Annotated in this window: 105 protein-coding genes and 2 pseudogenes; 30 read left to right on the forward strand and 77 right to left on the reverse strand. The window is 59.8% G+C overall.

Features of this window, described 5'->3' with window-relative positions; genetic code table 11:
• Positions 1-216: 216 nt before the first annotated feature.
• From MHX61_RS04315 to rlmN, 3 genes are read right to left on the reverse strand one after another with little or no spacing between them, the layout of a single operon-like run.
• On the reverse strand, positions 217-1,809 hold the full coding sequence (locus tag MHX61_RS04315; protein ID WP_239193082.1) for a hypothetical protein: 1,593 nt from the start codon (positions 1,807-1,809) through the stop codon (positions 217-219).
• Between the two features lie 5 nt (positions 1,810-1,814).
• The gene (locus MHX61_RS04320; protein ID WP_239193084.1) at positions 1,815-2,645 is read right to left on the reverse strand and encodes an ABC transporter ATP-binding protein; all 831 of its coding nucleotides are present in this window, start codon (positions 2,643-2,645) and stop codon (positions 1,815-1,817) included.
• Between the two features lie 18 nt (positions 2,646-2,663).
• Positions 2,664-3,788: a 23S rRNA (adenine(2503)-C(2))-methyltransferase RlmN gene (gene rlmN, locus MHX61_RS04325; RefSeq protein ID WP_239193086.1), complete on the reverse strand. Its 1,125-nt coding sequence runs from the start codon at positions 3,786-3,788 to the stop codon at positions 2,664-2,666.
• An 82-nt stretch (positions 3,789-3,870) separates the two neighbouring features.
• Between rlmN and MHX61_RS04330 the strand changes: the two genes are divergently transcribed.
• Positions 3,871-4,278, forward strand: a complete 408-nt coding sequence (locus tag MHX61_RS04330; RefSeq protein WP_239193088.1) for a lipopolysaccharide assembly LapA domain-containing protein — start codon at positions 3,871-3,873, stop codon at positions 4,276-4,278.
• An 83-nt stretch (positions 4,279-4,361) separates the two neighbouring features.
• Here MHX61_RS04330 and MHX61_RS04335 read toward each other — a convergent pair whose 3' ends face one another.
• The 5 genes from MHX61_RS04335 to rpsB all read right to left on the reverse strand — a co-directional run bounded on the left by MHX61_RS04335 (position 4,362) and on the right by rpsB (position 8,915).
• Entirely contained in the window at positions 4,362-5,264 is a 903-nt protein-coding gene (locus MHX61_RS04335) for a phosphatidate cytidylyltransferase (RefSeq protein ID WP_239193090.1), read from the reverse strand.
• Between the two features lie 124 nt (positions 5,265-5,388).
• On the reverse strand, positions 5,389-5,946 hold the full coding sequence (gene frr / locus MHX61_RS04340; RefSeq protein WP_005325221.1) for a ribosome recycling factor: 558 nt from the start codon (positions 5,944-5,946) through the stop codon (positions 5,389-5,391).
• A gap of 71 nt (positions 5,947-6,017) precedes the next feature.
• Positions 6,018-6,704, reverse strand: a complete 687-nt coding sequence (gene pyrH / locus MHX61_RS04345) for a UMP kinase (protein WP_023027755.1) — start codon at positions 6,702-6,704, stop codon at positions 6,018-6,020.
• A gap of 265 nt (positions 6,705-6,969) precedes the next feature.
• On the reverse strand, positions 6,970-7,782 hold the full coding sequence (gene tsf / locus MHX61_RS04350; RefSeq protein ID WP_005325225.1) for a translation elongation factor Ts: 813 nt from the start codon (positions 7,780-7,782) through the stop codon (positions 6,970-6,972).
• Between the two features lie 299 nt (positions 7,783-8,081).
• Entirely contained in the window at positions 8,082-8,915 is an 834-nt protein-coding gene (gene rpsB / locus MHX61_RS04355) for a 30S ribosomal protein S2 (RefSeq protein ID WP_005325233.1), read from the reverse strand.
• 378 nt (positions 8,916-9,293) lie between these two features.
• On the opposite strand from rpsB, the gene MHX61_RS04360 reads away from it, so the two are divergent.
• Entirely contained in the window at positions 9,294-9,815 is a 522-nt protein-coding gene (locus MHX61_RS04360; protein ID WP_239193092.1) for a M23 family metallopeptidase, read from the forward strand.
• On the opposite strand, the gene MHX61_RS04365 is transcribed toward MHX61_RS04360, so the two are convergent.
• The 15 genes from MHX61_RS04365 to rimM all read right to left on the reverse strand — a co-directional run bounded on the left by MHX61_RS04365 (position 9,812) and on the right by rimM (position 24,552).
• Positions 9,812-10,729: a tyrosine recombinase XerC gene (locus MHX61_RS04365; RefSeq protein WP_239193094.1), complete on the reverse strand. Its 918-nt coding sequence runs from the start codon at positions 10,727-10,729 to the stop codon at positions 9,812-9,814. The two genes, MHX61_RS04360 and MHX61_RS04365, sit on opposite strands and share 4 nt — an antisense overlap.
• A gap of 35 nt (positions 10,730-10,764) precedes the next feature.
• Positions 10,765-11,946 carry a DNA-processing protein DprA gene (dprA, locus tag MHX61_RS04370; RefSeq protein WP_239193096.1) on the reverse strand — a complete coding sequence of 394 codons (1,182 nt, stop codon included), beginning with the start codon at positions 11,944-11,946 and terminating at the stop codon, positions 10,765-10,767.
• Entirely contained in the window at positions 11,943-13,505 is a 1,563-nt protein-coding gene (locus MHX61_RS04375; RefSeq protein WP_239193098.1) for a YifB family Mg chelatase-like AAA ATPase, read from the reverse strand. Before MHX61_RS04375 ends, dprA begins: the two co-directional genes overlap by 4 nt.
• A complete protein-coding gene (locus tag MHX61_RS04380; RefSeq protein ID WP_239193100.1) occupies positions 13,492-13,890 on the reverse strand; it encodes a YraN family protein in 399 nt (132 codons plus the stop codon). The genes MHX61_RS04375 and MHX61_RS04380 overlap by 14 nt, the downstream gene beginning before the upstream one ends.
• Before the next feature lie 170 nt (positions 13,891-14,060).
• Positions 14,061-14,366, reverse strand: a complete 306-nt coding sequence (locus MHX61_RS04385) for a DUF2469 domain-containing protein (RefSeq protein ID WP_005325239.1) — start codon at positions 14,364-14,366, stop codon at positions 14,061-14,063.
• Positions 14,367-14,428: 62 nt separating this feature from the next.
• A complete protein-coding gene (locus MHX61_RS04390; protein ID WP_239193102.1) occupies positions 14,429-15,070 on the reverse strand; it encodes a ribonuclease HII in 642 nt (213 codons plus the stop codon).
• Entirely contained in the window at positions 15,057-15,794 is a 738-nt protein-coding gene (gene lepB, locus MHX61_RS04395; protein WP_204608521.1) for a signal peptidase I, read from the reverse strand. Before lepB (MHX61_RS04395) ends, MHX61_RS04390 begins: the two co-directional genes overlap by 14 nt.
• Positions 15,772-16,575 carry a signal peptidase I gene (gene lepB, locus MHX61_RS04400; RefSeq protein ID WP_239193104.1) on the reverse strand — a complete coding sequence of 268 codons (804 nt, stop codon included), beginning with the start codon at positions 16,573-16,575 and terminating at the stop codon, positions 15,772-15,774. Before lepB (MHX61_RS04400) ends, lepB (MHX61_RS04395) begins: the two co-directional genes overlap by 23 nt.
• A 185-nt stretch (positions 16,576-16,760) precedes the next feature.
• Positions 16,761-17,105, reverse strand: a complete 345-nt coding sequence (gene rplS, locus MHX61_RS04405; RefSeq protein ID WP_005325245.1) for a 50S ribosomal protein L19 — start codon at positions 17,103-17,105, stop codon at positions 16,761-16,763.
• 155 nt (positions 17,106-17,260) lie between these two features.
• Entirely contained in the window at positions 17,261-19,375 is a 2,115-nt protein-coding gene (locus tag MHX61_RS04410) for a YhgE/Pip domain-containing protein (RefSeq protein WP_239193106.1), read from the reverse strand.
• A 193-nt stretch (positions 19,376-19,568) separates the two neighbouring features.
• The gene (locus MHX61_RS04415; protein ID WP_239193108.1) at positions 19,569-21,905 is read right to left on the reverse strand and encodes a Tex family protein; all 2,337 of its coding nucleotides are present in this window, start codon (positions 21,903-21,905) and stop codon (positions 19,569-19,571) included.
• A 146-nt stretch (positions 21,906-22,051) separates the two neighbouring features.
• Positions 22,052-22,690, reverse strand: a complete 639-nt coding sequence (locus MHX61_RS04420; RefSeq protein ID WP_239193109.1) for a hypothetical protein — start codon at positions 22,688-22,690, stop codon at positions 22,052-22,054.
• Between the two features lie 121 nt (positions 22,691-22,811).
• Positions 22,812-23,186, reverse strand: coding sequence for a hypothetical protein (locus tag MHX61_RS04425; RefSeq protein WP_239193110.1), 375 nt, complete (start codon positions 23,184-23,186; stop codon positions 22,812-22,814).
• Entirely contained in the window at positions 23,186-24,058 is an 873-nt protein-coding gene (trmD, locus tag MHX61_RS04430; protein ID WP_239193111.1) for a tRNA (guanosine(37)-N1)-methyltransferase TrmD, read from the reverse strand. Before trmD ends, MHX61_RS04425 begins: the two co-directional genes overlap by 1 nt.
• Complete coding sequence (gene rimM / locus MHX61_RS04435) at positions 24,055-24,552, reverse strand: ribosome maturation factor RimM (protein ID WP_239193112.1); 498 nt, start codon at positions 24,550-24,552, stop codon at positions 24,055-24,057. The genes trmD and rimM overlap by 4 nt, the downstream gene beginning before the upstream one ends.
• Positions 24,553-24,658: 106 nt before the next feature.
• On the opposite strand from rimM, the gene MHX61_RS04440 reads away from it, so the two are divergent.
• Together MHX61_RS04440 and MHX61_RS04445 are read left to right on the forward strand one after the other, a co-directional pair.
• Positions 24,659-25,063: a cupin domain-containing protein gene (locus MHX61_RS04440; RefSeq protein ID WP_239193113.1), complete on the forward strand. Its 405-nt coding sequence runs from the start codon at positions 24,659-24,661 to the stop codon at positions 25,061-25,063.
• A 38-nt stretch (positions 25,064-25,101) separates the two neighbouring features.
• A complete protein-coding gene (locus MHX61_RS04445; RefSeq protein ID WP_239193114.1) occupies positions 25,102-25,788 on the forward strand; it encodes a TetR/AcrR family transcriptional regulator in 687 nt (228 codons plus the stop codon).
• A 217-nt stretch (positions 25,789-26,005) separates the two neighbouring features.
• On the opposite strand, the gene rpsP is transcribed toward MHX61_RS04445, so the two are convergent.
• Entirely contained in the window at positions 26,006-26,521 is a 516-nt protein-coding gene (rpsP, locus tag MHX61_RS04450) for a 30S ribosomal protein S16 (protein ID WP_005325261.1), read from the reverse strand.
• A 353-nt stretch (positions 26,522-26,874) separates the two neighbouring features.
• Between rpsP and MHX61_RS04455 the strand changes: the two genes are divergently transcribed.
• Entirely contained in the window at positions 26,875-29,142 is a 2,268-nt protein-coding gene (locus MHX61_RS04455) for an acyltransferase family protein (RefSeq protein ID WP_239193116.1), read from the forward strand.
• Positions 29,143-29,294: 152 nt separating this feature from the next.
• On the opposite strand, the gene ffh is transcribed toward MHX61_RS04455, so the two are convergent.
• The 16 genes from ffh to MHX61_RS04535 form a co-directional block, all read right to left on the reverse strand.
• Entirely contained in the window at positions 29,295-30,947 is a 1,653-nt protein-coding gene (gene ffh, locus MHX61_RS04460) for a signal recognition particle protein (RefSeq protein WP_239193118.1), read from the reverse strand.
• Positions 30,948-30,998: 51 nt separating this feature from the next.
• On the reverse strand, positions 30,999-33,122 hold the full coding sequence (locus tag MHX61_RS04465; RefSeq protein WP_239193120.1) for a [protein-PII] uridylyltransferase: 2,124 nt from the start codon (positions 33,120-33,122) through the stop codon (positions 30,999-31,001).
• Between the two features lie 6 nt (positions 33,123-33,128).
• On the reverse strand, positions 33,129-33,467 hold the full coding sequence (locus MHX61_RS04470; protein WP_239193122.1) for a P-II family nitrogen regulator: 339 nt from the start codon (positions 33,465-33,467) through the stop codon (positions 33,129-33,131).
• A 230-nt stretch (positions 33,468-33,697) separates the two neighbouring features.
• On the reverse strand, positions 33,698-34,066 hold the full coding sequence (locus MHX61_RS04475) for a Na+/H+ antiporter subunit G (RefSeq protein ID WP_239193124.1): 369 nt from the start codon (positions 34,064-34,066) through the stop codon (positions 33,698-33,700).
• Between the two features lie 3 nt (positions 34,067-34,069).
• Positions 34,070-34,360 carry a cation:proton antiporter gene (locus MHX61_RS04480; RefSeq protein WP_005328765.1) on the reverse strand — a complete coding sequence of 97 codons (291 nt, stop codon included), beginning with the start codon at positions 34,358-34,360 and terminating at the stop codon, positions 34,070-34,072.
• Positions 34,357-34,890: a monovalent cation/H+ antiporter subunit E gene (locus MHX61_RS04485; RefSeq protein WP_005325271.1), complete on the reverse strand. Its 534-nt coding sequence runs from the start codon at positions 34,888-34,890 to the stop codon at positions 34,357-34,359. The genes MHX61_RS04480 and MHX61_RS04485 overlap by 4 nt, the downstream gene beginning before the upstream one ends.
• On the reverse strand, positions 34,891-36,432 hold the full coding sequence (locus MHX61_RS04490; RefSeq protein WP_204608481.1) for a monovalent cation/H+ antiporter subunit D family protein: 1,542 nt from the start codon (positions 36,430-36,432) through the stop codon (positions 34,891-34,893).
• Positions 36,432-36,908, reverse strand: coding sequence for a sodium:proton antiporter (locus tag MHX61_RS04495; protein WP_005325274.1), 477 nt, complete (start codon positions 36,906-36,908; stop codon positions 36,432-36,434). The genes MHX61_RS04490 and MHX61_RS04495 overlap by 1 nt, the downstream gene beginning before the upstream one ends.
• A complete protein-coding gene (locus tag MHX61_RS04500) occupies positions 36,908-39,886 on the reverse strand; it encodes a DUF4040 family protein (RefSeq protein ID WP_239193126.1) in 2,979 nt (992 codons plus the stop codon). The genes MHX61_RS04495 and MHX61_RS04500 overlap by 1 nt, the downstream gene beginning before the upstream one ends.
• Before the next feature lie 370 nt (positions 39,887-40,256).
• Positions 40,257-42,221, reverse strand: coding sequence for a signal recognition particle-docking protein FtsY (ftsY, locus tag MHX61_RS04505; protein ID WP_239193137.1), 1,965 nt, complete (start codon positions 42,219-42,221; stop codon positions 40,257-40,259).
• Positions 42,222-42,311: 90 nt separating this feature from the next.
• Complete coding sequence (gene smc, locus MHX61_RS04510) at positions 42,312-45,833, reverse strand: chromosome segregation protein SMC (RefSeq protein ID WP_239193138.1); 3,522 nt, start codon at positions 45,831-45,833, stop codon at positions 42,312-42,314.
• 78 nt (positions 45,834-45,911) lie between these two features.
• Complete coding sequence (locus MHX61_RS04515; protein ID WP_239193139.1) at positions 45,912-46,196, reverse strand: acylphosphatase; 285 nt, start codon at positions 46,194-46,196, stop codon at positions 45,912-45,914.
• A gap of 16 nt (positions 46,197-46,212) precedes the next feature.
• Entirely contained in the window at positions 46,213-47,712 is a 1,500-nt protein-coding gene (locus MHX61_RS04520) for a sodium:alanine symporter family protein (protein ID WP_239193140.1), read from the reverse strand.
• A 53-nt stretch (positions 47,713-47,765) separates the two neighbouring features.
• Positions 47,766-48,581: a bifunctional DNA-formamidopyrimidine glycosylase/DNA-(apurinic or apyrimidinic site) lyase gene (mutM, locus tag MHX61_RS04525; RefSeq protein WP_239193141.1), complete on the reverse strand. Its 816-nt coding sequence runs from the start codon at positions 48,579-48,581 to the stop codon at positions 47,766-47,768.
• A 2-nt stretch (positions 48,582-48,583) separates the two neighbouring features.
• Complete coding sequence (gene rnc, locus MHX61_RS04530) at positions 48,584-49,354, reverse strand: ribonuclease III (RefSeq protein WP_204608460.1); 771 nt, start codon at positions 49,352-49,354, stop codon at positions 48,584-48,586.
• Positions 49,351-49,896 (reverse strand): DUF177 domain-containing protein, encoded by a 546-nt coding sequence (locus MHX61_RS04535; RefSeq protein ID WP_204608457.1) that lies wholly within the window; start codon positions 49,894-49,896, stop codon positions 49,351-49,353. Before MHX61_RS04535 ends, rnc begins: the two co-directional genes overlap by 4 nt.
• Before the next feature lie 150 nt (positions 49,897-50,046).
• Here MHX61_RS04535 and MHX61_RS04540 point away from each other — a divergent pair, with 150 nt between their 5' ends.
• Entirely contained in the window at positions 50,047-50,709 is a 663-nt protein-coding gene (locus tag MHX61_RS04540; protein ID WP_239193142.1) for a hypothetical protein, read from the forward strand.
• A 174-nt stretch (positions 50,710-50,883) separates the two neighbouring features.
• On the opposite strand, the gene MHX61_RS04545 is transcribed toward MHX61_RS04540, so the two are convergent.
• Together MHX61_RS04545 and gdhA are read right to left on the reverse strand one after the other, a co-directional pair.
• On the reverse strand, positions 50,884-51,642 hold the full coding sequence (locus MHX61_RS04545) for a DivIVA domain-containing protein (RefSeq protein WP_200435476.1): 759 nt from the start codon (positions 51,640-51,642) through the stop codon (positions 50,884-50,886).
• A 200-nt stretch (positions 51,643-51,842) separates the two neighbouring features.
• On the reverse strand, positions 51,843-53,189 hold the full coding sequence (gene gdhA, locus MHX61_RS04550; protein ID WP_239193143.1) for an NADP-specific glutamate dehydrogenase: 1,347 nt from the start codon (positions 53,187-53,189) through the stop codon (positions 51,843-51,845).
• A gap of 199 nt (positions 53,190-53,388) precedes the next feature.
• Here gdhA and MHX61_RS04555 point away from each other — a divergent pair, with 199 nt between their 5' ends.
• Positions 53,389-54,471 carry a glycerate kinase gene (locus tag MHX61_RS04555; protein ID WP_239193144.1) on the forward strand — a complete coding sequence of 361 codons (1,083 nt, stop codon included), beginning with the start codon at positions 53,389-53,391 and terminating at the stop codon, positions 54,469-54,471.
• Here the strand turns inward: MHX61_RS04555 and MHX61_RS04560 are convergent.
• Entirely contained in the window at positions 54,468-54,866 is a 399-nt protein-coding gene (locus tag MHX61_RS04560) for a hypothetical protein (RefSeq protein ID WP_239193146.1), read from the reverse strand. The genes MHX61_RS04555 and MHX61_RS04560 overlap by 4 nt on opposite strands.
• A gap of 36 nt (positions 54,867-54,902) precedes the next feature.
• On the opposite strand from MHX61_RS04560, the gene MHX61_RS04565 reads away from it, so the two are divergent.
• Both MHX61_RS04565 and MHX61_RS04570 read left to right on the forward strand, forming a co-directional pair.
• The gene (locus MHX61_RS04565; RefSeq protein ID WP_239193148.1) at positions 54,903-56,108 is read left to right on the forward strand and encodes an amidohydrolase; all 1,206 of its coding nucleotides are present in this window, start codon (positions 54,903-54,905) and stop codon (positions 56,106-56,108) included.
• Between the two features lie 98 nt (positions 56,109-56,206).
• Complete coding sequence (locus tag MHX61_RS04570; RefSeq protein WP_239193150.1) at positions 56,207-58,597, forward strand: glycogen/starch/alpha-glucan phosphorylase; 2,391 nt, start codon at positions 56,207-56,209, stop codon at positions 58,595-58,597.
• A 73-nt stretch (positions 58,598-58,670) separates the two neighbouring features.
• Here MHX61_RS04570 and MHX61_RS04575 read toward each other — a convergent pair whose 3' ends face one another.
• Positions 58,671-59,720 carry an alkaline phosphatase gene (locus tag MHX61_RS04575; RefSeq protein ID WP_239193152.1) on the reverse strand — a complete coding sequence of 350 codons (1,050 nt, stop codon included), beginning with the start codon at positions 59,718-59,720 and terminating at the stop codon, positions 58,671-58,673.
• 111 nt (positions 59,721-59,831) lie between these two features.
• Here MHX61_RS04575 and MHX61_RS04580 point away from each other — a divergent pair.
• A pseudogene (locus tag MHX61_RS04580) lies at positions 59,832-61,176 on the forward strand (IS256 family transposase).
• A 94-nt stretch (positions 61,177-61,270) separates the two neighbouring features.
• Complete coding sequence (locus MHX61_RS04585) at positions 61,271-61,963, forward strand: hypothetical protein (protein ID WP_239193154.1); 693 nt, start codon at positions 61,271-61,273, stop codon at positions 61,961-61,963.
• A 7-nt stretch (positions 61,964-61,970) separates the two neighbouring features.
• On the opposite strand, the gene MHX61_RS04590 is transcribed toward MHX61_RS04585, so the two are convergent.
• From MHX61_RS04590 to hisD, 14 genes are all read right to left on the reverse strand, one after another.
• A complete protein-coding gene (locus MHX61_RS04590; RefSeq protein ID WP_005328806.1) occupies positions 61,971-62,861 on the reverse strand; it encodes a cation diffusion facilitator family transporter in 891 nt (296 codons plus the stop codon).
• A 295-nt stretch (positions 62,862-63,156) separates the two neighbouring features.
• Positions 63,157-64,572 carry a pyruvate kinase gene (gene pyk / locus MHX61_RS04595; protein ID WP_239193234.1) on the reverse strand — a complete coding sequence of 472 codons (1,416 nt, stop codon included), beginning with the start codon at positions 64,570-64,572 and terminating at the stop codon, positions 63,157-63,159.
• Between the two features lie 159 nt (positions 64,573-64,731).
• Complete coding sequence (gene lgt / locus MHX61_RS04600) at positions 64,732-65,685, reverse strand: prolipoprotein diacylglyceryl transferase (RefSeq protein ID WP_239193156.1); 954 nt, start codon at positions 65,683-65,685, stop codon at positions 64,732-64,734.
• A 45-nt stretch (positions 65,686-65,730) separates the two neighbouring features.
• The gene (locus tag MHX61_RS04605; protein WP_239193158.1) at positions 65,731-66,561 is read right to left on the reverse strand and encodes an indole-3-glycerol-phosphate synthase; all 831 of its coding nucleotides are present in this window, start codon (positions 66,559-66,561) and stop codon (positions 65,731-65,733) included.
• Between the two features lie 84 nt (positions 66,562-66,645).
• Positions 66,646-67,284, reverse strand: a complete 639-nt coding sequence (locus tag MHX61_RS04610) for a TIGR02234 family membrane protein (protein ID WP_239193160.1) — start codon at positions 67,282-67,284, stop codon at positions 66,646-66,648.
• Positions 67,281-67,643: a phosphoribosyl-AMP cyclohydrolase gene (hisI, locus tag MHX61_RS04615; RefSeq protein ID WP_200435465.1), complete on the reverse strand. Its 363-nt coding sequence runs from the start codon at positions 67,641-67,643 to the stop codon at positions 67,281-67,283. Before hisI ends, MHX61_RS04610 begins: the two co-directional genes overlap by 4 nt.
• A complete protein-coding gene (gene hisF / locus MHX61_RS04620; protein ID WP_239193162.1) occupies positions 67,640-68,410 on the reverse strand; it encodes an imidazole glycerol phosphate synthase subunit HisF in 771 nt (256 codons plus the stop codon). The genes hisI and hisF overlap by 4 nt, the downstream gene beginning before the upstream one ends.
• 30 nt (positions 68,411-68,440) lie before the next feature.
• A complete protein-coding gene (locus MHX61_RS04625) occupies positions 68,441-69,223 on the reverse strand; it encodes an inositol monophosphatase (RefSeq protein ID WP_239193164.1) in 783 nt (260 codons plus the stop codon).
• 3 nt (positions 69,224-69,226) lie between these two features.
• On the reverse strand, positions 69,227-70,015 hold the full coding sequence (priA, locus tag MHX61_RS04630; RefSeq protein ID WP_239193166.1) for a bifunctional 1-(5-phosphoribosyl)-5-((5-phosphoribosylamino)methylideneamino)imidazole-4-carboxamide isomerase/phosphoribosylanthranilate isomerase PriA: 789 nt from the start codon (positions 70,013-70,015) through the stop codon (positions 69,227-69,229).
• A gap of 14 nt (positions 70,016-70,029) precedes the next feature.
• Positions 70,030-70,662 (reverse strand): imidazole glycerol phosphate synthase subunit HisH, encoded by a 633-nt coding sequence (hisH, locus tag MHX61_RS04635; RefSeq protein ID WP_179386691.1) that lies wholly within the window; start codon positions 70,660-70,662, stop codon positions 70,030-70,032.
• A gap of 3 nt (positions 70,663-70,665) precedes the next feature.
• Positions 70,666-71,916, reverse strand: coding sequence for an MFS transporter (locus tag MHX61_RS04640; RefSeq protein WP_239193168.1), 1,251 nt, complete (start codon positions 71,914-71,916; stop codon positions 70,666-70,668).
• A gap of 169 nt (positions 71,917-72,085) precedes the next feature.
• Positions 72,086-72,688 (reverse strand): imidazoleglycerol-phosphate dehydratase HisB, encoded by a 603-nt coding sequence (gene hisB / locus MHX61_RS04645; protein ID WP_239193179.1) that lies wholly within the window; start codon positions 72,686-72,688, stop codon positions 72,086-72,088.
• Positions 72,685-73,815, reverse strand: a complete 1,131-nt coding sequence (locus MHX61_RS04650) for a histidinol-phosphate transaminase (protein ID WP_239193181.1) — start codon at positions 73,813-73,815, stop codon at positions 72,685-72,687. The genes hisB and MHX61_RS04650 overlap by 4 nt, the downstream gene beginning before the upstream one ends.
• Positions 73,816-75,126: a histidinol dehydrogenase gene (gene hisD, locus MHX61_RS04655; RefSeq protein WP_239193183.1), complete on the reverse strand. Its 1,311-nt coding sequence runs from the start codon at positions 75,124-75,126 to the stop codon at positions 73,816-73,818. It lies immediately after the preceding gene.
• Between the two features lie 127 nt (positions 75,127-75,253).
• On the opposite strand from hisD, the gene MHX61_RS04660 reads away from it, so the two are divergent.
• On the forward strand, positions 75,254-76,150 hold the full coding sequence (locus MHX61_RS04660; protein WP_239193185.1) for a YbjN domain-containing protein: 897 nt from the start codon (positions 75,254-75,256) through the stop codon (positions 76,148-76,150).
• A 9-nt stretch (positions 76,151-76,159) separates the two neighbouring features.
• On the opposite strand, the gene MHX61_RS04665 is transcribed toward MHX61_RS04660, so the two are convergent.
• Both MHX61_RS04665 and MHX61_RS04670 read right to left on the reverse strand, forming a co-directional pair.
• Positions 76,160-76,564 (reverse strand): hypothetical protein, encoded by a 405-nt coding sequence (locus MHX61_RS04665; RefSeq protein ID WP_225746752.1) that lies wholly within the window; start codon positions 76,562-76,564, stop codon positions 76,160-76,162.
• Positions 76,565-76,646: 82 nt separating this feature from the next.
• The gene (locus tag MHX61_RS04670; protein ID WP_239193187.1) at positions 76,647-77,459 is read right to left on the reverse strand and encodes a hypothetical protein; all 813 of its coding nucleotides are present in this window, start codon (positions 77,457-77,459) and stop codon (positions 76,647-76,649) included.
• A gap of 164 nt (positions 77,460-77,623) precedes the next feature.
• Between MHX61_RS04670 and MHX61_RS04675 the strand changes: the two genes are divergently transcribed.
• The 5 genes from MHX61_RS04675 (at position 77,624) to MHX61_RS04695 (ending at position 83,433) form a co-directional block, all read left to right on the forward strand.
• Entirely contained in the window at positions 77,624-78,163 is a 540-nt protein-coding gene (locus tag MHX61_RS04675; RefSeq protein ID WP_239193189.1) for a TetR family transcriptional regulator, read from the forward strand.
• Positions 78,164-78,184: 21 nt separating this feature from the next.
• Entirely contained in the window at positions 78,185-80,383 is a 2,199-nt protein-coding gene (gene glgX / locus MHX61_RS04680; protein WP_239193191.1) for a glycogen debranching protein GlgX, read from the forward strand.
• Between the two features lie 13 nt (positions 80,384-80,396).
• Positions 80,397-81,728, forward strand: a complete 1,332-nt coding sequence (locus MHX61_RS04685; RefSeq protein ID WP_239193193.1) for an exonuclease domain-containing protein — start codon at positions 80,397-80,399, stop codon at positions 81,726-81,728.
• A gap of 78 nt (positions 81,729-81,806) precedes the next feature.
• Entirely contained in the window at positions 81,807-82,424 is a 618-nt protein-coding gene (locus MHX61_RS04690) for a hypothetical protein (RefSeq protein WP_239193195.1), read from the forward strand.
• A 10-nt stretch (positions 82,425-82,434) separates the two neighbouring features.
• Positions 82,435-83,433 carry a GTP pyrophosphokinase family protein gene (locus MHX61_RS04695; protein ID WP_239193197.1) on the forward strand — a complete coding sequence of 333 codons (999 nt, stop codon included), beginning with the start codon at positions 82,435-82,437 and terminating at the stop codon, positions 83,431-83,433.
• Positions 83,434-83,455: 22 nt separating this feature from the next.
• Here MHX61_RS04695 and MHX61_RS04700 read toward each other — a convergent pair whose 3' ends face one another.
• From MHX61_RS04700 to ilvA, 4 genes are read right to left on the reverse strand one after another with little or no spacing between them, the layout of a single operon-like run.
• A complete protein-coding gene (locus tag MHX61_RS04700) occupies positions 83,456-83,845 on the reverse strand; it encodes an RNA-binding S4 domain-containing protein (RefSeq protein WP_023021235.1) in 390 nt (129 codons plus the stop codon).
• On the reverse strand, positions 83,846-84,088 hold the full coding sequence (locus MHX61_RS04705) for a hypothetical protein (RefSeq protein ID WP_239193199.1): 243 nt from the start codon (positions 84,086-84,088) through the stop codon (positions 83,846-83,848). It abuts the gene before it with no gap.
• 2 nt (positions 84,089-84,090) lie between these two features.
• The gene (locus tag MHX61_RS04710) at positions 84,091-84,729 is read right to left on the reverse strand and encodes a YigZ family protein (protein WP_239193201.1); all 639 of its coding nucleotides are present in this window, start codon (positions 84,727-84,729) and stop codon (positions 84,091-84,093) included.
• The gene (ilvA, locus tag MHX61_RS04715; RefSeq protein ID WP_239193203.1) at positions 84,729-85,997 is read right to left on the reverse strand and encodes a threonine ammonia-lyase IlvA; all 1,269 of its coding nucleotides are present in this window, start codon (positions 85,995-85,997) and stop codon (positions 84,729-84,731) included. The genes MHX61_RS04710 and ilvA overlap by 1 nt, the downstream gene beginning before the upstream one ends.
• Before the next feature lie 99 nt (positions 85,998-86,096).
• Here ilvA and MHX61_RS04720 point away from each other — a divergent pair, with 99 nt between their 5' ends.
• Together MHX61_RS04720 and MHX61_RS04725 are read left to right on the forward strand one after the other, a co-directional pair.
• Positions 86,097-87,962: a choice-of-anchor I family protein gene (locus tag MHX61_RS04720; RefSeq protein WP_239193205.1), complete on the forward strand. Its 1,866-nt coding sequence runs from the start codon at positions 86,097-86,099 to the stop codon at positions 87,960-87,962.
• A gap of 62 nt (positions 87,963-88,024) precedes the next feature.
• Positions 88,025-88,510 carry a hypothetical protein gene (locus MHX61_RS04725; protein WP_239193207.1) on the forward strand — a complete coding sequence of 162 codons (486 nt, stop codon included), beginning with the start codon at positions 88,025-88,027 and terminating at the stop codon, positions 88,508-88,510.
• A gap of 49 nt (positions 88,511-88,559) precedes the next feature.
• Here MHX61_RS04725 and MHX61_RS04730 read toward each other — a convergent pair whose 3' ends face one another.
• A complete protein-coding gene (locus MHX61_RS04730) occupies positions 88,560-89,750 on the reverse strand; it encodes a cobalamin-independent methionine synthase II family protein (protein WP_239193209.1) in 1,191 nt (396 codons plus the stop codon).
• A 72-nt stretch (positions 89,751-89,822) separates the two neighbouring features.
• Complete coding sequence (gene dnaE, locus MHX61_RS04735) at positions 89,823-93,395, reverse strand: DNA polymerase III subunit alpha (protein WP_239193211.1); 3,573 nt, start codon at positions 93,393-93,395, stop codon at positions 89,823-89,825.
• A gap of 45 nt (positions 93,396-93,440) precedes the next feature.
• On the opposite strand from dnaE, the gene rarD reads away from it, so the two are divergent.
• Positions 93,441-94,292, forward strand: a complete 852-nt coding sequence (rarD, locus tag MHX61_RS04740) for an EamA family transporter RarD (RefSeq protein ID WP_198493278.1) — start codon at positions 93,441-93,443, stop codon at positions 94,290-94,292.
• Here the strand turns inward: rarD and MHX61_RS04745 are convergent.
• Genes MHX61_RS04745 through lspA form a run of 5 tightly spaced genes read right to left on the reverse strand, consistent with a single transcriptional unit; the run spans position 94,279 to position 97,602 of the window.
• Positions 94,279-94,548 carry a permease gene (locus tag MHX61_RS04745; protein WP_204608396.1) on the reverse strand — a complete coding sequence of 90 codons (270 nt, stop codon included), beginning with the start codon at positions 94,546-94,548 and terminating at the stop codon, positions 94,279-94,281. The genes rarD and MHX61_RS04745 overlap by 14 nt on opposite strands.
• A 9-nt stretch (positions 94,549-94,557) precedes the next feature.
• Positions 94,558-95,598, reverse strand: coding sequence for an HNH endonuclease signature motif containing protein (locus MHX61_RS04750; RefSeq protein ID WP_204608395.1), 1,041 nt, complete (start codon positions 95,596-95,598; stop codon positions 94,558-94,560).
• A gap of 60 nt (positions 95,599-95,658) precedes the next feature.
• The gene (locus MHX61_RS04755) at positions 95,659-96,195 is read right to left on the reverse strand and encodes a hypothetical protein (RefSeq protein ID WP_204608393.1); all 537 of its coding nucleotides are present in this window, start codon (positions 96,193-96,195) and stop codon (positions 95,659-95,661) included.
• Complete coding sequence (locus MHX61_RS04760) at positions 96,192-97,118, reverse strand: RluA family pseudouridine synthase (RefSeq protein WP_239193213.1); 927 nt, start codon at positions 97,116-97,118, stop codon at positions 96,192-96,194. Before MHX61_RS04760 ends, MHX61_RS04755 begins: the two co-directional genes overlap by 4 nt.
• Positions 97,111-97,602: a signal peptidase II gene (gene lspA / locus MHX61_RS04765; RefSeq protein WP_370658403.1), complete on the reverse strand. Its 492-nt coding sequence runs from the start codon at positions 97,600-97,602 to the stop codon at positions 97,111-97,113. The genes MHX61_RS04760 and lspA overlap by 8 nt, the downstream gene beginning before the upstream one ends.
• A 41-nt stretch (positions 97,603-97,643) precedes the next feature.
• Here lspA and MHX61_RS04770 point away from each other — a divergent pair, with 41 nt between their 5' ends.
• Positions 97,644-98,585: a DUF6263 family protein gene (locus MHX61_RS04770; protein WP_239193215.1), complete on the forward strand. Its 942-nt coding sequence runs from the start codon at positions 97,644-97,646 to the stop codon at positions 98,583-98,585.
• Here MHX61_RS04770 and MHX61_RS04775 read toward each other — a convergent pair whose 3' ends face one another.
• Entirely contained in the window at positions 98,586-99,236 is a 651-nt protein-coding gene (locus tag MHX61_RS04775) for a hypothetical protein (protein ID WP_049377625.1), read from the reverse strand.
• Positions 99,237-99,344: 108 nt separating this feature from the next.
• On the opposite strand from MHX61_RS04775, the gene MHX61_RS04780 reads away from it, so the two are divergent.
• Entirely contained in the window at positions 99,345-100,238 is an 894-nt protein-coding gene (locus MHX61_RS04780) for an asparaginase (RefSeq protein ID WP_239193217.1), read from the forward strand.
• Here the strand turns inward: MHX61_RS04780 and MHX61_RS04785 are convergent.
• Positions 100,235-101,623, reverse strand: coding sequence for a DNA polymerase IV (locus MHX61_RS04785; protein ID WP_204608387.1), 1,389 nt, complete (start codon positions 101,621-101,623; stop codon positions 100,235-100,237). The two genes, MHX61_RS04780 and MHX61_RS04785, sit on opposite strands and share 4 nt — an antisense overlap.
• Positions 101,624-101,781: 158 nt before the next feature.
• On the opposite strand from MHX61_RS04785, the gene MHX61_RS04790 reads away from it, so the two are divergent.
• The 6 genes from MHX61_RS04790 to MHX61_RS04815 all read left to right on the forward strand — a co-directional run bounded on the left by MHX61_RS04790 (position 101,782) and on the right by MHX61_RS04815 (position 108,053).
• Positions 101,782-102,762 carry an ABC transporter ATP-binding protein gene (locus tag MHX61_RS04790; protein ID WP_239193220.1) on the forward strand — a complete coding sequence of 327 codons (981 nt, stop codon included), beginning with the start codon at positions 101,782-101,784 and terminating at the stop codon, positions 102,760-102,762.
• A 9-nt stretch (positions 102,763-102,771) separates the two neighbouring features.
• Complete coding sequence (locus MHX61_RS04795; RefSeq protein ID WP_150851776.1) at positions 102,772-103,833, forward strand: ABC transporter substrate-binding protein; 1,062 nt, start codon at positions 102,772-102,774, stop codon at positions 103,831-103,833.
• Positions 103,834-103,836: 3 nt separating this feature from the next.
• Positions 103,837-105,501, forward strand: a complete 1,665-nt coding sequence (locus MHX61_RS04800; protein WP_204608381.1) for an iron ABC transporter permease — start codon at positions 103,837-103,839, stop codon at positions 105,499-105,501.
• Positions 105,491-106,114, forward strand: coding sequence for a metallophosphoesterase family protein (locus MHX61_RS04805; protein WP_239193222.1), 624 nt, complete (start codon positions 105,491-105,493; stop codon positions 106,112-106,114). Before MHX61_RS04800 ends, MHX61_RS04805 begins: the two co-directional genes overlap by 11 nt.
• 65 nt (positions 106,115-106,179) lie before the next feature.
• Entirely contained in the window at positions 106,180-106,824 is a 645-nt protein-coding gene (locus MHX61_RS04810; protein WP_204608377.1) for a GntR family transcriptional regulator, read from the forward strand.
• On the forward strand, positions 106,821-108,053 hold the full coding sequence (locus MHX61_RS04815) for an MFS transporter (RefSeq protein WP_239193225.1): 1,233 nt from the start codon (positions 106,821-106,823) through the stop codon (positions 108,051-108,053). Before MHX61_RS04810 ends, MHX61_RS04815 begins: the two co-directional genes overlap by 4 nt.
• A gap of 71 nt (positions 108,054-108,124) precedes the next feature.
• On the opposite strand, the gene ileS is transcribed toward MHX61_RS04815, so the two are convergent.
• Positions 108,125-111,295, reverse strand: a complete 3,171-nt coding sequence (gene ileS / locus MHX61_RS04820; protein ID WP_239193228.1) for an isoleucine--tRNA ligase — start codon at positions 111,293-111,295, stop codon at positions 108,125-108,127.
• A gap of 288 nt (positions 111,296-111,583) precedes the next feature.
• Between ileS and MHX61_RS04825 the strand changes: the two genes are divergently transcribed.
• A complete protein-coding gene (locus MHX61_RS04825; RefSeq protein ID WP_239193230.1) occupies positions 111,584-112,585 on the forward strand; it encodes an HNH endonuclease signature motif containing protein in 1,002 nt (333 codons plus the stop codon).
• 75 nt (positions 112,586-112,660) lie between these two features.
• Here MHX61_RS04825 and MHX61_RS04830 read toward each other — a convergent pair whose 3' ends face one another.
• The 3 genes from MHX61_RS04830 to MHX61_RS04840 form a co-directional block, all read right to left on the reverse strand.
• Positions 112,661-112,882, reverse strand: a complete 222-nt coding sequence (locus tag MHX61_RS04830; RefSeq protein WP_200435444.1) for a zinc-binding dehydrogenase — start codon at positions 112,880-112,882, stop codon at positions 112,661-112,663.
• A 99-nt stretch (positions 112,883-112,981) separates the two neighbouring features.
• On the reverse strand, positions 112,982-114,151 hold the full coding sequence (locus MHX61_RS04835; RefSeq protein WP_239193232.1) for a DivIVA domain-containing protein: 1,170 nt from the start codon (positions 114,149-114,151) through the stop codon (positions 112,982-112,984).
• A 203-nt stretch (positions 114,152-114,354) separates the two neighbouring features.
• On the reverse strand, positions 114,355-114,648 hold the full coding sequence (locus MHX61_RS04840) for a YggT family protein (RefSeq protein WP_150850916.1): 294 nt from the start codon (positions 114,646-114,648) through the stop codon (positions 114,355-114,357).
• Positions 114,649-114,857: 209 nt separating this feature from the next.
• Here MHX61_RS04840 and MHX61_RS04845 point away from each other — a divergent pair.
• A pseudogene (locus tag MHX61_RS04845) lies at positions 114,858-115,176 on the forward strand (IS30 family transposase); the annotation flags it as partial.

Consider the following 115,176-nt stretch of genomic DNA (forward strand, 5'->3'; position numbering starts at 1 on the left):
ATTCCGATGGATTGAACACGAAACGCGCGGATATAAGCACCAAGACCTTATATCCGCCCGATTTACCCAACCTGAGCAGCAAGATCACTGTAACTCAGACACACTTTTTGCTACTTAACCCACACATCCTGTCGTTTAGGCCCCACTCCCAGCCCCACGGACCCAATCGCGTCCCGGGAGGGCCGCGATGGAGCTACTGTCGCGCGGACAAAAGGTTTAAGACACCCAGTGCCCCACCTTGGCGTATATTTCAGGCAAGGAGTTGTCCACGCGTTTGCCGCTTACCCGGAGGGCAACGATATAACACGCAACTGGAACCGCAATGACGAGGATAAACCCCAGCGCAACCAGTACCATATTCGAGCCGTAGCCGATTGCCATTGGGATGATTCCAGGGATAATCGGCGTCCAGCCGATAAACAGGCTCAAGATTGCGCTTAAGAAGGCGCTGGCCGAGTAGCCGGATTTATCTGCCCACATATTGCCACCGGGCCGCGCGGTGGCAAAGGGATTAAAGGTAGAAAGCAGCAATGACAATCCTGCAGAAGAAATGAAAATTCCCAGTGCGACCACCATCAAGCACCCGGTGAGCGCTTTGTCGGCGCTCACCGCGAAAAGCACCGCCGCCGAGAGGACGAAAGTTATGGCTGTGGGCGCCAGGTGCGCCCAGTGCCGCGCGTAGAGAAACGTGCGCGGACGAACTGGTGCGGCCATCTTTACCCACAGGCTTGGACCGTCATAGCCAAAATCATTTGTGGCTACAATTCCGCCGAAGAGTCCCAGAAATAGCACTCCTATAGAAGGCATGACGGAATCAGTAGTAAAGCCCTGAATGATAAAAACCATTGCCAAAATCGGCTGCATGATGATGGTGCCGATTAGGCGAGAGTCGCGGAAGATGTAGCGCAGCGAGCGCGTAAATTCCATCGCAGCCGGACCGCGATAGGAAAAGGTGCCCAAGGAAAAGCGGCTTATCCCTTTGGCCTTTTCGCGGCGTTGGTGCGCCGGCGTGAAGAGTGTGCGGCGCTCGAACTGCAGGCGCAGCAACCGGTGCCACGCCCAGATGGCTGCGCCCAGCGACGCCGCGGCGATGAGAAACTGCAATAAGGCCACTACTGGTTCGCCTTGGGCGAGCGCGAGCGCCCAGCCCACAGGTGCGCCTACGGGCGTCCACGCCAGACCCTCGCCCACAGTTCCCAATGGGAAGTCAGAGCCAGCGAGGGAAGCAAGCCGATTCGAACCAAAGATGAGCAAGAACACCGCCAGCACACCCAATACTTTGAGAGTGGTCGAGCTTAGCTCCGCGACAGTAGCCCCGGCGTAGACCGCGAGGTCCACTAGAACCAGCGTCAGAACTAAGGCAAAGAGCATGCCCAGGCAGAAGGGCAGGATAAACAATGCCTTACCATTGGCCGCCAAGATCACACTTCCCGCCACCGCATAGGCGATGGAGAGAAGGACAGATACAGGTGCTCGCAGATTAAGTACTGAGGCAATAGCTAGTGCCGGTGTGATGTCTTTTAACCGCACCGGCAACGCGGAGAGCTCACGGGCAGAAAGCTGATTCTCCCCGCTGGGCATGATGAGGGTGATAACGATAAAGGCAAGCGTGCCTACAGCAGGGGCCACGGTAAGGGCTTGCACGTTCCCAGTTCCAATGGAGATATCTGCCGCAGCAAGAGCTCCTAGCGACGCAAGGCCGATGAGTCCGTAGAGCAGTAGACAGATAGGGATCATGATCGCCGCGGCATTCGCCTTGAGATTGCGCGCCCACAGTGTGCGGTGCAGCTTGAGGAGCGTCGAAGTCATTGAGCTTACGCCTCCCCTTCCCCGCGCTGCGGCTCGCCGCCTTCACGGCGCAGCCAATCGAAAGAGCCCGCATCAAAGTCACGCCCACCGGCAAAGTGAATGAAGGCATCCGTCAGGCTACCCCCTTGGCGCACCTCCTCCACATGGCCAGCAGATAGCACCTGTCCTCCCGCGATAATGGCCACATGATCACACAAGCCCTCCACCAATTGCATGACGTGTGAAGACAGGATTACGGTGCCACCGCGGGCGGCATAGGCGCGCAAGAGCTCCTGAATGAGCTGGCCAGAGACCGGGTCCACCGCTTCCAAAGGCTCGTCGAGGATCACGACTTCCGGATTATGCAAAAGCGCACCTGCCAAAAGGATCTTCTTAGTCATGCCTGCGGAATAGTCCGCGATGGGTTTATCGGCGGCGTCGGCAAGCTGCAAGGCATCCAGCAGCTGTGCACTGCGGTGCTCCACCTCGGCTTGGTTCATGCTGCGCAATGCGCCTAGATAATACAGGTACTCTGGGCCTGACAAGCGGTCAAAGACGGGAGCACCATCAATGAGCAGGCCCATGGCCGCCTTGGCCGCAATCGGTTCCTGCCACGTATTGTGCCCGGCGATGAACGCCTCACCGCTATCGGGGCGCAGCAGGCCACACGCCATGGTCAGCATGGTGGTCTTGCCAGCGCCGTTCGGGCCAACGATGCCATAAATAGAGCCCCGCGGGATGTCGAGGCTCAAATTCGACACCGCGGGGCGTCCAGCGAAAGATTTATTCAGACCGCGCACGGCAAAGGCCTGCGCGGTGGGGTCATCTGCAAGCGGCGGATAATTCGGAATAATCATATCCGCCAATGTTATCAGTTAGGCGGACTTATCTTCCCGTTCATCCGCTGCGAGCTGACCACACGCTGCCGCAATCTCATCGCCCTTGGTATCGCGCACCGTGCAAGGAACGCCCTGGGCCTGCACGCGGCGCACGAACTCGTCCTGGCGGTCTTGTGGGGCTGCATCCCACTCCGAGCCCGGCGTGGGGTTCAGCGGAATGACATTGACGTGAACCTTGGAGCCCAACTTTTGATGCAGCTTGCGGCCCAGCATATCCGCGCGGAAATCCTGATCATTCTTATCACGAATCAGGGCATACTCAATGGACACGCGGCGAGCAGACTTATCCGCGTAATAACGCGCAGCATCGAGCACCTCATCGACGGACCAGCGGTTATTGACCGGCACGAGGCCATCGCGCAGCTCATCATCCGGAGTGTGCAAGGAAACGGCGAGCGTGCAGGCCAAATCCTCGTCCGCCAGCTTACGAATTGCCGGAGCCAAGCCCACGGTAGACACGGTCACGTTGCGCTGGGAAAGACCAAAGCCGGCACCATCCTGGCCGGTAATCTGACGCACAGCCTGTACCACGCGCTTGTAGTTGGCCAGTGGCTCACCCATGCCCATGAAGACCACGTTGGACAGGCGGCCGCCTTCTGCCGCCATTGCGGCTGCAGCATGGCGGAACTGCTCAACGATCTCGCCCGTGGACAAGTTACGGTCCAGACCGCCCTGGCCGGTAGCGCAGAACGGGCAGGCCATACCGCAGCCGGCCTGGGAGGAAATACACAACGTAGCGCGTCCTGGGTAGCGCATCAGAACCGACTCCAGCAGCGTGCCATCATGCAAACGCCACAGAGACTTAGTGGTCTCGCCGTCATCCGTGGAAGTAGTCCGGATAGGCTGCATGAGCTCAGGGAAGAAAGCTTCCTTGACTGCTTCGCGCTTGCCGGCGGGGATATCGGTCATATCCTCCACATTGTCGGTATAGTGCTCGTAATAGTGCTTAGCCAGCTGCTTTGCACGGAATTTAGGCAGGCCAATTTCTGCGAGCTTATCAATGCGCTCGCTTTCGGTCAGGTCCGCGAAGTGCTTAGGGGGAAGTCCGCGGCGCGGGGCGGAGAAGTTAAGTTTCACTGGTTGAGCCATAATGTTGCCCATCTTTCCACGGTCTGCGTGGGTTTTTCCAATTGAAAGCCGTGCCAAGTGGCATAATCGACAGGTTTAAAGAAATAATGGATGCATGACAAATCCGAATTACCCCGCAGATGACTTTTCTTCTTCCGACGCAGACCTCTCCTCGACGGAGATAAACACTTCTGCACGGGAAACCGGTCCTAGCCTAGAGCCGACGGTCTCTGACTCTACTTCTCACTCCACCCAGCCTTCCGGCAAAGCCAAGGGATCTTTCGCAGCCAGCACGTGGATCGCGCTCATCGTAGGTTTCCTGCTGCTGATTGTTCTCATTGTTTTCATCATGCAAAACCAGCACGAGGTTCCCATGAACTTCCTGGGCTGGTCCGGTGAGTTCCCTGCCGGAATTGCTTTCCTCATCTTCGCCATTGGCGGAGCGCTCATCATGGCGCTAGTCGGTGGCTGGCGCATGTTTGAGTTGCGCCGCCAACTTCGCAAGCAGGCTAAGCAGGTATAAGTCTCAAAAAGCCGCCTCTCCCCCTGTCCTGCATTCTTAGGACGGACTATTGGGGAGAGGCGGCTTTCGCGTACCCGCTGCTCCTATGGTGTAAACGTTGCCAGGAAGCTAATGGCCACCCAGGTAACCATGGCGGAAGGCAGCATGCCATCCAGACGGTCCATCAGTCCGCCATGACCTGGCAGCAAGGCCGACATATCCTTGATTCCGAGCTCACGCTTGAACTGTGATTCCACCAAGTCGCCCAAGGTGGCGCAAATGACAAGGCCAAGCCCCATCAGGCCACCCACCCAGGCATCGTGATGGAGCAGGAACTTCACGCTAAGCGCTCCGGTGACCACGCCAAAGAGGATGGACCCGGCAAAGCCCTCCCACGATTTCTTGGGGCTTACTGCAGGGGCCATTGGGTGCGAGCCAAACATCACGCCAGCGATATAGCCACCAGTATCGGAGGCCACCACGCACAACATGAAGACCACGATGGAAGCGGCACCACTGGCAAACGGAGTCGATACCAGCGATAGCATGGCTGCGAAAGTGGCAAAAAGCGGAATCCACGTCAGGACAAAAATGCCGACGGACATATCGCGCAGGTAGTTAATTGGCGGGCGATGGCGACCGTTATGGAAAAGCCGGCCGAACATAAGCGCCAGCACAGCGGTGACATAGACCGCCACAAGCCCGGGCGCGCCCAGTGGCCACGAGACCCACACCATGGCTTGGCCCAAAATAATGAGCAATGTGCGCGGAATATAGTAGGAATGCTCCCGCAGGCGGCTGAGCACCTCCCACATAGCAACGCCAGCTGCAAGGGCGACGACCGCGTACCACGCGAGCGGGCCGGCCCATACGGCGAGCACGACAAGTGCGCCAAGGCCTACGCCAACGCCGATAGCGGCCGGCAAATCGCGGCCTGCACCATTCTTCGGCTGTGGCAATCGGCGGTTAATGGCGTCACTCACCGTGACCGGCTCCTTTCGCTGCATCTTTTCGCGCCCCTGTTGACTTCTTCGGCGCCTTCGCCCCTACCCCGAACTTCGAAGCTGGAGACCGCGGAACAGAAAAAGCGCCGCCGGCCGGGGACAGGCACGGCGGCAATGACGGGAGGTCTTAGACCTCCATCAGCTCGTTTTCCTTATTTTCTACCAGCTTGTCCACCTGCTCGATGTAGCCGGAAGTAATCTTTTCCATTTCCTTTTCCGCAGCGATGACCTCGTCCTCGCCGGCGTCGCCGTCCTTCTGCAGCTTCTTCAACTGCTCCATGGCCTTGCGGCGGATATTACGGATAGCAATCTTGCCGTCCTCGCCCTTGCTCTTGGCCAGCTTCACCATTTCCTTACGGCGCTCCTCCGTCAGCTGCGGAACGGTCACGCGCAAAACCTGACCATCGTTGGTGGGATTCACGCCCAAATCCGAGTTACGGATGGAGTTTTCAATCTCATGAATCATGGACTGCTCATAAGGCTTGATGAGCAGCATGCGCGGCTCCGGCACGGAAATGGTAGCCATCTGGGTAATCGGGGTAGGTACACCGTAGTATTCGGCTACCAAGCCGTTGAACATGGTGGGGTTCGCGCGGCCGGTACGAATGGTCACCAGCTGCTCGCGGGTGTGCTCGACGGAAGCGGTCATGTGCTCTTCTGCTTCGAGCTGAATCTCATCGATCATGAGGTTAAATCATCCTTAAACGAATAGGGGTGGCTGTATAAAAAGGTAGCAGGTTCGCGGCCCTTACAGTATTAGGACTGCACCAGCGTGCCGATAACTTCGCCGCCTGCGGCGCGGGCGATATTGCCCTCCTCCAGCAGGTTAAAGACCAAAATCGGCATATCATTGTCCATGCACAGGCTAAAGGCCGTGGCATCTGCAACCTTGAGGCCCTTTTCAATGACCTCACGCGGAGTGATTTCAGAGTACAGTTCTGCATCCGGGTTGGTGCGTGGGTCATCGGAGTAGACTCCGTCGACTGCCTTGGCCAAGAAAAGAACCTCGGCGCCAATTTCCAGGGCGCGCTGCGCGGCAGTGGTATCCGTGGAGAAGTACGGCATGCCCATGCCGGCGCCAAAGATAACCACGCGACCCTTTTCCAGGTGGCGGTCAGCGCGCAGCGGCAGGTACGGCTCGGCAATCTGCGCCATGTTGATGGAGGTCTGCACGCGGCAGTCGACGCCCTGCTGCTTGAGGAAGTCCTGCAATGCAAGGGAATTCATTACCGTGCCCAGCATGCCCATGTAGTCCGAGCGAGCACGATCCATGCCGCGCTGGGAAAGCTCCGCGCCACGGAAGAAGTTTCCGCCGCCGATAACCACTGCAATCTCGATTCCTTGGCGGGAAACCTCGGCGATTTGGCGGGCTACGTTTTCAACCACATCTGGGTCGATGCCGACCTTGCCGCCGCCGAACATCTCACCGCCCAGCTTCAGCATTACTCGCTTGTATCCGGTTCGCTTAATATCTGCGGCAGTCACGCCTACTTCGTCTCCTTAACGCGGGGCAGTTTCAATCTCCGCCCTATCTTACCCATATATCTTTCGCATCCTCACACCGCCCGCCGGTGCAGGCCAGTAGGCAATTGCGACGTGCCGGTCCCTTTCCTGCGGATTGTCCATCCGCACGAGTCGGCACGGTGAGCGCACAACAAAGCCCACGAAGGATAGTCCTTCGTGGGCTAGTTGTTAAAGCGCGGTGGGCTTAAGCGCCAACCTCGTAGCGAACGAAGCCGGTGATGGTGGTGCCAGCTTCTTCAGCAACCTGCTTTACGGTCTTCTTGTTATCAGACAGGGAAGCCTGCTCAAGCAGAACGATGGACTTGAAGAAGCCGTTCAGGCGGCCTTCCACGATCTTCGGCAGGGCTGCCTCTGGCTTGCCCTCCTCACGAGTGGTGGCCTCAGCGATCTCGCGTTCCTTCTCGACGATCTCTGCAGGAACGTCCTCGCGGGTGAGGTACTCAGCGTTCATTGCAGCAATCTGCAGGGCTGCAGCGTGAGCGCCTTCCTCGCTGCCCTCGTAGGAAACCAGGACGCCCACTGCCGGCGGCAGGTCAGCGGAACGCTGGTGCAGGTAGACGGCAACGTTGTCGCCCTCTACGGTAACTGCACGGCGTGCCTGCAGCTTCTCACCGGTCTTTGCGGACTCCTCGTCCACGACCTCGGAGACCTTCTTGCCGTCGATCTCAATGTTGTTGAGCTCGTCAGCGGAGTTTGCCTTGGCCTCAGCAGCAGCGTCAGCAATCTTGGCTGCGAAGGTCTTGAAAGCCTCGTTCTTAGCAACGAAGTCGGTCTCACAGTTGATCTCGACCATGGTGTTGCCGGAAACGGCGATGAGACCCTCGGTAGCCTCACGGTCAGCGCGCTTGGAGACGTTCTTAGCGCCCTTGATGCGCAGGTACTCAACGGCCTTATCGTAGTCGCCGTTGGACTCTTCCAGAGCCTTCTTGCAATCGAGCATGCCGGAGCCGGTAGCTTCGCGCAGTGCCTTGACGTCTGCAGCAGTGTAGTTCGCCATAGTTGGGGCGATCCTCCTTGAAAATCAAACAGTGTTCGTTCAAACAGCGTAGTCGACGCGGTGAAATCGCGCCGCTTTAGGGTGGCAGAAACCACCCCTTTCCCACCTCTGCATAAAGGTGGAGCTGGCTTCAGCAGAACCCAGCATAGATAAAACCAACCCCCGCCGCCGTTAAAGCACGGTGGCGGGGGTTGGTAAACAGCCTTGGGCAGGAATTACTCCCTTGCTGCCCCACACCAAAAGTGCGTGGGGTATTCAGTTAAACGCAGGTAAGGAAGATTCCTAGCGAGAAGTTAAGACTACTTCTCAGCCTTGTCTGCGGATGCTTCCTCAGACTTTTCCGCGGAAGCCGGGTCGGAAGCTGCGGCAGCTGCCTCAGCGTCACGCTTTTCCTTCTCAGCGGAGTCGCCGGCAGCTTCCTTAGCTGCAGCCAGCTGACGCTCCTCACGAGCCTTCTTGCCTTCCTCAACAGCGGAGGCAACGATGCCGGAGAGCAGCTTGGTGGAGCGGATGGCGTCGTCGTTGCCCGGGATCGGGAAGTCAACGTCGTCCGGGTCGCAGTTGGTGTCCAGGATGGCAACAACCGGGATGTTCAGCTTGTGAGCTTCCTTGACCGCGATGTGCTCCTTGTTGGTATCAACAATCCACAGTGCGGACGGGGTCTTGGCCATATCGGAGATGCCACCCAGAACGCGCTCAAGCTTGGCGCGCTCACGGTTGAGCATGAGAACTTCCTTCTTGGTGCGGCCCTTGTAGCCGTCCTCACGCTCATCCATTGCCTGAAGCTCCTTCATGCGCTTCAGACGCTTGGAAACGGTCTGGAAGTTGGTGAGCATGCCGCCCAACCAGCGGTGGTTGACGTAAGGCATACCGACGCGGGTTGCTTCCTCAGCAACTGCTTCCTGAGCCTGCTTCTTGGTACCAACGAACAGGATGGTGCCGCCGTGTGCAACGGTTTCCTTGACGAACTCGTAAGCCTCGTCAATGTAGGTCAGCGTCTGCTGCAGGTCGATGATGTAGATGCCGTTACGGTCGGTGAAGATGAAACGACGCATCTTCGGATTCCAGCGACGGGTCTGGTGGCCAAAGTGCACACCAGCGTCGAGGAGCTCGCGCATGGTTACAACTGCCATGATTCGCTCGCTTTCTTTTATCTTGTCTTTCGGTTTTCCAATTGTGCGGTGTTTTATTCCGCACCCTAGCAACGAAGGCCCCGCTGACACCTTGTTTCCAAGGACCACGTCAACCGTCAGGCTGTCTCTTCCTTCCAGCAGGAAGCGACAACTTCGCCGCGCGTAGTCAATGCCTCCACGAGGTGGACACACTGCTGCCACAAAGAATAATCCCCATACGCTGGTTTTTCCAAACCGAAGTCAGCTTATCCACATCTTCGCCGCAGCCACTTTGCCTCAATCGTCACAACCAGCTCAACCACATCATGCAACCCAAGTTGTCCACAACTAAAGGAGAACTCACTTCCCAGCCGCTTGCCTCCGGCGGACACTGTGCCCATGAATCAGTTTCTTTCCCCCTCCACATTTCCCGCTTGCCGACGCCCCGCCTTCCTCCCCGCCGCTTTCCTCACCCTTCTTTCGCTTCTTATTTTGTGTTGCCCACCGGCCACGGCCTATGTCGACCCTGCTTCCGGCAAACCTAGCCCGGCGCGGGTGCTGCGTGGATTCGATGCCCCAGAACAGAAGTGGAGCCCTGGCCACCGCGGCGTCGACATGGCCCTATCGGTGGGCTCACCGGTGGTAGCCGCCGAAGACGGCGAAGTCGCCTTTGTGGGCACGGTTGCTGGCAAACCAGTTGTCTCCATTGACCACGCGGATGGAGTGAGAACGACGTATCAGCCAGTGCACGGCTCCGTAAAGCAGGGCCAAGAAGTCCGCGAGGGCCAAGTGATAGGCCGTTTAGGCAATCCCGTCGATGGCTATCCCGGACTGCACTGGGGCGCACTCATTGCCAAAGATACCTACATCGATCCTTTAACCCTGCTGGATATGCCGGTAATTCGCCTCAAACCGCTTTAGGCTCGGGGATGGGCTTGGTCGTATACGCGCTGCAAGCGCTGCGCGGACACGTGGGTATAAATCTGCGTGGTATTAAGCGAGGAGTGTCCCAGCAATTCTTGCACTACGCGCAAATCTGCCCCGCCTTCCAAAAGGTGGGTTGCGGCAGAGTGGCGCACCCCGTGCGGGGTAAGCCCCTGTGTACCAGTGACTTTGGCGGCCTTTTCTACAATGCGGCGCACCTGGCGTTGATCGATGCGCCCTCCCCTGCTGCCAACAAAAACCGCTTCAGTACCGGCCGCAGCGATTTCTCCACGGCCTTTGTCAATCCACTGCTTTAAGGCGTCTTCCGCTGCATGCCCGAAAGGCACTACGCGCTGCTTATTGCCCTTACCGGTGACGTGCAAGGTACCACGTTGAAAATCAATATCGCCTAAGTCCAGCCGGACCAACTCCGCCACGCGCGTACCGGAGGCGTAGAGCAACTCCAAGATGGCGCTATCGCGAAGGAAGTGGACTTCATCTGCAGAGACCGCATTGCCCATAAGCTCGCCGGCCTGCTCAGGAGCGAGAACCGTGGGAAGGTGACGCCCCACTTTGGGCGTAACTAGGCGGGCAGCAACGTCTCGCTTCAGGTGCCCTTCGCGCACTGCCCAAGTAGAAAAACCCTTCGCTGCCGCGGTGCGCCGTGCCAGGGTGGAACGCGACTTTCCTTCCGTAACAGCTTCTGCCAACCATTGGCGCAGGCTGTTGAGGTCAAACTCCGCGAAGGTAGGCACACTGCGTGCAAGGTCGCGCAAGTCGGAGCGATACCCGCGCACCGTCGCTTCTGCGCGGCCTTTGACATGTAGTTGGAAATCCGCGAAGTCCTCAATGGCCTCAGCCATCTGCCCCTCAACTTTCGGAGCCTTCGCGGACTTACCATCTTCACTCATGCCACAGCAGTGTACTCGCCATACGCAGGTGTCATTTATTCCGTTTCCCGGCGCGCCCAGGTATTGCCATGCCGGACGACAACGCACATCTTTTCCAGTGCCAGTAGTAAGTGAACTGTCAGCGGTAAACGGAATCCCGCTTCGCGGGCAATGTCCTCAGCCGTTGCTTTCTCCTGCCCTAGCGGTGGCGTCGCGTCAAAGACGCGCAACTCATTGCGGGAGAGGCGTTGGGTCATGGTTGCCGCAAAATTGATTTCGTACTGTGCGCCTGGGTCCACTTCCCCGGCGCGACTTACTAAAGCGCGAATTTCATCGGCACTGGTAACCAACTGTGCACGGCCTTCTTGAATGCGCTGGTGGCAGCCCAACGAACCGCTAGTAGTTATTGGTCCCGGCACCGCCATCGCAACGCGCCCAAGCGCCTCTGCCCAGTTAAGGGTGTTTAATGCACCAGATCGAAACGCGGCCTCCATAACTACTGTGCCGTGGCTCAGCGCTGCCACTAAGCGATTCCGCGTTAGGAACCGGTGGCGCTTCGGCGCGGTTTCCGGCGCGAATTCAGAGATGATGCAACCGTTGTCCGCAATCTTGGCGAATAAGTTGGCATTGCGGGCTGGGTAGTCCCTATCGATGCCACACGCTGCTATGGCTACCGTGCGCCCGTTGTTGTGCAGGGCGGTTTCGTGCGCGACGGTATCCACTCCCAGCGCGCCGCCGGATATTGGAGTCCATTCATGCTGAACCAATCCGGACACGACGTTGTGGGTGGCCTGCCAGCCATAGCGAGAAATGGCACGAGTACCGACGATAGCTACAGCTTGAGCAACCTCTGCCTGCAATGGCGCACCGCGCACCCATAGGCTATGCGGCGGCAATGCTTGGTCATCAAAAGTAGCTGGGGCCTCCCCGCTGTGCTGATAGAAGCCGAATGCAGAGTCAAACTCCTCTGTAGGCCACTCAGGGCTTTCTGCCGTAATGAGCCGAGCCCCGACCCTTTCGGCTGCCGCCATATCTTCGGCTTGCCGCAACCAGTCATAGCGAGAGGCCGTGCGCGCCAAAAGCGGGCCTATCCAGTCAGCACGGTGAAAGATTCCGTGGGCGATTTCCTCAGCTGGGTACTGCGTAAGCAAGGCCTGCAACGCCGCAGAAGGACCTTCCACCACTCGGTTGAGGTATACCCAGGTGGCATAAGGAGTAGAGAGGTCAAGTTCGCTCATGCTGCGAGCCTCCCTACATTAATTGAGCCGCGTAGATCGAGCGCGCGCCCCACTTCGTCCAGATCCGGCTGCGCCTTTCCTGCTAGATCCGCCAGGGTCCAGGAGAGCTTCAATACGCGGTCCACTCCGCGCTGGGATATTTCGCCATCTGCCAAATAAGCGGACAGCATGACCATCGCGGCTTCGGCGGCCGGTCTCTTTCGGCGCAAATAGGACGAAGGGACTTCGCCATTGGTTCGCGCAGTGATGCCATCCGCCCACCAGCGCGCGGCGGCGCGTTCACGGGCCGCGGCGACGCGCTCGGCGATAACTGCGGATTCCTCTTCTCCCTCCGCGTTAATCGTTGCCGCCTGACCCGTTAGCGTGACCACCATATCCAGACGGTCTCGTAGCGGACCGGAGAGGTTGGATAGATAGTTCATGCGCTCGTGCGGATTGCACCTGCACTTGGACGGGTCTTCGGCCGCACACCTACACGGGTTTGCCGCCATGACCAATTGGAAGCGAGCAGGATAAGTTACCTCGCGGCGCGAGCGCGCCAACCGCACGTGTCCTTCCTCCAGCGGGGCACGCAAACCATCGAGTACCGGCGCGGCTACCTCACTGGCCTCGTCGAGAAAGAGCACACCATTGTGAGCCAAGCTCACCGCACCAGGGCGCGGATGTCCGGAACCGCCACCAAGTAATGCCGCCCGAGTAACCGAGGCATGCGGGGCGATGAACGGGGCGCGCTCGATAACCTCACCTGGGGTCCCGGTCAGCGAATGAATTGCAGTGGTTTCGACCTGCTGGTCCGGGGTAAGGGTAGGCAGAATGGTGGGCAGACGCGAGGCGATCATGGATTTTCCTGACCCAGGCGGCCCAATCATCATCAGGTGGTGGCCGCCGGCGGCCGCAACCTCGGCAGCCCATTTCGCATTGGATTGACCAGCAATATCGCTAAAGTCGAGGCGCGATGCCGCCGCTGGCGTGGGGTTGAGGGAACCCGAAAAACTTCCAGCTTGCGGCAGCCCACGATTACCGCAGGCCCAGCCGAAAGCCTCCTTCAACGACGAAGCAACCAGTACGTCCATGTCCGGCACCAATGTGGCCTCGGCGGCATTGCCAGGCGGAACAATAAGAGTTGTTATTCCCTGTTCCCGTGCGGCAAGAAGAGCGGGGATAATGCCTGCTACAGACCGAACGGAGCCGTCGAGACCAAGCTCGCCCAGTACCAAGGTGCGCTGGAGACGTTGGGCGGGCGAGGGAGTGCTGCCATAAGACGGAAAGTCGGCCTCCGCCTGTGCCGCGAGGATTGCCAGCGCTATGGGTAGGTCAAAGTGGGACCCGGATTTGGGAAGCGAAGCCGGGGACATGGAAACAACCACTTTGGTCTTGGGCCAGGGCAGATGGGCATTAAAGGCTGCGGTCTTGATTCGGTCCCGGGATTCGGAGATTGCGGTATCCGTCTGGCCTACAACGTGAATTCCCGGCAGTCCGTGACCGACGTTCGCTTCCACGTCAACCAACTGGGCTAGAACTCCGTTGAGGGACATAGTCAAACAATTACCTAGAGCCATCTTCGACCCCCTTGAAGTGTTCCAGCACGAATCCTTTCCCCTGCGCGACCAAGGCAATGACATCGAATCGCACCTCAGACAGTGGCTTTCCATCAAGCCACTGCGCCGCGGCTTTGCGCAGGCGCGCGAGCTTCTGCGGGGTTACGGCCTCAGCTACCCCGTAGTTGGAATTGGCGCGGGTCTTAACCTCAACAAAGACAATGGTTCCGTTAGGTTCCCGGGCGATGAGGTCGATTTCTCCCACTCGATAAGAGACGTTGGCAGCGATGATTTCCGCCCCGCGCTCGCGCAGATAGCGCGCTGCGAAGGCCTCTCCCCTTTTGCCTAAGACTTGTTTATGACGAGGCTTCTTTGTGGCCAAGCAGTGTTCTGAATTAAAGTGCATTGCGGTTTCCTTGTGCGTTGGGAAATTCATTGGCCAGCACAGAACACCGCAGCTGGTAAGGCTTACACAAGGGACGCAGTAACAAAAGGGCCCTAGCTGTGGATAACTAGGCTCTGCAACTCTGTTATCCACAGCTAGGGCGCGGCGCCGTGTGCGCCGGCTTGACAAAATTATTCCGGCATCATGAATTCCGGCTTATCCAGCTCCTCGATGTTTACGTCCTTGTAGGTGATAACGCGGACGTAGCGCACAAAGCGCGCGGAGCGGTACATATCCCATACCCAAGCATCAGACATGCGCACCTCGTAGTAGACATCAGGCCCAGAGGTATGCGGAATAAGCTCTACCGCATTAGCCAGATAAAAGCGCCGCTCAGTTTCAACGACATAGGAAAACTGGCTGACAACGTCCCGGTACTCGCGGTAGAGGGACAGCTCTACCTCAGCCTCGTAGTTATCGAGTTCCTCTGCACTCACGGTGGACCTCCAGGTTGTGGGTTAGCTCGCTTTAGCTTAGCGCGAGAAAGGCTAGATTTTAGCTAGGCACGCGCGGCAAACTCCGCATGAGCGCGCCGGACATTCTCATAGCTCATCCGGTGCTCCGGGCACGCTCCAAGCGCCGCAATTGCGGCCTCGTGTGCCTTGGTTCCGTACCCCTTATGGCTGCCTAACCCGTAGCCGGGGTACCGCGCATCCAGCTCGTGCATCAGGTGGTCGCGGCTGACTTTGGCCAATACACTCGCTGCGGCAATGCACCGTGCGGCCGCATCGCCGCCGATAATGGGCAGGTGGGGTTGGGTAAGGCCGGGGATAAAGAGGGCGTCGGTAAGCACATAGCCCGGACGCGCTTCCAGGCGCGCAACTGCCCTGCGCATGCCGGAAATATTGGCGTGTTGGATGCCGCGCTTATCGATGTCCCCCGCACCAATATGCACTACAGACCAGTCCACAGCCTTGTCTTTAATGAGTGGAAAGAGCTTCTCACGCTGTTTGGGGGTGAGCTTCTTGGAGTCAGTAAGCTCTGCCAACTCCTTGATTGGCCGATCAGGCATCACACAAGCCGCGATGGTAATTGGTCCACAGCAGGCGCCGCGCCCAGCCTCATCTACGCCGGCTACCGGACCTAAACCGGCCTTGCTCAATGCGACCTCGTAGGTGCGTCGCTGTTTAAGCCGCCGCATGCGAAATTTCCGGGTGCTCCACCCCGCCCCAACGCGAAAGCGGCAAAATGACGGCCTCAACGCGCCCGCGGACGTTGTCTACCGGCACGGTGCCCTGCAGGTGGTCACCCAAGTGTGCACGGGAATCGAGGGAGTTGGTGCGATTATCACCCATCACCCAAAGGTTTCCCTCGGGGACGGTGACCGGGCCAAAATACTCGCCACCGCACTCCTGCGAGCCCACGCTGGGGTCTACGGGAATCTCCGGCGGATCGAGGACGAAGGATTGGTCAATAGGCTTTCCGTTCACCATGACCGCAGGGTCGCCAGCCTGACAGCTCACCGTCTGCCCGCCGGTAGCAATGACGCGCTTTACCAGGATATTTTCCCCATTGGGAAGCAGCCCTACGGCCGCCAAGGCATTTTGCGCGCCGCGCACAAAAATATTGTGCGAGCGATTGACCTCAAACTCGTTATTCCACGACTCGGGCCCTTCAAAAACCACCACCTCCCCGGGCTTGGGGTCCGTGAAGTAGTAGCTGACCTTTTGCACGGCAATGCGATCATTTTTGCAGCCGGGACACCCGTGCAGGGTCGGTTCCATCGAAGCAGAAGGAATGACATACATCCGCCCCACCAGCGCCTGCAGGAGTACTAGCAGGACAAAGCCTGCCACCACGGGGATGAGAAAATCCCGGGTGCGCAGGCGTTGGGAGGAAGGCTTATTCCTGAATGTCCGGGTCATCGACCCCACCAATGCGGGTAAACGGCCAGAATACGAATTTCACCTTGCCGCGGACGTTTTCTACTGGAACCGTGCCGTGGAACTTATCGGTCATGTGGTAACGAGAATCGGCCGAAGCAGTACGGTTATCGCCCATCACCCAGATATTGCCCTCCGGTACCTCGACGGGACCAAAGTACGGACCACCGCAGGCCTCCGAGCCGGTCGACTCATCTACCGGGTACGTTGGCGGGTCTTGCACATAGTCTTGCTCGATGGGTTTGCCATCTACCATGACGGCAGAATCGCCCTCCTGGCAGGACACCGTCTGTCCGCCGGTAGCAACCACACGCTTGACCAGGGTGTTTTCGTCTGGCGGTGCCAAGGATACGAAGCTCAACGCATCCTGCACGCCATGAATGATCGGATTGGACGAGCGCGGTGAGACGTAGCTGGAATTCCAGTCCTCGGTGCCCTTGAATACGACGACATCGCCTGGTTCTGGCTCGCCGTCACCGTAGTAAGAGATCTTTTCTGTAAAGATACGGTCATTCGTGCAGCCCTCGCAGCCGTGGAGGGTCGGCTCCATCGAACCCGACGGGATCACATACTGCCGGCCGATAAAGTTCTGGAATAGTCCGACGATCACGAGAACCGTCGCCACTACCAGAAGGGTTTCCAGCAGCCACGGCATATCTTTTTTCTTAGTCGCCTCTTTGCCTTGCTGGGTGGCGTCGCCCTGTACTGGGTGGGCCCCCTCGCCTTCTGGCGACTGTTCCTGCGAGATGCTGTCTTTATTCACGCGCTAGATCCTAGCAACCCCATGTCCGGATTCCGGCCTTATCCCCCTCGCGGCAGGAGGATTCACAGACAACTTTCCGTTTAGATCAGGGCTTCCAACTGTGAATTAAGCGAAATTGGGCATAGAAAAATCCTCCTGCATCCACAGTTGGGTGCAGGAGGAAGCTGGCGCGCAGCGCGCTAGTACTAGCGACGCTCCTTGATGCGAGCCTTCTTGCCGCGCAGATCGCGCAGGTAGTAGAGCTTCGCACGGCGGACGCGGCCACGGCGGGAGACCTTGATGGACTCCAGGTTCGGGGAGTGAACCGGGAAGGTACGCTCAACGCCGATACCGAAGGAGACCTTACGGACAGTGAAGGTCTCACGGATGCCGGAACCCTGGCGACGGATGCAGATGCCCTTGAAGAGCTGTGCACGCTCGTTGTTGCCCTCGATAACCTTTACGTTAACGTCGAGGGTATCGCCTGGGCGGAAGGACGGGATATCGTCGCGCAGCTGTGCTGCATCGACCTTGTCAATAATGTTGGACATGCCAATATTCCTTTTCAGTTTGGGACAGAGGACCCTAGCGGCGTACTGCCTAACCGGTTCGTGCCCGTTACATAGAACGGTGCACTATTTTTCCACATCCACCGGCAGGAACCAAATTTCTCCCCAGCACTACTTTCTCCCCCCCCCCTCCCAAGCTACGCCGCCGCAGCAGCCGGGAAGCGGACTAGGTGCTCATCCAGGATTTTCGCCGTACCCAAGTGACGCGCGCGGAAGACCACATATGAGGCGAAAAGTGCGATCAGGGTAAATCCGAGCAGCGCTGCCATTCCAGTCCAGAACGTCGCATCATGAATCCCATCAGTGGCACGCGTGAATGCGCCTTTGGCGTAGGTCATCGGGTGGAAAGGATGCATCAAACTCAACGGGCGGGGAATCGCGGCCACCGGCCACACACCACCAAAGACCATCACACCGAGGGCGAAAATTCCCGCAGCAAAGATGCCACCAATCTTTCGCCCAAAAGTCACGTGGAAGAACTGGTAAGTCGCCGCACCCACCACTGCGATCGCTGCTACTACCCCGAGAATCATGGACCAGCTAGCCGGTGCCCACCCCAAAGTTGCTGACATCAGCGCCATAAAGGCAAGGACAATGAAGTTGAGCACGGTCAGCGTGATGAACGCAGACAATATTCCGCGCGCAGGATGCGCAACTGGGGTTCCTTTACGGCCGAGGTAATAGGGAAACACCATAGCCACCAGCAGCATGACGAGGAAGCCAAAGACGAGCACTAAGAGCAAAGAGGCACCGCCGGTGACGTCCTTGCGGGTGGGGTCCGTGGAGCTTATTGCTGTTTGGACTGGGTGCACATTGGACGCGGTGAAGTTAATGGGAACGGCCATGTTTTGAGCTGAGTCTTCCGGTTTGGAGATAGATGGCGCTTTGGCTGCACCATCTGCCAGCTTCTGTGAGAGCTCACCAGAACCGGCCTTTAGCTTATCCATACCACCCTTGAGCTCGGCACCACCGGCTGCCAAGCGGTCTGTTCCCGTCTTCAGGGTGCCAGTCCCGTCGTGGAGGCGGCTCGCGCCATCGTGCAGCTGAGCGGCGCCGGTGCCAAGTTCGCCAACGCCGCTGTGTAGCTCCTTCGTGCCATCAGCTAGACGGTGCGCTCCGCCATTGAGTTTGTTCATGCCGCCCAGATACTCCGAATTAGGATCTGAAAGGTTGTAGTACAGCTGACCGGTACCATTAGAAAGTTGCTCTAGTTTATCCACCATGTTGCCACTCGTGGCCGGATCAAGTTTGGATACGAGCGAGTGGAGCTGTTCAGCCTGCTGCCCCATACCCAAGTTACGCAGCACCTCTACCAGTTGCGACAGGGCAGGAACCACGACCTGGGCCTGTTTGAGCACTGGGATAAGCATTCCCGTGAGCTGATTGACTCCACCATCGATCTGGCCGGCACCGTCGGCGAGACGGCCGGTGCCAGCAAGCAGCTTATCGGAACCTTCAGCAAGTTGTGTGGCACCGTCATCCAGGCGAGCGGCACCTTCATCGAGTCGCCCGACTCCCTCATTGAGACGGTTTGTGCCATCAAGCAGCGCACCAGTTCCATCATGTAGCTTTCCTGCACCGGCTCCCAGCTGACCTATGCCGGCGACCGCACGACCTCCACCTTCTTGTAGCTTCCCGGCACCTTCATCAAGACGTCTAGCACCATCGGCGGCAGTGCCTATTCCATCACTTAGCTTATTGAGCCCTTCTATTACCTGGTCAGCGTATTTTTTCGAGATTGCATTTTCCACGCTGGTTTGCACCTGCGGGATTAGGCTCGAAGAAATAACGGAGCCGTTAGTTCCGTAATAGTCATTGCTAGCGAAGTGAATTTCAGGTTTGACGGGCTTATCACTGATGATGGACACCGCTTTTTTGGAAAAGTCCTCAGGGATGGTCACCACCAGGAGATATTTGCCTTTAATCAGCCCTTGATCCCCCTCATCCTTATTCACCTCTGCGAAATTCAGGTAATCGGTATCCAGCAGCCCTTCTACCACCTGAACGCCGTAGTTGGTATCAACGCCTTGCTTGTTGACGCCCGCGTCTTCATTCACCACCGCTAGGTCGATTTTGCGCATGTATTTGGATGGGTCCCACATCGCCCACATCATGGTTCCGGCAATAATAATGGGTGCAACCAGGAAGAACACGATGAACAACCGTGCCAATGCACTGCGCGGACGCCAGTCCAATACGCGGTGCCAACCCAACACTCCCCTGCCATGGCTGGCTTTAGCAGCTTTGCTCATTTCCCTCTCCTTGTAATTAAAATGGCACCAAGCGTCTTTTATTTAGTTTTGGCAAACTTACCATTTTGAAACAATCTCGGCGCGCATTGGACCCCACGTCGTGGAGGAATTCTCCCCTCTGGAATGTATAAGCTCCCACCGTCCGCAACGATGGGAGCAAAAAGCAGCAGGTAGAAAGGCTAGTCCACGACGATTAGAAGCCTGCCTTCTTCAAGGCATCGGCCATGGCTCCACCACCACCGGAGCCACCTCGACCGCCAGTGCGGCCGCGCGAGCCGTCCCGGGATCCGCGCCCAGATTTGTGGCCAGAGCGCTTTCCTTCGCCCCTGGCTCCGGATTTGGCGGAACCGCGTGGGGAATCACCGCGGCGTTTAGGGGCCGGCTGCCCCGGTTCATCATCCAAACGGAGGGAGAGACCGATGCGCTGGCGCTCCACATCAACCTCCATGACCTTCACCTTGACCACCTGGCCAGAGCGCACGACCTCGTGCGGATCGGAGACAAACTTGTGGCTCATGGCAGAAACGTGGACGAGGCCATCCTGATGGACTCCGACATCCACGAAGGCGCCAAATGCCGCCACGTTTGTCACCGTGCCCTCGAGAATCATGCCCGGGGTGAGATCGGAGACTTTATGTACGCCTTCTTTAAAGGTGGCGGTCTTGAACTCAGGGCGCGGGTCGCGTCCGGGTTTATCCAGCTCGGCGATGATATCGGTCACCGTAGGAATGCCGAAAGTCTCGTCTGCAAAGTCTGCTGGCGCCAGCATGCTGAGTACGCGGGTATTGCCAATAAGTTCAGAAATCCCCAGGCCCGTCTTCTCCGCGATGCGGGAGACGACAGGATAGGCCTCTGGGTGTACGGCAGAGGAATCCAGCGGATCGGTACCGCCGTTGATGCGGAGAAAGCCCGCAGACTGTTCAAAGGCCTTAGGCCCCAGACGCGGTACCTTCTTCAGTTCCTTGCGGGAAGAAAAAGAACCGTGTTCATTGCGGTAGGAAACGATATTGGCGGCGATAGTGGAATTGACACCCGCTACGCGCTCAAGCAGCGGGACGGAAGCGGTATTGAGATCTACGCCCACACCATTTACCGCACTTTCCACGACGCCATCAAGGGTGCGAGCGAGCGCCGTCTGGTTAACGTCGTGCTGGTACTGCCCCACACCAATAGCCTTGGGATCGATCTTGACCAGCTCAGCCAAAGGATCCTGCAAGCGGCGAGCGATGGAAACCGCACCGCGCAGCGAGACATCCATGTCGGGGAATTCCTCCGCTGCAAGCGGCGAGGCTGAGTAGACCGAGGCGCCGGACTCCGAAACCACCACAGGAGTGGGTCGCTGACCCCCAGCTTGCTTAATAAGGTCCGCAATTTCCTGAGCAAGCTTCTCGGTCTCACGGGAGGCGGTGCCGTTGCCGATGGCCATAAGGTCTACAGAATGCTTGGCGCACAGGGCCGATAGCGTCTGAACTGCTAGGCTCCACTGGTTCTGCGGCTGATGCGGGTAGACAATGGCGGTATCGAGCACCTTGCCGGTTTTGTCCACTACCGCGCACTTCACACCATTGCGGTAACCCGGATCCAAGCCGATGGTGGCACGCTGGCCAGCAGGTGCCGCGAGCAGCACGTCGCGCAAATTGGTGGCAAAGATCTTCAGCGCGCCTTCCTCCGCAATCTCTTTCAGCCGCATGCGAACGTCCAGGCTGGAGGAAATATAGAGCTTGGTGCGCCAGCCCCAATGGACGGCGTCGGCAAGCCACTTGGAGGAGCGATCCAGCTCGAAGCGGGAGGCGATTACATCCTCGTAATCGGCGTCATCGCCGGCATCTAGTTGCAGCTGGAGCACTCCCTCATTCTCGCCACGCAGCAGCGCCAAGATGCGGTGCGAAGGCAGCTTGTGGAAGGGCTCGTTGAAATCGAAGTAATCCTTAAACTTCGCGCCTTCGGCCTCCTTGCCCTCAACAACGTGCGCGCCCATGGAGCCTTCAGTGAACATGCGCTCGCGTACTTCACCCACCAGGTCCGCGTCGAGCGCGAAGCGGTCCACCAAGATGGCCCGGGCGCCGTCGAGGGCCTTCTTGGTGTCCTCAAAGCCCTCGGTGGTAAAGGCCTGTGCCAACTCTTCTGGAGCGGCGTTGGGATCCGCAATGAGCTTATCGGTCAGCTCCTCAAGGCCGGCTTCGCGGGCTATATCGGCCTTGGTTTTGCGGCGTTTCTTATACGGCAGATACAAATCTTCTAGGCGCGCTTTGGTCTCGCAGGCAAGGATTTGCTCCTTGAGGGCGTCGCCAAGCTTGCCCTGCTCTTCAATCGCCGCAAGGATGGTCTCCTTGCGCTCCTGTAGTTCCTTTAGATAGTTCGCGCGCTCTTCAATGGTGCGCAGCTGGGAGTCATCCAGCCCACCGGTGGCCTCCTTGCGATAGCGGGCAATAAAGGGCACTGTATTGCCCTCCGCAAGCAGCTGCAACGCGGTAGAAACCTGCGATTCCTTGACGTTGAGCTCGGCGGCGATAGTGGCCGCAATATTCACGTGGTCTCCTCACTCTTTCTCGAGGTTTGGGATTAGACCCACCCAATTTACCGCACGGCCCCTCCACTGCCTTCGCTTGCCGACGCCCCCTAGACGCACAAAACCTCCTTTCCCAGTAAGGGAAAGGAGGTTGCTGCGGCGCGCTCTTAGTAGATAACCACGCGGGCGTTATCGCCGCCGGAGCAGGAAACGCGCGAAGAGCTACCGGAGCAGTACATGGTGTAGGTACCACCGGTGGCCGGCGAGTAGACGCTCAAGGTAGCGCCGGTGCCGCCGCCGGCGACCCAGTTATTCATAAACGCGGTATAGACGTTGCTGGCAAAACCGCTGGAGGTTTTGCTGGTAGCTGGATAGTAGCTAGTGAAGTCACTCCAAGAGTGCCCATTGCTGCTGCCAGAAGACGCTGCCTGTGCCGGCGCTGGAGCTGGAGCATCCTTAGTCTTGGTCACCGTGACCGGGCTGGAATCTTCATCCTCATCCTCAGCATCGTCCTTGGACGAGGAACCGGAGTGCTTGCTAGATCCGGAGCCGGAGCCGCTATTGGCATCAGCCTGCTGGAATTGACTATCGGCGGCCGCGCTAGTCGATGCATCATCCTTGTTATTGGTCACGAACATGATGACCATGGCGGCCACCGCGATGACCGCCACAATTGCTGCGATAATTGCCGCGATGGTGGCGCCGCCTACGCCACCGCTTTGCTGCGGCTGGGAATAATACTGCTGATTGTACTGAGGCGGCTGCTGGTTATATCCACCATAGTTATTGCCATTGGGAGCCGTCATAATTCAGGGACCACCTTGGGAATAGGAATCTAGAGGGAATGTCCCCTTCACTATAACCTTAGAAGGCATATGCGCTGCAGTTTAGGCATGAAAAAGCGCTAAATAATTGTCCAGATTCCGCTTATAACCCAGAATCCGCCCGCCACACCGCCGGGGCACCAAGCCCCATCTCCGTAAAACCGATTTCCGCACTGCCTACCCACGAGGCTGCCGGCGGCAAGCAGTCTGCTACCGAGGAAGCCACAGTGGCCAGGGGCTGCGTGGTCTCTCCGTTTACGATGAGCCGCCACACCGGTATTCCTTGTGGCCACTGACCGCTCTTGAAGCGATACTCCTGCGCTAGCGGGCTGCTTTCCGAGGTTTCCTCCGCTACCTGGAGAGTGAAAATACTTAGCGGCTCAAAGCCCCGTGCACGCAGCTCCTCTGGCAATGCTTCGAGGCTTTTCGCCCACTCCTGGGTTACTAAGAGTACCGAGAGGTCAGCGCTTACCTCCATTAGCCTTCACCCTGGGTGTTGGCTTCTTGTTCCAACTGCGCGATGAAGGCCTTGTCGTCCTTATCGAGCTCAGCCGCCTCCAAAAGTTCGGGACGGCGTTGCCACGTGCGCAGCAATGCCTGTTCCCTCCGCCATTTGTCTACCAACCCGTGGTTTCCCGAGGTGAGCACCTCCGGCACGGCTAGGCCACGCCACTCTCGCGGCTTGGTATAGCTCGGGCCTTCCAAGAGACCATCAGAAAAAGAATCTTCCTCATGAGAGCGCTTATTTCCCAGCACGCCGGGGATGAGTCGCACTACTGCCTCAGCAATCACCAACGTTGCCACTTCCCCACCGATCAACACATAATCGCCGATGGAAACCTCGCGCACGCGGTAGCGTCGAGCGGCGTCATCCACCACGCGCTGATCGATGCCCTCATAACGCCCGCAGGCAAAAACAATGTGCCCCTCATTGGACCACGCCCGCGCATCTGCTTGGCTAAACGGTTTTCCGGTTGGCGTCGGCACGATAAGCAGTGGGAGGTCGCTATCCTCATCGGCCGTGGCATCAACCGCATAGGCTTGCGCCTCAACCCCTTCTAATTCATCGTGGCGCGGACGGTTTAGGTGTGGCAACGCAGACTCTAGATTGGGCGCACTTTCCCGCGTGGCGACGCTATCGAGCGCCGGCCCCCAAACGTCTGGCTTCATAACCATGCCGGGGCCACCACCGAACGGCGAGTCATCGACAGACTTATGCGCATCCGTAGCCCACTGCCGCAGATCGTGCACACCTACTTCAAGGCGACCTTGTTCAATGGCCTTGCCCAAAAGCGCATGCCGCAACGGGTCCAGGTACTCCGGAAAAATGGTGATGACGTCAAGCCTCATAGGTCAAGCAGTCCTTCCGGCGGATCGATGGTGCACGTTCCAGCCTCTAGGTTCGCCTCAGGAACAATGGCATGCACGAAGGGAATGAGCGCCTCCTTGCTGTTGTCGAGTTTTACCTCCAACAAATCTTGACTTCCGCCGTGGATGACCGATGTGACCTCACCGATCTCCTCGCCCGCCAGAAGTACGCGAAGCCCTTCCAGCTCGTGGTCATAAAAGCCATCATCATCACTGTCGAGCGGAGCGGCAAAGAACTTGGTACCACGTAGGCTATCCGCCACTGTTCGGTCTTTGATCTCTTCAAAGGTAACGAGCAGCCTTCCCTTATGGCTCCGGACCGCCTTGATAGTTAGTGTGTGCTCCTTCTTACCCTGCGTCCCCTGAAGAACTTCCCCTACCGCAAAGCGCACCTCCGGTTCATCCGTAGTGGCCTCGACTACGACTTCACCTTTCACGCCGTGCGATTTAATCACGCGACCAATCATCAATTCCATAGCGGAAAGTCTACAACACAGACCTCTTTGCCCTTGTCAGTCATGAATTTTGGCGCTTTGGAAAGCAAACCCAGAATTTGAGTCTTATTGTCGTTAAAGTGGGCTCATGAGCGATCTACCGACCAACTCCCCGGACACGTTTGGCGCGGCTTCTCACTCAAGTGAGGATTCCGTCATGTCCGCGCTAAACCTGCTGGACATCGCGCCTGATACCGATCCGCACCGCCCGCGCCCGGGCGTACAGCGCGTCTTAAGCGCTGATGGTGCCAACCTCATTCTCTTTAGCTTCGCACCAGGACAGTCTCTGCCCGATCACAAGGCCGCACATCCCATCACCGTGCAGGCGCTGCGCGGTGAGCTTGACTTCAGCTATGGCAATGAAACCATCACGCTCACCCCCGGCTCTATCGTGCACCTTCCTGCATATGAGGTGCATAAAGTCGAGGCCACAAGCGAGAGCGGCAACCCTTCCACCCCCGCAATTTTGCTGCTCACCATGCTGACCAAATAATTTATACGTACATAGGTTTTGTTGATAAAATGACTTTTATGGAAACGCACAATAAGCCCTACCATCATAGAAACCTCCACGATGAGCTGCTCCGTATCGCGGTTCAACTGGGCAAAAGGAGTGGCCCCGATGCCATCACCGTCCGTGCGGTAACCCGCGAAGCAGGAGTGTCCCCTACCTCTGCATACCGCCATTTCAAGGACCAAGAAGAACTGCACGATAAGGTCGCTGAACTTGCCACCGATGAGTTGGTCCGGCGTTTACACGAGACTACCGAGACAGCAGTGGGCCTAGATTTTCCAGAACACCTGATGCAAATCGGCTACGCTTACCTCGAGTTTGCCCTAGATGAAACCAATTTCTTCCGCTGCATGCTGGAGTGGAAGGCGCTGCGTTTCATGCTTGGCGTAGATCCCAATACGGAAGATGATCCGAAGATGGATCACCTACAGCAGATTCGCGATTTCTTCGCCCTGTTGTCCCGCCACGCGGAAGCGCTGGACAACACCACTGACGCCACGTATTTCATGCAGAATGCCCTGTTGGCTTGGTCGGCCATTCATGGATTTACCGTACTTGCCATCGACGGCCCTTTGTCCCGGCTTCCACGCGAGCAGATTCTCGAGCTTTTCACACCGGTTGTTGCAGGCGCCCTGCGCGGTATGGACTTTAAGGATCCCTCTAACGTCTACAGCCGCTACCCCAACTACAAACCACAGAACTAAGGGCGAACTTGCAAATCCCCGACATGGATGACGCACGTTTCCTAGCGTGTCACTGCCAGTAGCGACCGCGCACGCAGCCCCGTCAAGGACTAGCATGCGCGGTCGCTATCGTGTTCCGGCGTTCTTCCGCCAACTATAAAGGCCCCGCTACTACGACCAGTGATCGTAGCGGCGGGGCCCGGAGCTAAAGCACTATGCGTTTAGCAAGGGAGGCAGATTACTCTGCGGACTCCTCAGAAGCTTCCTCAGCCTTCTCCTCGGCCTCAGCGTCAGCTTCGCCGGCGGCAGCAGCGGCAGCCTCTGCAGCAGCAGCTTCCTCAGCAGCCTTCTTCTCAGCCTCTTCCTTGGCCTTCTTCTTCTTTTCGGTGATGGCCTCGATGGTCGGGCCGTTGTTGGCCTCAGCCAGTGCCTCGTTGAAGATCTCCAGCTTGGACTTCTTCTCCTCAGCAACCTTCAGGGTGCCCTCTGCACCCGGCAGACCCTTGTGCTTCTGCCAGTCACCGGTGACCTTCAGCAGAGCGAGAACCGGCTCGGTTGGCTGTGCGCCAACGGACAGCCAGTGCTGTGCACGCTCGGAGTCGATCTGGATGAGGGAAGGCTCTTCCTTCGGGTGGTAGATGCCGATGTTCTCGATGACCTTGCCGTTACGACGGGTGCGGGCATCAGCAATAACAACGCGGTACTCAGCAGCGCGGACCTTGCCCAGGCGCTGAAGCTTGATCTTGACAGCCATGTTGGCTCCTTTACTAGTCACTGGGCAGTACAGACGCGCACTAGGTTGTGCGCCGGTTCAACCCTTGGATTTTATCTGCGCGTGACATACCGGCCGACCGTAGACGGGAACGGTGCTACGCAGAATATTACGTTCTTCAGTTTATCTAGCTCAGAATATCCGAGTAAATAACCTAGGATATTTTAGCGCGAGTAGCTGCATTTTCAAAAATTACTACGCCACGCACGCAGGTTCGTTATGCCTGCGATAGTGAAGCAGAGTACCCTTAAGGGCCGAATATAGACATTTCGTTTCATATGTATGGCGCGCCTTCCGCCCCACCATCTAGGCATAGGCGCACGAAAAGACAGTTTATGACTAAAGAATCACCGCGAAATTTCCGGTACCGCTATGACCTTGATGGTCTGCGCGGTATTGCCATCGGCCTAGTAGTTATCTACCACGTATTCGTCGGACGCGTATCCGGCGGCGTCGACGTATTCCTGCTGCTATCCGGCTACTTCTTCTTGGGCTCCCAGCTGCGCTACGCGAGCAAGCCCAACGCCTCGCTGAACCCATGGTGGCCCATCTGGCGCACCTTGCGGCGCCTGGTACCAAGCTTGGTTTTGGTCATCGGCGTGACCTACATTCTAGTGCGCATTTTCACCCCGCAGCTCATGCGCACCGAGCTCACCCAACAAATCACAGCCACCATGCTGTATTACCAGAACTGGGAGCTAGCGGAACAAAACGCCGACTACACAGCGGCCGCAGCTGATACCTCACCGCTGCAGCACATGTGGTCCATGGCCGTGCAGGGCCAGTTCTACATCATGGGCATTGCCTTTGCGCTCATCTTGGCTGCCATCATGAAGTTCCGGCCGAAGCAACAGCCCTTGGGCAAGCGCAGCTTCCCCAAGGTCAACCAGATTGCTGGCCCAATCCTCATCGTGGTCACGATTGCTTCTTTTGCCTATGCTTCGCGCCACGGCCTCTACGGAACTCCGGAGAACTACTACTCCACCTGGTCGCGCGCTTGGGAGTTAACCTTGGGCGCGGTCCTGGCTATCTACGGTTCCTCCTGGAAGATTCCGGCCCGCCTCTATGACCTCTTTACTGGTCTGGGCCTTTTGATGCTCGTCTTTACCGGTGCCATCATCGCGGATACCACTGCGTATCCTGGCCCGCTTTCCCTTTTGCCACTAGGCGGCGCCGTGCTCATTATCTTGGGCGGCGGTGGCAAGATTTCCAAGGCAATGGCTTCCAAGCAGGCGCGCTGGCTGGGCGATGTAGCCTACCCGCTCTACCTGTGGCACTGGCCATTGCTTATTTTGTCCACGTCCTACCTGGGTCAAGAAACCCCGTCGTGGTGGTTGGGCGTCATCATTATCGCCATTTCGCTGTTGTTGGCAGACCTCACGCACCGCTTTTTGGAGAAGCCCCTGCGCCAGCATCGCAAGCGCCCCACGGCCGAGGATCTGCCGGTACGCAAGGGCCTGTCGACCTTGCAGAAACCCGCCGGTGCCGCCCGCGGTGTGGGTGGTGTTGTAGTCGCCGCGGCCGTTGTCGGCCTCTTGGCTGTCCAGCCACTGTGGATGCGCACCCTTGATGATGCTGATGCAGAGCTTTTGGACCCTGCCCTCTACCCCGGCGCAACGACGTTCATCAACGACATCACCCCGCCGGATAACGTGGAGGTCAAGCCTGATCCGATTCTGGCCGGCGGAATCCAGCCACCAGTAGCGACAAATTGGTGCTTCGTACCAGATAGCCAGCCTGCTGACTTCTTCTTCGAAACCCGCAAGGACGGAAAGACCCCCTGCATTTTCGGTGACCTCAACGCAGAGAAGGAAGTCTATTTGGTGGGCGGTTCCCACGCGGAGCAGTATTCTGCCCCGCTGGACCGCTTAGGCAAGGAAATGGGCTTTAAGCTAGTTCCACTGCTGCGCCAGGGCTGCCCGATTGAATTGGGTGACGATGTCACCGTGACCCCAGAGTGCGCCGAGTGGGGCAAGCTGGTCATGGAACGCATCGAAGAAGCGAACCCAGCCTTGGTTATCTCGAATACCACGCGCCCGCAAAATGAATATGGCACCGGCCCCGATGCAGTGCCCGCCGGCTACCAGGCATTCTGGGATGAATTGGCCGAACGCGATATTCCCTTCTTGGGCTTCCGCGATAACCCGTGGGGCTTTGATGAAGAAGGCCGTCCACGCGAGTTTGATGAGTGCTACGTCGCTACCGAAGATGCCTACGGCTGCGGCATGCGCTTTGAGCAGGTCTACCAGCCTTATGATCCCGGTGCAGTCGTGTTGTCGAAGTACCAAAATATGCTCTCGATTGATACCGCTCCGTGGTTCTGCGATGCCAATGGTGACTGCCCAGTCATCATCGGCAATACGATGGTCTACCGCGACATGCACCACATCACCAATGCTTTTGCGGAATCAGCAATGCCGATGATCCGCGAGGCCCTAAAGCCCTTCCTCAACGGGGAAAAAGTCCAGCAGGAAGCCCCTGATATTCCACCGGAGCAGGCTGCAGGAGCCGTGGAGCAAGCGCCCGCAGCGCCTACCGACGCCGGCAAGCAACATGCCAACCCAGTCCCCTACCCCAACGCCGCACAAGACGATGCCGTCTAGGCCATAGCTCGGTCGTGCTCAAGCCCCGAAAACGAAGGCGCCTCATGCAAAGGCGCGCTGGGGCTTAGGGCGGCGTCGGCAAGCCGCACAAAAAAGGAGGCTCCCGCAGCAACGCGGAAGCCTCCTTCTTTATGTCTTAAGGCTGGGGAACACTACTTCTTGCCGTTGCCGAAGTCCAGGTTGTCGAGGTCGATATTTTCCATTCCCTTCGGCATCTTTGGCATACCTGGCATACCCGGCATGCCACCGCCGCCGCCCATTTGCTGCTGGAGCTTTTGCAGCTCCTCCATGGACGGCATGCCGCCGCCACCGGGCATTCCTGGCATTCCGCCCATGCCCGGCATACCGCCCGGCATCTTCGGGCCACGGTTGCCACCGCCGCCTTTGCCCTTCTTTCGCTTGCCATTCTTGCCCTTGCGACCCTTGGGCTTCTTCTTGGTAGCGGAGCGACCACCCATGCCGCCCATGCCGAATTGGCCGGCCATCTTGGACATCATCTTCTTAGCCTGGTTGAAGCGCTCAATGAGCTGGTTGACCTCGGAAACGCTGACACCAGAACCATTAGCAATGCGCTTGCGGCGCGATGCATTGAGAATCTTCGGGTCTTCGCGCTCCTGCGGCGTCATACCGCGGATGATCGCCTGGATGCGGTCCAGCTGCTTTTCATCCACCATGGCGGCCATTTCATTCATCTGCTTGCCGCCGGGCATCATCTTCAGCAGGTTGCCGATGGGGCCCATCTTGCGGATCATCAGCATCTGCTCAAGGAAGTCGTTGAGCGTCAGCTCGCCAGAGCCGAGCTTAGAGGCTGCCTCCTCAGCTTTCTGGTGGTCCAGGGTTGCTTCAGCCTGCTCGATAAGGGAGAGCAAATCACCCATGCCCAGAATGCGGCTGGACATGCGCTCCGGGTGGAAGACATCGAAATCATCGAGCTTCTCACCGGTAGAGGCGTACATGATGGGCTTGCCGGTGACCTCACGAATAGACAGGGCCGCACCACCGCGGGCGTCACCGTCCAGCTTGGTAAGAACAACGCCGGTAAAGTCCACGCCATCGCGGAAGGCCTCGGCCGTCTGCACGGCATCCTGGCCAATCATGGAGTCGATGACAAAAAGGACTTCGTCTGGGTTGACGGCATCGCGGATATTGCGTGCCTGCGTCATCAGGGTCTCATCGATGCCCAAGCGGCCAGCGGTATCGATGATGACCACATCGTGCTGCTTCTGCTTAGCCTCAGCAATGCCCTGCTTGGCGACGTCCACCGGGTCACCGTGCGAGGTACCCATTTCATGCTCATTGGAGTCCAGGGAGGTTCCCGGATCCGGTGCGAAGGTCGGCACCTCAGCGCGCTCGCCGACGATCTGCAGCTGCTGCACCGCGCCTGGGCGCTGCAAGTCACAGGCCACCAGCATCGGGGTATGGCCCTGCTTAGCCAGGTGCTTGGCCAACTTACCAGCCAAGGTGGTTTTACCAGCACCCTGTAGGCCGGCGAGCATGATCACCGTCGGCGGGTTCTTAGCCAAGTTCAGGCGGCGGGTCTCGCCACCGAGGATCTCAATGAGCTCCTCATTGACGATCTTGACTACCTGCTGCGCCGGGTTGAGCGCCTCAGAGACTTCCGCGCCGCGGGCGCGTTCCTTGATGCGCTTGATAAAGCCACGGACGACGGTCAAAGACACGTCGGCTTCCAGCAGCGCGAGGCGGATCTCGCGAGCGGTGGCATTGATATCAGCCTCGGTCAGTTTGCCCTTACCGCGCAGGCCCGCCAGGGCTGACTGTAGGCGGTCTGATAGTGAGTCAAACACTACGGATGCGCTCCCTTAATTTAGATCGATCTAAAGTTCAACTATTCAATCTTAGTCCCTAGCCAGGGCCCTGGTCACATTCCCCACCACGGTAGCGCGAGAAACCTGCCCGGCAAGGTACACATTGACGATCATTGTCGCGCCCATAATCTCATGGCGCAGCCATACAAAGTCAGGCAATGCCTCTACCAAGTGCCCTAAAGCGCCGATGCGCTCGACCGTCCGGATGACCAAAATGCCGCCCACATCGAATGCCGCAGTGGTCACCTCTCCAGCAATGGCCGGCAGCTCCGTATAAGTTCGTGAGTTATAGGACTGAATAAACCTTATCTCCTGCGCTGCCTCCTTTAGGGTCTGTTGCACCGTGCGGATGAAAAACTCCGCCTTATAGGCACCGTCCTCCTCGCGAACGATATTAGCCCGCACGATGGTCCATCCGAGAGCCGATAACAAGGCGAAGATGCGCTTTAGCTCCCCTTGAGAGGTACCGCACCACGACACGCTGACTTCTTGGTCTTCCCAATCCACCTTGAGCGCAACGCCTTCGCTAGATAGCGATACATGCACATCAGGGCGGTCGAGAACACGTGGTTTGAGCGCCTCAAGTGCCCGCGCGACGATCAGCTTCTGTGCTTGCTCCACTCGCGGTGTCCACACGCCAGGCCCGGTCGATTGGGCATCAGCCTCAGCCAACACCGCTAACAGGGAAATAGTTAGCTGATCATAATGCGCGGCAGCCAAGAGGGCGTCGCGAGCGTCATCGGAAGCCGGGTCCATCGTCGCCGCTAACCGCGCCAAGGTAATATGCTCTGCCACCAGGGTTTGGGCGCGCGACCTATCGGCAACACTCAACCGCATACGGGCTGCCTGGCGGGTAATCATCTCCGCACCTACTTGGGCATGAGGGCGCCCGTAGCCCTTGCCTATGTCATGGTAAAGCGCCGCCAAAAGCAATAAGTCCGGTCGAGCCACCGAGGTACGCATCTCCGCGCACCGCGTTACCGTAGCGATGAGATGATGGTCCACCGCATTGACGTGGCTGCGCTCGCGCGGCAACAAGCCGCGCACATGCCCCCATTCCGGGACTAGGCGTTCCCACAGGCCATAGCGGTCCAAGTCCTGTATGACGCGCGGCGTGCATCGCGGGGAGGACAAAATAGCGAAGAAATCATCCACCGCTGCCCGCGGCCAGCGTGGCGGCAGCTCGGGCAGGTCTTGGAGCTGGTGCCACGTGGACTCGGCGATGATATATCCCGTGCGCGCCGCGGCAGCCGCCACGCGGGTGAGCAGCCACGGGTCCTTTACATTTGGATTGCGGGAGAGGAAAATGCAGCCGGCCTCAGCCACGACGTCCACATCGAGCGGGCGTCGCCGGCCCCGGCCGGACACTGAAGCATTACGGCCTAGCACCCCACGGGCGGTTGCAAGGCCGCGCTCCACCGCCTTATTGACCGTGGCCGCAGCACTGACCAAAGCTGCCGTCAAGGCATAACGACTTTCAAACCCCAAGTCCGCAGCTACATCCGCGGCGAACTCGGGATCCAAGATGTCCCGGTGGCGCCGGGCTGTGACGTGCAGGAGCGTGCGGGCGTCGAGAAGCAGCCGCTGCTCAACGTCCAAATCTGGAAAGTCGCACAGGTTTCCCAAAGCCATCGCGCGCAAGAGCTGAATATCGCGCAGTCCCCCGCGCCCGTTCTTCAAGTCCGGGTTCGTCATCGCTGCCACCGCGCCCGAGCGTTTCCACCGAGTAATCGCGGTATCCAAAAAGTCATCAAAGCCGCGCTGCAGCTGGCGCCGCCACGCCGCGAGCAATTGCGCCCGCGCCTCATCCACTAGAACCTTGCGCCCTGCTACAAAGGCCAAATCCAGCTGGGCAAAGCCGGCAGAGGCATCTTCGGCAGCAATCGCCCCGCACTCTTGTGGGGTACGCAGGGCATAATCCAGGCGGTACTTGGCATCCCACACGGGATACCACAGCTGCTCCACCAGAGTCGGATCCGGCTCGTGGCCTTCCGGATAGATGAGGATGACATCAATATCCGAGTGCGGGGTCATCTCATTGCGGGCAAAGGATCCGGTGGCAGCGAGCGCTGTTCCAGGTGGAAGCTCGAGACTGCGCAATACACGAAGCGCCGAGGCATGGGCCTCGGCGCGAATCTGTGCGGCGGTATGCATGCGGGCTTAAAGTGCCGCCTCGCCGCGCTCGCCGGTGCGCACACGAATAGCATCTTCAACTGGGGCTACCCACAGCTTGCCGTCGCCGATCTTGCCCGTGTAGGCAGCATCCACAATGGCATTAATGATGTCTTCAACGTGGTCATCGGCCGCGACAACTTCCAGCTTGACCTTAGGCACGAAGTCAGTGGCGTATTCTGCCCCTCGGTATACCTCGCTGTGCCCACGTTGCTGCCCAAAGCCCTGGCTTTCTGTAACAGTGAGGCCGCGTACTTCCTGCTGCTCCAAAGCCTGGCGGATTTCCGGCAGGGTGAAGGGCTTAACGATGGCCGTGATGAGTTTCATTGTTACTCCTTGCAATCTCTTCGGGGCGGGTCTAGAAGCACCGAATAACGTGCACCCATTCTAGCCCGAGCACAACAATTGCTGTGCAACTTTTCCACATTGTGAATCCAGGGTGCGGGTGGGTTCAGAAGACCCCACTGTGCAACCAGAAAAGCGGCGAGCTGTTCTGTTCTCCGCGCAGCTACGCGCAGGAGCAGAAAGGGCTCGCCGCCAGAAGGAGCTGGAGAGGACTAGATATCGTCTTCCTCTGCTTGCACGGTCTGAACTTCCTTATTGGTGTGCTTGGCGTGCTTGACGTCGGTGACGGTTACGCCATAGATGGAACGGCCCAGATAAAAGGAACCTACCGAGCCGATGATCCAAACACCGAAGCAGGCGATTAGTGCCTGGATAAGCAGCCACAAGGAAAAGCCATCGCGGCCAAAATCTACGACCAGCTTGGCCACGATAATCAGCGGTACTGCAAGTCCCACAGTGGGGCCCAGCAGGTTGGCACGGGTCAGGGCATCGGGCGCGCGCCAGAGAGACACCACCGTAGCGACCACCAAGATGGTAGCGATAATGAGCAGGACCGAAGCGATAATTTCAGAAATGGCCATGGATTATCGCCTGCCCTTCGAAATGATGCGGGCCATCGATAGCGTCGGTAGCACACCGGCGGCAATGGCTCCGAGGAGTGCAATGTAATACGCCATCGGGGCATTATTCGTCATCGACCACGCTAAATACATGCAGATCATGCCGTAGAAAACGATATCCGAGGTAATGGCGCGGGTGAGCTCATCGCGCGTGCGAAGCGCCAGCAGCACGCCGCACCACGTGGCGATGCCCATGATGAATACGCATACAAATACGACCCAGCCGAACGGGGACAATGTGGCAAAGTCAATCATCGCTCGGTCTCCTTTCTGCGTTGTACGTTGCGGGCGCGGCGCTTTGGCTTTTCGACGTCCGCTTCGCTTTCTGAAAGCGGAGTGTCCTCCGCCCGAGCCAAGTCTGGCGAGCGCATATAACGACCGACGGACTCGAGCGGATACTCGTAGAAAGCCTCATCCAATTCTGTAGTCTCCCCTTGACCCGGGACGCCGTAATCGATGTCCTTAACCCGCGGGGCGAGGCGCTGTTCCATATCAGCAAGATCAGCGACGATCCCCGCTGGGTCGGATCCTTGGACGGCCTGTACCAGCACGATGCGGGGCAGACCCTTGCGGGGCGGTTCACGCAAACCGAGCGAGAGCGTGCCCGGGGTTGCGGTAATGGAGGACGTAAACCAGAAGATCTCCCAGGCGCTAGTCACGCGCAGTGGGTAACGAATGATAACCGGGTTATATTCGTTATCCGGTTTGAAGGCCGCCAGTGCCAAGCTAATGCCGGCGACGAAAATCTCCTTGATGAGCCACAATGCATACACAATTGCGTTCATTTAACGGCCCTCCTGGATTTCATCGATATTGGGAACGGCAATCGGCTCATCTCCCAAGACGGTTTCAGTATATGCGTTAGTATCCAGCAGCTGCTCCGCTGCAGAATCCACGACATCGAGGACGATGCCGGAGAAGATGAACATGCACAGCGAACCAAGGATGAGAGCCGCGGATGGGGCCATGAGCTTTTTGCGGATGACCAATTCATCTGGGACCTTGTCCTCCGGCAGGCCCTTGCCCCAAAAGACCTTGCGCCACACGCGCAGCATGGCCAAGAAGGCAGCGAAGGAAGCGATGATGATGGCCGCGATAGCAATCCAGGCCCAAGCACCGCCCACGCGGGCAATCTCGAAGACAATCATCAGCTTGCCCCACATTCCCGAGAACGGTGGGAAGCCCACGACGGAGAATGCACCGGCAGCGAAGATCCAGGCGATGATGGGGTCGCGGCGAGCAAGGCCGGAAAGCTTGCTGAGCAAGCCTGTGCCGTAGGTTTCCTCAATGGCACCAGAAGCCAAAATCAGCGAACCAACGGTCAGCATGTGGTGAATCGTGTACATGATGCCAGCTGCCAGTGCACGACGTGGGTCATCAGAGGTGAACGCAAGCATGACCAAAATGAAAGGCATGCCGTTGAGCATCTGGTAGCCGAGGACGCGGCGAATGGAATTTTCCGCTAGGCCGCCGAAGGCACCGATCATCATGGAAATAATCATGATGACAATGATCATCACATTCCAGCGCTGTTCCAGATCGAATAGCTGCACGTAGAGGCGGTAGAGCATGTAGACGGCCACTTTGGTGTGCAGGCCGGAAAACAGGCCCATCACCGCGGCCGAGGTCCCTGGGTAGGTGCGTGGCAGCCACGACTGCACGGGGAACACGCCGGCCTTGGCGGTAATCGCAATGAGGATCAAGCCTGCTGCCACGGTCACCGGCCCATTGCCTGCCGCTGCGCCCTTCAGCGCGCCCAGGTTAACCGCACCGGTAACCGAATACATATAACCCACGCCAACAACCAACAAGGTGGAGGCGAAAAGGTTAACCAAGACGAAGGCACGGCCGGCTGCCAAGCGCGACCACGTACCAGACATGGTGATAAGGCCATAGGACGGCAAAAGCATGACCTCAATAAAGACGAAGAAGTTAAAGAGGTCGGCGGTGAGCAATGCGCCGCACACACCAGTGATCAAGATCAGGGTGAGCGAAGGATAGTAGCGAGACTTAGTCTCTCCGCCCACAATGGCAAACCAGTTGGCACCAAACGCGACGATCATCGTAGTAATGATCATCAACGCGGAGAAGGCATCGGCCGCAAACGGGATACCCACATTGCCTTGGTAGAGGCCAACGGTATGGGCTACTACCCCATTGTTCATGGTGTAGATGAGCAGGCCCAAGCCGGCGAAAATTCCAACGCCCGGGATGATAAGCATGATGGAATCGCGCACCGCACGCCACGGTGCTAGCAGCGCGAAGGCCGCTGCAATCAGCGGGACCGCTGGAAATAGCGGAAGGAGTTGAGCTACAGCATCAGCCATTATTTGTCATCCTCCTTCTGTTGAGTTGCCCCGCGTTCTGCAACGGGAGTGTTGTGGTCCACCTGACCGATTCGGTCCAGCTGATTGGTGGACTCTTCCAAAATTTGGCGATTTTGGGCGTCTCGACCCAAGGTCGAAAAGGCATGGTCGATGGTGTTGTCATCAACCGGCTCCACCACGTCGGTGTCGTCGTTCTTGCCCATGGCCGCCATCGTCAACAAGATGGTCGAGGTTGCCATGGAAATAACGACGGCGGTCAGCACAAAGGCCTGCGGCAGCGGGTCGGCCATCTGATCGTGCGGAACCTGGGACGGGAAGGACTCTCCACGGTAGGAATACACGCCCGTAGCCAGCAGCATCAGGTTGGCACCGTGGCCAAAGGCCATCATGCCCAGCACGATGCGTACCAGGCCGCGCTGCTGAATGAGATAGACAGCACTGCCGATGAGCAAAGCAATAGTCAATGCAAGGATCATTACTTCTCCCCTCCCCGGATAGCCGCGGAGCGCTTATTCTTCCTCTTCGTCTTTGCTTCCGAAGGCGTCAGCAAGGCCAACGGATCGGTCGAAGGGTTGATCGGGTCTGGGTACGGATCGTCGATGTCTTCAAGCGCAATGCGTGGAGTCGTCGGCAGCGCGGAATCATCATCATGAACCCATGGCAAGAAGTCACGCTCCGTGCCTGGGCGCAGGTAGCCACCCAATGCGTTAATCGCCATGGTCAACATACCCAGCACGGCTAGGTAGATGCCCAAGTCGAAGATGAGCGAGGTGGTCCAGTGTTGGCCAAAGGCCTCGGCATGAATTGCAGCCAAGAAGCCACCATTGCCAAAGCCGTGGTGCAAGTAACCCACAAAGCCGGCGATCAAGGCGGTTATGATGCCAATACCGGTCAGGTGAATCGGAGTCATGCGGCCGAAAACAATCTCATCGGAGCCACGGGACAGATAGATAAGCCCGATTGCCGCGCCCATGATCAGCGCTGCGGGGAAGCCACCACCGGAGGCATTGTGCCCGCGGAAGAAAACGATGACGGACATAATGACCAACAGCGGGACAACAACGTGCACGCCCTTGCGCAATGGCACGGAGTTCAGCTGGGACTGGCCAAACGGTGCTGGGCGTGTACCCGACTTGAACGGGAATCGCGGCAACGTCGTAGTGATGGCTGCAATAACCACCGCAGCCATACCCAGAACGGAAAGCTCGCCCAAGGTATCGAGTGCACGGAATTCCACGATGATAGTAGCGACAACATTGTCGCCGCCGGTGATATCCGGAGCATTGTCCAGGTACCACATGGCCAAATCGGAGCGCTCGTGGCGGCCCATGAGTCCCCACACGCCCAGGAACGCAGCCACACCGGCCAAGACCGCAATGACGATGGAGCCGGTCTTGCGGGATTTGTTCTTCACCGGATGGAAGGTTTCTGGCAGGTAGCGCAGCACCATCATCATGACGATGACGGACAGGGCCTCCACCATAAACTGGGTCAGCGCCACGTCAGGTGCGCCCAGCAGGAACATCTGCAGGGTCACGCCCGAGCCGGCAATGCCAATCATGATGGCACCCGTCAAGCGGTTCTGGGTGCGCACTAGTCCAAACATCGCTAGGGCGATGATGCCCAGTGGCAGCAGGTCCCATGGGTTATCCAAACCATCCACCCGTGGCTGCAGTGCTACCCCGTCGACGCCATCGCGGATGAGGGTGGTGGCAACCAGCACGATGATCAAAATGACAATCGGCAGCATGTGGCGGGATGGATTATGCGAGTCGGACATCTTGCCCAAGACGCGCCCCAACTGGGAGCAGCCCTTCATCAAGGAGTACAGCAAATCATTGCCGCTACGCGGCATGAACTCGTGGGCTTCAAAGCTTGCCCACATCTTCTTGCGGGCAAAGATACCGGCAATGCCGAGGATGAGGACCACTAGCGAGATAAGGAAAGGAACGTTGAGCCCGTGCCAGAGGGCAAGGTGCGAATGATGCTCCAATCCCACGGCAGCCACTGCATCATCGATCGGGGCATCAAAGAGCCCGAGCACAAATACCAGCGGCAGAGACATAAAGCCCGGCAAAGCTGCAGGTAGCCACAGCGACACTGGTGCTTCATGGACATCTCCCATGTCGCGAGGTCCGTCAAAGAAGGCGCCGAAGACAATCTTTGCGGAGTAAGTAAAGGTAAAGAAAGCACCGATACCGGCAACGATGAGAAGGATTACCTGGCCCGCGCCGCCAATCGGGGCGTCTTCAAACGCGGTAAGCATTCCTTCCTTGGACACAAAGCCCAAAAGCGGTGGCACCGCAGCCATCGAGGCTGCACCGATTACTACGGAACCGAAGGTCCACGGCATCTTATTCCACAGCGGTCCAAGGCGGCGAATATCGCGCGACCCAGCCTCGTGGTCGATGACGCCAATGAGCATAAACAGCGAGGACTTAAACAGCGCGTGCGCCAGAGTGTGGACCAGCGCTGCGGCGATAGCGAACGGGGTGCCCACACCGATGGTGGCAACGATCCAGCCCAGATGGGAGACGGTGGAATAGGCCGTAAGCTTTTTCAGATCCGTCTTCTGCACTGCAAATACCGCGGACATGACCGCGGTGCCCATGCCTACGACGATGAGCAACCAATTCCACACCGCCACATCGTGGAAGATGGTGGAAAAGCGAATAAGCAGGTACACACCGGCCTTGACCACCGCTGCCGCGTGAAGGAAAGCCGATACCGGCGTGGCGGCGGCCATAGCCTCTGGCAACCAGAAATGGAATGGGAACTGCGCCGCCTTGGTAAAGGCGGACGCCGCAATCAACACGGCTACGGCTGCCGTTACCCCTGGGCGTTCCGTCCATACAGGGGACGCCAAGATGGCAGATACGGTAGTCGATCCGGTCACCGTCGCGGCAATACCCAAGCCAGTCAGCAGGGTCAATCCGCCAATAAAGGTCAGGATTAAGGTGCGCTGCGAACCAGCCTCGCCGCCGGAACCGGAGCGAGCGATCAACATAAACGAAGCCAAGGAGACTAGCTCCCAGGCAAGGAACAAAACCACCACGTCGTTGGCCAGAACCAGCAACAAGATGGACAGCGTGAACGCTGTCATCAAGGTATAAAAGCTGGTGTTGCCCTCATTCTTGGGCAGATAGGCCGCCGAATAAGTGAAAACGACGGCGCCAATGACCAGTGCCAACATAGCGAAGAAGATGCTCAACGCGTCCCCGCGGAGAGCAAAACTTACGTCGACGCCTGGTGCGATGAAATCACGCACCCAAGTGGCGTGGAAACTTAATTCCTCCCCGGCTGCAATGGCAGGAAATTCCTTGGCGATGAGGACCGCTGCAATAAGAAAAAGGCCAGCTAGTGGATAGCCTGCCTTTCGGTCAATAACCTTTACGGTTACCGGTGCCAAGATCACTGCCAGCGCCGCGAGGAGGACTGCATAAAGTAGCGTCACGAAATACTTGCCTCACGAACCTTGGTCTAGGTTTAATGCGGATTTCGCATTAAATACAGCCCTTTCAGGCTACCATTCCCGCCAAGGTCAAACCACATTGCAGCATTCCTCTACGTTTCGTAAAAGGCGAGTACAACCGCCACAATTACGCTCGCAGGCAGAGAATTCACAGGCGCTCAGCAGGACTTATTCCCGCGCCAATTGCATAGGCCTCTTTGCATAGTCTGTGAAACGACAGCGAGATGAGAGCGAAAGAATTCGCAAGATTGCTGCACTCTATAACTCGCCCATGAAAACGAAGGACTCCCCCAGCACACCGTGGCGCACGTACGTGGCACCCGATATGCAGGGGGAGCTACAAGCTTAGCTACTACTTCTCACCCAACAGGGCGTCGACGAAGCCTTCAACCTCGAATGGCGCGAGATCATCGGCGCCTTCGCCCAAGCCCACAAGCTTGACTGGTACGCCCAATTCTTCTTGTACCTGGAAGACGATTCCGCCCTTGGCAGTGCCGTCCAGCTTGGTGAGAACCACACCGGTAATATCTACTACCTCGCGGAAAATACGCGCCTGAGTAAGGCCGTTCTGCCCCACCGTGGCATCCAATACCAGCAGGACCTCGTCCACATCGGTCTTCTTTTCTACCACGCGCTTGACCTTGCCCAGCTGGTCCATCAAGTCCGTGGAGGTATGGAGGCGACCTGCGGTGTCGACCAAGACCACATCTACTTGCTGTTCCACGCCGGTTGCTACCGCATCGAAGGCTACAGATGCTGGGTCGGCACCTTCCTTGCCGCGCACGGTATCGGCGCCAACGCGGCGACCCCACGTCTCAAGCTGATCAGCAGCCGCAGCACGGAAAGTATCGGCAGCACCCAAAAGGACCTTGTGGCCCATGGCTACCAGCACGCGAGCAAGCTTGCCGGTGGTTGTGGTTTTACCGGTGCCATTGACACCGACGACCATGACGATTGCTGGCTTGCCCTCATTCGGCATGGCCTTAATGGAGCGATCCATCTCTGGGTGACCTGCCTCAATGAGGCATTCGCGCAGCATGGCACGTGCCTCATCCTCGCTGGAAACGCCGCGCTCTGCAATCTTTTCGCGCAGGGAATCAGTCACCTTCATCGTGGACTTGGTGCCCAAATCCGCCATGATGAGCGTGTCTTCGACTTCCTCCCAGGCGTCTTCATCCAGATCGCCTGCGGACAAAATTCCCATGAGCCCCTGGCCGATGGCATTCTGCGAGCGCGAAAGGCGTCCACGCAAACGGCCAAGACGTCCACCAGCGGGTGCGATATCATCCTGCGGAGCTGGCGCTGGAGCAGGTTCTCCCTCTGGAACCTCGGTCTGTTCCTTGGCCGCCTCGGCGGCACCGGTTTGTGCCTCGGCTGCGGCTGCGGCTTCTTCGGCTTCCTCGCGGTCGTCCACTCGCTCTTCGATGTCTTCGGCATCATTGTCTTCAACAACCTCGTCGAAGACTGGGGACTCCTCTGCTACCTCGGCATTTTCCACGGAGACAACGTCTTCTGGAGTTTCCGCCTTTTCGGCAGCTGCCGGCTCTTCCGGCTTGGGTGCAGCTTCTGGCTGCCCAGCCGCTTCCGGGGCACGGTCCGCGTGCGATTCTTCGCTTTCCGACGCCCCAGCTGCCGCACCCGCTACGCCTGCCGCGCCAGCAGCAGCCGCGGCCGCAGCGCCAGTTCCCTTGGACTGTGGTTTATCTGCCTTATCAGCGGAAGATTCTGCCGCTTGCTTCTTCTCCTCCGCTGGCGCTTGGGCCTGGGCCTGCTTAGTAGGCTCTGCCGGCTTGTCGGTCTTCGCCGGCTTCCGCTGCTGTTGTGCCGGTTTGGTTTCTGGTTCCTCTGCCACGGGCTTTTCGGCCACAGGCTTGTCGGCCACGGGCTTGTTTGCCGCGGCATCGGCCGTGGGCTGAGCAGACTGTGGCTTATCAGCCTGCGGCTTAGCCTGTGCCTGCGGCTTTTCCTTCGGCTGCGAGGTCTTGCCGCTGAGCTGCTCATTGGCGATGTCAGTAGCATTCGGTTCTGCAGCGTTCGGCTCTGCCTTAGCTGCCTGCTGTGCTTGAGCCGGCTTGTCCGCCTGAACCGGGGCTTTCTGCGCTTCCTTAGCGCCGCCAGCAGGAGCGAAGTTAAAGCCGGACTTGGCTTGATAGTTGCCGGACTTTTGCTCCTGGGTCAGCTGCTTCGGTTCTTCCTCAGCAGGCTTATCAAAGGACACCTTCTTGGCGTCGCCGCGCTTTTTGCCGATTACCACGAGAAGAATAATCAGCACGATGACGACGATCGCAATGCCGATCCATAACCATAAAGAATTCATGCCTCTATAGTGCCAGTCTTCTCAGCTCGCGGCACGTCAAACCCCCTCCTATAGCGGAAGGGGGCCTGCGGGAAGTGGACGAACCCCAGGCTACTTCCCCGCCTCGTCACCGCGGGGAGCATCTACACCCAAGCGAGTAGCATCCTCGCTGGCTTGCTCCGTTCCAGGGGCGCTGCCTGCGGGATTCATGCGCTGCGAAATCACGCGAGTAACACCATCGCCGCGCATGGTTACGCCATAAAGGACGTTGGCAACATCCATCGTCGGTTTTTGGTGCGTAATGACGATGAGCTGCGAGTCCTTTCGCAGCTCCTCAAAGAGGGCAATGAGGCGGCGCAGGTTGACGTCATCAAGCGCTGCCTCAACCTCGTCCATGACATAGAACGGGCTGGGACGGGCGCGGAAGATGGCTACCAGCATCGCAAGCGCAGTAAGCGACTTCTCGCCACCAGATAGCAAGGACAGGCGCTTGACCTTCTTGCCCGGTGGGCGTGCTTCCACCTCGATGCCGGTGGTGAGCATGTCCTCCGGCTCTGTGAGGATAAGGCGTCCCTCGCCACCGGGGAAAAGGGTCTGGAAAACCTTTGGAAATTCTGCTTCGACGTCGTGCCATGCATCTGTAAACAGTTGCAAAATCTGCGCGTCTACGTCTTCGATAACGCCCGCAAGATCCTTGCGGGCTTGGATGACATCCTCTAACTGAGTGGACAGGAAGGAATAGCGCTCCTCCAAAGCCTTGTATTCTTCCAGCGCGAGCGGATTGACCTTGCCTAGTGAATTGAGGTCCTTTTCTGCTTGCTTCAAGCGCGCGTTTTCCGCCCGGCGGTCGAAATCTTCGCCTGGAGTGTAGTCCTGCAAGAGATCCGAAATCGCAATGCCCAGCTGTTCCACAATCTTGGCTTCTGCTTCGTCCACACGCACCTGCGCCTGGGAGCGAGCAATTTCCGAGTCATGGGCGCGATTGGTCAGCCGGTCCAGCTGCTGCCGCGCGGCCGAGACATGTTGCTTGACCTGCTGCAGCTGCGAGTTTAAGGAGGTGCGCTGCGCAAAGTAGTCATCGCGCTCAGAGGTAGCGCGCTCAAGCAGCTGCGTGGCGCGCGCGGCCAGATCGCGTGAATGCTTGGCTACCGCACCGGCCAACTCTCCCTGGGCCTTGCGGCGCGCCATGGCTTGCTCATGGCGGGCTTTGGCTTGGCGTTCATGCTGCGCTTGGCGACGCAACGCCTCACCCTTCCCCGCTACCTGACCCACGTGGTCTTGGGCCGAGCGGGCCGCCACCTGCGCCTCCATTTCCATGGACTTGACCTGCTCTAATGCTGCGGAGGCCTCGTCGCGCTCTACCGAAGAAGGTTCGTCGGGCTGCTCGTCCGCATCGACGCGGGCGAGCCTATCGCGGGCGGCGGCAAGCTGCGTGCGGGCTTCGGTGAGCTTGACCTCGATCTCGGTCGCCCGCGCCGCGGCCTTCTCGTGCTCGTTCTTATTAGCCTCGTACTGCTTGAGCAGGCGTTGATGATCGCGCTTCCACGCATCAACTTCGGTATCGTGCTCGCGCAAGGCTGCCTTCGCCGAGGCTGCAGTCACCCGGGCATCCTCCGCCGCAATCTTCGCGCCCTCGAGCGTGCCGGAGAGTTCTTCCAGCTCCTGCGTGGCAGATTCCAACTGCTCCTCTGCCTCCGCGATGCGAGCGGAAACCTCGACGGTGGATGAGGCACCGGTGCCTACTTCTACCCAACCTTCACCCAGCACCACGCCGGATTCGGTGACGGCACGCAGGCGGGGATCCTCTGCCACCAGCTTTTTCGCCTCCGCGACATCGGAGACGAGTACGACATCCGCAAGGAGGCGGTGCAGCGCTGCGGATACCTCTGGAACCACCGCAATGTGGTCGAGCAACCACGAGGTGCCTGCGGGCAATGTCGCATCCACGCGCCAGGAAGAGGAGGGGGCGGCCACGGAGACGTCGATAAGCGCGGAGCGCGTGCCCTTTTCTAAGTCCGCAATCAGCTGGGCAGAAATCTCGCCCGCCTGGGCCTCTGCAAAAGCACCCAACGCGGCAGCTACCGCCGTCTCGTACTTGGTGGTGATGAACTCCGCCAACGGTTGGAACTGCTCGCCTACATCAACCGTTTCCGGCGCAGTCTGGGCCAAGGTATCGATGCGGGAGCGCAACGTGTAGACAGCGCGCTCACGCTCGCGCTGCTCATCGCGAAGCTGCTCCAAACGCTTATCGGCCGCACCCGATTCACTGGCCGCCCGCACATGAGCTTCCTCGAGCGGCTCACGCTCGCCGGCCAAAGACTGCAGCTTATCCGCCGCCTCATCGGCTTCCGCCTGGGCAGCTTGGGTGCGTTGCTTGGTAGAAGTCAGGGTCTCCTCTTGGCGCGCCAGCTCCTCTTCGGCCGAAGTAACCTGGCCTGCCGCCTTTTCTTCCGCGGCGATGAGGCGGACGACGCCCTCGCGCCTATCCGCAATGGCACGCAGCTGCGCCATGTGCTCGCGCTCAGCGGCCTCGAATGCCTCACGGCGCTCTGCTACCTCTTCGCGGATAGCCTCCAGACGTTCCGCAGCCTCCTCCGCTGTGGCGAGAAGCTCTGCATGTTCTTCGTCCGCGCGGGCAGCACGAGACTCTAGGTCATCCGGATCCTGGCCGGAATAGGCCACCTGTGCGCCGGCATTGGCCGCTCGTTCCTCCGCAATGCGCTGGGTCGCGGAAATGCGCTCGGATAGCGTGGACAGGTCGAACCACAGTTTTTGAGCCGCCTCCGCCTTGGGGTTTACCTCTTCCAGCTGGGCTTCCACTTCTAACTGAGAACCCGTTGCTTCTTCCAGCTGCGCGGTAACTTCTTCTACTTGCTCGGCCAAAACCTCGGCCGCGCGCTCGGCCTCCTGAAACTTGCTGCGCAGGCGCACCACTCTATCTCCTGCCAGCCGCAGGCGGGCGTCGCGCAGATCAGCCTGCACAGTGGCGGCGCGCTGCGCGGCCTCTGCTTGGCGGGCCAAAGGCTTGAGCTGTTTGCCCAACTCATCAGTAAGGTCCTGCAGGCGATCCAAATTGGCCTGCATGCCGGTGAGCTTGCGCTGCGCTTTTTCCTTGCGGCGGCGGTGCTTAAGCACACCCGCGGCCTCTTCGATATACGAGCGCCGGTCCTCGGGCCGCGATTCCAGGATCTCAGAAAGCTTGCCCTGGCCGACGATAATGTGCATCTCGCGGCCAATGCCCGAATCAGATAGCAGCTCCTGAATATCCATCAGGCGCGCTTTGGAGCCATTGATTTCGTATTCGCTGGCGCCATCGCGGAACATGCGGCGGGTGACCGACACTTCCGAGTATTCGATCGGCAGCGCACCGTCCGCATTATCGATGGTGAGGGTGACCTCGGCGCGCCCCAGAGCCTTGCGGTCACCGGCGCCGGCAAAGATGACGTCCTGCATCTTTCCGCCGCGCAGCGTCTTGGCGCTTCCCTCACCCATAACCCAGGCCAGGGCGTCCACCACATTGGACTTGCCGGAACCATTTGGCCCGACGACGGCGCAAATTCCCGGCTCGAATTTCAGAGACGTCGCCGACGCGAATGATTTGAAGCCTTTCAGCGTCAGCGATTTCAGGTGCATTTGGGTAAGTTTAGCAAGCCTTGAACGCAGCTGCCCAGCCGAGCCTGGCGGTTCGCTCCAGCGGGCTTGTGCTGCGAGTTAGCGTTCAATGAAGCCAGATTCGCCCTTAGGGGCAGCCCATTGTTCGACAACCAAATCCACCGTTCCCGGGCGCCGAGTCGTACTCGGCTGTTCTTTGAGGAGTCCCAGCAATTCCTCGCATTTCTCCCGCGGACCTTCTGCTACCACCTGCACCCGGCCATCTCTCAGATTGGTGGCATGCCCGCTCAAACCGAGTTCCAAGGCACGGGAGCGCGTCCACCAGCGAAAGCCCACGCCTTGGACGTGCCCATGGACAAAAGCAGTCATTCTTTCCAGTGCCATGCTGCCTCCCTAATTTCTAATAGCGGTCGTGGTGTCCCTTATCGCGCAACACGCGGCGATCCTCTTCGCTGCGGCGAGTGACAGGATCCGATCCGTCCCAGCACTCTACGCCCTTCAGCTCCGGCATCATGTCGCGGTGGAATACCGGATCGATGCCGTGGCTGCGCTGCTCGTTGTAATTCTTGAGCAGCTTAATCGCCACACCGGATAGTGGCACGATGGCGATGATATTGAGGATCACCATGGTTGCCGCACCGGTATCGGCCAAGGCAAAGACCAGCGGCAGGGAACCCACTGCGCCGAACCAGACAAAGAAAAGCACGACGAGGCGGAAAATTACCAGCGCAGGCTTGCTTTGGTTGAGGTACTCCAGGTTAGATTCCGCCAAGTAATAATTGCCCAGGATGGAGGAGAAAGCCAGGAAAAAGAGGATGAAGCTGACGAAGTGGATGCCCCACTCGCCCACCTCAGAAGACAAAGCCGCCTGGGTCAAGGAGACGCCTTCTGCTTCGGCACCGTAGGCAATCTCCGGCCCCAGCAAGATGATAAAGGCGGTGATGGTACACACCACCAAGGTGTCGAAGTACACGCCAAGGGTTTGCACCAGGCCCTGCTTGACCGGGTGGGACACTGCCGCGGTAGCCGCTGCGTTCGGAGCAGAGCCCTCACCAGCTTCGTTGGAGAACAGTCCGCGCTGAATACCCTTCATCATGGCCGCGCCGAGACCGGCGCCAGCGATTTCCTTAATACCCAGAGCGTGGCCGACAATATCGCCAATCATTCCCGGCACCTTGTCAAAGTTGGTGATGACTACAAAGCCGCCGATAAGCAGGTAGGCCACCGCCATAAAAGGCACGATGATCTGGGTGATATTGGCAATGCGGTTCACGCCGCCAAAGATGATGAGGCCCGCAACCACGGCAATAACAACACCGATAATGGAGCGGAACATGGTGTCATCGCGGTCAAAGGAGAAGGACACCGCATCTGCAATGGCGTTGGTCTGAAAGGCGTTGTAGACCAAACCAAAGGTAAAGGCGATAGCGATGGAGAAAAGCGCGCCAAGCGGGCCCCAGCCCAAGCCGCGTTTCATGTAGTACGCCGGGCCGCCGCGGTATCCATCACCATCGCGCACCTTCCACAGCTGCGCCAGGGTGGACTCGATAAATGCAGTTGCACCACCAAGGATGGCGATGAGCCACATCCAAAAGACAGCACCTGGGCCGCCCACGGAAATAGCCACGGCCACGCCGGCCACATTGCCGGTGCCAACGCGGGAGGCGGCCGAGATGGTAAAGGCCTTGAAAGCAGAGATGCCGCCATAGTCCTCGTCCTCATCGCGGCCCTCCCCCTTGGGTCGCTCGACGACGGCGCGGAACATATCCGGCACCATGCGCACCTGCACCAAAGCGGTACGGATGCCGAAGAATAGGCCCGCCGCGATGAGCAGCCAGGGCAGAATCCACGACCAGACGCCGTCATTAAATGTCGTTACGACATTTTCAAGAAAATCCATGCAGAATAATTTACTGCCTTGAGGTTCACAACGTGAACCCCATGCGCCATAACTTATTGACAATGGGGGCAGAAATGGGTGGAACGCCCTGAAATTACGCAGCGCTCCAAGGGCGTTCCACACCGCCGACAGGGCTGGCCAGCCCGCCCATACGCGGCCAGGGACCGCGAGAAGTATCCCGATTCACCATTCACGTTGACGTACAAGGAATCGAAGCTCGTGCCACCCACTTTTAGGGCGGCGGCCATGACCTCTTGAGCCGCTTCGAGCAGGGCTACGGCATCCATTTGGCGCAACGTCGATGCCCTTTTACGGGGCGGAATATGTGCCGCCCACAGCGATTCATCGGCATAGATATTGCCGATTCCAGAAGCCAAGGTTTGATCCAACAGTGCAGTCTTTACTGCAGTCTTCTTTGCCCGCAGGCGCCGGGCGGTTGCCACAATGTCGAAATCTGGTTCCAACGGGTCAATGCCAATGTGCGAGATCTTCGCCCACGGTGCATAGAGCCAATAGCCAAAGGTGCGCTGGTCTACAAAGCTAAGCTCTACCCCACCGCTTAGCTGAGCGCTAATGCGCAAATGCGGCGAATCGGTCGTGCCGATTCGAACCTGGCCCGACATGCCTAAGTGTATGAAGAGCACGTCGCGGTGGGGATCCATGGAATCTTCGCCCACAAATTCCAGCCACATGAACTTTCCCCGCCGAGCCACAGCGGCGATCTCTTTGCCTTTTAGGAGACCGGGAAGTGGCGCATCTTGGCCACGGTTGGCACGCGGGTGCAGGACGCGCACAGACTCAAAAGTCCGCCCCACCACGTGGGGCTCCAGACCCCGGCGGACGGACTCGACTTCCGGCAGTTCCGGCATGCTTAGCCTTCTTTATGCGCAGTGCCCTGCACCAAGAGAGGAGTCTCGCGCAAAGTCTGGCAGGCCTCCTGAGCTGCTTGCTGCTCGGCCAGCTTTTTATTGTGGCCCACTCCATTGCCCACGGTCAGACCAGCGACGGTAGCTACCGCGTTAAAGGTCTGATCATGTTCTGGGCCAGTGGAGGTAGCCGAATAGACCGGCATCGGTGCCTTAAGCTCGGCGCACAGCTCCTGCAAGGTGGTCTTCCAATCCAGGTGGCGACCACTCACGGTCGCATTGTCGATCTTTTCTGCAAATAGGCGCAGGATGACTTCTCGCGCGGTTTCGAATCCATGCTCGCGGTAGATGGCGCCAAAGATTGCCTCGGTGGTATCGGCAAGGATGGAATCCTTATCGCGTCCACCAGTGGACTGCTCGCCCTTGCCCAGCAAAATGTGCGGGCCGAGGTTTATCTCACGAGCGATATCCGATAGGCCATAGCGCGAGACGATCGAGGCACGCATCTTGGAAATATCCGATTCCGGACGAGAAGGATAAGTGATGTAGAGCTGGGAGGCCACCGACAGGCCCAGCACCGCATCGCCCAGAAACTCCAAGCGCTCGTTATTAGGCAAATGCCCATTCTCATTGGCAAACGAGCGGTGAGTAAGCGCCAAACGCAGGTGTTCTGGCTGCAAGTCCACGCCGAGCGATTCCAACAGTGGGCTGTGGTCTACTGCAGCAAATTCGGCTGCCAGTGCCTCTTCCCCGGTTAGCTTCTTTTTGCGGCTCATAGGAACTTCTCCAAACCAGCCCAGCGGGGATCGACCTTGTCTTCCTCTTCTTCGCCAGAGATACCGGTGGTCACCCCTTCAGGCGTGTCAATCTCACAGCCGTCCTCACACACCGGCGCGAAGGGAAGGTTGAGGCCTGCCTCATCGATCACGGCCTGCAAAAGGTCCAGCTCATCATCCTCGATCTCCGGAATCTCATCTCCGGAACCTTCATCATCGGCTGCAGGATCATCGCCAGAGACAAAGGAGTCATCGGCGGCAAAGACCTGCGTGACGTGGAGATCCAGCTGCGGGTGCAGTTCCTTCAAGCAGCGGGAACATTCCCCGGTTAGCCGTCCGGATACGTTGGCGTCCACCAAGACACCTGCACCTAGAGGGGTTAAGGTGGCGTCTACGGTGAGCTCCTCGCCCTTCGGAATGGCGATCATCTCGACGCCGATCCTCTCAGGTGCGGGGCCGGTCTGGGTGCGTTGCTCCGGCAGTGCGTCAGCGCCTTGGGCGTTCAACAATTCGCCCACATCGAACTTCAATGGTGATGTCATAACACTAGGTAGTCTACCTTGCCCCGCAAACTCCGCCTAGCGGCCAGCACAGGCAAACTTTCTGTCAAGAGTCTGTCGTTTAAAGTAAAAGGGCCTATGCCTTTCCGGATTAGCCTTTTCCCAAGCCAAAGCCGTCTTTAGTGTGGAGGCATGACTTACCACTTGGCGCTAGCCTCCACGGATCCACGCAGCATCGCACTCGGATTCGCCGTGTTTAGCTGCCTTCCTGCCGCGGTATTAACCATTGCCGGCACGCTCGTGCACGCGACTCCACGGCCGGACCGTTCAGGAATCTATGGTGCTAGTGGGATTCGCCTCTTTACTGCACTCATCTGCAGCATCATTGCTGGTTTGATAGCTGGCACCATCCTGGTATTGCCCACTGGCATGGACCTTTCGGTGCTTACCGGCGCACTCATCTTTTCCCTAAGCGCAGGCGCCATTACCTGGTTCTCTCGAGAGACCATTCCCACGGCGCTTATTTCTGTAGGCACCATGCTGGTTGCCACAGGTGCGCTAGTGAGTATGTGCGCCGTGTGCTTTCCGCAGAACTTTAGTGATAGTTCTTTGACGTCACTGTCTTCCTATTTCTTTACCGCACTCGTTGCATTCCTTTTCCCTGGATTAGTAACCACAATCATTGCAGCATGTATGGCCGTCCAATCCGCCGCGCCTGCGCATCTCACCTCGAGGAAGGAAGGAAGCGCCACGTCCGCACACACCGTTAACAGCGGCTCCCCATGCACCGAATCCGGCAGTGTCCACCACACAGCCTCGCTCCCGCGCAACCTCCTGAACTGCTCACGCTGGTAGGGAAACATAAAGGTCCTGGTGGGTGGGAAGACGGCGTACGACAAACCGTCTGCCCACCCACCAGGACCTTTGGCCGTGCCTGATATAAGGGACTAAACCATCCCTCACCCCTCAAGCCCCAGAGCCCAGTTCCATCCGGGAAATGAAGCTTAAGAGCAGGAAGAATTTAAAGGTTTAGCGCTCGTTATAGCGACGCTCGTAGTTCTCACCTTCTGCGTAGCGGGAGCCGCCCGCAACACCGCCGGCACGACTCGAGGGCTGGTAGTCGCCGCCGCGGGAACGGACCCCGGCACCGCCGCGCAGTGCAGAGCGGTCGGAGCTTACGGTGCGCAGCAGCCCATTGAGGGTGGTTTCAAATTCGCTTAGCTTGCCGTCTACAAACTCGTCGCATTCGCTGCGCAGACGGTTGGACTCGGTGTGGGCGGACTCCACGATGCGGTGTGCTTCCTCATCAGCGCGGCGAACAACTTCCGATTCCGAAACCATGCGCTCTTGCTCGGCGCGGCCTTCTGCAACGGAACGCTCATATTCATCATTAGCCTGAGCAATGGTGCGGTCTGCTTCCGCGCGGGCCTGTTCCACCATGGACTGAGCGCGAGCTTCAGCATCAGCCACTAGCTTTGCGGCATGCTGTTCTGCGTGGGAGACGGTGGCATCTGCCTCTTCGCGAGCATGGCCCACGATGTCGTCGGCCTGTGCATTAGCGTCATTGATGGTCTGGTCCGCGCGCTCTTCGGCGCCGTGGAGGATTTCATCCTGCTTATCCAAGACATCCTGCGCGTCATCAATTTCAACGGGCAGTGCGTTTCGGAGGTCGTCGAGAAGCGCGAGCATTTCATGGCGCGGAACCATGCAATTAGAGGTCATGGGGAGGCTATGGGCCTCTTCCAGGTGCTGGACTAGTTCATCTAGGGACTCAAAGACACGGTACATGCTGCGAATTTTACATGCCCTCACGTGCCAGACGTGGAGGCCACGCACCGAGTGTGTACTGCAGATTTACCCTCCAGTGCCGACAATCGCCTTCCACCCGCCCACTCACGCAATCTATGGCGGGCATTTACAGCACAAGCTCCCCTCCTCCACCACGCAAAGGCAGCGTAGAAGGGGAGCTTGAAAGAAGAAGTGAGCAGCTAGATAACGCCCTGTGCCAACATGGCGTCCGCAACCTTCTTGAAGCCTGCAATATTTGCACCGGCAACATAATCGCCTTCACGGTCATATTCCTTAGCCGTACTATCGATGTTTTTAAAGATATTGGACATGATCGCATGGAGGCGATCATCGGTGTACTCAAAGGACCAGGAGTCGCGGGATGCGTTTTGCTGCATTTCTAGCGCGGAGGTAGCAACGCCACCAGCGTTGGCGGCCTTGCCCGGCGCGAAGTTGATCTTGGATTCTTGGAAGATGTGGACCGCCTCTGGGGTAGACGGCATATTAGCGCCTTCGGCTACGTAGCGCACGCCGCCGTCAACGAGCTTTTTTGCGGATTCGCCATCGAGCTCATTTTGGGTGGCACATGGTAGAGCTACGTCTGCCTTTACTTCCCAGATATTTCCGCCTTTGTGGAATTCCACTCCGTTTCCAGCCTCTTCGGCGTAGGTGGAAATACGTTCACGGCGGTTTTCCTTCACGTCCTTGAGCAGTTCAATGTCCAAGCCATTCGGGGTGGTGATGTAGCCGGAGGAATCAGACATAGCCACCACGGTGGCGCCAAGTTCTTGGGCCTTGGCTGCGGCGTAGATGGCCACATTGCCAGAACCGGAGACGATAACCTTGGCGCCGTCGAAAGACTCGCCGTGCGTCTTCATCATCTCATTGGTGAGGTAGACCGTGCCAAAGCCCGTGGCCTCAGTACGAACCAGGGAGCCACCCCAGGTCAACCCCTTGCCGGTGAGGATGCCGGATTCGTGCTGCGTGGTTAGGCGGCGGTACTGGCCAAAGAGGAACCCGATCTCGCGGCCGCCGACGCCGATGTCACCGGCCGGCACGTCGCGGTATTCGCCAATATGGCGGTGCAGCTCCGTCATAAAGGACTGGCAAAAGCGCATGACCTCTACCTCGGACTTGCCCTTGGGATCAAAGTCAGAACCGCCCTTGCCGCCGCCAATGGGCAGGCCGGTCAGGGAGTTTTTGAAAATCTGCTCAAAGCCGAGGAACTTGATGATGCCCAGGTTGACCGAGGGGTGGAATCGCAGGCCACCCTTGTAGGGGCCGAGCGCGGAGTTGAACTGAACGCGGAAGCCGCGGTTGACCTGGATGTCGCCATTATCGTCGATCCATGGCACCCGGAAGATGAGCTGGCGTTCAGGCTCGCACAGGCGCTCCACCAGGCCGTAGTCCGCGTACTGCGGGTCTTTCTCTAGGACAATTTTCAGCGAATCCAGGACCTCAGAAACCGCTTGGTGGAATTCTGGTTCTCCCGCATTGCGCTTGAGCAATTTGTCATAGTACTCAGAGATTTGGCTATCTACTGACATGGTGTGCATTCCATTCTGTGGACTTGTAAGAACAGATACCAGTTTCCTATCACACTACCGATAATGCAAGCAGGTTCGAGGGTCTAGGTAGATACGTAACCCCTTTTACCAGCGACAATAAAGATAGATATTTTCTGTAGTCCGTTCGAATCTTAAGCCGCGCAGTGCCCCATCGCACACGGGCTTTATAATTGCGGGCATGCATATTGTCGTCGCCCCAGACTCGTTTAAAGGCACCGCCTCCGCGCCCGAGGCCGCATCCAGCATTGCTATGGGAGTGCGCCAAGCGCTTCCCGACGCCACGGTGACCACCCTGCCCATGGCCGATGGCGGCGAAGGCACCGCCGCTGTCCTCGCACAGGCGGCAGCGGCCGGTGGACAATCCGCCGAGACCATTACCCTGCCCACTACCGACGCCATTGGCCGATTGACTCAGGCAAGCTATGCCCTCGCCGGAACCACTGCGTTCATTGACGTCGCCGCTGCCACCGGGCTGCCCGCCGTGCAGGACAGCCTTGATCCGCTCCACGCCGATTCCTATGGCACTGGCGTGCTGATCGCGGACGCAGAAACACGTGGCGCTACCTCGATCGTGCTGGGATTGGGCGGCACCGCCAGCATTGACGCCGGGATGGGCATCCTCACCGCACTCGGCGCCGCCGCGCACGATGCCCGCGGCTATGCCCTGCCCAAGGGCGGCGCTCCCCTCGTTCAGCTCGACCACATCGATACAGCGCAGCTCAATATCAAGGCGGGCATGCTCGACTTCACACTGCTGGCAGATACCCGCGCTACCCCAGTGCAGGCGGCAACCATGTACGGCCCGCAAAAGGGAGCTCAAGGCGAACAAGTAGCGCTGCTGGCCGGCGCCATGCTCCAAGCCTGCGAGGTTACCGGCACCGATGCAGATTCTGTATTCTATGGCGCCGCGGGTGGCCTTCCCATTGGCCTGTCCTGGCTCTCACGCACCCTCTGGGGCTCAGACGAACACGTGCGCCTCCTGTCCGGCGGCACGCACGTGGCCGCTGCACTGGGCCTTCCGGAAAAGATCGCCGCTGCCGATCTCGTCCTCACCGGCGAGGGCCGCTTTGATGAGCAGTCTTTGACCGGCAAGGCAGTCGGAACTATCACGGATCTCGCCCGGCAAGCCGGAACTCCCGTGGGCATCATTGCCGGCTCCTTTGAGCATGACACCGACGCCTACTGCGCTCGCCTTAGCCAAGAAGGCTCGTTGGCCCAGCAGCTAGCGGCGGCCGCTGGGGACATCGTCAAGCAGCTCTAAGGCCGAATGGACAGTGACCACGGGAAGATTGCGGGCCGCTCATGCGCCAGCTCGTCTTCAAGCAATACGTGGTCCTTGGGCAGCACTGCATGCGGGGTGAGAAGGCGCGAGAGCACCATGCCCAGCTGGTTAACCGAGCCACTCACGCCCGCCACCGCAATGTCGTAGCGGTGCACGCTCGCGTCCTCAAGGTCGCGGTCCTCATGCTCGTCGCGATAATTTTGCCGCAGCTGCTCTTCTAGTCCCTCTGGAAACTGCGGTGCCTTGAGGCGGGTAACGTCAGCTGAGGAAAGCGAACCGCTCTCCACCAGCTTGTCGGTGGCGGTGGTAAAGATGTCCGCGACGCGCTCTGCTTGCGCGTTGGGAACCAAAACATCAAATTGAATAACCGGCATAGCGCTAACCCTACCCAATCCCTAAGGTGTGAAACCATGTCTGATTCTGCCCGCATCGCCCAGCTAGTCACTTCCCAGGAAGCCGATCTGGGGTGGCAGCAGGACTTTTATGAGGACCTGCACCGCCACCCCGAGCTTTCGCATGAAGAAGAGCGCACCGCCGGTCGCATCCGCACCAAACTCGCCGATTTTGACTGCGAGGTAGTAGAAAACATCGGCGGCTTTGGTATGGTCGCCATCTTCCGCAACGGCGATGGCCCCACTGCTTTGCTGCGTGCGGACTTTGACGGCCTGCCCGTGGAAGAGGCCACCGGTGTGTCCTATTCCGCCACTAATGGAAAGATGCACGCCTGCGGGCACGATATGCACACCACGGCGCTGCTGGGTGCCTGCGCGCTTCTCGACGCCTCCCGAAGCTCCTGGTCCGGCACCTTCCTCGCCCTTTTCCAACCGGCCGAAGAATCCTCCGTGGGGGCTAAGGACATGTTGGCCGATAACCTCATCGAGCGCGTGCCGCGTCCCGATATTTGCCTTGGCCAGCACATCATGCCCGGCCGCGCCGGCACGGTGCGCCACACCGCAGGCCCCATCATGGCCGGCTGCGATTCCCTGCGCATCCGCGTCTTTGGAAAATCGGCCCACGCTTCCATGCCCCATAACTCCATCGACCCCACCTATATCGCGGCCATGATCGTCACCCGCCTCCAAGCCATTGTGGGCCGCGAGGTCGCCCCGCACGAGTTCTTTGTCATCTCCGTAGGCGAGCTTCACTCCGGCGATAAAAACAACATCATTCCCGAATCCGCCGAGCTCGTGCTCAATACGCGCTATTACGATCCCGCACTCGCGGAAAAGGTCTATGCCTCCCTCGAGCGCATGGTCAAGGCCGAGTGTGTGGCGTCCGGAAGCGAGCAAGACCCGACCTTTGAGTACTACGCGCACGGCGAGGTCACCGATAACGACCCCACGGCCCACGCACCAGTGGCCGAGGTTTTCGATGCCGCCTTCGGCTCCGATTCGGTCATCGCCTCCCCTTCTACCGCCTCTGAGGACTTTTGCTATCTACCACAAGCATGGGGCGTACCTTATGTCTTCTGGCACATCGGCTGCACTCCGGAAAATGAGTTAGAGGATCCACCTGTCAACCACCAAGCGACCTTCCTTCCGGACTATGCCCCGACTGTCTATGCCTCCACCCGGGCAGCATATGGTGCGGCATTGACCTACTTGGCAAAGCCCTAGGTACCCGGCGCGCCTTTCCCTATTCCTCCCTGCAAGGCTGCGCCAATCCTATTAAGCTGGCAAGCGTTTCGTGACTTCCCACTAACTTAAGGTTTCACATGAGCCAGCCACGGCACTCTGTTTTCGAATCCACCGTTCCCTCCCATGTTCGTGCGGCCTCCGGAGTAAGCCCGCACAGCGCTTCCTACCGCAAGTTCTGGTCGGGCCTATCCGGCGCCGTCATGGAGCAGATTGCCGATAACTGGGAGCGCACCCGTTCCGCCTATGCTGCGACCCGCCAGCAGCATTACTTCTCCGCGGAGTTCCTGCAGGGCCGCGCGCTGCTCAATAACCTCACTAACCTGGGCTTGGTCGACGATGCCAAGGCAGCGGCCACCGCTGCCGACCACGAGCTGAGCGATGTCCTCGAAGCCGAGCACGATGCCGCGCTCGGCAACGGTGGCCTCGGCCGCCTTGCCGCCTGCTTCCTCGATTCCGCTGTCACCCAGGACTACCCCGTCACCGGTTATGGCCTGCTCTACCGTTACGGCCTTTTCCGCCAGTCCTTTGAAAATGGCTTCCAGAAGGAACAGCCTGATGCATGGATGGAAAACGGCTATGACTTCATCATCCGCCGCGCCTCCGAGCAACGCCGTGTCCACTTCGATGACATGGACGTGCGCGCCATTCCCTATGACATGCCTATCACCGGCTACGGAACCGATAACGTAGGCACGCTACGCCTGTGGAAGTCCGAGCCCATCGATGAATTCGATTACGACGCCTTCAACTCCCAGCGTTTTACGGAGGCCATTGTCGATCGCGAGCGCGTCATGGATATCTGCCGCGTGCTCTACCCCAACGACACCACCTACGAGGGCAAGGTACTGCGCGTTCGCCAACAGTACTTCTTTGTCTCCGCATCCCTGCAGACCATGGTGGATAACTACATTGCCCAGCACGGCGAGGACCTCATCGATTTTGCGCAGTACAACTCCATCCAGCTCAATGACACCCACCCAGTGCTCGCCATCCCAGAGCTCTTGCGCATATTGCTCGATGACCATGGTCTGAGCTGGGATGCGGCGTGGAAGATCGTCACCGAGACCTTCGCCTACACCAACCACACCGTGCTCGCGGAGGCACTGGAGAGCTGGGAAGTGTCCATCTTCCAAAAGCTGTTCTGGCGCATCTGGCAGTTGGTGGAAGAAATCGACCGCCGCTTCCGCGAAGATATGGCCCATCGCGGCCTGGATCAGGGTCGCATTGACTACATGGCGCCGGTGTCCAACGGACAGGTTCACATGGCCTGGATCGCCTGCTACGCTGCTTACTCCATTAACGGTGTCGCCGCCCTGCATACCGAAATCATCAAGGCCGATACGCTGTCCGAATGGCATGAGCTCTGGCCAGAAAAATTCAACAATAAGACCAATGGCGTCACCCCGCGCCGCTGGCTGAAGATGTGCAACCCCCGCCTGGCAGAACTGCTCACCCAGCAGACTGGTTCCGATGCGTGGGTTACTGACCTCACCCAGCTGGCCAAACTCGCCGATAAGGCCGACGATACCGACCTACTGCGAGAACTCATCGCCATCAAGCAGGCCAATAAGCGCGACTTTGCGCAGTGGGTAAACGACCACCAAGGCGCCGAAATAGACCCTGATTCCATCTTTGACGTGCAGATTAAACGCCTGCACGAGTACAAGCGCCAGCTGATGAACGCCCTCTACGTCCTTGACCTCTACTTCCGCATCAAGGACGAAGGCGAAACCGTGCCGAAGCGTACTTTCATCTTTGGTGCCAAGGCCGCGCCGGGCTACGACCGCGCCAAGGCGATTATTAAGCTCATCAACACCATCGCAGACCTAGTCAATAACGATCCGGCCACCAAGGACATCATCCGCGTCGTCTTCGTAGAGAATTACAACGTCTCCCCCGCAGAGCACATCATCCCGGCCGCTGATATCTCCGAGCAGATTTCTGTGGCTGGCAAGGAAGCCTCCGGCACGTCCAATATGAAGTTCATGATGAATGGTGCCCTGACCTTGGGCACCATGGATGGAGCAAACGTAGAAATCGTCGAGTCGGTCGGCGAGGACAACGCCTATATCTTCGGCGCCCGCAATGAGGAGTTGCCGCAGCTGCGCGTCGAGTACAACCCAGGCGAGCTTTACCAGAGCGTTCCTGGATTGGCCCGCGTACTGGATGCGCTTGTCGACGGCACCTTGGGCTCCGAAAATGCCGGGCTCTTCAGCGATCTGCGTGCCTCGCTTCTCGACGGCTACGGCGAACACGCACAAGACCAGTACTACGTCTTAGGCGACTTTGCCGACTACCGCGAAACCCGTGACCGCATGGCTGCCGAATACGAGGCAGACCAACTTGCCTGGGCCAAGAAGGCGTGGCTCAATATTTGCTACTCTGGCCGCTTTTCTTCCGACCGGACCATCGCGGACTATGCCAACGAGGTGTGGAAGATCCAGCCGACCCCGATTTCCCAGCGCTAAGAAAAGTCCTGCCCCTCCGCTTCTGCAGCTGAGGGCAGGACTTTAACGTGGCGTTAGGCCTACTTCCGTTTGTTTAGCGCAGGCCGACGCGCTTTAGCTGCTCATAGATGGGCTTTAGGTCAATATTGAGCACACCCATCTGCGTGGCTAGGAAACCGAGTCCGCCAACGACAGCGCCCAAGATTCCTAGGCCTGTAGCTAGACCTGCGGCAAAGCCCTTGCTGCTGCCCTTCTTTCCTGCATCATCCGCCGGATTAGTAGTACTTCCCGGCTGCTCTGGCTCGTCGGCAGAGCCGGCGTCACCATTCCGCCACTCATCAAAGACCAAGTTGGCCACCAAGGTGTTATCGATGAAATCGCCGCGCACCGAATCCGTACCGGAGGTATTAGCCATGATGTCCTCAGAGCCTGCACCCTTGAAGAAGAATGGCACCAATTGGTTGGTGTGCTGCCCGGAGTACCAACCGTGCCGAGCGACCTTACCCTTTTCGCCTTCCATAGCGTTGAAGCGATTATCCGCCTCAGGGTTATCCTCAGTCGGAGCCTCGTTCGCCCCGGAGAGATAGCCGGTTTCGTGGTCTGCGGTAACAACCAGCAGGGTCTCCTCCCACGAAGAGTTCTCCTCTACCCACTTGATGGCGGCATCGACCGATTTGTTGAAGTCCTGGGTCTCTTCGATGTCGCGCACTGGGTTATTGCCGTGTCCGGCCCAGTCGATGGCACCGCCCTCGATCATGACGGAGAATCCATCCTCATCCTGACCCAGTGCGTTGAGCGCGCCGGTGGTCATGGTGGGGAGATCCACGACGTCGTTAAGCGGGTCAGAGTGCGGCGCCTTCGCCTCGCCAGAGCGGGAGTTCTGCAGGGTGGATCCTACCTGTGCGATACCCCAGTACTTCTGGTCCGGCTTGACGTCGCCTTCCGCCATTTTTTTGAAGTCATCGTTGGACTCAAAGTAGTTCCAGTCGGTCTCGCCAGCGGAAAGCTTGACGTAGTCCTCCTCGTACATGAAGCTGTAGTCCGGAGTATCGACCTTTTGGTAGTCATTGTCGTAGAACGGGTGGCCAGCGGCCATGACCAAGTCGAGGGCGCTGCCGAGCATCTCGCGGCTGATGTCCGGCAACTTATTGCGGTCCTTGTTGTGCGCGGCCCACGCCGCCGGAGTGGCTTCGGAATAGAGAGTGTCTGATGGTTTGTGTGTGGGTACCTAACCTGCATGAGGAGATGGACCAGAATGACTACTGTGGCGAGACGAGATCCGGCTGATAAGGCCAAGATTGATGCGATTGAAAAGAAGCTGCTTGCTAACCCAGAAATCGCGAAACTAATTGATGACCTAGGCACGTCTACAACGGATGCCAATGACCTGGTTCGCGGCATGTTGCAGGCCTCGATTACCAGGGGACTCAACGCGGAAATAGATGCCCACCTTGGCTACGAGTCTGGCGACAGGAGCGCTAAAGCTGCTGCTGGGACAGACAATTACCGCAACGGGTCGTATCCAAAGACCGTGGATTCTAACTATGGGCCATTAACCGTTGATGTCCCGAGGGATCGGGCGGGAACATTCTTGCCGACTATGGTCCCTAAAGGCTCAAGACGTTTAACTGATGTCGATGACATGATTGTCAGCTTGTACGCCGGTGGGATGACCATTAGGGATATCCAGCACCATATGGCAACTGCGATGCGGGTTGATATTTCCCATGAGACGATTTCCGCAGTCACCGATGCTGTCCTCGATGAGGTCATGGTCTGGCAAAACCGCCAGCTAGACGAGTTCTACCCGGTCATTTTCCTGGATGCGCTGCGCATTAAAGTCCGCGATGGCGGCCGAGTAGTCAACAAGTCCGCGTACATGGCAATCGGGGTGGGACCTCGACGGAATAAAGCACATTTTGGGATTGTGGATTGCCAAAGAAGAAGGCGCTTCATTTTGGGCGCAGGTATGCGCCAATCTTTCTAACCGTGGGGTCAAAGACGTCTTTATCGTCTGCTGTGACGGGCTGAAAGGCCTGCCTGAAGCAGTCGAGGCAACTTGGCCGAACTCTATGGTGCAAACCTGTATCGTGCACCTGATTCGTGCCGCTAACCGATGGGTAGCCTACAGGGATCGCCGGGGCGTATCGGCCGCGTTGAAAAAGATTTACACCGCCACGGACGAGTCCACAGCTAAGGCTGCCTTAGACGAATTTGAAGCCTCTGAATTGGCAGAAAAGTATCCACGCTCAGTCAAAGTCTGGCGAGATGCATGGGCGCGTTTCGTACCGTTTCTCCAGTTCCCACCAGCAGCCAGCAAGGTCATTTACACGAAGAATTCGATTGAATCATTCAACAATGTACTGCGGAAAGCTACCCGCAACAGGGTGCAGTTCACTAACAATGAATCAGCGCTCAAGACGCTATGGTTGATGATCTGCAATATCGAAGACAGACGAGCTGCCAAGAGAGCGAAGCAGGGCAAACGAGTCTCAGCGACAACCGGCAGACTCATGGAAGGGACCCGAGTTTCCGGCTGGAAACAAGCCATTAACCAAATGGCCGTGGCCTACCCCGACCGCTTCGACAAATACCTATAAACCTAGCCCCACACACAAACAACTTGACACCCTCCGAACAAGCAAGCATTGATAGATGCAGGTCTGCACTACATTTTGTCGGTGAAACCCCACCGTGCCTGAGGTGATTAAAACCTGGCGGCGGGAAATACCTGGTGAAGCCTACGCACACGGCCAGATCTGGACACAAGCCTCGGCAAGCGATGCGCGCAAACACACAACCCCGAATACGGTGACCCACTTCCAGTACTCCTATGATCGGGCCAGACGCGGCCTGCGCGGAATCAAAGAGCAAGTCGCAAAAGCCAAACGCGCTGTTGACGGCGAAATCGCCATTAAGCGCAACCGCTATTTCGATCTTTCCACCCCGAACAAGAAGGTCAACTACGCTCTTGCTGCCAAACACCGAGCCCTAGCCGGAATTAAAGGCTATGAAACCGACCTGACCGCTCTTCCCGCCCAGGAGGTTATCGGGCATTACCGCAGGCTATTCCACATTGAAAATGTCGTATCGGATGTCGAAATCAGACCTGAAAGCACGCCCAATCTATGCGAGGAAACAAAACTCGATCACAGCACATCTCAATATTGTGATGGCAGCACTAGCCGTGACCCACCTGATGGAGACCCGCAGTGGTCACTTCATCAAACGCCTCGTGAGAACACTCAAGAAATACCGCAGCTTTCAACTCGTCGTTGGCGGCGAAACCATTCACGCCGCCGTACCATTCCCGCCCGACCTCACTGCCACCATCCAAGTAATCACCGGCCGCGAACTTCCGCACAAAATTGGCCTAAGTCAGGTTAGAAGGGAATCAGCACACCGTCTCGTGGGATTCGTGCTCTGGGTGCTCAATCTGGATGGTGGAGTGCTCGATACCGTGTTCGCGCAGGGCCTGCTGGGCGGCATCCAACAGCGGGCCGGTGCCGACGGTGCCGTCGCGCACGATATGCACGGTCGTGAGCACGTTCACGCCGTCCAGGCTCCACAGGTGCAGGTCGTGGATGTCAGCAACGCCCTCGACCTGCCGCAGCGCGGGCTCGATCGCACTGGCGTCGAAGTCCGCCGGGACTTGCTCGAGCAGCACGCTCGCCGAAAGCCGCATGAGCTGCCAGGCGCGCGGCAGCACCATCGCCGCGATCGCTAGGGAGGCGATCACGTCCGCCGCCACAAACCCCGTGGTCAGTACCACAATGCCGGCCACGATTACTGCGACCGAGCCGAGCATATCCACTAACACGTGCAAGAACGCGCCCTCCACGTTGATCGAGGATTTGCGGTGCCGGTGCAGAACCCACGCCGATAGCGCATTCGCCACCAGGCCGATCACCGCGATGATCAGCATCGTTTTTCCCTGCACTTCGGCCGGGCTCTGCAGGCGGCGCACCGCCTCGACGACAATCCACACCGAGATCGCCAGCACCATCACTGCGTTCGCCAGTGCAGCAAGCACCTCCACTCGTCGGTAGCCGTACGTGGCCTGAGCCGATGCTTGTCGGCGCCCAACCAACACCGCTAACACCGCGATGATCAACCCCGCAGCGTCGGAAAGCATGTGCATCGCATCCGCCATCAGCGCCATCGAACCCGCCAACCAGCCGCCGATCAGCTCCGCGAAGAAGACGGTGCCGGTAATGCCTAGCGCAATCAAGAGTGCGCGCAGCGGCGTGCTGGAGTGATCGTGGTCGTGGTGCTCGTGTGCCATGCACTCAGCCTATCCCCGTCGACGCTTATTGACAATTAAATGAAAATGGATGGCGGTAAGCGCAGCCACTTAGGCCAAGTCGGCCTGATTTAGGTCATTGTGCAGTTGTCCTTTGAATATGTAGAGAAGCTGAAACAAGAACACACATAAACTAATGCAACTGCATGTCAAAAAAGCGGCGGCCGAGTGTACGCGAGGTAAATATAAAACTACTTTTGTATAAATTGATAGAGAAAAGCGCCGCGACCCGTGGAACGTGTTAAAAGGAGGGTCGCGGCGCTTGTACCAAAAGAAATTACTTTTTGGTTTCACCCAACAGATGGCACTGAATCATGTTGGTGTTACCAGCGATTCCTGGAGGGGTACCAGCAATGACGACAATCATGTCGCCTTCCTCATACCTGTCCATCTCCAGCAATGCATCATCGATGGCTTCCATCATGTCATCGGTGGACTTAACGTGCGGGCTCAGGAAGGTCTCAGCACCCCACGTGAGAGCCAGCTGGGAACGAACCGCTGGGTCCGGAGTAAATGCCAACAGTGGCAGGTGGGAGTGCAGGCGAGCCACTCGCTTAGCGGTATCACCGGAGGTAGTAAAGGCTACGATGGCCTTTGCATTGAGACGTTCGGCAATATCGCGGGCGGAATAGGACACCACACCACGCTTGGTGCGCGGAACGTGGGACAGCGGTGGAACCTTGCCACCATCTTCAGCATTAGCCACGATCTTGGACATGGTGCGCACGACGTTCTGCGGGTCAATACCCACGGAAGTCTCACCAGAGAGCATAACGGCATCGGCGCCGTCGAGAACGGCGTTAGCTACGTCAGAAGCCTCTGCACGGGTCGGGCGCAGGTTGGAAATCATGGAATCCAGCATCTGGGTAGCCACGATGACCGGCTTAGCATTCTCGCGAGCAATCTGGATAGCGCGCTTCTGGAACAGCGGCACGCGCTCCAGCGGCACCTCAACACCGAGGTCGCCACGGGCAATCATGATGGCATCGAATGCCAGCACGATGGACTCGAGCGCGTCTACTGCCTCAGGCTTTTCCAGCTTGGCAATGACCGGAACGCGGCGACCCTCTTCGTCCATAATCTCGTGGACCTTATCCACATCTGCTGGGGAGCGGACGAAGGACAGTGCCACGAGGTCAACGCCGAGATTCAAAGCGAAGCGCAGGTCAGCGATATCCTTTTCCGACAACGCCGGCACAGAGATATCCATACCAGGGAGGGAAACGCCCTTATTATTGGAAACTGGGCCACCTTCGGTGACCTCACAGACGACGTCGTTGCCGTCGACTTCCTTACAAACAACGGCAACCTTGCCGTCGTCAATCAGCAGGCGGTCACCTGGCTTAGCATCTTTGGCCAGGCCCTTGTAGGTGGTGGAGACGCGGTCATGGGTGCCTTCGATATCGTCCACGGTAATGCGGACGATCTGGCCGTTATCCCACTGCTCCTCGCCGTTGATAAAGCGGCCAAGGCGAATCTTAGGGCCCTGGAGGTCCGCCAAGATACCTACGGCACGGCCGGTCTTATCGGTGGCCTGGCGCACCCAGTTGTAATTCGCCTCGTGGTCTGCATGCTCGCCGTGAGACATATTCAGGCGGGCAACGTCCATGCCGTCCTGTACGAGGCGCAAGATGCCGTCCTCGCTAGCAACGGCAGGGCCGAGAGTACAAACAATCTTCGTTCTTCTATCCAGCATTATTGGCCTATTCCGTCGGGGGAAACTGAACACTCCCCAACCTACTCCTTCGAAAGGATTGGGGCCACAATTTTTTGGTTCCATTTTCTGAACGGACACCACAAAATGCCCCATTTCCCACAAAAACAAATCCAACCGGGCACACTTGGGCAGTATTTACGTCGATAAAGAGCCCGGTTGCTGCCCATCAGATACCGCGTGCTCTGGGCTGTGCTCATCAGCATCCCGGCGCTCCGCCCAATACTTAGGATCTACCTCTTCGGGAGACTCTGGTCCCTGGCGGTGCCTATCAAGCACGAAGAAGACAATCGCGGCGATGATAAAAATCATTAGGGAGACGATGATATTCACGCGGACCCCAAAGATATGGGTCGCCTCATCGGAACGCATTCCCTCAATGAAGAAACGGCCCAAGGTATACCCCATGACATAGAGGGCAAAGACGCGCCCGTGCCCCAATTTCCAGGCCTTGTGAGCCCACAAGAGGAAAAGGCAGACCAAGACATTCCACACCAGCTCGTACAAGAAGGTCGGGTGCACCGAGGTCATGACCTCACCCGTGGAATGTCCGGAAACGGGAGCATAGCCACCATTTTCATTGACGCGGTAATAGATGTCTAAAGCCCACGGAACGTCGGTCGGGCGTCCGTAGAGCTCCTGGTTAAACCAGTTACCTAGGCGTCCAATCGCTTGCGCGAGGACGAGGCCTGGCGCCACCGCGTCAGCAAAGGGGCCGAGCGGCACCTTCTTCACTTTAAAAAGCACCCACAAAGCTAATGCGCCCAAGGCTACGGCGCCCCAAATGCCCAGCCCGCCATTGGTGATCTTCAGCGCGTCCGCGGGATTGCAGCCATCGCAGAAGTACTTCTGGTTATCGGTAATGACGTGGTAGAGCCGCCCGCCAATGATGCCGGCTGGAATGACCACGATGGCGGCATCCCATACTGTGTCTGGGTTACCGCCGCGTGCGGTGTAGCGGCGTAAGGTCATTCGCAAGGCGACGATAATACCTACGATGATGCACAGCGCATAGGCACGAATGGGAATGGGCCCCAACTGCCACACGCCCTGCGGCGGAGACGGAATATTTGCAAGAATTTCTGTGTACACGTAGCCAGTGTGCCTTATCCCCCACCCCACCAGCTAGTTGGGGTCTTATTCTATCTTGCGCGCGGGGCACGCTGGATGCTGCCCGGCAGCCACCAAAGAGCGCGCCAGCGCCGTAGGATCCTGGGCAGCCATGACTGATTCGCCCACCAAAACTGCATCGGCGCCGCGTGAAGCATAGTGAAACAGGTTGCGCGCGTTATTTACCCCGCCCACTGCGATGCGCAGGATGGATTCGGGTAAGCCCGGGGCGATATCGTTAAACGCCTCGCGGTTAATGGCATCCGAAGCCAACGACCATGCATTAATGGCGATGATGCTACTTCCCGCCTTGATTGCGCGGTCGACCTCGGCGCAGTTGCGCACCTCAACGATGGCGGCCATCCCGAGCGATTCCACCCGGTCCAAAAGTGCCTCCAGGCGAGCTTGCTCTAAGAGCTCAACCTGCAACGGAATAGCATCGGCCCCAAAGCACCGGGCTTCATGAATTTGGTAAGGGTCCACGATGAGATCGCGCGACATCATGGGGATATCAATCGCAGCACGGGCAGCTGCCATATCTTCTAAAGAACCGTGAAAGCGGCGGAAATCGGTCTGGCATGCCATGAGATGTACGCCGCAGTGTTCAAAGGTGCGGGCCCATTCCGCCATCTGTTCCGCAGAGCCAACATGAGCGATTTCGCCGCCGTAGGGTACGGCACGCTTGAGCCCCGTGATAACCGAGCAGCCTGTGCGCAGCAACGCCGCGCGGGCATCCCGGGGAGGCTCCATGTCACGCGAGCGCGCCTTCACCTCTTTGAAAGACACGCGGGCTTCCCGCGCAGCGACGTCCTCCAAGACTCCTGCAACAAGGTGGTCAACGGCAATGGGCGTAGGCATCAGCACCTCCCTCCACGGGCGATTAAAATCACACTTAGGTTAACCCGCTCGCGTGCCGTTCCGGAAATTACACAGGAAACGGGGCTATTTTTTGTCCATATCAGTGGGATCGATATCACTATCAAGCGCGTCCCACATCACACGGCCAGAGTCGGAGGAGGTTTCCAAATCCTCCTCCAACTTTTCCTGCCGTGCCGCTGGGGTTTCGTATTTGCTCGACACCTTCGCCTTATCCACGCCTGGATTGCGCGCAAGCATGACTGCACCAAAAAGGCCCGCTGCCGCACCTATGAGGGCCAGAATTGGCCCCAGGGAATGCACCTCGGTGGACACGACCGTGGCCCAGTCAGAAATCTGCGCCGAATCTACGGCGTTTTCATTGGCCGAGGCTCCCTGCAGGATCTTCTGCGCACGCTCAGTCTCCGCGCCCGCAGTCAGCAGGCTCACCGGGGTCCATGCACTGGCCGCCGCAGCGAGGGCGCACACAACGCCCACCACTCGCCTACCGACGCGCCGCAGTGCCATCCCCGCGACGGCACCGGCTACCAGAACGAGGGTCAAGGCCATGATCTCCAGCGACCAGGCCGAGCCGATGATGTCATTGGCCGCGGAGCCGGACTTGTCGTCCTCGCTGGCGGCTACCACCCACGTGGCACGGGAGGACAGCCACAATACGATGGCTCCTACAGCGATAAGTAGTGGTCCAAGGCGTTTAGCCTTCACGATTGCCCTCCTAAGAGATCGGTGGCGTCAAAGCACGTGCGGTCACCGGTATGGCAAGCGCCGCCACGCTGCCGCACGGTCAGCAGAATAGTATCTCCATCGCAGTCAAGGCGAACGCCCAGCACCTCTTGGGTATTTCCAGAAGTCTCTCCCTTAACCCAATATTCATTGCGCGAGCGCGAAAAATACGTTGCCTTGCGGGTGGCGAGGGTATGGGCCAAAGCGTGGTCATCCATCCAAGCCATCATCAGCACCTCACCAGACTCAGCTTGGGCAATGGCCGGCACCAAGCCTTGGTCATTGCGCTTGAGCTGCTTGGCGATGCCCCCGTTAAGTTCATAGTTGCCCGGGGTACTCATCGGCGCACCTCGTAGCCCGCGGCGTCCAAGGCGTCTTTCACGTCGCTGATTTCTACCTCACCGAAGTGAAAAATACTTGCTGCCAAGACGGCATCGGCGCCGGCTGCAACGGCTGGTGGGAAGTCTGCGGCGTTTCCCGCGCCGCCAGAGGCGATAACGGGAATGGTCACCGCTGCGCGCACGGCGCGCAGCAGTTCCAGGTCAAATCCTTCTTTTGTGCCATCGCCATCCATTGAGTTGAGGAGGATCTCCCCTACGCCGAGTTCTTCGCCGCGGCGTGCCCATTCGATGGCGTCGATCCCGGCCGATTCCGTACCGCCGTGCGTGGTGACCTCAAAGCCGGATGGCGCATACTCTTCGTGGCACCGGCGGGCATCAACGGACAGCACGATGCATTGGGCTCCGAAAATCTCAGCCATTTCGCGCAGCAGTTCCGGATTCTTAATGGCCGCGGTGTTTACAGAGACCTTATCTGCCCCGGCGCGCAATAATTCTCGGACGTCATCAACGCTGCGAACTCCGCCACCCACCGTCAATGGGATGAATACCTGATCTGCGGTGCGGCGCACGACCTCGAGCATGGTGGAGCGGCCTTGCTTAGAAGCAGAGACATCCAAGAAGGTAAGTTCATCGGCTCCTAGGGAGTCATAACGCGCGGCCAGCTCCACTGGGTCGCCGGCATCGCGCAGGTTGTCAAAGTTGATGCCCTTGACCACGCGGCCTTGGTCCACGTCTAGGCAGGGGATCACGCGTACGGCTACAGCCATGGCGGCCGCCTCCTTTTCGGGTATTTAGTCTTAGCGGTGAAATGTACCGGTATGACGGGACAAGATATCCACGATGGTGGCATGGACCTGCGGGGTACCTGTCACCATGCCGCGCGACTGCGCGGTCCACGGATTTCCTTCCGGATCGGTGACAACGCCTCCAGCGGCCTGAACCTGCAGTGCTCCTGCGGCGTTATCCCATGGGTGCGGGGAGAAGTTAATCGCGCCATCGAACACTCCCTGCGCGACGAAGGCATTATCAAGTCCTACGGAACCGGTCATTCGCGGGCGCAGTCCGGTCTCGCGCAGCTCGTGGAAAATCTCGGTGGGCAGGTGGGAAGAGCAGCCCACGTGACCACGTGCTTCATCAAATCCCATTGCTTCGTCCCCTCCACCGAAGCCAGTGGCAGGCCCACCTACTGAGCGCAGTGGGGAGCCATCGCAGGTGACCAGACGGCGCCCCAGGAGCGGGAAGTCAGATACCGCGGCAACGGGCGCACCCTCATGAATGAGCGCCACTAGGATGCCGGCCATGGGGTTTCCGGCAGAGTAGTTTGCGGTGCCATCAATCGGATCTACCACCCACACGGTATCGAGCACGCTTCCGCCTGATTCTTCTCCATAGACCGGGATGCCGGTCATCTGGGTCAAGATATCGCGCAGCTGTTGCTCGATGACGAGGTCTACCTCGGTGGCGAAATCTCCCTGCCCCTTAAAGCGGGCGGGCGCAGCTCCGAGGCCGGAGCGAAAAATGGGTTCTACTTGGTCTACGGCCGCCTCCGCGAAGGCCACCAACTCGCGGGGTTCCATCATGACTTAGTTGTCCTTGGGGTCGTAAGGGTCAATGGTTTCTTCCGCCGGCAGCGGCTCTACCTCGGCCACCGCAGCGAGTGCTTCGTTGAGGGTGAAATTCCCCTCGTACAGGGCCTTGCCAATAATGGCGGAATCGATGCCCTCATTTACATAAAGCGCGAGCTCGCGCAGGTCTTTCACGCTAGAAATGCCACCAGAGGCGGTGATCTTTGCCTCCGTTGCCATCGCTACCTCGCGCAGGAGCTCAATATTAGGTCCGGTGAGCGTGCCGTCTTTAGACACATCTGTCACCACAAAGCGCTGGCATCCGGCGGCATCGAGGCGCTCGAGTACCTCCCACAGATCGCCGCCATCGGAGACCCAGCCATTGCCGGCGGTACGCCATTCGCCGCCATCTTCGCGCACGGCAAGGTCCACGGCGACCTTATCTCCGTAGCGCGCCAGGATGTCCTCGATCCATTCCGGCTGCTCTAGAGCAGCCGTGCCGATACTAATGCGCTGCGCGCCGGTAGCCAGCGCGCGCTCCACCGCGGCATCATCCCGGATGCCGCCACTAAGCTCCACATTTACGCCCAGCTCACGAGTAATCGTCGCCATTTCTGCGTGGTTGGAGCCTCGGCCGAAAGCCGCATCCAAATCCACAAAGTGCAGCCAGTGCGCGCCTTGGGATTGCCACTTTTGCGCGGCATCGCGCGGGGAACCGTACGAGGTTTCGGTGCCTGCTTCGCCTTTATCTAGGCGCACGGCTTGGCCTTGAGATACATCGACTGCTGGCAAGAGCGTAAAAGTCATATCCTTCATCCTACCTAGAGCGTGCGCATCCAGTTTTCCAAAAGCTGTGCACCGGCGTCCCCGGATTTTTCCGGGTGGAATTGGGTAGCCCACAGGGCACCGTTTTCTACGGCCGCGACGAACCTATCGCCCGCGTGCTCGGCCCAGCTCACCTGCGGCGGACGGGTGATTTCCGTTTCCAATTCCCACCGGCGAACGCCGTAGGAATGCACGAAATAAAACCGCTCGTCTTCGGCCACTCCGGCAAACATATCGCTGCCGACGGGTACCTCTACGGTATTCCATCCCATATGCGGCAGCACCGCAGACTGCAGCTTTTCCACGGTGCCGGGCCACTCGCCGCAGCCGGTGGAGTTGATGTTGTGTTCCACTCCGGCGTCGAAAAGCACCTGCATGCCTACGCAAATGCCCAACACCGGTCGCTCTCCTGCCAAGCGCTGGCCGATGACCCGAGGGCCCTGCACCGCCCGTAGCCCGCGCATGCAGGCAGCAAAGGCACCCACGCCAGGGACAAGCAGACCGTCCGCTTCCACCGCTTCTTTGGGGTCCGCGGTAACGGTGACGTCCGCGCCTACTCGCTCCAGCGCGCGCTGGGCCGAGCGCACATTGCCCGCGCCATAATCCAATAATGCGACCGTCTTTGCCATGGGCTATACCTTACGCATGCGACGCAGGCGCGTCCGGATATCGTTGGTTTCGCTCACGCGGGTGCGCCCAAGGATAAAATCTGCCAGCGTCATCACAACGCCGGCGACGAGGATGACCACGCCGGCCCCAAAAGCCCCTGCATAGCCGTAGCCGGCGACCAAGGCGCCCAAGAGGGTCGAGCCCAAGCCGGTGCCGCCGTCATAGAAGATATTCCAGATGGCAGAAGCCTCCGAGACGCGTTCGCGCGGCAGGCGGTCAAACATGGACAGCAGGGCCTCATTTTGCGCAATACCAAAGGCACCGCCAAAGAGGAAGGCACCCAGCACGAGCCACCATACGGAACCATCGAGATAAAGAGGAACGGCAATGGCAAGCACGCCCACGATCGCCATTACCTGGCTGGGAATGTAGAGCCGGCCAGGAGTGCCCACGCGGTCTGCCACCATGCCGGCAAAGTAGCGGAAAATCATGGCGGCGCCGCCCACGATGGACAGCATGATGCCGGCCAAGCTGGCGCCGCGCTCGGCATCAAGTTCTTGTACCGCGGGCGGCAGGAAGGACGACACGGCGCCATAGCTCATTGAAAATGTCGTTAGCGCCAGCGCAGGAACGAGCACTAGCTTCCACGTAGGAACGCGGATAAGGTTCGGCTCCTCTTCAGTATCGGAGGCGAGAGTGACCTTAATCTTGGGAATGCGCAGGCACAGACCAAAGCCCACAAAGCCAATGATGCCGGCGGTGATATACGTCGAGGCATAACCCAGCTTTTCCGCCATGATCAATCCCAGGGGCAAAAAGACCATTTGGCCCAGGCCGGTAAAGACACCAATCATGCCGGTAGCCTTGCCCAGCAAGCGTACGGGCGCCAGTTCCGCAATGAGCGCGGACTCAGAAACGGTCAGCGCGCCAAAGCCCACGCCGCGCAGAGCGGAAAAGAGCAGGACAACCCAAGCATCAGTACCCAAGAGGTGGCCAAAGGCAGGTACACCCAGGGTAAAAGCGGACAGCGCCATCACGCGGCGGTAGCCCCACCGGCGCAGGAGCCACGGAGAGATGATCTGGGTCAGCACGGTAAAGGCCATGAAGATGCCTGTGGATGAGCCCGCCAAGGTCGCTGAGCCACCAGAGTCAATGACCGCTAGCGGCACCACTGGTAGGAGGATGGACCAAGCACCGAAGGCTGCGGCGATGGCCAACATGGTTGCGGTATAACCCGGAACCTTCCAGATATTAGTTTCTTGGGTTGTGCTCATTTACCGAACGCTCCTACCATCCACGAGATTGCTGCCACCGCGGTTATTGCGGCCAATAAAGAGGCTACTACTGTCATTGCCTTCGACCCTTGTTGGTAGGCGGACCATGCGCCTCCCACCAACATGCCTGCTACGAGGAAGAGGACCAAGATCATAAAGTGCATGCGTTCTAGAGTGCTCCCTTCGTCGATGGAATTCCAGTCTGGCGGGGGTCGAATTCCACCGCACCTTGCAGCGCACGCGCTACGGCTTTAAACTCCGCTTCCGTAATGTGATGCGGATCGCGCCCATAGCGCACGTTGAGGTGGAGCGTTACCGCAGCGTGGGTGGCGAGCGTTTCAAAGAAGTGGCGATTGATCACCGTGGCGTAATGCCCACCGATAGTCTGCCACTGCAGGTGCTCTGGTTCGCCGTTCATGACAAAGTAGGCGCGCCCAGAAAAATCCACCACCGCTTCCACTAAAGCCTCATCCATGGGCAAAAGCTGGGAGCCAAAGCGGCGAATGCCGGCCTTATCCCCCACCGCCTTACGCAGCGCGGTGCCGAGCACGATGGCGGTATCTTCCACAGTGTGGTGGGCATCTACCTCCACATCGCCCTCAGCCTGCACAGTAAGGTCAAAGCTGCCATGAGTAGCAAACGCCGTGAGCATGTGGTCAAAGAAAGGCAGTCCGGTGGAAATATGGCTGCGCCCCGTGCCATCGAGGTCGATGACCACAGAAATCTGCGATTCCGACGTCGCCCGCTGGGCGCGCCCTACGCGGTTGCTCATGCTTCACTCCTTTCATCTGCGGCCGAGGAATCAGCCACTACTGTATCCGCAAGGTCCTCGGCTACGGCCAAAAAGGCCGAATTTTCTTCTGGCAGCCCCACGGTCATGCGCAGGTGGCCTGCGATGCCAACATCGCGAATGAGCACTTCCTTATCCAAGAACTGTCGCCACACCCGGTGTTGGTCAGCAAAGCGGCCGAAGAAGAGAAAATTAGATTCGCTCGGCAGGACGGTATAGCCCAATTCGCGCAAGCGAGCAGCCACCCGCTCGCGTTCGGTGGCAATCTTTTCCACGGTGGCGAGCGTATCCGCACTATGGCGCAGCGCCACCGTCGCTGCTGCTTGGGAAAGCACGGATAGGTGGTACGGCAAGCGCACCAGCATCACGGCCTCCACAAAGGCCGGGTCCGCCACGAAATAACCGAGGCGGCCGCCGGCAAAATCGAAGGCCTTAGACATGGTGCGCGAGACCACCAGCTTCGTGGGGTATTTCTCCAGCAGCGTCACCGCAGATGGCGAGTAAGAAAATTCGCCATAAGCTTCATCGACGATGAGGATGCCAGGGGCGGCGTCGGCAAGCGCGGCAATATCGTCCACGCTAGTTACCCCACCGGTGGGGTTATTCGGCGTAGTCACAAAGATGATATCCGGCTGGTGCTGCGCCACGGCTGCGAGCGCCCGGTCCATATCAATGCGGAAATTCTCATCGCGCGGGCATTCCACAAACTGCGTATGGGTGCCGTCCGCGAGGATAGGGTGCATGGAATAAGACGGGGTGAAACCGAGCACACTGCGGCCCGGACCGCCGAATGCCTGCAACAGCTGCTGCAAAATCTCATTCGAGCCATTGGCCGCCCACACCTGCGCATAGCCCACGCGCACGCCGGTTTGCTCAGTGATATAAGCCGCTAGGGCCTGGCGCAGCTCCACCGCATCGCGCTCCGGATAGCGATTGAGTGTGGTGGCAAGGCGCTGGGTCTCCGCCACCAGGTCATCCACTAGCGCCTGCGAGGGAGGATAGGGATTTTCGTTGGTATTGAGCTGGTAGGCCACGTGGAGCTGCGGCGCCCCATAGGCGGACTTGCCGCGCAGCTCCTCGCGCAGGGGAAGATCATTCAAGTGCGTCATTTAATTCTCCTCGAATCGGGCGCGGATAGCCTCACCGTGGGCGGGTAGCCCCTCGGCCTCCGCAAAAGCGATAACGTGCGGGGCAATCTCTTCCAACGCAGCTCGGTCATAATCAATAAGGTTGACCGGCCGCATAAAGGTATGGGTAGAAAGGCCGGCAGAAAAGCGCGCCGTACCGGAAGTGGGCAATACGTGATTGGAGCCGGCCGCGTAATCTCCCAGCGGCACTGGAGCAAAGTGCCCTACAAAGATGGCACCGGCGTGCTTAATGCGCTCGGCCACCGCGCCGGGCTCTGCGGTGTGGATTTCCAGGTGCTCAGCGGCATAGGCATTGGCCACCGCCACCGCTGCATCCAGGGAATCGACCAACACAATTCCGGATTGCTCGCCGCCTAGAGCTTCGGCCGTCCGCTGCGCATGTGCAGTGGCGCCGTGGCGCGCTTCTACCTCCTCCTTCACACGCTGAGCCAGGCTTGGAGATGCCGTAATGAGCACACTCGCGGCCATCGGATCATGCTCGGCCTGGGAGATGAGATCATAGGCCACATACACCGGATTCGCGGTGTCATCAGCGATAATGGCGATTTCGGTCGGCCCGGCCTCAGCATCGGTGCCCACCACGCCGCGCACCAACCGCTTGGCCGCGGTGACGAAGATATTTCCTGGTCCGGTGATCATGTCCACCGGGGCTAGTTCGGCGTCATCATCACCGTAGGCCATCAGCGCGATGGCTTGGCCGCCTCCTACCGCCCAGACCTCATCTACGCCGAGCATCTGGCACACGGCCAGCACCGTGGGGTGCGGCAGGCCGCCGGACTCTTTTTGTGGCGGTGAGGCTACCACCAAGCTTTCCGCGCCGGCCGCCTGCGCTGGCACGGCGTTCATGATTACCGAGGACGGATAGACCGCCTTGCCTCCCGGCACGTATAGCCCAACGCGCTCGATGGGGCGAAAGACATCGGTCACCGTGGCACCTGGTGCTAGCTCGGTGGTGTGCGCGGCCGGTTTCTGCTCGGCGTGAACCTTGCGAACCCTCTCAATGGAAACCTCAATCGCTTGGCGCACCTGCGGGTCTAGGCCGGAAGCGGCCTTCTCCAACTCCGCTTGGGGCACCCGCAGGTGGGTTGGGCGCACGCCATCGAATTGCTCGCCAAAGTCCAAGGCCGCCGCAGCGCCTTCTTGACGTACTCGATGAACCAGCGGCGCCACCTTGTCCACCACGGCGGCGACGTCGGTGTCACCGCGCGGCAAAACTCGCCGCAGCTGGGCGGGGCGCAGCTCTTGGCCACGCAAATCGATGGTGCGGAGCATTCCCGGATCCCCTTTTTGCCAATCGGATTTCTGTTATTAAACCAATATCCTAATGGCCAAACGCCAGCGAGGGGGCCGGTTTGGGCTATAGACTCGGTGTCAACACAGCTTTAAGGTGGTGGCAGCGATGAGCGAGATTGAACCCTCTCTTCTGCTCTCGCATGCCCGCACCATTGCCCGCGATAATGACGTGTCCTGCTGGGCTCTGCCTACGGGCGAGCTTCTCGTTCCGCATGCGGCCGGTGGCTCCACCTTCATCTTTATAGACCAGTTGGAAGAACCGGTGCTCCACCTGCACACCAGCCCCCGCGGAGGCGTTGATCTCAGCGAGATCTCCGAGCTCGCACACCTAGCCAATGAGTGGAATCACGATTGCCTCTCCCCGGCCGTCGTGGTTGATTATGACCAGCCTGACTGCGTGAGCGTTTCCGGTCATAGCTATCTGCCGGCCGATACCTCCCCCAGCCGCGAACAGCTCGCGGCATTCCTCCTACCGGCGCTACGCAACGCGGAGGTCCTCATGGATCTGCTCGCCCAATCCCATCCCGGCCTCGTGCGCGAAGCCTCACCGGAGCTTGCCCCGCTTGCCGACGCCCCCTTGGAACCCTTCACCCTCGACAGCCTGTCCGAGATCCTGCCGCTTATTGGCATCCAGCGCTTCCAAAGCGACGGGGCCACCGCCATCTACGCCTGGGTCAATGATGTCCTTTTCGCCTTTGCACTGGACAATGGCCCCAGCCTCATTATCAAGGGGCATTGGGACCCCAGCCTGGACGAGGCGGAATTTACCCGGCTTTTTCTCATTTGCAATGACTGGAATCGCGCCCACCACGGCGCCGTGGCATTTTGCCACCACACCTCCGAGGGCCTACAAGTGCGGATGGATGCCGCCACCATTACCGCCGCGGGACTTACCCGGCCGCAACTATTTAGCGCCATCGGCCGCGGACTCAAGCACATCCTGCACGGCATCGATGACATCGCGCACGAAGTAACCGGCGCCTCCCCCGTCGAATGGCCCTAGACGCGCACATCACCAATCTTCATCGGCGCTGACAAAGGCCGTGGACCAATAGGCAAACATCGCCATAAAGGGCGCTACCGCCCACGAGATAGCCGGGGAGAAATTCGGCGCAAACTCTACGACTTCCCCTGGGTTTTCTGGCGGATGCGTGGCGGTGACCCCGCCAAAGACATAAAACGACGCCGCCCCAGCCAGGGCACACACGCCGACCCACAGGAGCATCGACAAGCCCCGCCCCTGCCGGCGGAGATACGCGCCCAACCCCAAGAACAAACCAAGCAGGCCGGTAATGAGGGCAAAGGTAATAAAGGCGATGAACTGAACGCTTCCCATCGCATCGATGGCATAGCCACCATCGTCTACCTCATGGCCGGTAAGCGTCGGCCGGAAAAGCCCCCACAGCGCACCGGCCACGCCATACACCAGGAGCGCACACGCGAGTAACCCCGCACCAAAACCTAGGGTGCGGGGTAACCGGCGCTTTAACTGAGCCAACTTAGTTACAGAAGGTCCAGTTGCCGTTCTCTCGACGGAAGCGGACCGTGGAGGTCTCGGTGCCCTCGGAGTTGGACACGCTCACGGTTGCAGAAGCATCGTCGCCATTGACCACAACGTCGTTGACGGACTGCAGCTTGGTCGACTGCGGGATGGACTCCAACTGGCTAGCGAACTTCTCTACCTCGGCGTTGCCACCGCCCTGCTGGCGCATGGTGTTGGCATACTCGGCGAAGGACTGGTTCGGCAGGCTATCGACGTACTGCTGGTACTGGCCGAACTCCTGGGACTGCTCATCGCGGACTGCCTGGCAGGCGTGCTGCGGCATGTAGTTGAAGTATTCCTTCACGTTATCGATCTCGTGCTGGCCGCGAACCAGCTGCTCGATGGCCTGCTTATCGCCATCATTAGCGTCCTGGCCGCCTTCGATCGGCTTGATATCCTTCGCGCCAGCGAAAGGATCTTCACCATTGTTCAGCGGGTTAGCCAGCTGATCTGGCCCCTCGCCAGCGCCGTCCTCGCCCTCCTGGCCTTCTGCGCCTGCGGCGGCGTCCTTGTTTTCGCCGTCCTTATTCTGATCCTTTTCTTTTTCCTTGTCCTTATCTTTGTCTTTGTCTTTGTCCTTGTCCTTGGACTTATCGGCATCTTTGTCCTCGGATTTATCTGCAGACTTATCCTCAGAAGACTTGGATGCCGTGGTGGCGGCAGCCTTCTTGGAATCGTCATTGTCATCCGAACCACACGCAGCCAAAGCCAGCGGGGTAACCAGCGCAACTGCGATGAGGGACTTCTTTGCAGGGGTCAAAAAGGACAAGGGAAAGCTCCTGAATCAATCTTGCGAATGTGAAGCCACCCCAAGGGCGGCCTCTTATTTGTCTTCGCAATACTAACAACCCGACGATGGAAATGACATTGAGACTCCGTTAAAAGAACCTGTGAACTACCGTCCCGCCCGGCCAAGTCCGTACAATTGCCAAGGTGCACATAAACCGCGAGAGTATTATCGACGCCGCTCTTTCCCTGCTTGATACCTACGGGCTTGGCGACGTCACCATGCGCCGCGTTGCTTCCTCCCTCGGCGTCGCCCCCGGCGCGCTCTACTGGCACATTGCCAATAAGCAAGCGCTCATTGCAGCCCTAGCGGAAGACATTACCTCCCCCGTTTCTGGGGAGTCGCTCGAGGATATCAGCCTCAATCTTCGTGATTTGCTGCTCGCCCGCCGCGACGGCGCCGAGGTAGTCATTGCCGGCCTCTCCCTCCCGCAGGCTCCTGCCTGGGACCGCCTCTTGGCGGCCTTCACCGCTGCCGCCACGCGCAGCACCCTCGCTGCCGACAGCGCCCACCGCGCTGCCGCGCTCTCCGCCATTCACCTCGTGCTCGGCGCCACCTTGATGGAACAGTCCCAACGCCAGCTTGCAGAAACCACCGGCGAGACTCCCGCCGCAGACTATCGCGCAGACCTCATTCGCGGCGTACGCATTATTAACGCTGGACTTACACACGGCGCCGGCGCCTAGAAAGTGGTTATGCTCGTGGGCATGAACACTCCCGCCATGGACGCAGTCCCCACGCCCACCGAGCGCTACGGCCGCCAAATCTGGCCTGGCAAACCCACCCCGCTGGGATCCACTTTTGACGGATCCGGCACCAACTTTGCTCTGTTTTCCGAGGTAGCCGACAAGGTCGAGCTCTGCCTCATCGACAAAGAAGGCACCGAGGAACGCATCGAAATGTCGGAGGTCACCGCCCATGTGTGGCATATTTACCTCCCCAATGTCACCCCTGGCCAGCGCTACGGCTACCGCGTCTATGGCCCCTATGAACCAGAAAACGGCCTGCGCTGCGACCCTTCCAAGCTCCTTGTAGACCCCTATGCCCGGGCGTTCGACGGCGAATTCGACGGCGATGCTTCCCTCTACTCCTATGACATCCATGCTGAGGAACCCGGCACCGGCCGCAACGAAGAAGACTCGCTGGGCCACACCATGCTGTCTGTGGTCATCAACCCCTTCTTTGACTGGCGCAGCGACCACCGCCCCCATATTCCCGATAACGAAAAGGTTATCTACGAAACCCATGTCAAGGGCATGACCATGACCCATCCGGACGTGCCGGAAGAGCTCCGCGGCACGTATGCCGGCATGGCCCATCCCGCCGTCATTAACTACTTCAAAGAGCTTGGCGTTACCACCGTTGAGCTCATGCCCGTCCACCAATTCCTGCAGGACGATCGTCTGCGCAACCTGGGGCTGCGCAACTACTGGGGCTATAACACCTTCGGCTTTTTCGCCCCGCACCATGACTATGCCTTTGCCAAGAAGCCGGGCGAGGTGGTCTCCGAATTCAAGACCATGGTTCGCGCCTTCCACGAGGCCGGCATCGAGGTCATCCTCGACGTGGTTTATAACCACACCGCCGAGGGCAATCACATGGGCCCGACCATTGCCTTCCGCGGCATCGACAATGGCGCCTACTATCGCCTCGTCGAGGGCGATGAGGCCCACTACATGGATTACACCGGCACCGGCAATTCCCTCAATGTCCGCCACCCGCACTCGCTGCAGCTGATTATGGATTCGCTGCGCTACTGGGTTACGGAGATGCGCGTCGATGGCTTCCGCTTCGACCTGGCGGCGACGTTGGCGCGGGAGCTTGACGACGTCGATAAGCTCGCTACTTTCTTCGACCTAGTACAGCAAGATCCCATTGTCAGCCAGGTTAAGCTCATCGCCGAGCCCTGGGACATCGGCCACGATGGCTACCAAGTGGGCAATTTCCCGCCGATTTGGAGCGAATGGAACGGCAAGTACCGCGATACCGTGCGCGATTTCTGGCGCGGCGAGCCCGCTACCCTGGGTGAATTCGCCTCCCGCTTGACCGGCTCTTCGGATCTCTATGCCGATAATGACCGCCGCCCCACCGCCTCCATCAACTTCATCACCGCTCACGATGGCTTTACCCTGCGCGATCTTGTTTCCTATAACGACAAGCACAACGAGGCCAATGGCGAGGACAACCGCGACGGCGAATCTTTCAACCGCTCCTGGAACTGTGGCGAGGAAGGCCCCACCGATAACGACGATATCCGCAAGCTGCGCCGCCGCCAGGCCCGCAACTTCCTGACCACTCTCCTGCTCTCCCAGGGCACTCCTATGCTTTCGCACGGCGATGAATTCGGCCGCACGCAGGACGGAAATAATAACGTCTACTGCCAGGACAACGAGCTGTCGTGGATGGACTGGTCCATGCTGGAGGAAGAAAAATCCGCCGCAATGCTGGGCTTTACCAAGCGCGTGCTGTCCATTCGCAACCACCACCCCGTCTTCCGCCGCAAGCGTTTCCTCGCCGGCGGCCCGCTCGGCGCGGACGTCAAGGAACGCGATATCGCCTGGCTGGTTCCTTCGGGCCGCCTGATGACCCAGGACGACTGGGACCACGACTTCGGCCGCGCCCTCATGGTCTACCTCAATGGCAATGCGATTACGGAAACGACCGCCCGCGGCGAGCGCATCACCGATGATTCCTTCATCATGATCTTCAACTCCCACGACGGCGAAATCGAGTTCACCCTGCCCACCAAGGATCTCGGCGCCACGTGGCGGCTGATGGTCGATACCGCCGATTCCGGCGGCTACCCCGCGGAGGAAACCCTCATTGAGGCAGAGGGTACGATCACGGTGCAGCCGCGTTCAACGCTGATTCTGCGTCAGATTGAACCGCCCGTTTTCGATTCCTAGAGAAAGGCCCCTCGTGTCATTTCCCGCGCACGGCGCACTCATCGATGTCACAGCGGATAAACTCGTGCTCCACCGCACCCTGCTGGCTACCAGCCTCGGCGCCTCCGCCACGCAGGATATCCCGCTTGAGTCCATCGACACCGTGCGCGTGAGTGAACCGACTGCCACCGGCTTCGGCGCCCTCGACCTGGGCGCCGCCGGCACTATCGCCTTCGCCCCGCACCAAGACCCGCAGGCAGTCGCCCGCGCCATTTCCGCCGCACAGCGGGGCGAAGCACCCTCTTCCGCCGCCACCATCCCCGGCCTTGATTTCACTGCCGTGGACGTGGAAACGGCCAACGACAACTGGGGCTCTATCTGCCAAATTGGCGCGGTGCGCTTCCGCGACGGCCAGGAGACCGACTCCCGGTCCTGGCTGTGCACTCCTCCACCAGGCCTAGAGCACTTTGCCGATATCAACGTCTCCATCCACGGCATTACCGCGGACGATGTGAAAGGAGCGCCGGCTTTTGCCGACGTCGCCAAGGAGCTCTTCGATTTCCTCGGCGGCGACGTGCTTGTCGCCCACAACGCCCAGTTCGATTCCACCGCGCTGCGCACCGGTTTGCTTACTGCCGGTGCCGAGGTGCCCACCGTGCCGCTGGCCTGCTCTCTCGCACTGTCCCGCGACGCTTCCAAGGCCAAGGTTATTTCGGTGCGCAACCACAAGCTGCCCACCGTCGCCGCCCACCTGTCTGCGCCGGACTTCAGCCACCACGACGCCACCGAGGATGCTCGTGCGGCCGGCGAAATCATCGCCCGTTTGGCCGAGCGCTTCCGGCACACCGGCAGCATCCGCGATCTATTCACCGCACGCGAATTCACCTTGGGCCGCCTCGATTCCGAGGCCATTCTGCCCGTCCTGCGCGCCCACACCGCCCCCACCTCCGGCGCGGACCTCGGCGCAGGGACTGACTTCCGCGACCAGACCCGCGCAGCCGGTGCCAAGAAAAAGAAGCCCAGCGGTCCTGCCCCCTGGCAGGCCGTTGCCACGCCAGACACTATCCCAGAGCCCAACCCAGACGCCGACCCGGAAGGCGCACTCTACGGCCAGCATGTCACCCTCACCGGTGATTTTGAGCCCTACGATAAGGGCGTGCTGTGGCAGGGCATCGCCGAGCGCGGCGGCCAAGTGGCAAAGAACGTCACCAGAAAGTCCACCCTGCTCATCGTGGGCGAATGGGCCAAGAAAACCTCCAAGGAAAAGCGCGCGGAGGAGCTGCAGGCCAAGGGCCAAGAAATCGACATCTGGCCGGCCGATAAGCTCTTTGCTGAGCTGCAGCTCGACGCAGAGCCGCCCTTCTAGGCCCACCCAGGGAACCAAACGGCGGTTTCTCCAGTCCAATAAAGGCGACCGCACCCTACCGCCACTGGAGAACCCGCCGTGACCGTCGCCCTGCGCCCGCCTCGTCCCACCACAGCAAACCTGCTGCCTGCGCTCTTTGCCCGTTCCTGGCTGAAAGAGCAGCGGCTTTCCGACGACGGCTTCTGCGACTCCCTCGCCACCATCCAGCTCTCCCCCAGCCTGTCCATGGCGCTGGTCTTTCCCGGCAAGCAGACTTTTCGCCGGCTCAGCCACCGCGGCCTCGCGGACATGGATATCTCCGCGCGCCGAGCATGGAACCACGCCTCCCATAACCTGCAGCGCGCCGCCCTCGATTCGCAAGGGTTGCGTTTTTGGACCCGCCCCGCCGCCTGCGCGCTGCCTTCCGCCGCCCGTTTCGGTGGCTTGCAAGTCCGCTCCCACGGCGCACCGATTTCCTCCTGGATTGCCCACCCGGAGACCTTTACCGTGCTGGACAAGCACATGCGCCGACTCCTGCGATCGCACTCCCTGACCTACCTAGTTCCGGACTCCGCCACGCTCTTTGCCTTTGCCCACCTGCCGGATACCTATGCCCGCCAGCTGGCCGCCGATGCCGTAGCGCGCGTACCCCGCCATCGCACCGTGCTCCACCCACGCCCGCTAGTATGGTCTAACGGATTCCCGCGGGAGTTATGAAAGGAGCACCATGCCGGAAAGTAGGATGTCGCGGCTAAGCAACCAGTACCACGACTGGGCGCGCAGCCACCCCACCGCCGCGGTGGACTTCCGCACCGCCATCGAGGACCTCCTCAATGACGCCGGCATCATCTTTGACCGCGTGTCTACCCGCGTCAAAACCTGGCCCTCGCTGAAGGCGAAGGCCAAAAAGCGCCGCGAGAACGGCGAGTTTGTCTATCCCCAGCCGTGGGACGAGATTCACGACGTCATGGGAGTGCGCGTCACCCTGTATCACTCCACCGCAATTCCAGAGGCGCTAGACGTTTTCGGTGAATCCTTTAAGGTTGAACGCTCCGTAGACAAGGCGGCCGAAACTCGCATCTCTGGTGGCTTTGGCTACGGCTCCCACCACCTGGTGCTTACCGTGACCGAAGATAGCGCGGCTGCGATGGAAGAGCTCGCCGCCTACGTGGGATGGACCTTTGAGGTGCAAATTCGCACCGTCCTGCAGCACGCGTGGGCGGAGTTTGAGCACGATATCCGCTATAAGCAAGGACCGAACCCACCGTCACCTGAGGTAGATCGTCTCTTTACCTTGGCCGCCGGGCTTATCGAGCTCGCCGACCAGCAATTCGATGAGATCGCCGCCCTCAAGGCCCCCGATACAGAAACCGACAAGGACGTCGAGCTTACCGCCGAGACCCTGCCGGGCGTGCTCGCCATCATCTTGGGCAACCGCTTCCCGCTCTCGCGCTCGGAGCACTACCGATTCCTTGCGGAGCTATTGGAGCAAAACGGCGTGCGCCACTTGGGCCAACTTGAGCAGCTGCTGGATGACACCGCCATTGCCCACGTCCACGACGCCATGCGCTACCGTTTCCGCCCCGGCCAGGTGCGGCTTATCGACGACCTCCTGCTCAACAAATTTGGCAAACAACACATCGAGGCCACCGCCGAATCCGGCGACCGCCCGGGCCGCAAGCGGCGGCTTACTGCGCGCCTGAAAGCGCTACGCGCCGCCCACTAGCCGCGCAGTATGTTTCGGTAACTTACCGGAAACCGCCGCGGAATTTCTCCATGTCGCGGCGTTCCTTCTTCGTCGGCCGGCCGGCACCGCGCGGGCGCACGGGAACCGACGGCATAAACTCCTTAGGCGGCGGCGGTGGCGCATGGTCCGTGTAGCAGGTGCGCGCGACGGGTGCGCCAACGCGCTTGGCGACGGTCGCTAAAACCTCGAGGTCATGCTCGTGGTGGTTGCGCCATACGCGCACGCGGTCGCCAGGCACCACCTGTTGGGAAGGCTTGACGGCCTCGCCGTTGATCTTCACGTGCCCAGCGCGCACGGCGGTCGCGGCCGCGGATCGGGTTTTAAACATGCGAACGGCCCACACCCAGGCATCGATCCTGACGGGGCGGCCGCTAGGTTGCGGTGCCGGCATCTAGTACTGGTTGTGGTTCTCGTTGACGATTTTCTGGATCTTCAGCCAGTTATAGCCGCCACCAACCACGGCGACGATGGCGCCCACCAACATCCAGGCCCAGAAACTAGCCGCCGATAGCACACCCAGCACTGCGCCCACACCGAGGCCGCCGGCCACGCATACGACGGCGTTGCGGGAGTGCTTGCGCACCTGCTGCTTGCGCTGCGCAATGGGGTTATTCGGTCGTTGCTGCATAGTCATGGTCAGGATCCTACCTCAACCCACGCGCTGCCCGCCTCTGCCGCTTCGAGCTGGCCCTGCGAGATCGCTGCCAGCGTAGCTTCCAGCTCGTCCAGCCCGCCTGGGCGCACGGCCAGCGTAAAGGTTACCGCGGCCGCATAGGCGGTATCGATTATCTCAAAGCCGCGCCCGCGCAGGTCCGCCTCTACCCGCCCGGCCGTCGCATGTGGGCACTCCACGGCATAAAGCTCCCGGCGCGCCCTAGTTACTGCGCGCACCTTCTCCATAGTCTCGCTCACCGCACCACCATAGGCGTGCACTAACCCGCCAGCGCCCAACTTGATGCCGCCGAAGTAGCGCACGACCACCGCGCACACATCGAGCATGCCGGAGCCCTTCACCACGTCCAGCATCGGCTTTCCGGCCGTACCGGAGGGCTCGCCGTCATCGGAAGAGCGCTCCACCGGGTACGCACCATCAACGTGATAGACGTAGGCGGAACAGTGGTGGCGGGCGTCGGGAAAGCGGCTGCGGGCGGCGTCGATAAACGCGCGAGCCTCTTCCTCATTGGTGACGCGACCAATCAAGGTAATAAACCGGGAGCGCTTAATTTCAATTTCGTGTTCGACCTGGCCTACTGGGCGACGATAAGAATTCTGCATTAGGCCACGAGGAATTCGTACTCGGGGGTGCCGGGCTTAAGGTACTGCACCGAAATCTTGGATTCTCCCATGCGCTCTAGCAGGCCCTGGAGATCCTCGGCACGGCTAAGCTGCAGGCCCACCAGCGCAGCGCCCGTCTCGCGGTTATTGCGTTTGAGGTACTCAAAGAGCGTGATGTCATCGGTCGGGCCCAAAATCTGGTGCAAGAAATGGCGCAACTGGCCCGGCTCCTGCGGGAAATTCACCAGGAAATAATGCTTCAGGCCGCGGTGGACCAGGGAGCGCTCCATGATTTCGGCGTAGCGCAGCACATCGTTATTGCCGCCGGAAATTACGCACACCACCGTCGCGCCCGGTTCCAGGTCCAATTGGTGCAGGCCCGCCACCGACAGCGCACCGGCCGGCTCCGCAATGATGCCCTCATTTTGATACAGGTTGAGCAGGTCCGTGCACACCGCGCCCTCGGACACGGTGTCGAAGCTCAGGCGCTCGCGATTGGCCTGCAAAATCTCATAGGGCAGCGCGCCTAGGCGCTTGACGGCCGCGCCATCCACGAAGGGGTCGACCTCCTCCAGCGTCACCGGGCCGCCGTGGTCAAACGCCGCTCTTAGCGACGCCGCCCCCTCCGGCTCCATGCCCACCACCCGAGTCTGCGGCGCCATATCCGCCACATAGGAGGTGATGCCAGAAATCAGGCCGCCGCCACCCACAGGAACGACGATGGTATCGAGCGACTTGCCCTTGGCCGAAAGCTGCGCCAGAACCTCCGCCGCGACCGTGCCTTGCCCGGTGATGGTATCGCGGGCGTCGAAGGGCTCGATGAAGGTGGCGTCGCGCTCGGCGGCGTCGGCATGCGCCGCCGCGGCTGCCTCATCGAAGTTGGCGCCGACCACCACCAGTTCCACCTGGTCGCCGCCATGGACCAGGATGCGGTCGCGCTTTTGCATCGGCGTGGGCTCCGGCACAAAAATCTTGCCGGCAATGCCCATCGTGCGGCAGGCATAGGCCACGCCCTGCGCGTGATTGCCGGCCGAGGCCGTAACAATTCCCCGGCCGCGCTCCTCTTGGGGAACATTCGACATACCGTTTAACGCGCCGCGAATCTTATAGGAGCGCACGTCCTGCAGATCCTCCCGCTTGAGATAGACCTCGCAGCCCGTCTCGGCCGACAGCCGAGCGCAGTATTGCAGCGGAGTCGGGGCGATTTCCGAGCTAATCCGCGCCTGCGCCTGCTGGATATCGGATGCATGGATGGTCGAATCAGTCATGTCTTGACAGTCTACCCATTCACTGGAAATTCACTGTCCTTTAGTTGCAGCGTTACCTCCATCAGCAATAGTGGACATAACCACAAGAAAGGAATACTTATGCTCAAGCGCATCTCTCTCTGCGTTACCTCCTCGCTCGTCCTCGCCTGTGCCCCGGCCGCCCACGCCCACATCGTGGATAACGTGCTGGAGCACTCCGCCCCCAACGCGGCACTGCAGCTGACTCCCATCGGTTCCCATGAATCCGGCGTGCTGGGCAAATCCGCCGCCGAAATCGTCGCCTACCACGCTGCGTCCCAGCGCATCCTCACCGTCAATGCGCGCTCTGGCGAGGTCGATATCCTGGACGCCTCCGATCCCACTCAGCCGCGCAAGGTCGGCGCCCTCTCCGCCGGCGGGGACAAGGAAATCAACTCCGTGGCCGTGCGCCCCGATGGCCTGGCCGTCGCCGCGGTACAGCAGGCGGACAAAACCGACAACGGCGAGGCGCTGTTCTTCAACGCCGAAACCGGCGAGGAGCTTGGGCGCGTAGGCGTTGGCGCCCTGCCCGATAACGTGCACCTCACCGCCGACGGCCGCCACGCGCTGGTTGCCAACGAGGGCGAGCCTTCCGACGCCCTCAACGCCGAGGGCACCGCCTACCTCAAGGACCCAGAGGGCTCCATTTCCGTCATCAGCCTGCCCGAGGACGTCGCAGCGCCCGCGCTTGGCGACGTCCACACGGCCGATTTCACCGCCTTTGACACCGCCGACCTCGACCCCTCGATCCGTGTCTTCGGCCCCTCCGCGCACCACAACCTGCCCTCGCGGGACTTCGAGCCGGAGTACATCTCCTCCGCGGGCGGCAAGGCCTACGCCACGCTGCAGGAAAACAACGCCATCGCGGTCATCGATATCGAATCCGCCACCGTAGAAAAGTTAATCCCCGCTCATATCGCAGACCACTCCCAGGTGCCGCTGGATCCGTCCAATAAGGATGACGCCGCGGAGCTGCGCACCATTCCGGTCAAGGGCCTGTCCATGCCGGACTCCATCGGCGCTTTCGAGACTGAAGGCCAGACCTATTTCGCCACCGCCAACGAAGGCGATGCCCGTGAATGGGGCGGCTATACCGACGAAGTAGAGCTCAAGGACCTAGTAAAGGACGGCAAGGTCTGCGATGACCTCGAGCTTCCCGAGGTCATTGAGGATAAGAAGGTCGCCGGCAACCTCAAGCTCTCCAACGCTTCTGGCTGGAACGAAGAAAAGGAATGCTTCGACGGCCTGTATTCCTATGGCTCGCGCTCTTTTAGCATCTACGACGCCGAAGGCAACGTCGTCTTCGACTCCGGTGCGGACTTCGAGAACATCACCAAGGATATGCCCGGCCTGAACTTCAACGCTGATAACGAGGATCCGGATTTCGATGACCGCTCCGATAACAAGGGACCAGAGCCAGAAGCCTTGACCATCGGCAAGGTTGGCGATCGCACCTATGCCTTCATCGGCGCAGAGCGAGTGGGCGGCATCTTTGTCTACGACGTAACCACCCCCGCCGAGGCAAAGTTTGTCACCTACGTCAACAATCGCGATTTCTCCGTTGGCTACGACGAGGACGATGTCGCTGCCACCACCAAGGCCGGCGACCTCGGACCAGAGGGCCTAGCCTTCGTTCCCGCCGCCGACTCCCCTAGCGATGACGCGCTCCTCATCGCCGGCAACGAGGTATCCGGCACCACCACCGTGTTCTCCGTCAAAGACCTGCTCGCCGACGCCTCCGACAACGCCGACTCCCCTGCCGCATCCGGCAGCTCCGACGGTTCCAGCAACAGCAGCAACGGCAGCAGCGTCGCTGCCGGCGTGGGCATCGTGGCTGGTTTGGTAGGTCTTGGCGCCCTGATTGGCGGGGCGCTGGGCTTCCTGCCGAAGACCGTCGACGAGTTCTATGCGCTGTTGCCGGCGCAGGTGCGCAAGCTTTTGCCATAGATCTTCCGAGATTTAGCTGCTAAATTATTTGAGGCTAATACCTCTCACTCTAAAGGAGAACCATGCGCAACCGTCTCAGCACTTCGCTCGTCGCCGCCACCGCCGTGGTAGCGGGCCTCGTTGCACCAGCAACCGCTTCTGCCGCAGAAGATAAGCCGAAGGAGATTTCGGCTGAATGCCAGGCCGAGGTCGACAACGCCAAGGAAGAGCACCTCAAGAAGATTGAGAGCGGCGAGCTCGGATCTTCCGCCCGCACCCCGCAGGAGCTCATGCAGGGCCTGGCTAACGGCTACGGCTCTTCCGGAATGCCGAAGGAGCCGGACTGCGTGGCCGAGGAGGCAGAGGCGCACCAGATCGAGGCGCTCAAGAAGCTTCCCATCTGGGGTTCTTCCTCCCCAGAGAAGTTCCTCGAGGTCATGAGCTGGGTTACCGTGGCTACCAGCCTCGTTGCCGCGCTGCTGCAGGCCTTCACCATGGTTGCCAAGGTGAACCCCGCTGTGCTGGAGCCGATGAAGAATGCCCTCAAGCAGTTGGGCGTGCGCTTCTAAGCACTAGATAATTGAGCCGCTCCGGAACTCCGGAGCGGCTTTATGCGTTTTAGAAGAGTTCTCGGGTAGCAATCTCCGCGCCCTCGACCAAGGACTGCAACTTCGCCCAAGCAATCTGGGGGTGCAGGCGGCCGCCCAAGCCGCAGTCAGTCGACGCGATGACGTTTTCTGGGCCGACCACCTCGGCGAATTGGATGATGCGATCGGCCACGAGGCGCGGATGCTCTACCGCGTTGGTGGAGTGAGAGACCACGCCCGGGTAAATCACAGTGCCTTCCGGCAGCGCATGGTCCTGCCACACGCGCCACTCATGCGCGTGGCGCGGCGAAGCGGCCTCGAAGGAGAAACCGCCGACCTCGGCACGCAGGATTTCCTCGACGATATCCGCAAAGGGCACGTCGGTAACGTGCGGGCCGTGCCAGGAGCCCCAGCAGATATGCAGGCGCGTTTGTTCCTTGGGCAGGCCAGAGATGGAGTCATTGAGCACATCGATGCGCTCGCGAATGAAACCGCGGAAGTCTTCCACCGACGGCTCCGGGTTGATTTGGTCCCAAGCCTCGGCCAGGTCGGGTGCGTCGAATTGCACAGTCAGCCCAGCATCGGTGATGGCCTGATATTCGGTGCGCATAGCGCGGCCGACGTCGGCAAGCAGCTCATGCTCATCGTCGTAGTAGCGGTTGGTCAGGCGCGCTGCCGAGCCGGGCGAAAGGGCGGCGATGAAGCCGGGGGTGCCGGTTGGGAGGGCGTCGGCAAGCAGGCGCACATCAGCGGCGACCTCGTCCTGGCCAATGTAGGTCACAGGGCCGGTGAACTCTGGGTTCGCCACCTTGGCGCGGCCGGTGAAAATGCCAGAATCCGGGTCATTATAGGCCTCAGAGAACAGCGCGCGGTCGCGGCGATCAATAAACGACGTCAGCCGCGGCTCACCCGGCTTGGAGCGCACCACCTCGGCCGATTCCCAGCGGTCGGTATCCGTCATCGTCAACCCGCCCAGGCGGCTAAACGAATAATTCCACCACGCGCCATAATCCACCGCGCCAGAGGTGATATGGCCGTACTCGCCCTCGTTAATGATATCGAGTCCGAGATCGAGCTGCCGCTTGACGACGTCCGCTACCGCAGCCTCCAAAATCCCCTGAAACTCCGCGGCCGGCAGCTCCCCGCGCTGCAGGTTGGCTTCCAGCAGCTCCGGGGTGCGCGGCAGCGAGCCGACGTGGGTGGTGCGAATCTTGTTCACCATCAGGTTTCCTCCATCGTTATAGACTGTGCTGTCTAGATTAGTGGAGGGCGCCTGCCGCCGCCGAGTTTAAATTCAGCCTAATATGCCCGCACCCATGGTGGCCTTGAGGTCGCCCATGAGGTTGCCGGATCGCTCCACGCGCAGGTGGTCGCCGAGGATCATGGTGGTGGACTCGGAGCCATCGACAAGCTCGAGGTACACATCCGACTCGCCCTGGTTTTTGAGCAGGACCTGCTTGAGGCGGGCAATATTTTCCATGGTGCACTGATCCGTGCGCATGGTCAGGCGCAGCGGCAGGCCGGCGCCACCGCCCGGGCCCAGCTCCGGCACGCGGATATCGGAGCAGAATAGCGAGCGGCGCTCATCGCGAACCTTCACGTTCACGCGCGCGAGGATGATATTGTCCTCCACAATCTGCGGGGCGACGAGCGAGTACACCTTGTTGAATACCAGGATTTCCACCTGCGCGCCGTTGTGGTCCTCCACCGTGACAATGGCCCACGGCGAGCCATCGCGCTTAGAGAAGCGACGATCCACGCCCGAAATGATGCCGCCGATGATGAGCTCTTGGCCGTTATGGACCTCGTCGTTGAGGATCTTGGTCAGCGGGGTATCCGTCTGCGCGGCCAGCGCCTCCTCGAAGCCATCGAGCGGGTGGCCGGAAACGTACAGGCCCAGCATTTCGCGCTCGAGGGCAAGTTCGTGTTTGCGATCCCAATTGTCTTCCGGAATGTCCAAGGCAAAGGCGTTAGAGGCCGCGTCGTCTTCTCCCCCGCCGATTCCAGCGAAGAGATCGAACTGGCCCTTATCCGCGGCCTTCTTGGTGGTTTGCACCGCATCCACCGCGTCCTCGTGGATGAGCATGAGGCCCTTGCGCGGGTGGTTCAAGTCATCGAAGGCGCCGGCCTTAATCAGCGCTTCTGTCACGCGCTTAGTGCAGGCGGCGAGATCGATCTTGTCCAGGTAATCACTAAACGAGGTAAACGCGCCCTTGTCGTGGCGAGATTTGATGATGGATTCCACCACTTCCGAGCCGACATTGCGGATAGCGCCCATGCCGAAGCGGATATCCTCTCCTACCGCCTGGAAGTCCTCTTCGGACTCGTTGACGGACGGCGGTAGCACCTTGATGCCCAGGTGGCGGCAGTCCGAAAGGTAGATGGCGGACTTATCCTTTTTATCGCCCACCGAGGTCAACAGCGCGGCCATGTACTCCGGTGCGTAGTAGGCCTTGAGGTAGGCCGTCCAGAAGGACACCAAGCCATAGCCCGCGGCGTGGGACTTGTTAAACGCGTAGGACGCGAAGGGCTCGATGGTGCCCCAGAGTGCATCCATGGCGGATTTGGAGTAGCCATTTTCTTGCATGCCGCCCCAGAACTTGTCGTACTGCTGGGCCAGCACTTCAGGCTTCTTCTTACCCATTGCCTTACGGAAGCCATCTGCCTCGCCGGCCGTGTAGTTGGCGACCTTTTGCGAGATACGCATGATCTGCTCCTGGTAGACGATGAGGCCGTAGGTCTCATCCAGGATTTCCTTGAGCGGCTCTTCCAGCTCCGGGTGAATTGGGGTGATTTCCTTGCGGCCGTTCTTGCGGTCCGCGTAGTCCCAGTGGGCGTTCACACCCATCGGGCCTGGGCGGTAGAGCGCAAGGGAGGCCACAATATCCTTAAATCCGGTCGGCTTCATGCGCTTAAGCAGCTCCTGCATGCCGCCGGAGTCGAGCTGGAAGACGCCCAGCGTATCGCCGCGCGAGAGCAGGTCATAGACCTTGGAAACCTTGGGGTCGTCGGCATGCAGCTGCTCCAAGTGGATTTCTTCGCCGCGGTTGCGCTTGATGTTTTCGATCGCATCGCCGATAACGGTGAGGTTGCGCAGGCCCAAAAAGTCCATCTTCAGCAGGCCGATGGCCTCGCAGGCTGGGTAATCCCAGCCGGTGATATAAGCGCCGTCGGCCGGGCGCTTCCACATAGGAATGTGGTCCATGAGCCGGACCGAAGCCATAATCACCGCACAGGCGTGCACGCCCGCCTGCCTGACGACGCCCTCCAAGCCCCGCGCCGTGTCATAAATCTTCTTCACGTCTGGGTCGGATTCCACCATCTGGCGGACCTCTGCGGCCTCGGAGTAGCGCTCGTGGTCCGGGTCCGTGATGCCCTTAAGCGGAATGTCCTTGGCCATGATCGCCGGCGGCAGCGCGCCGTTGATGCGGTCGGCCATCTGGAAGCCAGGCTGGCCAAAGTGCACCTTGGCCGAGTCCTTAATGGCCTGTTTGGTCTTCACCGTGCCGAAGGTAATCACCTGCGCCACCTTGTCCTCGCCCCAGCGCTCGGCCGCATAGGTAATCATTTCGCCGCGACGGCGGTCGTCGAAGTCGATATCGATATCGGGTGCGGACGGGCGCTCAGGGTTCAAGAATCGCTCGAAGAGGAGATCGTGCTCCAGCGGATCGATATTAGTAATGGTCAGCGCGTAGGCGACCAGCGCACCGGCCGCCGAGCCACGGCCCGGCCCCACACGAATGCCCACGGAGCGCGCGTGCTTAATGAGCTCGGCCACGATGAGGAAGTAGGACGGGTAGCCCTTCATCTCAATAACGGAGATCTCATACTTGGCGCGCTCGATATACTCTTCCGGAACGTCCTGGCCGGGGAAGCGCTTTTGCAGGCCCTCCATGACCTCGTGGGTGAGCCAGGAGGTTGGGGTGTGGCCCTCAGGGACGTCGGCAATAGGCATGCGATCGTGGGTGTGTTCTTCCCAGATCTCGCCGTAGTCCTGCACGCGCTCGGCAATCCACAGGGTGTTATCGCAGCCGTCTGGAATCATATCGTCCCAGGTCTCGCGCATCTGCGCGGCCGACTTAATGTAGTAGCCGGTGCCGCCGAACTTAAAGCGGTCCGGGTCCATGAACGTCTTGCCGGTCTGCACGCACAGCATCGCCTCGTGCGCCGGCGCCTGGGATTCCAACACGTAGTGGCAGTCATTGGTCACCAGCGGCGGCAAGTCCAGCTTGCGGCCGATCTCTAGTAGGCCATCGCGCGTGCGCTTTTCGATGTCCAGCCCATGGTCCATCAACTCCAAAAAGAAGTTGTCCTTGCCGTAGATGTCCTGCCACATGGCCGCGGCTTCCAGCGCCTCGTTGAACTGGCCGAGGCGCAGGCGGGTCTGGACGTCGCCAGAGGGGCAACCGGTGGTGGCGATGATGCCGTCGGCATGCTCGGCGATGAGCTCGGCGTCCATGCGCGGCCACTTGCCCAACTGGCCCTCGTAGGAAGCCAGCGAAGACAAGGTAAAGAGGTTGCGCAGGCCGGTGGCATTCTCCGCGATCATCGTTTGGTGGAGGTAGGCACCGGACGCGGAGACGTCGTCGCGCTTTTGATCCGGCGTGCCCCACAGCACGCGCTTTTTATTGAAGCGGGATTCGGGCGCCATATACGCCTCGATGCCGATGATGGGCTTGACGCCGGCGCCGGTCATGCGGCGGTAGAAGGCATCAGAGCCATACATATTGCCGTGGTCGGTCATGCCGACGGCCGGCATTTCTTGGCGGACCACCTCGTCTGCCAGCATATCGACCTTGGCCATGCCGTCCAGCATGGAAAACTCGGTGTGGTTGTGCAGGTGGACGAAGGAGGAGTTTTTGGCCATGCGGCTCATCATAGCGGGGCGGTCAAAATGGGCTATTATTTTGTGATGCTCTACACGCTCGCCGCCTACATCATGTGGGGATTTTTCCCCGCGTTCTTTCCCCTGTTGCTGCCGGCATCGCCACTGGAAATCTTGGCTCACCGCGTGTTGTGGACCGCGGTGCTGGTCACGGGATTTTTGTTCCTCAGCGGCCGGTGGCGCGAAATGGCGCGCATGGACAAGCGTACGTGGGGTTGGCTTGCGGCCGCGGGTGTATTCATCACGGTCAATTGGGGCACCTACGTGGTGGCGATTAATAGCAACCACGTGGCCGATGCGGCGCTGGGGTATTTCATCAATCCCCTAGTGTCGGTCGCCCTCGGCATGGTGTTTTTGAAAGAGCGGCTCCGCCCGTGGCAGGCCGGAGCGGTGGGCGTTGCGGCCATCGCGGTGCTGTACTTGACGTTCTTTACCGGCCAAGCGCCGTACATTTCGCTGTTGTTAGCCTTCAGCTTCGGCTTTTATGGGCTGCTCAAAAAGCAGGTCCGGGTGTCCTCGGCCGTCTCGGTCGCGGCGGAGGCGCTCGTGATGTCACCGCTGGCGGTGGGCTACATCCTATGGCTAGAAACAAGCGGCCAGGGCACCTTCGCCAGCGAGGGCGTCGGCCACGCGCTGCTGTTGGTCAGCGCCGGCTTGATTACCGCGCTGCCGCTTCTCTGCTTTGCGGAGGGCGCACGGACGCTGCGCTTATCGACGATCGGCATGCTCCAATACCTCACCCCCATCATGCAGATGCTGTGGGCGCTCTTTGTCACCCACGAGCACTTCTCGACGCACCGCTGGATCGGCTTCGGCATCATCGGCGTGGCGGTGGCTATCTACGTCGCCGACTTAGTGCGCATGGCTAGGAGCGCCTAAGTTCCTCGCGGGCGGCGCGGGCGCGGCGACGCGCCGCCTGTTCTTCTTCTGCGCGCAGCGCCCAGCGCGGCATCACCACGACGAGAAAGATGCCATAGGCACATACGATCCCGGAAAACACCAGCGTCATCGGGGTGCCGCCGGTGACAAGGCCGATTAAAAGCGCGATGCCGGAAACCACCACCGCGACCCACGCGGCGATATAGCCAAATTTGTAGTTGGGCATCCACTGCGAAAAGGGCTGGCGTGAGGACATAGGTCTAGTCTACGCGGTGGTCGTATTCGTGGGCCCGGTATCGACGAGGTCCGGTGGGGGCGGATCCCAAGGGTTAACCCAGCGAACGCCGCGGGCCGTGCGTTCGAAGCGGCCATTGCGCGGCGGGCCGGTGCGATGGTCATCATTGCGGCCGTTGTGATAGGCGCAGGCGGTGGTGAGGTTCTTCGCATTTGTCCACCCGCCGCCGGCCCAGCTGAAAATGTGGTGGACCTGGCACTCATCGGCAGGCTTATTGCATCCCTTGACCGGGCAAGTGGGATTTTCCGCCGCGGCCATCATGAACTGCTTCCAGGTGGCCCCACGGCGCATGCGATAGAGGTTCACTGGGCCCTCTACGGGGTGGAGCAGGGTGACAAATCCCTCCTCAGCAAGCGCACGCTGGGCCAATTCAGCACCCGTAATCTGCGCGCCATTGGTCATGGTCAACACCACATCGTCGCTGCCATGGGCTACGCCAACCAGCTCATCCAGTGGCACTACAACGTTGGTGCGCACGGTTGCGGCGGCGCCAGTACCGGTGCGGAAGAGGGAGGTGACGTCGGCAAGCGAACCGGCATGCTGGTGCAACTCGGCGATGAGTGCGGACGGCCCAGTGATGGACAGCGTCCAGGGTTTGCCGGCGGCGCGGCGGCGCAACCGCACCCCCGGCTTGGGTTCGCGCGGCGCGCGCATCTCGCGCAGCTTCTTGCGGGCACGCCTTTCCATCTCCCGCGTATCGCACGCGATATGGGTGAGCTCGGCGCGCAGGGCCCAGGCGCGGGCTTGGGTGGGCGCGCGCCGCGCATGCTTTTCGATGACCTCCAGCGTCGGCAGCGAATGCCGGTTGCGGCGGGCCCCGTCCACCGCGCGGCGTTGGCGGCGGCGAAAGCTGGTGGTCCCGAAGTAGACCTGCGCGAGCTGCGCAATAGTGTCAGCCGTGGCATCGGGCATGCCAGCGGCGGTAAGGTCCGCGGCGGAGGCATCGGCGGCCTCGGCGAGGATGTCCATCGCCGAGTTGAGCGCCGCGATATAAGCCCGAATGTGTTCCATGCCCTAGATGCTAAAAGCGCTGGGCGGCCACCGCGCGCCGCAGGGGCCAGGAGGGCGATATTAGCTGGGAGGGCGGATGGCGAAGCTGCCCCAGGCGGCGTCCGCGGGCGCGGGTTCGACGGCGGCGACGGAGGGGGTGGAGGCGACGTCGGCAAGCTGGGCGCCCGACCCCCACACCACGGCGGCGCTCACCGCGGTGGGGCGCTGCCCATAGGAGGCATCGATGCGGTCGAAGGCGCGTTGGATGACCGCGGCCCGGTCCTCGCCGGCGGTGGGTTCGGGGACGTCAATGGGGGCGGTGGAGCCGATCAGGATGGCATCCATGCGCGGGGCCGCGGCGACGGCGGCCGCAGCGGCTACGGGTGGCAAATCCTCGTCGAAGGTGACAAGGGCGTAGGCAGGCGCGTCCGGAATGTCGCTACCGGACACGCGCGCAATATACTCCGCGCGCGTCTCGCCATCTGGGCCGAGCTGGTCTCCTTGCACCTGCGAAGAAGCCTGGGTCCCTAAGGTGCCAAAAAGCGCGAGCGCGGCCAGGAAAAGCACCGCAAGCACCGCTAGGGCCGCTAGCCGACGCCGCCGGTAGACCTTCCTCATCCCCGCAGAACCTCCAAGGCGTGCTCGAGATCGGCCGGGTACGGCGCTTCAATCTCGAACCACTTGCCGGTGCCGGGGTGGGTAAAGCCGAGCTTTACCGCGTGCAGCCATTGACGCTGAAGCCCAAGGCGCTTAGCCAAGTTGGGATCCGAGCCGTACATTGGGTCGCCCACGCACGGGTGACCGGTGGCAGACATGTGCACGCGGATCTGGTGGGTGCGACCGGTCTCCAGGTGCACCTCGATGAGGCTAGCCTCGCGAAAGGCCTCGATGAGGCTGTAATGGGTGACAGCCGCTTTGCCGTCGTCAAGCACGGCGAACTTCCAGCCCGACTTGGGGTGGCGGCCGATGGGCGCATCGACGGTGCCCTCGATGGGATCCGGCAGCCCCTGCACCACGGCGTGGTAGGTCTTTTTCACGCTGCGGTACTTAAAAGCATGCTTGAGCGCCGAATAAGCGCGCTCCGAGGAAGCCACGACCATCACGCCAGAGGTGCCCACATCGAGGCGGTGCACGATGCCCTTGCGCTCGGTCGGCCCGGACGAAGCCACGGTATAACCGGCCGCGCGCAGCCCACCAATCACCGTCGGCCCGTCCCAACCCACGCTGGGGTGCGCGGCCACGCCCACCGGCTTATGCACACAGATGATATCGGCATCGTCGTAAAGCACGTCCATGCCCTCGACCAGCTCTTCGCGCGGCAGCAACGGCTTTTCTGGCTCCGGCAAAAGCACGGAGACCACGTTGCCGGAGGTCAACCGCTCGGACTTGCCCAGCTCTTGGGAATCGATGGTCACGCTGCCTTCGGCGCACAGCTGCGCGGTGGCGCTGCGGGACAGGCCAAGGAGCTTGGCCAGGGCGGCGTCGGCACGCATGCCTTCTAGGCCTTCAGGAATGGGGAAGCTGCGCATCTGCCTATTCATGCTCGGCCTTCCTTTCCTCCAGCACCATGGCGATGATGAACAGCACCACGCCGCAGGTAATGGCCGCGTCCGCAATATTGAACACGGCGAAAGAGCCGACCGAAATATAGTCCACCACGTGCCCGAACCAGAAGCCGGGGGCGCGGAAGATGCGGTCGGCGAAATTACCCAGCGCGCCTCCGGCGATAAGCGCTAGGCCCACTGCCTGGCCGGAGTGGGTAATGCGCGGGGCGGCAATGGCCACGCCGAGCACAAAGACCAGCTGGATGGTGGTAAAAAGCCACGTCGATCCCTCCCCGCCCATGGAAAAGGCGGCGCCAGGGTTAAAAAGCAGGGTAAACCGGAACCAGTCCCCAATGACCGGCAGGGGCTCGCCCTCCGTAAGGATGGAGAGCATTACTTGTTTCACGGTTTGGTCCACCAGCGCCACGGCGATGACAACCGCGGCGATAAGTCCTGTCTTGCTCCTTCGTTTTTGACTCACCCGCTCTATTCTAAACGGGAGCGTCCGGTATTTTGGTAAGCGTGTTTCGAGTCAAAGTTTTTGCAGCCCTGACCACAGCCGCCGTAGCGCTTACGGCGTGTTCCTATGAAAAGCCGGGACCCGCGGTAGAACAGCCCGTGGGCCTGACTATCGACGCCCCACGCGTAACCGTGGACAATCCCGGCACTGGGGAGAAAAAGCTCCTGGAATACCGCGATATCGACTCCACGCAGGACGTGAACTACCGCGTTACCGAGGGTTTTTCGCAGGACCTGCTCAAAAAGTCAGCGGCCGAGAAGTTTCAGGCTTCCGACGTCGAATCCACCACCACTACCCTGCCGCTATCGGCCAAGGTAGATAAGGCTAGCGAGGACGTTGAAGATCAGCTGCCGGCCACCCGCAATGCCTTCGTCACGGCCGGCGCGCCGGAAACTTCTGGCGACACCGACGTCTCCTCGGCCGAGGGATTTCAATTTGGCTGGCGCGGCCAAAATACCGGCCAGATGAATTCCTTGCGCCTTGCCGCACCCCAGGAGGCCACGGATGAAGCCCGTGGCTCCGTGGAACAGGCAATTATGAAGCTGACGGCCCTGCCCGTGGTTTTCCCCACCGAGGAGGTAGGCAAGGGAGCGAGCTGGACGGTGGATTCGCGCGTTACCGGCGAGTCCCCCCTGCTGCAGACCACGCGCTATACGGTCGCTTCCATCGAGGGCGACCAGGTCAAGCTCAACGTAGAGGTAGAACAGCGGCCGTCGCTAGGCGCGCTGTCCTTTGAGGGCCAGGCCCAGGGCACGGAGTTGGAGGACAAGGAGCTCAAGGTTGTGGACTCCAGCACCCAATCCAAGGGCAACATCACGGTGGACCTGAGCAAGCCGTTGCCCGTGGGCGGTGACGTATCTTTCGACACGAAGGTCATTTATGGCGCCGCCGGCTCGGAGCTGCGCGTGGTGCAGTCGAGCCTGACGGAGCTGAACTTTTCCTAATTACTCGGCCGGGGCTTCTACGGGGGCCTCAGCTGGGGCTTGCTCGGCGCCGGCAGCCGGGGCGTCGCCTTCAGCCGGGGCAGCGTCGCCCTCGGCCGGTGCCGGGGCGGGTGCAGAGGCACCGGCGCCGGTATCCGCGCACATCTCCGGAACCTGCTCCGGCGGCACGGTGTTTTGGATGAGGGTGCAAGCCCACGCCTTGGAGAGCTTCCAGGTGCCATCTTCGTACACGAACTCCACCTGGTCAGCGGTCTGCTGCTGGCCGTCAGCGGTAGTGAAGTTCACGGTGGTCAGCACGGACTGCGGGTCATAGCCCGGAAGTACGGGATCGACGACCTCGAACTCGGCGCCGGATTCCTGCTTGGACTGTGCCATGGTGTCAAAGATTTCCGGTGCGGTCTCGCCGCCCTGCACGGTGGCGGTCTTTTCCTGCTCAGAGGCGTTCGGATCGGTGGCCTTGGCCAAGATGGCGTTGAGGTCCGCCGGGGACGGCAGCGCTGGGGCGGCGGAATCGCCGTCGGAAGAGGCGGATTCCTGCGCCTCGGTGTTGGTGGCGGCGGTATCGTCCTGCTCGTCGTCGGAAGAGCAGGCGGCCAGGGCGGTGGCCGCGGTCAGTGCGAGGCACGCGGCGCTAAACTTGCGGAATTTCACTTCTAACTCCTCACGTCTGGGTTCTAAACTCCCATCAGTTTACAGCTGCACCAGCCTTTTCCGGGCTGCGCCCGCCGCGTGGGCGGAGATTTCTTTAACCTTGAGTGCATGACCCGACTTGCTTTGATCGCCACCGGCGGCACGATCGCGTGCACCACCGTGGCCGATGGTTCCCTGGTTCCCACCATCTCCGGCGCGGACCTTGCCGCTGAAATCGACGCCGAGGTAGTGGAGTTTCGCCAGCTCGACTCGTCCTCTATTACTTTGGCGGACCTCGATGAGCTCATTGCGGTGGTCAATGAGCTCACCGCGCGCAAGGATATCGGTGGTGTGATCATCACGCATGGCACCGACTCCATGGAGGAAACCGCGCTGGCGTTGGAGATTTTCTGTGGAGGGGAAAAACCCATCGTGCTTACGGGCGCGCAGCGCGCCTACGATCACCCCGCGGCCGACGGCCCCACCAATCTGCGGGCTGCCCGCGAGCTTGCGGCCAGCGGGCGCCCCGGGGTTTTCCTCTGCTTTGGCGGCGAGACCATCCCGGCGCGCGGTGCGCGTAAGCGGCACACCAGTGACCTGCGCGGGTTTGAGTCGCTGCCCGTTCCTGGCGCTACCCCGCGATTGAACCCTGCCCCGCTGGCGTCGCAGCGTATCGAGATCATCCCCGCCTATCCGGGAGCGGGGCGCCTGCTGGTCGACGCCGCCGTAAACTCCCCCACCACCGGTCTCATTGTGGAGGCCATGGGCTCGGGAAATATGGGCGAGGACATGGGCCGCGCGCTTGCCGACGCCCTCCACGCCGGCCTCCCCGTCATCATTTCTACCCGCACACCCTATGGCCCGACGGCACTGGCTTACGGTGGCGACGGCGGTGGCGCGAGCCTGGGCAAACGTGGCGCCATCAACGCCGGATGGTTCCGCCCGAGCCAAGCGCGAATCCTGCTCGCGGCGGCGCTGGCCACCGGTACCGATCCGGCAGAGCTTTTTGCTCAGGAGGGCTAGTCCTCGCTGGTCAGCCAGTCTTGCCAATCCAGTGAGTCGAGCGGGTCTGCTGGCACGAGCGCGGGATCGTCGGCCGCGAAGGATTTGGTGCGGCCGGGACCCGTGGCGCGGGTTTCAAAGCGCACGCTGACCACCCCGTGGCCGGCGCCTTGAATCCAACCGTGGCCGTAGTCGGGATGGAAGACGTCCTGCGTGGCGTGCCACTGGTTATCGGTTTCTTCCTCCACCGTCACCGTAGGCGCTGGAACGGCCGGTGCTGCGTCGTCGCTCACCCCAGTTTCATAGTCCGTGTCTGCCGGTGCAGGGCGCACTATTTCGCGGTCTAGCTCCGGAAAAAGCACGTCTTGGCGAGCGGTCTCTAGGCCGGAATAGCTCACCCCTACCAGGCGGATGGGCCCCAGCTCATCGGGGTAGCGAGCAAGCTTGAAGGCGGCGGCGGTGAGCACGGCGGCGTCGTCAGTCGCGTAGGGCAAGGTGGTCGAGCGCGATTCGATATGAAAATCCGCCATGCGCAGCTTTACCGTTACGGTGCGCGCGCCGCGCCCGTCCTTAAGCAACCGGCGGTGAGCGCCCTCAGCCGCGCGAGTGATGGCTGCATCGACCTCAGGGGCGGTCTGCAAGTCTTTCGGGTAGGTGTGCTCAGTAGAAATCTGTTTAGAAATAGCGCGCGGCGCCACCTCACGGTCATCAATGCCGCGGGCCAGCCGCCACAGCTGCAGCCCCACCACGCTGCCGATGGAAATCTCTACTTCCTTGCGCGTCATCGCCGCCAGCTGCCCAATGGTCTCGACGCCGATGGACTTGAGCTTCGCGCCGGTCACCGGGCCGACTCCCCACAGCTTGTTCACCGCAAGGGGGTGCAGCATTTCTAGCTGGCGCTCCGCTGGGATAACAAAGGTGCCATCAGGCTTCGCTTCACCCGATCCAATCTTGGCAAATTGCTTGCCCGATCCCGCCCCAATGGAGCACGGCAGGCCCGTCTCCTCCCGAATGAGCGCGCGCAGCTCATCCGCCCAGCGCTTGACCTCCTCCGCGCTCGCTCCTTCCAAGGCGGCGGGTTCCATAAAGGCTTCATCGATAGAAAGCTGCTCAATGACCTCCACGTGTTGCGCGATAATGCCAAATACGCGGCGCGAGGCCGCTGAATACACCGCCCGGCGCGGCTGCACCACCACCGCGCGAAGTCCAACAAGCTGCTGCGCGCGGTACATCGGCATGGCCGAATGCGCACCGTACACGCGCGCCTCATAGGAGGCGCCAGCCACCACGCCGCGCCCGCTGGTGCCGCCCACCAAGACGGGACGCCCCTGCAGGGTAGGCCGGGTTAGCTGCTCGACGGAGGCGAAAAACGCGTCCATGTCGATGTGTAGAACCCAGCGTTGCATGCGGCCCAGTCTAATAGGCGCACCTCCACATGCACTCCTGGGTGTTTGTGCGCCGTTAATTAAAGCTTTTATTTCTTTCCATATTCACGTCACCCACATGCAATATTACGGCCTTATCTTTTTCGAGGTTATTTCTTGAAGAAAGTATTTCGCTGATTATGAACTCACCCCACGTCATCTTGCGCGGCGTTAAGCGCGAATTCGCCGATAATACGGGCCTCCACGAGACCGATCTAAGCATCAACCGCGGTGAATTCATCTCTATTCTGGGTCCCTCCGGCTGCGGTAAGTCCACCCTGTTGCGCTGCATCGCCGGGTTGGAAACTCCTGATGCGGGCACCATTGCCATTGGTGAGAGAGAGGTTTATGGTCCGCGGACCAATGTGGCCGTCAACAAGCGCCGGCTGTCGATGGTCTTCCAGGACCTCGCACTGTGGCCGCACATGACGGTGGAAAAGAACATCGAGTTTCCGCTGACAACCCCAGGCAATAAGGTGGCGGCAGGCCAGCGATCCGAGAAGGTGCGCGCCTGCATGGACATGGTGGGCATCACCAGCAAAGCGAAGGCGCGGCCAAACCAGCTCTCCGGCGGCCAACAGCAACGCGTCGCCATCGCCCGTGCGTTGGTTTCGAATCCGGACCTCCTGCTCATGGATGAGCCACTGTCCGCCCTTGACGCCGCGCTGCGCGTGCAAATCCGCGCCGAGCTCACCCAGCTGGCACAGGAGCTGGGGCTGACGGTCATCTACGTCACGCACGACCAAGCCGAGGCACTTGCCATGTCGGATCGCGTCGTGGTTATGAATCAAGGCCACATCGAACAATTCGCGGATCCGGTCACCCTTTATGAACAGCCGGCCACCGATTTCATCGCTGGCTTTGTAGGCACCATGAACCGCCACCCACGGCTGCCCAGCGTACGTCCAGAAAGTCTCACCGTCACCACTGCGGAGGAGGACACCGGCGCCTCCCCGCGCCGGGTCGAGGCGCAGGTTCTTGGCGCTCACTACATCGGTGGGCGCTACGAGTTGCGCTGCGACGTCCCCGGGGCGGAGGAACCCTGGGTGACGTATTCACCGCATCGCTTCACTCGCGGCGAGACCGTCTACCTCAACTATCCATCTTCTCTTTCTGCATAGGAGCCACACATGTTTACCAAGAAGTTCACCGCCACCATCGCCACCACCGCTGCTGGTGCGCTCGCCTTGACCGGTTGCGGATCCGTCGAGGACAGCGCCGATACCGCCACCGACCAGTCCACCTCTTCTGCCGAAAAGTGGCAGGCACCTGAAGGCCTGTCCGGCGAGGTGGATTACTACTCGGCTAACCCGCAGGGGCTTACCGACGCCCTCGTGGAGGCCTTCGAAGAAAAGACCGACGTCCACGTCAACGTCTTTGCCGATACCACCGGCAAGATCACCGCCAAGCTCAAGGCCGAGGAAGCCAACCCGCAGGCTGACGTGGTCTACCTCGCCTCCTGGGCGGCAGCTAGCAAGCAGGAAAAGTCCGGCGCCCTTGAAAAGTACACGCCGGAGGGAGCGGACAAGATTGAGTCCAAGTGGGCGTCGGAAAGCGGGGCGTTTACCGGCCGCGATGGTTCGGCCCTAGCGCTGGTAACCAACACCAACGTCGTGGACGAGGCCCCGAAGGACTGGGAAGATCTCACCGATGAAAAGTACAAGGACCAAATCATCATGCCGGACCCGCGCGAATCCGGTACCGCTGCCGACCTCATCGCGGCCATGGTAGACCAGTGGGGCGAGGAGAAGACCTGGGATCTCTTTGACAAGCTCTTTGACAACGGCATGATCGTCCAAGGCGCCAATGGCCCAGCGCTCGACCAGGTCACCTCCGGCTCGCGCGGCATTGTCCTCGGCGGCGTTGACTACTCCGCATACTCCGCGCAGAAGAAGGGCGAGCCGCTCGAGGTTGCTATCCCAACCTCCGGCACCACGGTTACCCCGCGCCCAGTCATGATCCTCAAGTCCTCCGATAACAAGGAAGCCGCAGAGGCATTCGTGGACTTCATGTTCTCCGATGAGGCACAGGAGATCTCGGCCTCCAAGAACATGATCCCGGCCAATAAGGACATCGCTCCAAAGAATGGCCCGAAGCTGGATGAGATTAAGACCCTCAACGATGACCTCGATGGCCTGGTTTCTCAGTCCAAGGACATCAAGGAAACCTTTGCTAAGCGCTACCTGAAGTAACCAATGAGCTCCACCACCACTCCCCAACGTCGCCTTGGGATCTACGGGGTCCTTCTCATCTTGCTCGCCCTCGTCGCCGCGCCGCTAGCCTCTGTGCTGGTCAACGCGGCCGTGGGCTACCACGATGAGCCCTCAGCCCTAGGCAGCATTGTCCAACCGGGCATGCTGCACATCCTTGGCAATACCATCTTGCTGTCCGTGCTGGTCGTGGCATTTGCCACGCTCATGGCCGCGCCGCTCGCCTTCCTCCGTTCGTGGACGCGGTTTAGCAGGGCCAATTGGATCGAGATCGTCATCATGATCCCGTTTATGACCCCACCCTTTGCGGCAGCGATGGCGTGGATGGATTTCACCCGCCGCGGTGGTGTGGCCGAGATGCTGCTCGGCCACGGCGCCGGCAAGCTCGCCCACGATGCCATATACTCGGTGTGGGGAATGGCCTTCATCATGGCCGCGGAGCTCTTTCCATTCTTGTACCTCATCCTGCGCACCTGCCTCAATTCCATTCCGGCGTCCACGCTGGAGATGGCACAGATAGCCGGCGCGAGCCGCTGGCAACAAGCCGTGCGCATCATCGCTCCGAACATAATCGGCCCCTTTTCCCTCGGCGCGCTGATTATCTTCATTAAGGCCGCCGGCGAGTTTGGCACCCCAGTCACGCTTGGCAACGCCATTGGCTACAAGGTGCTCGTCTCCTCCATCTATGAAGACGTCACCATCGACCCCCTCGATTTTTCCAGCGCCGCTGCCTCCTCGTCGGTGCTCTTTGCCATCGGCGTGGCCGCCTGGGCCTTCCAACAATGGATTTCACGCCGCGACCTCTCCGGCGGTGGCCGAGTAAGCCGCCCCGTACGTATCCGCCTCGGCTCGGTCGGCACCATCTTCGGCGCTGTGGTGACCGCAACAATCTTCATGGCCGCGGTGGTCATCCCCTACCTTTCCATCACCTTGGCCGCGATGACCATTCTGCGCTCGGCCCCGCCTACGCCTAATAACCTGACCTTCGATTACTTTTCCATCGTTGTGCAGATGCCCACCGCTCAAGAGGCACTTGTTCGCTCCATCGGACTAGGCGCCCTTGGCGCGACCACCGCCGTTGCTCTCGGCGTCCTCGTCACGGTGCTCACCCGCCGCCAAAGCACCATTACCGCAAAATTCAGCGATTTCTTGGCCATCGCCCCCGACACCGTTCCCGGAATTGTCCTGGCCATTGGATTTATTTTGCTGTGGAACTCTCCCTGGCTGCCATGGTCGCCCTACGGCACTATGGGCATGCTAGTTATGGCCTTCACCGTGCTCTTTTTGCCCATGGCCATCCAAAACATCAAGGCTTCAGCAGAGTCCGTCTCCCCTACCGTCTACGAGGCCGCTGCAATTTCCGGCTCCTCCACTCTGCATACCTTTGGGCGCATCACCCTGCCCCTGCTTGCCCCTGGCATCTTCGCTGGCTGGCTCCTCGCCTTCTTCGTAGGCATCCGCGAGCTGGTCATGTCCTCACTCATTCGCCCGAGCCAAGTCAACCTCTTGGCTCCGTGGATCATGAACCAATTCGATCAAGGCCACCGTGCCGAGGCCATGGCTATGACGCTCATCGGCGTCGGAACCTCCACCGTTGTCTTGGTAGCTATCACCTGGTGGCAAAACCGGAAGGCCGCACATGCCCGCTAGCATTTTTGTCTTTGCCGATCTGCACCTAGGCCGCCCGGGCGCCCCTGGGCTGGACTGGGCCCTGCAAGAACTCGAAGTTGCCGCCAATAGTGGAGCCACGGCGTGCGTGTGCTTGGGCGATATCATCGACCGCAACGCTGAGGCGTCCGAATTCGTGCCCCAGGCCCGCGCCGTAATGGCCCACGCTGCCACACTGTTCGGCGAGGTCCACTTCATTTCTGGCAACCACGATACCCACCACAACCTGGACTTACCGCCCGAGGTCACAGTCCACGGCACGCAGGTGCATACCTTTCGCATAGGAAACACCACGGTTCTAACCGCAGCGGTGGCCACCAATCCGGACCCGCGCCACCTCCAGCTTCCTCCCCGCCGCTGCGACGGGCCCCTCCTCGGCCTCCTACATTCTTCCGTCACCGGTGAGTTTTCTAAAGGCACCTGCCTGCCGCTTTCCGTGGCTGAGCTACAGGCCTGCGAGGCCGATGCCTGGATCCTCGGGCACGTCCACACCCCGCACACGCTTGCCGACGCCCCCTTCATCGGCTGGGTCGGCATGGGCCACGGCTTACTCTTCGACCCCGATACGTGCCACGTCACACGTTTGCCTAGCTAGATCCGTTCCCCACAAAGTGCCACTGCACGCTTGCTTGCATGCAAGCTTGCATGCAAGATGGATGCATGTCCAATGAACGAATGCAGCCCGCCGCGGAGCGCGCCTATGACTTCGTCAAAGAGAAGATCATTGACGGCTCCTTCGAGCCCTCGCAGATGCTTTCCGAGGCCTCCCTGGCTACCGAAATGGGAATTAGCCGCACCCCGATGCACGAGGCTTTCCTGCGCCTAGAGGTCGAAGGCTTTCTACAGCTCTACCCCAGGCGGGGTGCACTCATCGTGCCGATCAGCCCGCAGGAAATCCGCGAGGTTTATGAGGCACGCTTGCTCGTGGATAGGCACTGTGCTGAAAAGATCTGCGCAATGTCTGATGCCGAGCGCGCGGACATCGCTGATCAGCTGGACGCGACCATCGCGGAGCAGGACACTGCGTTGAATGGCGCAGACCTGCATGCCTATACGCACCTAGATGCGCGTTTCCACCAGATCATCATGGATGGCGGGGCCAATACCCTGCTGGCCGGGCTGGGACACCAGCTGCGCGAACGCCAGCAGCGTTTTACCGCCACGGCCATTGGCCGCAACGTAGCCCGCGCCCGCACCTTCGTGGATCAGCACCGCGCGCTTGCCGATGCCCTCCGCACCGGCGACCTCGACGCCTACCTTTCCGCATTGGACACCCACCTAACCAACTCGAGGAATCAACTATGACCGAAAAGTTTGCCAAACACTCATGGTTTCCCGTCGCTGGCAGCATGGTCGCTGTCGCGTGGGGCGGCAATGAGTTCACCCCTCTCCTAGTCATGTACCGCGAGGAGTCACACTTCTCGCAGGTCACCGTCAATGGCCTCTTGGCCGCCTATGTGCTCGGCATCGTGCCTGCGCTGCTGATTTCTGGCCCGCTTTCGGACTACATTGGCCGCCGCCCCACGATGCTGCCTGCCGCGCCACTATCGCTACTCGGTTCCTTCCTTCTGTCCATCGCACCGAACGAGCCACTCGTCATTGCCGTGGGCCGCATCATGTGCGGCTTGGCTTTGGGCATCGTCATGGCCGTCGGCTCCACGTGGGTGGCAGAGCTCATCACCCGCGCAGGCGGCGATCCCGCTGCCGGCCCGCGCCACGCCTCCATGTGCCTGACATTAGGCTTCCTCATCGGCGCCGGCCTCGCATCGGTGCTGGCCCAGTGGGGCCCGTGGCCGACCCACTTGGCGTATATCCTGCACATCCTCCTCACCGTCGCCACCGCTATCTGGCTGATGAAGACCCCGGAAACCCGCCCGCCGCGGGGCGCTACGGTAAAAGACTCCTTCCTTGACCTGAGCATCCGCGACATGCTGCGCATGCTGCACATTCCCTCCGCAGCACACCGCCGCTTCGTGCGCATTGTCCTGCCGGTCGCACCGTGGGTCTTCGGCTGCGCTGGCGCCGCCTATGCCCTCCTGCCCCAGCTTTTGTCCAAGTCTGCCGGCGATGCCCCCATCGCTTTCTCGGGCCTGATGACCGTTATCACCTTGGGCTGCGGCGTCGGCATCCAGATGCTCGGCAAGGTTATCGATACCAGCCGCTCCGCCCGCGCTTCCGCAGTTGCCATGGGCGTTATCACTGTGGGCACCATCCTCGGCGCGGTTGCCTCCCATACTCGCTCCCTGCCGCTCGGCATCGCCGGTGCCGCTGTCATGGGTGCAGGCTACGGCCTCGCCCTTGTAGCCGGTCTCTCTGAGGTCCAGCGCATCGCCCGTGCCGAAGAACTCGCCGGCCTCACCGCCGTGTACTACTCGGTGTCCTATACCGGCTTCTTCATCCCCATGGCCTTCAGCGCACTCGCGCCGCTGCTCGGCTTTACTACCCTATTCCTCGTTGGCGCCGTGCTCGCACTGTGCTGCCTCGTTAACGTCGTCCTCGGCTGGCGCGCTCACCTGCCCGGCCCGGTCCGTTAAGTCCTATCACTCATAAAAAAATTGCCCAGCCGCTAAGGCTGGGCAATTACTTTTAGGTGGCGGCTTAGGCGCTACTGCTTAACGACGGTAGCGTTAACCCCCTTCACCACCTCGTGCACGTCCGCACCATCGAGCGCCTCGGTGGTCACCTGGAAATCGGTGGCGAGCACTTCACCGGCGATGTGGTCGGCGTGACGCTCCGCCCAGGCCTTCTTCTCCTCTGGGACAGAGAGTACGGCCGCGATGCGGTCCGAGACCTCGAACTCAGAAGCCTTGCGGGCATCCTGCAGGCCGCGGATAACGTCCGCCGCCCAGCCTTCGGCCTCGAGCTCTTCGGTCACCTCGGTATCGAGTACTACCAGGCCGTCGAGGCCTTCGATACGCGCGGTCGACTTCGGATTCGCTGCCTGCAGGCGCTCGGTGTACTCATCCGGGCCAAGCACGATATCGCCGTCCACTACAACCTCTTCGCCGCGGCGTTCGTAGTTGCCCGCCTTGAGGTTCTTGATGGCGCGCTGCACGTCCTTGCCCAAGCGCGGGCCGGCAACCTTCGCGTTGCAGACAACCTGGAAGGTGCCTACCGAATCGACGTCGTCCGTAAGCTCAACTTCCTTAACGTTGACCTCGTCGCGGATGATATCGGCAAAGTCCGCCAGGCGCTGCGCCCCATTGAGGGCCACCGTCAACTTCGGCAACGGCAAGCGGTTGCGCAGCTTATTGGACTTGCGCACCGAGGACGCGGCCGAAGCGACCGCGCGGGTCGCATCCATCGCAGAGACAAGCTCTGCATCGGACGGGTAGTCCGCAGCCTGCGGGTAATCCGCCAGGTGCACCGAACGCTCACCGGTCAGTCCACGGTAGATAACCTCTGCCACGTGCGGCAGCAGCGGTGCCACCACGCGAGTCACGGTCTCCAGCACGGTGTACAAGGTATTAAACGCCTCAGGATGGGCGTCCTCGCCCTCCCAGAAACGATCGCGCGAGCGACGGACGTACCAGTTGGTCAGGACGTCGGCAAACAGGCGTACTTCTTCGGTTGCCGTGGCGATATCGGTATCGGCAAGCGCCGCGTTGACATTGGCCACGACGTCGTGGGTCTTGGCCAAGATATAGCGGTCCAAAACATGCGTGGAGCTGGTGTCGAACTTTGCTTCCTTTTCTGCGTAGAGCTGCAGGAAGGTATAGGCATTCCAGATAGGCAAGATTGCCTGGCGCACGCCCTCGCGAATGCCCTGCTCGGTCACGATCAGGTTGCCTCCGCGCAGGATAGGCGAAGACATCAGGAACCAGCGCATGGCATCCGAACCATCACGATCAAAGACCTCATTGACGTTCGGATAGTTGCCCTTGGACTTAGACATCTTAAGGCCATCGTTGCCCAGCACGATGCCATGGGCCACGACCTTCTTATACGCCGGGCGATCAAAAAGCGCGGTGGACAGCGCGTGCATCACATAGAACCAACCACGCGTCTGACCGGAGTACTCCACGATGAAATCGGACGGCGAGTGGGTCTCAAACCATTCCTTATTCTCGAATGGGTAGTGCTTCTGCGCAAAGGGCATCGAGCCGGACTCAAACCAGCAATCCAGCACGTCTGGCACGCGGCGCATCATCGACTTACCGGTCGGATCATCCGGGTTCGGGCGCACCAACTCGTCGATATGCGGACGGTGCAGCGACTCCGGGCGGACACCGAAATCGCGCTCCAGCTCATCCAAGGAGCCGTAGACATCCATGCGCGGATAGTTGTCATCATCGGACATCCACACCGGGATAGGCGCACCCCAGTAGCGGGTACGAGAGATATTCCAGTCGCGCGCGCCCTCGAGCCACTTGCCAAACTGGCCATCCCGGATATGCTCCGGCAGCCACTCAATCTCCTTGTGGTTGAGCTCCACCATGCGATCGCGGAACTCGGTCACCTTCACGAACCAGGCCGGCAGCGCCATGTAGATAAGCGGCTCGCCCGAGCGCCACGAGTGCGGATAGGAGTGCTCGATGGTTACGTGGCGCACCACTCGCCCAGCAGCCTTCAGGTCCTTGATGATGTCCTTATTCGCGTCAAAGACCAGCTGGCCCTCATAAGGCGGAACCTGCGAGGTGAACTTGCCGTCCTCGTCCACCGGGATGACCAGCTCGATGTCGTACTGGTTGGTGGTATTCATATCGTCTTCACCAAACGCAGGAGCCTGGTGTACCACACCGGTGCCGTCCTCTGTGGTGACGTAATCAGCGATCAAGACCTGGTAGGCATTGCGCAGATCCGGGAAGAAGCCGAAGATAGGCTCATAGGTAAAGCCCTCGAGTTGCGCGCCGGTAAACGTCTCCAGTACCTCGGCCTCCCCTAGTTCCTTCTCCAAGGTGGCCAGCAGGTTTTCCGCCATGATGAAGGTACGGCCAGCAAAATCGCCCTCCGTAGCCTTAAAGAGCACGTAGGTAACCTCTGGATGAACCGCCAAGGCCTCGTTCGAAGGCAAGGTCCAGGGGGTGGTGGTCCAGGCGAGGAAAGAGGCGTCGGCAAGCGCAGGGTACTCCGCCAACGTCTTTTCTGCCGCGCTTCCCTCGCGCGCGCCCTCCACTGGGAAGGTAACCGTCAGGGTCGGATCCTGGCGCATCTTATAAGAATCGTCCAGGCGGGTCTCCTGATTGGACAAAGAAGTGTGCTCCGCCCAAGAGTACGGAAGAACTCGGAAGCCCTTGTAGATCAAGCCCTTGTCATAAAGCTCCTTGAACGCCCACATGACCGATTCCATGTAGTTGATATCCATGGTCTTGTAGCCGTTGCCAAAGTCCACCCAGCGGGCCTGGCGGTTGACGTACTCTTCCCACTCGTCGGTGTACTCCAGCACGGACTTAGCGCAGTATTCATTGAACTTTTCCAAGCCCATGTCTTCGATCTGCGCCTTTTCAGTGATACCCAGCTGCTTTTCCGCCTCCAGCTCAGCGGGCAGACCGTGGGTATCCCAGCCGAATACGCGAGGTACGTAATTGCCAGCCATCGTGCGGTAGCGCGGGACAATATCCTTCACATAACCAGTCAAAAGGTGGCCATAGTGCGGCAAGCCATTTGCGAATGGAGGGCCATCATAAAAGATGTACTCTGGGCAGTCCTTAGTCTTTTCCAGCGAAGCCTGGAAGGTATCATCCTGCTTCCAGTACTTCTGGACTTCCTCTTCCATATCTGGGAAGCGGCTGGAGCCGCCGGTCATGTCGACCTTGGGGTAAATCTTCTTCGCCATAATTATCCTTCACTCTTAACACGGTGCAGGGACGCGCCTTTAAGGCTCGCGGTACCACCCTGCTTGAGCCCGAAGGCTCCGCTTCGTTTCGGTGAAGGAGTTGACGGTCCCACCCGTTCAGTTCTACTGGGCCACACTGGCTGTTCTTCTGAATTGCTCCCCGGTGATGGCCGGATCACTGCGTGTAGGCCACAGTATAGCGCCCCAGAATCTTAGTGCACAAGAAGTTATCCACAGGCTAAAAATTTTCCCTTGTGGGGGCTTGCGCGGGGAAATAGATTGTGAATCGTGAACGCGCTAGATACTTACCTCGCAGCCATGGCACCCGGGATGGACATCGTCCTCGGGTGCGCAGGCATATCTGAGGACGACCTCTGCGCGCGAGGCGCCGCTGAAAAGACGGCCCGCGAGCTGGCATTGCTAAAAGAGGCGTACTGCGGCACGACCAAGTTCACAAGGAAGCGTCGTCGTGCCATCGAAGGAGCTCAGCACAATGGGCATTCCATCGTTGCTTTATCCATCATTGAAAAGTATGCGCGCAAGATGCCCACGCTTTTCGACGCCTGGGTCCTCCGCGAACAGCTATGTACCACCAAGGCCACAGCAGCGGCACTAGAAAAGCTGGCGCAATCCAAGGTTCCGAAGAAAAAGCGCAAGATAAAGCCTGGTATACGCATCATCCGCCGCAAGGATGCGCCGTGGACGCTAGCGATCGACGGCTCATCCTCGTTCATTGCTGACCTCCACGCGGCCGTGGAAAACCAGGATAAAAAGCCGCTGGATGTGGTGGAAGATACCTTCTTCGGCAGTGATACGGGGCAACGAAGCACGGTGGTAACCAATGTCATCGTGCGCCTGGAAGACTACGTGCGCATCGTCAACGGCGATGGTGAGGAAATCACCTTGCAGATGACCAACGGAGCAACGCTTACGGGTGCGCAGTATGTGCGCCGCACGTTAAAGGAGCATGGGCTCATTACCCTGGTGAGCCCGTATGAAGGCGCGGTGAACCTGTACCGCACGGAGCGCTTCGCCAATGCTAAGCAGCGGTTGATGGCGGGTGCGGAAAATCCGGTATGCCCATGGCCGCGCTGCGCTAAGCCTGCCGACGAATGCCAAATTCACCATCTGGAGCCGTGGTTGCACGGTGGATTGACCAATATCGCGAACTTATCCACAGCCTGCGCGTACCACAATGGCGCCAACGATGACGATCCCAACGCCCCGCCGCTGCGCGGGCGACTTGCCCGAACCAACGGACGGATTCGGTGGCAACCGCCCGATTGCTAGAGCCCGACCGCGGAATAAGGCGCCTCGTGCGCCTTATTGGCATGCCTGCAACCGAAAGCTTGGGGTCTCGCGGCGTTAGTCCTCGCGGAAGGCTGCGCGCAGCGCCTCCTGCTCGGGGGATTCAGTTGCTTGGGCTTTATCAGCGCGATGCTTATGCGCCCAGTCCAGGATGAAGCACACGAGTCCGATGCCGGCGGCGGCAAAAACGATATACAACGACCAGTCGGCTCCCGAGATAACGAAGTTGACCAAGGCCACGAATGCCACGAGGGCGAGAACTAAAGCGGCTACGAGCACAGTGGTTCCTTTCGGTAGGGGCGGGCTATAGCACGACGGTCTAAAACAACAATAGCGCCCCCGCCGCGGTGGCGGGGGCGCTAGGAAGAACGGGGTGGCTTAGTTGTTGCCAGCCTCGCCGTTCGGTGCGGCGGTGCCGCGGGTAGCCAGCTCTTCCAGCTGAGACTCCAGCAGGGTCTTCAGGCGGGTGCGGTACTCGCGCTCGAAGGTGCGCAGCTCGGAGATACGAGCCTCCAGTGCGGTCTGCTGCTGCTTGACGGTGTTCATAACCTCGGTGTGCTTGCGCTCGGCATCGGCCTGCAGGGAAGCAGCCTTCTCCTCTGCCTGGCGGATTTGTGCCTCTGCGCGAGAGGAAGCATCAGACTCGGTCTGCTTTGCCTTAGCCTCAGCGTCAGATACCAGCTTCTTGGAGCGGGAATCTGCGTCCTGCAGCTGGGCGTCGTACTTCTTCTGGGCGTCAGCAAGCTGTGCCTTGGAGCGGGAATCGGCGTCGGTCAGCTGCTTCTCGGCGGCGGTGCGTGCCTCGGACAGCATGGACTCGGACTCCGCACGAGCCTCGGAGGTCAGGCGGTCTGCCATCTCCTGTGCCAGTCCCAGAACGCGGGCAGCCTGCATGTGGGTTTCTGGGGTGGCCAGGCCATCGGCGGTCTGAGCCGCACCAGCGCCTGCGATACCCGCAGCCGCTGCACCAGCCTTGGAGGAACCAGCTGCGGAAGCCGACTTCTTCAGCTCGTCGTTTTCCTTCTTAGAAGCCTCGAGGTCCTTCTTTGCCTGGGCTGCCTCGGCGCGAGCTGCCTCGGCGTCCTTCTTGGCCTGAGCCGCCTCATCGCGGGCTGCCTTCAGGTCTGCGGAAGAGGAAGCAGCGGCAGAGCCAGATGCCTTAGAAGCCTCAGCCTGGGCAGCCTTAACCTGCTCCTGTGCCTTCTTGGTCTCTTCCTTGGCACGGGAAACCTCGGACTTGGAGTCCGCCAGCTTGGTTTCGTACTCGGCGCGCAGCTTAGCCTCAATCTCCTTGCGCAGCGCAGCCTCATCGGTGCGGGTGGAAGCCGCAGTTGCGGCACCAGCAGCACCGGCGCCAGCACCCGCCTTGGCCTGGGAGTTCAGATCGCTAACCTGCGCCTGCAGGTCTTCGTTCTCATCCTGCAGCTGGGCAAGGGCGTCCTCTACGAGGTCGAGGAACTGATCCACCTCGTCTTCGTTGTAGCCGCGCTTGCCAATTGGCGGCTTGCTGAACGCGACGTTGTGAACATCAGCTGGTGACAGTGGCATGTCTTCTCTTCCCCTTCAGGTTGGTACAACCCCGGAGCTTCCAGGGCCTTAGGAGTGCGGTTCAGGTCTAGCTAAACCTTCCCCACAAAGGTACATGTGGTTCATAATACGGGTTATCGCGATTTATCGTAACCAAACGCCCACAATAATCGACGCCCCGCCGAGTCTCAACGTTTACCACAGGTTTCGAGGCGACGGGGGTGCTAAGTCAGGAAAATTATCCGCAAGATCATTGTGAGTATCGAGAGCAAGACGAACAGCACAAGCACCGATACATCAAGCGCTACGCCACCCATTTGCAGAGGCGGGATCAGGCGGCGCAACGCCTTGACCGGCGGATCCGTAATTACAAACAGAGGCTCCGCTACAACCATGAACCAGCGTGGAGGGTTGAACTGCCGCGAGAAGGACTGGATCATCTCAATAATGATGCGGGCGATGAGCACCCACGTATAGATCCGCACGAGCAGGATAAGAATAATTCCGAGTTGTGTCACAATGACCGAGCCTATCGAATAAACCCCCGCGGGTGCCCAATCGGCACTCCTTGATTTCTAGCGGTCGTGGAAACACCTGACATGGGTTGGGTGATTGTGTGGAGTCGAAATGGGTTCCGGATTCTGTTGTCGTGGCGCGGTTTGCGTCGTTGGTTCGGGCTGGTAGTTCAATACGGGTGGCTGCTGGGGTGGTTGGTTTACCGCGGTCGGTGGCTTATCGGCTTGCTGGTGAGCTGGACTTGCCGCGCAAGCGCCGCAGGCGTATTAGCTCGGCTGACAGTCAGAAAATAGCTCGCCTGTGGCTGGAAGGTGTGGCACCAATGGATATTGCGCGCCAGCTTTCTATAGGCTCTACTCCGGTATATCGAATCGGTATTGAGCTTGGTTTGTGGAAACGCAATCCGTACGGCCGCAAAGCTGCGGCAACAACTCGCCGGTGTAGTTATCTGCAACTGCGTGTAAATGCTTTAGGGCGCAAAGATGCCGCTTTAGCCTGTGGCATTCATCCGCGTGATGCTGCTGATATGG

Source organism: Corynebacterium sp. ACRPF (assembly GCF_022347395.1).
GTDB classification, from domain to species: Bacteria; Actinomycetota; Actinomycetes; order Mycobacteriales; family Mycobacteriaceae; genus Corynebacterium; species Corynebacterium tuberculostearicum_D.

Bases quoted from the DNA above. Each gene is read 5' to 3' on its own strand.
- MHX61_RS04315 (WP_239193082.1), bottom strand. From the start codon at position 1,809: ATGACTTCGACGCTCCTCAAGCTGCACCGCACACTGTGGGCGCGCAAT.
- MHX61_RS04320 (WP_239193084.1), bottom strand. From the start codon at position 2,645: ATGATTATTCCGAATTATCCGCCGCTTGCAGATGACCCCACCGCGCAG.
- rlmN (WP_239193086.1), bottom strand. From the start codon at position 3,788: ATGGGCAACATTATGGCTCAACCAGTGAAACTTAACTTCTCCGCCCCG.
- MHX61_RS04330 (WP_239193088.1), top strand. From the start codon at position 3,871: ATGACAAATCCGAATTACCCCGCAGATGACTTTTCTTCTTCCGACGCA.
- MHX61_RS04335 (WP_239193090.1), bottom strand. From the start codon at position 5,264: ATGCAGCGAAAGGAGCCGGTCACGGTGAGTGACGCCATTAACCGCCGA.
- frr (WP_005325221.1), bottom strand. From the start codon at position 5,946: ATGATCGATGAGATTCAGCTCGAAGCAGAAGAGCACATGACCGCTTCC.
- pyrH (WP_023027755.1), bottom strand. From the start codon at position 6,704: ATGCTGAAGCTGGGCGGTGAGATGTTCGGCGGCGGCAAGGTCGGCATC.
- tsf (WP_005325225.1), bottom strand. From the start codon at position 7,782: ATGGCGAACTACACTGCTGCAGACGTCAAGGCACTGCGCGAAGCTACC.
- rpsB (WP_005325233.1), bottom strand. From the start codon at position 8,915: ATGGCAGTTGTAACCATGCGCGAGCTCCTCGACGCTGGTGTGCACTTT.
- MHX61_RS04360 (WP_239193092.1), top strand. From the start codon at position 9,294: ATGAATCAGTTTCTTTCCCCCTCCACATTTCCCGCTTGCCGACGCCCC.
- MHX61_RS04365 (WP_239193094.1), bottom strand. From the start codon at position 10,729: ATGAGTGAAGATGGTAAGTCCGCGAAGGCTCCGAAAGTTGAGGGGCAG.
- dprA (WP_239193096.1), bottom strand. From the start codon at position 11,946: ATGAGCGAACTTGACCTCTCTACTCCTTATGCCACCTGGGTATACCTC.
- MHX61_RS04375 (WP_239193098.1), bottom strand. From the start codon at position 13,505: ATGGCTCTAGGTAATTGTTTGACTATGTCCCTCAACGGAGTTCTAGCC.
- MHX61_RS04380 (WP_239193100.1), bottom strand. From the start codon at position 13,890: ATGCACTTTAATTCAGAACACTGCTTGGCCACAAAGAAGCCTCGTCAT.
- MHX61_RS04390 (WP_239193102.1), bottom strand. From the start codon at position 15,070: ATGCGGCGGCTTAAACAGCGACGCACCTACGAGGTCGCATTGAGCAAG.
- lepB (WP_204608521.1), bottom strand. From the start codon at position 15,794: ATGACCCGGACATTCAGGAATAAGCCTTCCTCCCAACGCCTGCGCACC.
- rplS (WP_005325245.1), bottom strand. From the start codon at position 17,105: ATGTCCAACATTATTGACAAGGTCGATGCAGCACAGCTGCGCGACGAT.
- MHX61_RS04410 (WP_239193106.1), bottom strand. From the start codon at position 19,375: ATGAGCAAAGCTGCTAAAGCCAGCCATGGCAGGGGAGTGTTGGGTTGG.
- MHX61_RS04420 (WP_239193109.1), bottom strand. From the start codon at position 22,690: ATGACGGCTCCCAATGGCAATAACTATGGTGGATATAACCAGCAGCCG.
- MHX61_RS04425 (WP_239193110.1), bottom strand. From the start codon at position 23,186: ATGGAGGTAAGCGCTGACCTCTCGGTACTCTTAGTAACCCAGGAGTGG.
- trmD (WP_239193111.1), bottom strand. From the start codon at position 24,058: ATGAGGCTTGACGTCATCACCATTTTTCCGGAGTACCTGGACCCGTTG.
- rimM (WP_239193112.1), bottom strand. From the start codon at position 24,552: ATGGAATTGATGATTGGTCGCGTGATTAAATCGCACGGCGTGAAAGGT.
- MHX61_RS04440 (WP_239193113.1), top strand. From the start codon at position 24,659: ATGAGCGATCTACCGACCAACTCCCCGGACACGTTTGGCGCGGCTTCT.
- MHX61_RS04445 (WP_239193114.1), top strand. From the start codon at position 25,102: ATGGAAACGCACAATAAGCCCTACCATCATAGAAACCTCCACGATGAG.
- rpsP (WP_005325261.1), bottom strand. From the start codon at position 26,521: ATGGCTGTCAAGATCAAGCTTCAGCGCCTGGGCAAGGTCCGCGCTGCT.
- MHX61_RS04455 (WP_239193116.1), top strand. From the start codon at position 26,875: ATGACTAAAGAATCACCGCGAAATTTCCGGTACCGCTATGACCTTGAT.
- MHX61_RS04465 (WP_239193120.1), bottom strand. From the start codon at position 33,122: ATGCATACCGCCGCACAGATTCGCGCCGAGGCCCATGCCTCGGCGCTT.
- MHX61_RS04470 (WP_239193122.1), bottom strand. From the start codon at position 33,467: ATGAAACTCATCACGGCCATCGTTAAGCCCTTCACCCTGCCGGAAATC.
- MHX61_RS04475 (WP_239193124.1), bottom strand. From the start codon at position 34,066: ATGGCCATTTCTGAAATTATCGCTTCGGTCCTGCTCATTATCGCTACC.
- MHX61_RS04480 (WP_005328765.1), bottom strand. From the start codon at position 34,360: ATGATTGACTTTGCCACATTGTCCCCGTTCGGCTGGGTCGTATTTGTA.
- MHX61_RS04485 (WP_005325271.1), bottom strand. From the start codon at position 34,890: ATGAACGCAATTGTGTATGCATTGTGGCTCATCAAGGAGATTTTCGTC.
- MHX61_RS04490 (WP_204608481.1), bottom strand. From the start codon at position 36,432: ATGGCTGATGCTGTAGCTCAACTCCTTCCGCTATTTCCAGCGGTCCCG.
- MHX61_RS04495 (WP_005325274.1), bottom strand. From the start codon at position 36,908: ATGATCCTTGCATTGACTATTGCTTTGCTCATCGGCAGTGCTGTCTAT.
- ftsY (WP_239193137.1), bottom strand. From the start codon at position 42,221: ATGAATTCTTTATGGTTATGGATCGGCATTGCGATCGTCGTCATCGTG.
- smc (WP_239193138.1), bottom strand. From the start codon at position 45,833: ATGCACCTGAAATCGCTGACGCTGAAAGGCTTCAAATCATTCGCGTCG.
- MHX61_RS04515 (WP_239193139.1), bottom strand. From the start codon at position 46,196: ATGGCACTGGAAAGAATGACTGCTTTTGTCCATGGGCACGTCCAAGGC.
- MHX61_RS04520 (WP_239193140.1), bottom strand. From the start codon at position 47,712: ATGGATTTTCTTGAAAATGTCGTAACGACATTTAATGACGGCGTCTGG.
- mutM (WP_239193141.1), bottom strand. From the start codon at position 48,581: ATGCCGGAACTGCCGGAAGTCGAGTCCGTCCGCCGGGGTCTGGAGCCC.
- rnc (WP_204608460.1), bottom strand. From the start codon at position 49,354: ATGAGCCGCAAAAAGAAGCTAACCGGGGAAGAGGCACTGGCAGCCGAA.
- MHX61_RS04535 (WP_204608457.1), bottom strand. From the start codon at position 49,896: ATGACATCACCATTGAAGTTCGATGTGGGCGAATTGTTGAACGCCCAA.
- MHX61_RS04540 (WP_239193142.1), top strand. From the start codon at position 50,047: ATGACTTACCACTTGGCGCTAGCCTCCACGGATCCACGCAGCATCGCA.
- MHX61_RS04545 (WP_200435476.1), bottom strand. From the start codon at position 51,642: ATGTACCGTGTCTTTGAGTCCCTAGATGAACTAGTCCAGCACCTGGAA.
- gdhA (WP_239193143.1), bottom strand. From the start codon at position 53,189: ATGTCAGTAGATAGCCAAATCTCTGAGTACTATGACAAATTGCTCAAG.
- MHX61_RS04555 (WP_239193144.1), top strand. From the start codon at position 53,389: ATGCATATTGTCGTCGCCCCAGACTCGTTTAAAGGCACCGCCTCCGCG.
- MHX61_RS04560 (WP_239193146.1), bottom strand. From the start codon at position 54,866: ATGCCGGTTATTCAATTTGATGTTTTGGTTCCCAACGCGCAAGCAGAG.
- MHX61_RS04565 (WP_239193148.1), top strand. From the start codon at position 54,903: ATGTCTGATTCTGCCCGCATCGCCCAGCTAGTCACTTCCCAGGAAGCC.
- MHX61_RS04570 (WP_239193150.1), top strand. From the start codon at position 56,207: ATGAGCCAGCCACGGCACTCTGTTTTCGAATCCACCGTTCCCTCCCAT.
- MHX61_RS04590 (WP_005328806.1), bottom strand. From the start codon at position 62,861: ATGGCACACGAGCACCACGACCACGATCACTCCAGCACGCCGCTGCGC.
- MHX61_RS04605 (WP_239193158.1), bottom strand. From the start codon at position 66,561: ATGCCTACGCCCATTGCCGTTGACCACCTTGTTGCAGGAGTCTTGGAG.
- hisI (WP_200435465.1), bottom strand. From the start codon at position 67,643: ATGAGTACCCCGGGCAACTATGAACTTAACGGGGGCATCGCCAAGCAG.
- hisF (WP_239193162.1), bottom strand. From the start codon at position 68,410: ATGGCTGTAGCCGTACGCGTGATCCCCTGCCTAGACGTGGACCAAGGC.
- MHX61_RS04625 (WP_239193164.1), bottom strand. From the start codon at position 69,223: ATGATGGAACCCCGCGAGTTGGTGGCCTTCGCGGAGGCGGCCGTAGAC.
- priA (WP_239193166.1), bottom strand. From the start codon at position 70,015: ATGACTTTTACGCTCTTGCCAGCAGTCGATGTATCTCAAGGCCAAGCC.
- hisH (WP_179386691.1), bottom strand. From the start codon at position 70,662: ATGGCAAAGACGGTCGCATTATTGGATTATGGCGCGGGCAATGTGCGC.
- MHX61_RS04640 (WP_239193168.1), bottom strand. From the start codon at position 71,916: ATGAGCACAACCCAAGAAACTAATATCTGGAAGGTTCCGGGTTATACC.
- hisB (WP_239193179.1), bottom strand. From the start codon at position 72,688: ATGAGCAACCGCGTAGGGCGCGCCCAGCGGGCGACGTCGGAATCGCAG.
- MHX61_RS04650 (WP_239193181.1), bottom strand. From the start codon at position 73,815: ATGACGCACTTGAATGATCTTCCCCTGCGCGAGGAGCTGCGCGGCAAG.
- hisD (WP_239193183.1), bottom strand. From the start codon at position 75,126: ATGCTCCGCACCATCGATTTGCGTGGCCAAGAGCTGCGCCCCGCCCAG.
- MHX61_RS04660 (WP_239193185.1), top strand. From the start codon at position 75,254: ATGAGCGAGATTGAACCCTCTCTTCTGCTCTCGCATGCCCGCACCATT.
- glgX (WP_239193191.1), top strand. From the start codon at position 78,185: ATGAACACTCCCGCCATGGACGCAGTCCCCACGCCCACCGAGCGCTAC.
- MHX61_RS04695 (WP_239193197.1), top strand. From the start codon at position 82,435: ATGCCGGAAAGTAGGATGTCGCGGCTAAGCAACCAGTACCACGACTGG.
- MHX61_RS04700 (WP_023021235.1), bottom strand. From the start codon at position 83,845: ATGCCGGCACCGCAACCTAGCGGCCGCCCCGTCAGGATCGATGCCTGG.
- MHX61_RS04705 (WP_239193199.1), bottom strand. From the start codon at position 84,088: ATGACTATGCAGCAACGACCGAATAACCCCATTGCGCAGCGCAAGCAG.
- MHX61_RS04710 (WP_239193201.1), bottom strand. From the start codon at position 84,729: ATGCAGAATTCTTATCGTCGCCCAGTAGGCCAGGTCGAACACGAAATT.
- ilvA (WP_239193203.1), bottom strand. From the start codon at position 85,997: ATGACTGATTCGACCATCCATGCATCCGATATCCAGCAGGCGCAGGCG.
- MHX61_RS04720 (WP_239193205.1), top strand. From the start codon at position 86,097: ATGCTCAAGCGCATCTCTCTCTGCGTTACCTCCTCGCTCGTCCTCGCC.
- MHX61_RS04725 (WP_239193207.1), top strand. From the start codon at position 88,025: ATGCGCAACCGTCTCAGCACTTCGCTCGTCGCCGCCACCGCCGTGGTA.
- MHX61_RS04730 (WP_239193209.1), bottom strand. From the start codon at position 89,750: ATGGTGAACAAGATTCGCACCACCCACGTCGGCTCGCTGCCGCGCACC.
- dnaE (WP_239193211.1), bottom strand. From the start codon at position 93,395: ATGGCCAAAAACTCCTCCTTCGTCCACCTGCACAACCACACCGAGTTT.
- rarD (WP_198493278.1), top strand. From the start codon at position 93,441: ATGCTCTACACGCTCGCCGCCTACATCATGTGGGGATTTTTCCCCGCG.
- MHX61_RS04745 (WP_204608396.1), bottom strand. From the start codon at position 94,548: ATGTCCTCACGCCAGCCCTTTTCGCAGTGGATGCCCAACTACAAATTT.
- MHX61_RS04750 (WP_204608395.1), bottom strand. From the start codon at position 95,598: ATGGAACACATTCGGGCTTATATCGCGGCGCTCAACTCGGCGATGGAC.
- MHX61_RS04755 (WP_204608393.1), bottom strand. From the start codon at position 96,195: ATGAGGAAGGTCTACCGGCGGCGTCGGCTAGCGGCCCTAGCGGTGCTT.
- MHX61_RS04760 (WP_239193213.1), bottom strand. From the start codon at position 97,118: ATGAATAGGCAGATGCGCAGCTTCCCCATTCCTGAAGGCCTAGAAGGC.
- MHX61_RS04780 (WP_239193217.1), top strand. From the start codon at position 99,345: ATGACCCGACTTGCTTTGATCGCCACCGGCGGCACGATCGCGTGCACC.
- MHX61_RS04785 (WP_204608387.1), bottom strand. From the start codon at position 101,623: ATGCAACGCTGGGTTCTACACATCGACATGGACGCGTTTTTCGCCTCC.
- MHX61_RS04790 (WP_239193220.1), top strand. From the start codon at position 101,782: ATGAACTCACCCCACGTCATCTTGCGCGGCGTTAAGCGCGAATTCGCC.
- MHX61_RS04795 (WP_150851776.1), top strand. From the start codon at position 102,772: ATGTTTACCAAGAAGTTCACCGCCACCATCGCCACCACCGCTGCTGGT.
- MHX61_RS04800 (WP_204608381.1), top strand. From the start codon at position 103,837: ATGAGCTCCACCACCACTCCCCAACGTCGCCTTGGGATCTACGGGGTC.
- MHX61_RS04805 (WP_239193222.1), top strand. From the start codon at position 105,491: ATGCCCGCTAGCATTTTTGTCTTTGCCGATCTGCACCTAGGCCGCCCG.
- MHX61_RS04810 (WP_204608377.1), top strand. From the start codon at position 106,180: ATGTCCAATGAACGAATGCAGCCCGCCGCGGAGCGCGCCTATGACTTC.
- MHX61_RS04815 (WP_239193225.1), top strand. From the start codon at position 106,821: ATGACCGAAAAGTTTGCCAAACACTCATGGTTTCCCGTCGCTGGCAGC.
- ileS (WP_239193228.1), bottom strand. From the start codon at position 111,295: ATGGCGAAGAAGATTTACCCCAAGGTCGACATGACCGGCGGCTCCAGC.
- MHX61_RS04835 (WP_239193232.1), bottom strand. From the start codon at position 114,151: ATGCCACTGTCACCAGCTGATGTTCACAACGTCGCGTTCAGCAAGCCG.